The sequence below is a fragment of the Corynebacterium sp. Marseille-P4611 genome (assembly GCF_916618765.1).
GTDB lineage: Bacteria > Actinomycetota > Actinomycetes > Mycobacteriales > Mycobacteriaceae > Corynebacterium > Corynebacterium marquesiae.
Window position 1 is genome coordinate 2,062,501 of the sequence record NZ_CAKAKD010000001.1, and the last position, 115,343, is coordinate 2,177,843.

Here is a 115,343-nt window from a genome sequence, read left to right on the forward strand (position 1 = left end):
GGCATTTTGCCGAATTCCTTAACCACAGTTCACCCGAACGCCTTAGTATTTTCAACCTGACCACCTGTGTCGGTTTAGGGTACGGGCCATACACACACATCGCTAGAGGCTTTTCTCGACAGTACAGGATCACCACCATCAACCCCAATGGGTCTACGCATCACGCCTCAACCATATGTGCGGCGGATTTACCTACCACACGGTCTGCACGCTTACACCACCAATCCACTAAGTGGCGTGGCTACCTCACTGCGTCACCCCATCACTTGAACCACACATCAGGCCCCACGACATCAACACCACCAACACTCAAAGAGTACCAGTAGTGCATCCGCGGTGGTTAGTATCAGTGCTTCATCATGGGCGCGCATGTACGGGTACCAGAATATCAACTGGTTATCCATCGACTACGCCTGTCGGCCTCGCCTTAGGTCCCGACTCACCCTGGGAAGACGAACTTGACCCAGGAACCCTTAGTCATCCGGCGGATAGGATTCTCACCTATCAATTCGTTACTCATGCCTGCATTCTCACTCGCACACAGTCCACGCCTCCTTACGGTAACGCTTCCACCCATGCACGACGCTCCCCTACCCAAACAAAAATTGTTTGCCGCGGCTTCGGCGGTGTACTTGAGCCCCACTAAATTGTCGGCGCAGAACCACTCGACCAGTGAGCTATTACGCACTCTTTCAAGGATGGCTGCTTCTAAGCCAACCTCCTGGCTGTCTTCGCGATCCCACATCCTTTTCCACTTAGTACACCCTTAGGGGCCTTAACCGGCGATCTGGGCTGTTTCCCTCTCGACTATGAAGCTTATCCCCCACAGTCTCACTGCCGTACAACACAATTAGTGGCATTCGGAGTTTGGCTGACATTGCTAAGATTGTAGTCCCGCTCAACCAACCAGTCGCTCTACCTCCACCAAGCTATAATACGACGCTGCACCTAAATGCATTTCGGGGAGAACCAGCTATCACGGAGTTTGATTGGCCTTTCACCCCTACCCACAGCTCATCCCCGCAGTTTTCAACCTACGTGGGTTCGCGCCTCCACAACCTCTTACAGCTGCTTCACACTGGCCATGGGTAGATCACCCCGCTTCGGGTCCAGGACATGCCACTTGACACCCCATTAGGATTCGGTTTCCCTACGGCTACCCCACACGGGTTAACCTCGCGACATGCCGCTGACTCGCAGGCTCATTCTTCAAAAGGCACGCCATCACACACAAAAGGTGCTCTGACGGATTGTAAGCACATGGTTTCAGGAACTATTTCACTCCCCTCCCGGGGTACTTTTCACCATTCCCTCACGGTACTAATACACTATCGGTCACACTGAGTATTTAGGCTTACCGGGTGGTCCCGGCAGATTCACAACAGATTCCACGAGCCCGCTGCTACTCGGGCAACCCAACAACCTGCATGCCATTGTCTTCAACTACAGGACTCTCACCTTCTCCGGCAGGTAATTCCAAACCACTTCACCTAACAACAACACACAAGCACGATGATGGCAGTCACCGCACGTTGGGGCCCACAACACCGCACACACAACCCCTACCAGGTATCACATGCACACGGTTTAGCCTCATCCACGTTCGTTCGCCACTACTAGCAGAATCATTATTATTTTCTCCTCCTACGGGTACTGAGATGTTTCACTTCCCCGCGTAAACCCCCACAACAGCTATGAATTCACTGAAGGGTAACCCCACATAACCAGGGCCAGGTTTCCCCATTCGGACATCCTCGGATCAACGCTTAATTGACAACTCCCCGAGGCTTAACGCAGCCTTTCACGTCCTTCATCGGCTCAGCATGCCAAGGCATCCACCATGCGCCCTTAATAACGAACACACAAACCACCACACACAAAAAATACACGCAGTGGCCACACAAGTGAACTTGACAAAAAATTGACTAAAGAAAAAAGAAATCACACAAACACACACAAACAAACCACAAAAATGCAGCCCATCCATACGTGTTTAATGCTCGCGTCCACTATACAGTTCTCACACAACACCCCAACCACACCCCACCAACACACACCGTGCCAGCAAGACTCATGGTCAGGCACACAAAAAAGGGGAATAATGCCCCAGACACCCAACAATGCACCAACATACAAACAAATTACTTTTTACAACTGTGCACGGCGCGTGTGTCACAAAGCGCCATTCAAACACTTGGCCTTGCCTTAAAAGGTGTGTGTTTCACCCGGACAATTTTTACAACAATAAGGTCGGCAGCATGACACTCGCACACTCAACCAACCAGGGTGCAACTGCACCCGAATAATAAAAGCTCCTTAGAAAGGAGGTGATCCACCCGCACCTTCCGGTACGGGTACCTTGTTACGACTTCGTCCCAATCGCCGATCCCACCTTCGACGGCTCCCTAACAAGTTTGGGCCACCGGCTTCGGGTGTTACCAACTTTCATGACGTGACGGGCGGTGTGTACAAGGCCCGGGAACGTATTCACCGCAGCATTGCTGATCTGCGATTACTAGCGACTCCGACTTCATGGGGTCGAGTTGCAGACCCCAATCCGAACTAAGGCCGGCTTTCAGCGATTCGCTCCACCTCACAGTGTCGCTGCGCGTTGTACCGACCATTGTAGCATGTGTGAAGCCCTGGACATAAGGGGCATGATGATTTGACGTCATCCCCACCTTCCTCCGAGTTGACCCCGGCAGTCTCTCATGAGTCCCCAACCAAATGCTGGCAACATAAGACAAGGGTTGCGCTCGTTGCGGGACTTAACCCAACATCTCACGACACGAGCTGACGACAACCATGCACCACCTGTACACCAGCCACAAAGGGAAACTACATCTCTGCAGCGATCCAGTGTATGTCAAGCCCAGGTAAGGATCTTCGCGTTGCATCGAATTAATCCACATGCTCCGCCGCTTGTGCGGGCCCCCGTCAATTCCTTTGAGTTTTAGCCTTGCGGCCGTACTCCCCAGGCGGGGCGCTTAATGCGTTAGCTACGGCACGCAAGTCGTGCAAAGACCCTCAACACTAGCGCCCACCGTTTACGGCATGGACTACCAGGGTATCTAATCCTGTTCGCTACCCATGCTTTCGCTCCTCAGCGTCAGTAACTGCCCAGTAACCTGCCTTCGCCATCGGTGTTCCTCCTGATATCTGCGCATTTCACCGCTACACCAGGAATTCCAGTTACCCCTACAGTACTCAAGTTATGCCCGTATCGCCTGCACGCCCGGAGTTAAGCCCCGGAATTTCACAGACGACGCGACAAACCACCTACGAGCCCTTTACGCCCAGTAATTCCGGACAACGCTCGCACCCTACGTATTACCGCGGCTGCTGGCACGTAGTTAGCCGGTGCTTCTTATCTAGGTACCGTCACAAAAAGCTTCGTCCCTAGCGAAAGGAGTTTACAACCCGAAGGCCGTCATCCCCCACGCGGCGTCGCTGCATCAGGCTTGCGCCCATTGTGCAATATTCCCCACTGCTGCCTCCCGTAGGAGTCTGGGCCGTATCTCAGTCCCAATGTGGCCGTCCACCCTCTCAGGCCGGCTACCCGTCGCCGCCTTGGTAGGCCATTACCCCACCAACAAGCTGATAGGCCGCGAGCTCATCCTACACCGAAAAAACTTTCCAACCATCACACTAAAAATGGCTCCTATCCGGTATTAGACCCAGTTTCCCAGGCTTATCCCGAAGTGCAGGGCAGATCACCCACGTGTTACTCACCCGTTCGCCACTCGAGTACCCTGCAAGCAGGGCCTTTCCGTTCGACTTGCATGTGTTAAGCACGCCGCCAGCGTTCGTCCTGAGCCAGGATCAAACTCTCCACAAAAAAATTTCAGAACAACATCCGAAACAGGCCGTGAAAAGCCCGAAACCCAACAAAAGAACAAACCACCACAAACCACACAACAATGCAGCCCGTGCTGGCGTCCAAAAAATTACTACAAAGAAAAAATAAACAGTCCCCTCAACCCGACGGGGTCAAAAAGAGGAAACCAAAAAAGGTAAACACAATCACATGCCAACCAATCCATCTCAATGCAGCCGAAACACCAAACAGCATTCAAAAAGGTACGTATTCCACATACCCAACCGGCACACACCAACCAACAAACCACTAAGCCTGCTGGCAGACAAACCAATCAACACACAACCATGCACACAAAAAATAAAAAGTACATTGGCACACTATTGAGTTCTCAAACATCACCACCAACCAACAAAAAATTAACTTCCCGTTAACCTCTCATCGGCAGCCCGTACAAACTTACTCAACTCAAAGAACAAAATCAAATCATCGAACCAAGTCCGTACAAAATTCGCTCACAAGTAACCTCCCGGCTACCTCTCAGCGACTTCGATAAAGCTACACCCCACACCTAGAAACACACAAATCCCCTGGTAAATGGCCAATAACCGTTACCAAGGGATCATGTAGCTACCTTATTGACACGAAGCGTGACGGCATTAGGAAGGATTCACAACCCGTGCCCCAGCGAAGCGCTTCTTGCCCTTGCGCAATACCAGCCACGAGCCATGCAGGAGGTCTTGGGAAGACGGAGACCATTCGATGTCCTCGATGCGCTGGTTATTCACGTATGCACCGCCTTCACCCACAGTGCGGCGCGCGGCACCCTTCGATTTCTCCAATCCCGCACCTACCAATAGATCCAGGATCGTGGCATCCGAGCTGACTTCCGCTACCTCGGTCTCCTGCAATGCAGAAGACAGGGTGGCCTCGTCCAAATCCTGCAACTCCGCCTTACCGAACAAAGCTTGAGAGGCCAGCTCCACTGCTTCGGTGGCTTGTGCGCCGTGGACCAGTGTGGTCATTTCTCGCGCCAACACTCGCTGCGCCTCACGCTTGTAGGGTTCCTCCTCTACCTTGCGCTCCAGATCCGCGATCTCCTCCTGAGTCAAGAATGTAAACCAACGCAGGTAATCGATAACCACCGCGTCTCCAGCATTAATAAAGTACTGGTACCAGGAGTATGGGCTGGTCAGCTGCGGATCCAACCATAGCTTGCCGCCGCCGGTGGATTTGCCGAACTTATTACCCTCGGCGTCCGTCACCAGCGGTACCGTCAGGCCGTGGACTTTCGCACCATTCACGCGCCGGTTCAGATCCACACCGGAAACGATGTTGCCCCACTGGTCGCCACCGCCAATCTGCAGGACACAGTCGTACTCATTGTGCAGGTGCACAAAGTCGTTAGCCTGCAGCAGCATGTAGGAAAACTCGGTGTAGGAAATGCCATCGGACTCCAAGCGGCGCTTAACCGTATCGCGGTCCAGCATGGTATTCAGCGAGAAATTCTTACCGATATCGCGCAGGTACTCGATGACGTTGATCTGGCTAATCCAGTCCGCGTTGTTCACCATCACCGCTGGGCTTGAAACGTCACTCTCATCGGTGAAGTCCACGAAAGATTCAAGTTGTGTCTTGATCATCTGCATATTCTCTGCGATCTGCTCTTCCGTGAGCATAGAACGCTCCCCAACATCACGTGGGTCACCAATCATTCCCGTCGCACCGCCGGCCAGCGCGATTGGACGGTGGCCGAATTGCTGAAAGCGTTTCAGCATAATCAGTGGTACTAGGTGCCCAGCGTGCAGCGAGCTTCCCGTCGGATCGAAACCGCAGTACAAGCTGATCGGGTTCTCTGTGGCCTCTTTCAAAGCCTCCAAATCCGTGGACTGGTTAATGAGCCCGCGCCATTCCAGTTCGTCAACAATGTTCGTGTTGTTAGTCATACGTAGGTGCTCCCCTGTTCCCTAATTATCTAAGTGTCTGCTTTTCCAGAGCGTGTGGCTTTAGTTACTTGGACCCAATGGGCCAGTCCTTAGCCTCGTCCACCAGCAGGACCGGAATGCCGTCCTGCACCGGATAGGCCTTGTTCAGCCTAGGGTTAACCAAATAGTCGCCGTGATCCTCCAGCGGTTGCTTGTCGATCGGGCACGCGAGGATCTCTAGGAGCTTCTGATCAATCATGCTGTTAAGTCTAACCCGTGCCCCAGCCATCCCACCGAGTGACTCTCTGTAGTTGTTTACCGCTTTTCTACTTTGCTCATTGAGGCTGTCCAATCAACCGTCCGCCCTAGGACTTAACACGCGGGTGCTGTGCGTTACAGTAGGAAGTGCAACCGAACACGGGCGCTCGAGGTATCGAGCTGAGATCGCGCTGTAATCCCCGCGCGAGTACCGCTAGAACCTGCCTGGTTAGAACCAGCGAAGGAAGAATGAGGAGAGACTTTTATGACGGATCCGTCTACACAGCACACCCGCACTACCATCCCGAATGACGACTATGGTGCGGAAATCCACCCGAAGCACAGCTTCGCCCCCATCGAAAAGCAGGTGGAATCCTTCGGCAAGACCTTCACCCTACAGGTGCCGGAAACCGAAGTTCAGCTGGACGATTCCCCAACGGGCCCGAATCCACCGCAGAAGCTCTACCGCACTCGCGGCCCCTGGGCCGAACCGACCGAGGGCCTGGAGGCTTTGCGCAGTGAGTGGATCGAAGCCCGCGGTGATGTAGAAGCCTACGAGGGCAGGCGCCGCAACCTGTTGGATGACGGTAACCGCGCCCTCAAACGTGGCGAGGCCAGTGACGAATGGAAAGGCGCTAGCCGCCAGACGCTGCGGGCCAAGGAGGGCAAGCGCGTAACCCAGATGCACTACGCCCGCCAGGGTATTATCACCCCGGAGATGGAATACGTCGCACTGCGCGAACACTGCGACGTAGAAAAGGTGCGCGAGCAGGTTGCCTCCGGCAAGGCGATCATCCCGAACAACATCAACCACCCGGAATCTGAGCCGATGATCATCGGCAATGCCTTCAATACGAAGATCAACGCCAATATCGGTAACTCCGCGGTGAGCTCGTCCATCCGCGAAGAGGTAGACAAGCTGCGCTGGGCCACCCGCTGGGGTGCAGACACCGTAATGGACCTATCCACCGGTAACGACATTCACACCACTCGCGAGTGGATCATGCGCAACTCCCCGGTACCGATCGGTACCGTGCCGATTTACCAGGCACTCGAGAAAGTCGACGGCGTGGCCGAGGACCTGACCTGGGAAATCTTCCGCGATACCGTGATCGAACAATGCGAACAAGGTGTGGACTACATGACGATCCACGCCGGCGTACGCCTGCCCTTCGTGCCGCTGACCACCAAGCGCGTAACCGGCATCGTTTCCCGCGGCGGTTCCATCATGGCCGGCTGGTGCTTGGCTCATCACAAGGAGTCCTTCCTGTACGAGAACTTCGACGAGCTGTGCGAGATCTTCGCCAAGTACGACGTTGCGTTCTCTCTGGGCGACGGCCTGCGCCCAGGCTCCATCGCCGATGCCAACGACGCAGCCCAGTTCGCTGAGCTGAAGACCATCGGCGAGCTAACCCACCGCGCCTGGGAGTACGACGTTCAGGTCATGGTCGAAGGCCCAGGCCACGTGCCGCTTAACATGGTGCAGGTTAACAATGAAAAAGAGCAGGAATGGTGCGGCGGCGCACCGTTTTATACCCTGGGGCCGCTGGTCACCGATATTGCGCCTGGCTACGACCACATTACCTCCGCCATCGGTGCGGCCAATATCGCCATGGGAGGTACCGCAATGCTGTGCTACGTCACCCCGAAGGAGCACCTTGGCCTGCCGAACAAGGACGACGTGAAGACCGGTGTAATTACCTACAAGGTCTCCGCCCACGCCGCCGACGTCGCCAAGGGCCACCCTGGCGCCCACGAGTGGGACGATGCGATGAGCAAGGCGCGCTTCGAGTTCCGCTGGCACGATCAATTTGCCCTGTCCCTAGACCCGGATACTGCCCAGTCCTACCACGACGAAACTCTGCCCGCGGAGCCGGCAAAGACCGCTCACTTCTGCTCGATGTGTGGACCTAAGTTCTGCTCCATGCGGATCAGCCAGGACATCCGCGACGCATTCGGTGACAAGATCGATGAGGCTCTGGCCACCGACCAGAAGCAAACGCTAGTCAAGGACCTCGGCTTGCCAGGCTTCGGGCGCCAGAGTGTAGACGGAGAACGCGTCACTAATACCGAAGGCGAAGAAGAAATGGCCGAGGAGTTCCGCCGTGCGGGATCCAAGCTGTATCTAGACCGCAATGAGGCCAAGGAAGTGGCCGAGGATCTGGAGAAGGAAGCAGCGATCCCCAGTGAGCGCTAAGCCTCGCCCTGCTGCGCAGGGTAGCCACCTGGATCTGCGGTGCTACCACGTTACGGGAGCACCGCAGGAAAAGGTCGTCCAGGTTGCCGCGGCAGCGGCCGCCGGTGGTGCGGGCGTGATTCAAGTGCGCAGCAAGCCCATCAGCGTGCGCGATCTGACCGCCCTAGCTATCGACGTTGCCGCGGCAGTCGAGGAAGCCAATCCGGCAACGAAGGTGCTTATCGATGACCGAGTGGATGTAGCGGCCGCCCTAATGGATGATCACCACATCCACGGCGTACACATCGGCCAAGACGACTTGAACCCGCACCTGGCGCGGCAGATTCTTGGCGAGGATGCGATCATCGGGCTGACCACCGGAACCCTAGAGCTAGTGCAGGACGCTAACGAGTACGCAGATGTGATCGACTACATCGGTGCCGGTCCGTTCCGCCCCACCCCGACGAAAATCTCCGGCCGCACTCCGCTGGGGTTGGAAGGCTATCCCCCACTCGTGGCGGCCTCGGCCGTTCCGGTCGTGGCAATCGGTGATGTACAGGCCACCGATGCCGCAGCACTGGCCCAAACCGGTGTGTCTGGTGTGGCGATTGTGCGCGCCTTCATGGACTCCGATGATCCGACTACCTTGGCGACCACGGTTGTGCAAGCTTTCGATCGGGTGAACGGGAATGCAGCAATCGGTTCACATGAATAACACTGTTCTCAGCCCGGGCAACCACCCCGATAGTCAGAAGCTACGCGCGGAGCACGCCATCATTGGCGCGGGAATCATCGGGCTGGCCACGGCATTCGAATTGGTGGAAGCGGGCGTATCCCCACAAGAAATTGTCGTGGTCGATCCCCAGCCCATTAGCGGTGCCACGTTCGTGGCCGGTGGCATGCTGGCGCCGGTTGCGGAGGTGCAATACCGGCAAGAGCCGCTATACCCGCTGATGGTGGCTTCGGGCGAGATGTTCCCCCACCTGCTGGCCAGGTTGGGTAAGAAAACTACCGCACCGACCGGGCACCGCAGTGAATCCACCCTGGTGGTGGGTGCCGACCGCGCCGATGGCGTCCATATCCGCGAGTTGCTGGCGCTGCAGCAAAGACACGGTATGGATGCCCAGGCGCTGACACTACGGCAAGCCCGAAGGCTAGAGCAGGGGCTAAGCCCCCAGTTGGCGGCGGCAGTGGAAATCCCGGGCGACCATCAGATCAACCCGCGCATGTTCAGCGCGTGCCTGTTGGACTACCTGCAGCAAGCCGGAGTTCGCTTCGTGGCGACGGCCGCAACGCGCATCAACGGGCACGATGTACAGCTCACCGATGGCCGAGTGGCCACCGGCGACACGGTCTATCTCTGCAACGGGCTAGGTGCCAAAGACGTAGACGGCTGGTTCGAGGGTGTCAATCCCCTAGCGCTACGGCCGGTGTACGGTGACATGCTGCGGCTGCGGGTCCCAGACGCGCTGGTGCACACCAGTGGCGAACCGCTTACCCGAGTGGTGCGCGCATTCGTGGAGGACCGGCCGGTTTATGTCATCCCCCGCACCGATGGCACCATCGCCGTCGGTGCAACCAGCCGCGAAGACAACCGCAAAGGTCCTTCTGTAGACGGTGTGCACACGCTTCTTCGAGACGCCATCCGCGTGGTTCCTGGGCTAGAGGATTGCGAGTTCATCGAAGCCATCGTCGGCGCCCGGCCCGGCACACCAGATGATCTGCCCTACCTTGGCAAGGTGCGCGACGGGCTGGTGATCTCCACCGGCTACTTCCGCCACGGAATCCTGTTGTCCGCCTTTGGGGCTAAGGTAGGTGCCCAGTTGGGGTTGGGCACCTACCCCGCCAACGGGTTGGAGATAGACATCTCTGCCTGCGATCCACTACGCCACGCCCGATACAGCCCACCCCGATAGCCACAAAAGAAAGGAATAAGCACCATGGAATACACGCTTAATGGAAAGCGCCGCAGCAGCGAGGGGCATATCACCGTGGCTGCCGTCGTAAAAGCAGAGACCGGCGATGCCTCGCCGAAAGGCGTCGCCGTGGCCGTCAATGGCGACGTGATCCCAGCCAGCGACTGGTCTTATGAAGTTACCGACGGCGATGAAATGGATATCCTGATCGCCGTGCAGGGCGGGTAGGGCTTTACTCATGCTTTCTATCGCAGATAAACAATTCGATTCGCACCTAGTGATGGGAACCGGCGGGGCAAGTAGCCAGGCTATGTTGGAACAATCCTTAGTTGCCAGCGGTACACAGCTGACCACCGTTGCCATGCGTAGGCACAGTGCCACGAGCGCTAGCACCGGTGGGGAATCCATCTTCGAGCTCTTGCAGCGATTGGGCATTGACGTGCTGCCCAACACTGCTGGGTGCCGCACCGCTCGGGACGCAGTAACAACCGCCAAGCTAGCCCGCGAGGCGCTGGGCACCAATTGGGTGAAGGTGGAAGTTATCGCGGATGACCATACGCTTCTGCCCGACGTGGTAGAGCTCGTGGATGCCTGCGAGATGCTGGTTGCTGAAGGATTTGTGGTGCTGGCATATACCAGCGACGATCCGATCGTCGCCAAGCGTCTAGAAGACGTGGGCGTGGAAGCGGTGATGCCTTTAGGCTCGCCCATCGGCACGGGCCTAGGCATCCTGAACCCGCACAACATCGAGCTGATCTGTTCGCGCACCCATGTTCCCGTGCTGCTGGATGCCGGTGTGGGCACGGCCTCCGATGCTGCACTGGCCATGGAGCTGGGCTGCGATGGCGTGCTTTTAGCGAGTGCTATTAACCGCTGCCAGGACCCCATGGCGATGGCCACTGCAATGAAATACGCCGTGGAAGGTGGCCGGTTGGCCCGGCAAGCTGGCCGCATTCCGAAACGGCAGCACGCCGTGGCCTCGTCATCATTCGAGGGGTTGGCTAGCTGGGAAGACAAAGTCCTGTAATGAGCCCACTGCCCCGTGAAGAGTTGTACAGAGTAGCCCGCCAAACCCTATTGCCTGGCTTCGGCATCCCCCAGCAAGAGGCGCTGCACGGCACCCACGTGTTCGTCATCGGCGCTGGCGGATTGGGCTGCCCCCTGATGCAGCAGCTAGCTGCCGCCGGTGTTGGCGAAATCTCTGTGATCGATGACGACACGGTGGATCTCACTAACATCCACCGCCAGATCCTGTTCGGCACCCACGATGTGGGAAGGCCCAAGGTGGACGTCGCCGCCGAAAAGCTCCGGCAGCTGCAGACCGGCATCGTAGTACATGCGATTCGCGACCGTTTTACCGTCGACAATGCCGTGGGCTACCTTCGTGGGGTGGACATCCTAGTGGATGGTTCTGACACGTTTGCCACCAAGTTCCTAGCAGCGGATGCTGCGGAGATCACAGGCACCCCGCTGGTGTGGGGCTCGGTGCTTCGCTACCGGGGCGACTGCGCAGTGTGGTGGTCTGGGCCCGGCGCCGAGTCCGGCGTGGGCATGCGCGACCTCTATCCCCTGCAACCCGACCCAGATTCCGTGCCGGATTGCGCCACCGCCGGTGTGCTGGGCGTAACCACCAGCGTGGTCGCGGGCTTGATGTCCACCGAGCTAATCCAGTTCGCAACCGGCATGAACCACGACCGGGTGGGCTTGTTGAGCATCTACGATGCCCTGACCGCCTCCATCACTCACTTCCGCGTGCCCCACGACCCGGCACGCGAGCTAACCATACAGCTGCAGCAAGACTACGGTAGCGCAGCTTGTGCCGTGCCGGATGCCGATGCTGCCGCTGCCGCTGCCACTGCCCCCGAGATGTTCGAAGATCTGCGCGACGGTGCCACGGCCATCGACGTGCGCGAGGCCGGGGAGGCTGCCATAGATGATTTCTTTTTTGCTGCCGGCACAGAGCATTACCATTTACCAACCTCCGTGTGGCAGGACGATCCAGAGGTGGCGCGCTGCCTGCTCGATTCCCTGCAGGCCGAAGGGCAGCGCAAAGCGTGGGTATACTGTGCTTCCGGCAAGCGATCGGCCAACTTCATCTCGACCTTCGCCGCGGATGCAAAACAGCGTGGTATTAATATGCTAAACGTCGCAGGCGGCATAACAAGCCAGCCCGCAGCGTTCCACGGAATACCTAAGCACTAGCTAGACAATGATGTCGATGACAAGGTGATTCGGGTTTTCCGGTAGGTCCACCTTGAACTTCGCGTTGGATTCATAAAAAGGTGCTGGGGAGTCACCTGTTTAGCACAGAGTATCCAGACTTTACATAGAATCCAGATTCAGGAGGGCCATTTCATCGCGTGGCCTACCAGAATTACTGGAACGTCATCTTCAATGGGATAGGCAATGCTAGGAACGCTCATTGACAAGGACTTGCTTATCTTCCGGATATATCAACAGGCCCTTGTCCTGCGGACGGACAAGTACCTCGAGCAACTTTGGGTCAAGACTCTTACATCTAATCCCAGCGGGTAGAGGGAGAAGTAAAATCCCTCTACCCCACCTTTGCTTTAAAGCAAGGACGGAACGTTAGCAACCAAGGAGAACAGATCCTTAGGATCGTCCGGGTTGGCAATGATGTCGATCTCGGACTCCAAGTCGGTTCCCTTGACGGAATCACGCAGGTAACGCAGCGCGGAGAAGTCGTTGATTGCGAATCCGACATCATCGAAGAGGGTGATCTGCTCATCGTCATCGCGGCCGGTGGCCTGGCCGGTGAGCACCTGGTAGAACTCGACAACCGGGAAGTCTTCGGGCTTCTGCTGAATTTCGCCCTCGATGCGAGTCTGCTCCGGGAACTCCACGAAGACCTTGGACTTGTCCAGAATGGAGCTTTCCAGCTCGGTCTTACCTGGGCAGTCACCGCCAACAGCGTTGAGGTGGACACCTGGGGCGACATGGCGCTCAGCCAGAATCTGGTTCTGAGCCTTGTCTGCGGTACAGGTGGTGATGATGTCTGCCCCCAAAACCGCCTCGTCGACGCTGGAACAAGCAGTGATATTAAAGCCCAGTGGCTCCAAGTTGCGCTTGAACTTTTCTACCGCCTCAGGGTCGATGTCATAGATGGTAATGTCCTCAATTCCCATAACGCCGCGGAAGCCAAGCGCCTGGAACTCGGACTGGGAGCCGGCACCGACCATGGCCATGCGCTTGGAATCCTTGCGTGCCAAGTGCTTTGCCACCATGGCGGAGGTCGCGGCGGTACGCAGTGCGGTAAGCAGCGTCATCTCGGCTTCGAAGGTGGGGTAACCATTGTCGACGTCGGCAAGCACGCCAAAGGCAGTAACGGTCTGGAAACCACGGGCCGGATTGGACGGGTGACCGTTGACGTACTTGAAGGAGTACTCCTTACCGTTGGACGTAGGCATAAGCTCAATGACTCCGAACGGGGTGTGGGAAGCAACGCGCGGAATCTTGTCAAAGCGCTCCCACTCGCGGTAGTCAGCCTCGAGGTAATCCACCATTCCGGTAATGATGTTTTCAACGCCCTCGCGCTGAATCCAGCGCGCCATATTTTCTACGTCTACGAACTTAACAGCGTGGTTCATAAGAAGTCCTTTCTTAGATTTAGTTCTTCGGGTGAAGGTCTGTTTGCGGTGCGGCCGGGAAGCTGGAGGTAGGTAGGTGCTTCGCCTTCCTCTCTTCCGCGATAGTACGGATGCGGTCGCGCCATGCGTACCACATTGCCATAAAGACCGGAACGAGGAGCAGAGTGGATGCCAGCGCATAGGTACCGATTGGATAATCAAAGGCCATCAGGACAATGACCAGGCCAATGAAGATGAGTACGGCCCAGTCTCCGCCTTCGCCAAACGGCGAGCGGTATCCCGGTCGGGTGTAGCTTCCGCTCTTAGCAAGGCGCACAAACTTGAGGTGCGAGATCGCAACTGCCGCCCAGGACGCCAATGTGCCCAAGGCTGCCAGGTTGAGCACGATTTCAAACGCCATCTCCGGCACCACATAGTTGAGGAAGACGCCTACCAAGCCCACCAAGGCCGCCATGACGATGCCGCCGTAGGGCACACCAGACTTGGACATACGAGCACCAAACTTCGGGCCGGAGCCGGAGGTGGACATGTTGTACATAATGCGGCCGGTGGAATACAAGCCGGCGTTGAGCGAGGAAATCGCAGCGGTGATAACGACAAGCTGGAAAATCGGGGCCGCCACACCTACGCCGAGGGACTCAAAGAAGGTCACAAATGGCGACACGTCAGCGACGTAAGTTGTGTACGGCAGCACGAGCGTGAGCAGCAGCACGGAGCCGAAGTAGAAAATCAGGATGCGCAGCAGCACGTTATTGACCGCGCGCGGGATGTGCTTTTCTACATCTTTAGTCTCACCGGAGGTGGTGCCGACAAGCTCAATACCGGCGTAGGCGAAGACGACACCCTGAATGACGATCACGGCAGGTATGAGGCCATTGGGCAACCAGCCACCGGTATTAGAAATGAGACTAAAGCCAGTCGGATCGCCACTCGGGTGGCCGAAGATGAGGACACCGATGGCCACCAGCATGAAGATGATCAATGCAACAATCTTAATCAGCGAGAACCAATACTCCAGCTCGCCGAAGATCTTCACCGAGAGCATATTGAATACCAGGATGCCGCAGATAACTACGAGGGCAAGTGCCCACTGCGGAACGGAATCGAGCCACGACGTGTATTGGCTGAACCATTTGATGTAGATAGCTACGGCTGTGCCATCCGCCACCAGGGTCATGGCCCAATTTCCCCAGTACAACCAGCCGGTAACAAAGGCGGTCTTCTCGCCGTAAAACTCGCGGGCATAGGAAACGAAGGAGCCGGAGCTGGGGCGGTAGACGATGAGCTCGCCAAGAGAACGCAGGATGATATAGCCGAAGAAGCCACAAACAAGATAGAGCACCGCGAGAAACGGTCCGGCGTCTTGCAAACGACTTCCGGTGCCCAGAAGAAGACCGGTACCGATGGCAGAACCGATGGCGATCATCTGCAGCTGGCGATTGCCCATTCCCTTTTGCAGGCCGTGGTCTTCCGAGGCGTAGACCGCTTTCTCGTTCTCGTGCGGCCCCGCTGTGGGCGGGGGCGAATTTACTGTCATAGGAGAGATCGTCCTTTCATTACGATGAATGAGTCTGTTAGATCACATTCTCTGCAAGAATACTAACGCACCACATTGTTACCCATATCACCACTACCCCCATTGTGTTCAACAACGCAGCTGACAGGTTGGGGATGGGGGTCAATCTCCCACCCCCGCAGCGAGATATAAAAGAACCGCATGGCCAGCGACCATGCGGTTTTAAAGAGCCCCGAGAATTAGCGCAGCGGCTTCTGCGCCCACGTGCGAGCAGCCGCGGCACGCTCGCGGACAGTCTCGCGCTGCTCCGCCACGCGGACACCAGCGGTGCCGCCCTTGGTGGCACGAGAGGCCACTGCCCCGTCGATAGTGAGCACGTCACGGACGCTAGGCTTCAGCCGCTTGTCGACGCCCGCCAAATCCTCATCGGTGAGCTCCACTAGGTCAACTCCCCGCTCCTCAGCGATGCGCACACATGCGCCGGACGCTTCGTGCGCCTCGCGGAAAGGAACGCCTTGGCGAACCATCCATTCGGCCAAGTCGGTAGCCAGCGTGAACCCTCGCGGGGCAAGTTCGCGCATGCGATCCTCGTGGAAAGTCAGTGTGGACACCAGCCCGGTCATTGCCGGCAGCAGCAGGTTAAGCTGCGCCACCGAATCAACGATGGGCTCCTTATCTTCCTGCAGGTCGCGGTTATATGCCAGCGGCTGTGCCTTTAGCGTAGACAACAGGCCAGTGAGGTTACCGATAAGGCGGCCAGTTTTGCCGCGGGTGAGCTCCGGAACGTCCGGATTCTTCTTTTGCGGCATGATGGACGAGCCGGTCGACCATGCATCATCAAGGGTGACGTAGCCGTATTCCGGCGTGCACCAGTAGATAATTTCTTCCGAAAGTCGGGACATGTCGACGGCAATCTGCGCCAAGACAAAAGCCGTCTCGGAGGCAAAGTCACGAGCCGCAGTGCCATCCAAGGAGTTCTCCGCGGCGGCATCAAAGCCGAGTTCCTCCGCAATGGCTTCCGGATCTAGCTGCAAGGAGGAACCGGCTAGAGCGCCAGAACCGTAGGGCGATACAGCCAAGCGCTTATCCAGGTCCTGCAGACGCTCAATATCGCGCAGAAGTGGCTGCGCATGGCCCAAAAGCTCATGCGCCAAAAGAACTGGCTGTGCCGCCTGCGAGTGAGTTTTGCCCGGCATTATGGCGTCCGGATGTGCTGCTGCCTGATCGGCCAAGGCATCCACCAAGTCGCTTACCTGAGCCGCGGTATCGCGAATGGCATCACGTACCCACATGCGAAACAGCGTCGCGACCTGGTCATTACGGGAACGACCGGCGCGCAGGCGACCGCCCACCTGTGGGCCTACAATCTCGATAAGCCCGCGCTCCATTGCACCGTGGACGTCCTCATCCGTGGGCGCTGGGCGGAACTCACCAGAGGCCACCTTCTCGCCTAGTTCGGTGAGGCCGGAGAGCATGGTGTCCAAATCGTCGTCGGAAAGCAAGCCAGCCTTATGCAACACCTTGGCATGCGCCTTGGAGGCTAGTACGTCATATGGTGCCAGCACCCAGTCAAAGTGGGTGGATACAGAGAGGGCAAACATCGCCTCAGATGGACCGCCGGAGAAGCGGCCACCCCATAGGGCACCCTCATTAGTCTTATGCGGTTCCATGTGCTCCTACTTCTGCGCGCTGGTGGGGAAACCGCCGTCGCGGTCACGCTGATTGGAGATCTGGGTGGACAGGCCGTGCAGCTGCACAAAGCCCTTAGCTGCGGTCTGGTCGAAGGTATCGCCAGTGTCATAAGTAGCCAGGTCAAAGGAGTACAACGACTGACCGGAACGGCGCCCAGTGACCGTGGCGGTACCGGCATGCATGCTCAGGCGGATATCGCCAGTGACGTTTTCCTGGGACTCCTCAACGAAGGCATCCAGAGAACGCTTCAGCGGCGAGTGCCAGAGGCCGTCATAGACCTCCTCGGACCAGCGGGCATCGGTCAAGCGCTTGTAGCGGGCCAACTCGCGCTCCACGGTGACATCCTCCAGCGCCTCGTGGGCCTGGATGAGGACCATGGCGCCCGGAGCCTCATAGACCTCACGGGACTTAATGCCTACCAAGCGGTCCTCCACCATATCCAGACGGCCAATGCCCTGCGCACCGGCGCGGCGGTTGACCTCTTCAATAATCTGCAGCGGGGACATCTTCTGACCATCAACTGCCACCGGGATACCCTTCTCAAAGGAGATGATGATTTCATCCGGGGCATTACCCAGGCTCGGGTCCTCGGTATAGGCATAGAGATCCTTCGTTGGCGGGTTCCACAGATCCTCAAGGAAACCGGTCTCTACCGCGCGGCCCCACAGGTTCTGATCGATGGAAAATGGCGAGGAAGCGGACTGCTCAATCGGCAGGTTAATCTCTTCCGCGAAGGCGATAGCCTTATCGCGGGTCCAGGCATAATCGCGTGCAGGGGCAATGATTTCGAGGGAAGGATCCTGCGCACGGAAGGAAACCTCGAAGCGTACCTGGTCATTACCCTTGCCGGTGCAGCCGTGGGAGACGTGGGTGCCGCCGAATTCCTGCGCCGCTTTCACCAAATGCTTGGTAATGAGGGGGCGGGAAATAGCCGATACCAGCGGGTACTGCTTCATGTACATGCCGTTTGCCTTGATGGTGGGAACGCAGTATTCCTCTGCAAACTCATCCTTGGCATCGATAACGATGGATTCTACGGCACCGCAGTCAAGTGCACGCTGGCGAACCGATTCCATATCTTCGCCACCCTGGCCCAAGTCCAAGGAAACGGCGACAACGTCACCACCGGTCATTTTTGCTAGGTATGGGATGGCAACGGAAGTATCAAGGCCACCAGAGTAAGCCAAGACTACGCGTGCGGACATGGTTAAGCTCCTTGTTCTATTGGAAACAATTCATCTAAGTACATAATATACGATGGTGGTGTGAATTGCCACCACCGCCGTCTAAATATTCCGCGTGGTAAGTGTCACTGCCAGATCTGCGCCCGAGACGCCCTCGCGCGCCAAGACGAAGATGGTGTCATCTCCGGCGATGCAACCGATGACGTCGCGCAGCCCCACCCTGTCAATAAAGCTGGCAAGATACTGGGCCGCGCCGGCTGGGGTGCGCAGCATAGCTATATTGCCGGAAGAATCATGGGATACCACCAGCTCATCGAGCATGCGGCGCAGCTTTTCACGGGGGCCGCCCACCTGGTCTTCAAATTGCTCCAGCTCACCGCCGACCACGTAGTAGGAACGGCCACCATCGCGCTTTACCTTCTTCGCCCCCAGCTCATCCAAGTCACGGGACAAAGTGGCTTGGGTGATGTCGATGCCGTCTGCGAGAAGAAGCTCGGATAGTTGCACCTGGCTGGTGACGCGATTGCGATCCAAAATCTCCAAGATCTTGGCCTGCCGAGCATTGCGGGTGGTCGGGGTGTTCATTACTTAGTTGATCTCCTTGTTTATTTCGAGCAACCAGACAAGAAGCGCTTTCTGCGCATGCAGGCGGTTCTCCGCTTCATCAAAGACCCGCGACTGTGGTCCATCAATTACCTCAGCCGTGACCTCATTTCCACGGTACGCCGGCAAACAATGTAAGAATATTGCATCCTTATGCGCTTTGCTCATTATGGTCGAATCAACCTGATATGGCAGGAACGGCGTACGCCTATCGCGGCCATCATTTTCCTGCCCCATAGAGATCCACGTATCGGTGATGACTACGTCTGCACCTTCAACTTCATCCACGTCATCAGTAATGGTGATGTTGCCCCGCTTGCGCGCGCGGTCGACGAATTCCTGGCGCGGCTGGAATCCTTCGGGCGCGATAATAGAGACGTCCATGCCGGCCGTGGCGAAACCAATCATGTAGGAGTTAGCCATATTATTATCACCATCGCCCAGGTAGACGGCCTTTTTGCTTTTGAGGTCACCCAAATTCTCGCGACAGGTCAGCAGGTCAGCCAAAATCTGGCAGGGATGCAGGTCGTCGGAAAGCGCATTGACCAGAGGAACGGTCGCAGTCTCCGCCATCTGGAGGAGGTTGTCATGCTTAAAGGTGCGCCACACGATTGCCTCCACGTACCGCGAAAGCACCGCGGCCGTATCTTGGTAGGACTCCCCTTTGCCCATCTGAGTGGCAGAAGTATCGACGGTAATGCCCTTCCCGCCCATATTCGCTACTGCGGTTTCAAAGGAAAAGCGGGTCCGCGTAGACGTTTTATCAAAAAGCACCGCCACGGTCTTAGGCCCCTCTAGTGGGCGCTCCGCAAAGGGATCCTTTTTGAGCCTTTCAGCTAGGTCCAAAACGGTTACTTGTTCTTGTGGGCTGAGATCGTCGTCAGCCAGAAAGTGTCGCAGGCTCATACCAGTTCCTCCACTATCGTCCGGAGTGTTGTCAGTGCTGTGTCTAGTTCATCGTGGGAAATAACCAAGGGCGGGGTGAGGCGGAGTACATTCTCACTGGGTGCGTTGAGGATGAGCCCCTGGGCAAGCCCGTCGCGCACGGCCTGCTTAGCCACCGGTTGTGCTAAAACAATGCCGAGCATCAGGCCGCGGCCGCGTACGCGTTCTACAAGCGGCAATTTTTCAATCTCTTGCCGCAGATAGTCACCCTTACGGGTAACTTCCGCAAGAAATTCCGCATCCACGGTGTCAAGTACTACGTTCGCCGCAGCGCAGGCCACGGGGTTTCCGCCAAAGGTGGTGCCATGGGAGCCAGGTTTAAACAAATCCTTGGCACGACCGCGGGTGATGGTCGCGCCGATGGGTACTCCGGCACCTAAGCCCTTCGCCATGGTGATGACGTCCGGTTGAATGCCTTCTACCTCGTGGGCGAAAAAGGTGCCGCTACGTCCCGCGCCCGTCTGCACTTCATCCACGATGAGCAAGATGCCGTATTCATCGCACAGCTCGCTTACCTTCTGCATGAATCCCGCAGGGGCCGGAATGACGCCGGTCTCTCCCTGAATTGGCTCAAAGATGATCGCCGCGGTATCGGTGGGATCTTGCTCTACCAACTGACGCAGGTAATCCGCGTCCCCGAACGGGTAGAACTCCACCCCGCCCGGTAGTGGGTGGAAGGCGCGCTGCTTATCAGGCTGGCCGGTCAGGGCAAGCGCACCCATGGTGCGGCCATGGAAGCCGTGCTCTGCCGCGAGGATGCGGCGCCTGCCAGTCAAGCGGGCAAGCTTAAATGCGGCCTCGTTCGCTTCGGCGCCAGAGTTGCAGAAGAAGACACAGGCATCGCTATCTCCTACTCGCCTAATTAACTTCTCCCCGGCGTCGAGCACCGGCTGCGTGGCAAAGAGGTTCGAGGTATGCACCAAGGTGCGGGCCTGGTGCGAAACCGCCTGCGCCACCTGCTCATTGCCATAGCCCAAAGAATTGACAGCAATCCCAGCGAGAAGGTCGATATAGCTCTTCCCCTCCTCATCGGTCAGCGTTGCTCCTTGGCCGGAGACGAGGCCTATTGGTGGCGTGCCGTAGGTATCTACAATCGTCTCCGGCCACCGTGTGGTCAAGCTCGGTGGCTTGTTCATGCTGCATCGTCCTTCCTGAAGATGGTCCCTTCGGGATAGTCGTGTTTGTCATAGTCATCTGGCAGCACCATGGTTCCGACGCCGCCTGGGGTTAATAGTTCTAAAAGCACCGAGTGACCAATCCGGCCATCAATAACGTGGGCGGCCGATACCCCAGCTTTTACCGCCTTAAGGCAGGACTCCATTTTGGGAATCATGCCGGAGTCCAAGTGCGGCAATAGGTGCGATAGCCGGCCACACTCGATCTTTGACACCAAGGACTCCCGGTTCGGCCAGTCCGTGTATAGTCCTTCCACATTGGTCAAAATGACTAATCGCTCTGCTCCAATCGCGCTGGCCAAAGCGCCCGCCGCGCTATCGGCGTTGATGTTATAAATCGCGCCATCTTCTCCCGGTGCAATGGTCGAGACCACAGGGATGCGTCCGGCCTGGACAATGTCCATAACGGCAGCAGGATTAACCTTTACGATGTCGCCGACCATGCCAATATCGGTAGGTTCGCCATCGATCTCCACCAGCCGTTTCGTAGCCCGAAATAGTCCTGCATCTTCTCCCGAGGTCCCCACTGCATAAGGACCATGGGAATTGATGAGGTTGACTAATCCGCGGCCCACCTGCCCAAACAGCACCATGCGCACGACGTCCATGACTTCCGGCGAGGTCACGCGGAAGCCGCCTCGAAACTCCCCTTCAATGCCGAGCTTTTGCAACATGGAGTTGATCTGTGGCCCGCCACCGTGGACCACCACGGGATGGACACCGACGGTGCGCAAAAAGACCATATCCGCCGCAAAGGCCGCCTTGAGCTCGTCATCCACCATGGCATTTCCGCCATATTTCACCACCACTATGGTGCCCCGATAGTGCTGGAGCCATGGGAGGGCATCCGCCAAGACAGTGGCGCGCTCATGGTCACTAAGTCCGCTAAACATTCTCATCTCCTCCCTAGGAGCTATACGCCGAATTAATTTCCACGTAGGCATGGGAGAGATCCGTCGTGCGCACGAATGCGGACCCCGCGCCTCCCGTGCCCAGATCCACGCGAACATCGATATCGGCGCCGCTAAGGTCCACCTCACGCGCCCCCGGCGTGCCCGTCGATGCCCGACAGACCGGCTGGTCATTGAAATAGACGGAGATATTGTCCGGCTCCATTTCTGCATCTGCCATTCCCACAGCGGCGAGGACACGCCCCCAATTGGGATCGGAACCAAACATGGCGCACTTAAACAGGTTGTCGCGGCCCAAGGTGCGCGCGGCATTGAGGGCCTGGTTATCGGTGGCCGTGCCCTCTACCGTGATTTTGACGCGCTTAGTCACGCCTTCCGCATCCGCTTGCAATTGGTCCGCAATGTCCGCGCACACCGCAAGCACCGCCGCATCCAGGTCTTCTTGGCTGGCTGCAATACCCGATGCCCCAGAGGCCATGAGGATTACCGTGTCATTGGTGGAGGTAGACCCATCCACGTCGAGGGTGTTAAAAGTCTTGGCCACGGCCTTGTCTAGGGCGCTGTGGAGTGCGGGAGCACTCGCGGCGGCGTCGGTAGTAAGGCATACCAACATTGTTGCGAGAGAGGGAGCCATCATGCCTACTCCCTTGCCCATGGCCCCCACTGACCAGCCGTCCGCAGCATAGGTGGCTTCTTTGGTCACGGTATCGGTGGTCATAATGGCTGCGGCTGCCGCGTGGGCGTGTTCCGCACCCGTGCCAAGGCCCTTCACTACGTCGGCCGCACCAGCCAGCACCTTGTGCATTGGCATGGGCTCACCGATAATCCCCGTCGAGCAGGCGGCAATGTCTCCCTCGGAAAGATGCAGGGAGTGAGCAACCTCAGCTACCAGCGCAGAGGCGTCCTTGTCCCCCTGCGTACCATTGCACGCATTGGCGTTGCCAGAATTGAAGATGACAGCAGCAAGCTGGCCATCGCTTAGCGCCTTGCGGGACAGTTTCACCGGCGAGGCCACCACGCGGTTGCGGGTAAAAACCGCCGCCGCATCGAAGCACGGACCATTATTTACCACCAAGGCCATATCGGGTGTGCCGGAGGGCTTAATCCCCGCTGTAGTTGCGCCGGCGCTAAAGCCGGCGGGGCCGGTAATCCCAGCTGTACTCATTGTATTCTCCTAGTGTTATGGGGCCACGGCCGCTTGCGGCAGGCCCGAGGTTTCATCCCAGCCAAGTGCCAGGTTCATGCATTGCAACGCGGCGCCAGCTGTTCCCTTGCACAGGTTGTCTAGCGCTGAAGTGACAACGAGCCGTCGGGCACGTTCGTCCACGTGAGCTTGGATATGGACCATGTTGGTGCCCACGACGTTTTGGGTTTCGGGTTGCTGCCCGGCTGGAAGGACGTGGCAAAAAGTCTCTTGGGCATAAAAGTCGCGGAATGCTGTCTCCACGTCACGCTTGCCGACGCCCCCTCTAAGCCCCGCCGTAGTCGTCGCCAAAATCCCACGGGGTAAGGGCGCAAGAACCGGTGTAAAGCTGACAGAGAGCTTCTGCTTAGCAAAAGGCTGCAGGTTCTGCAGGATCTCTGGGGTGTGTCGGTGCGTCCCGCCAGGTTTATATGCTTTGAGGTTTCCCATGGTCTCCGCGCCAAGGTGCGCTACAGAAGCTTTCTTCCCGGCACCAGAGACGCCGGTTATAGCGATGACCGAAAGGGTCGGCTCAACAAGCTCGTGCGCCACGGCCGGCAGAACCCCAAGGGTGACCGCTGTCGGGAAACATCCCGGTATTGCTATTCGGTGAGCACCCCGCAGCGCTTCCCGATTGCCGGGCACCTCCGGAATTCCATAGGGCCAACTTCCGGCATAGTGGCCGCCGTAGAAGGAACTCCAGTCAGACTTGCTACGAAGGCGAAAATCGGCTGCACAATCGATCACGGTGGTCTGCTGGCCCAGTTGCTGGGCGATGTCAGCAGAGTGCCCATGCGGTAGGCCTAGGAAAACAATGTCGTGTCCACGGAGCTTATCAACGGACGTCTCCTCAATGACTCTGTCCGCCAACTGAGGCAGGTGGGGCATAAGCTCAGCTACCGTCTTCCCTGCAGTGGAATGTGCCGTGAGTGCGCCAATGCGCAGGCGGCCGCAAAGATAGGCCGGATGAGATAGCAGCAGGCGAAGGATCTCGCTTCCTGCGTATCCTGTGGCGCCTGCTATTGCTACTGAAATCGTCATAGGGATGACTATAGCAAAAAATACACTCGCCCGTATGTTATTCATACAAATTGGGAGAAATACCTGGTTAAAGCTTTGCTAGGAGCGAAAAATGTATGAAAAAAGGGGCGGTGAGCTATATCTCACCGCCCCTTTGGGGAAAGCTATGCGCGCATCTCTGCGCCCAAGCGCTGCTTAGCCAGCTCTGCTGCCGCCGTGCGGTGCTCGTTGACTTCCTCATCGGTCAACGTGCGATCCGCTGCACGGAACAGAAGCTGGAAGGCCAAGGACTTCTTGCCCTCACCCAACTGCTCACCACGGAAAATGTCGAAGAGCTCGACGGACTCGATGAGTTCGCCCGCCCCCTCTTCCACGGTGGCGCGCACGCGCTCTGCTGGGACGTCTTCATCCACCACGAGCGCAATGTCCTGGTGCAATGCAGGGAAGGAGGACAGTACCGGCGCAGGGAACTTCTCTTCCAATGGCATAGCGGTAACGTCCAGCTCCATAGCGCAGGTACGCGCCGGCAGGTTCAGTGCTTCCAGAACCTGCGGGTGAAGCTCACCGGCATGGCCCAGAACCACATCAGTGCCAGCAACCTTCACGGCAGCACAACGACCTGGGTGCCAGGGAAGAACGTGCGCTGCCTCCAGCTCGATATCCACGCCGGCGGCGCGAGCGACCTGGCGGGCGGATTCGATAGCGTCGGCGTAGCTATATGCGCGACCCTCGCCCCACGGTCCCTCATGCTCAATATTGCCGGTGGCCACCGTTGCAACGTGCAGCGGCTGCTCAGGAAGGGTACCCAGAAGTTCGGAAACAACCTGCTCAGAAGGTCGCTTCTCGACAGAAGGCATGGGCGATACCGCGGCGCGCTTGAATGTCACTTGCTGCAGACCATACAGGGCGAGGTCGCTGCGGCCACGCGCAACATTGCGGCCGATGGCCTCCAGCATGTTCGGAAGCAGAGTCGTGGACAAGATGGCCTTATCTGCCTCAAGCGGGTTCTGCACCTCTACGGTGCGGCGGCGAGCATCATCCTTGTCCAAGCCCCACACATCAAAGGTGTCGTTCGCCACGAATGGGGCCGGCAATACCTCTGCATAACCGGCATAGGCCAAGCCGTGACCAATAGCGCGGCGACGCTTCTGCGCTGGGGTCAGACCGCGACCGCCGGCCGGAGTAGGCAAGACGGTGGGAATGTCCTCCAAGCCCTCCAGACGTAGGACCTCCTCAATGAGGTCAACATCCATAGAGATATCGGTGCGCCACGTGGCAGGCGTTACCTGCAGCAGTTCCCCCTCATCGGTAACCGTGCAGCCGACTTCCTCAAGGCGGGAAATAACGGTCTCACGGGAATAGTCAACTCCTGCATACTCGCTAGCCTTTGCGGTGCGCAGGGCAATAGGCTCGCGCTTGGCGACGTCCCCGATAAGCGTCCGGCCTTCCTCAATGGTGCCGCCCGCCAGCTGCTGCAAAAGCGCACATGCGGTGTCCAGAGCGACCTCGACGACCGCTGGATCCACGCCACGCTCGAAGCGGCGGGAGGACTCGGACGCCAACTTATGGCGGCGGGAGGTGCGCGCCACGGTGATCGGATCCCAGATAGCGGATTCGAAGACAACATCAGTGGTCTCCGCCGAGATTTCGGAGGTAGTACCGCCCATGACACCGGCCAGGGACTGGATGCCATTGTCATCGCAGATGACCACGTCTTCTGCAGAAAGCTCACGCTTTACGTGATCCAGAGTCTCGAACTTCTCACCCTCCTCCGCGTTACGGACAACAAGGTTTCCTTGGATCACGTTAGCGTCAAAGGCATGCATCGGGGTGCCCAACAGCAACATCACATAGTTAGTAATGTCCGTAGGCAGGTTCACGCTGCGCTGGCCGCAGAGCATGAGATCGCGCTCCAGCCAGAACGGGGTACGCGCCTGCGGGTCTATACCGCTGACTTTGCGGAGGCCGAAACGCTGCGCCTTGGTCGCGGGGTCTAGGGTGACGTCGATAAGCGAGCCCTGCGCCGCCGGAACAGCAGATGTATCAATTCCAGCAACCGACGGATCCTCGGCAATATCGGCAAATTCTAGATCGAAAGCGGAGGCAATCTCACGGCTCAAACCGCGCGCAGATAGGGCGTAGCCGCGATCCGGGGTGATGTTGACATCAAAATCGGTATCGTGCAGCCCAATAATCGGGCGAGCATCCTCACCTACTTTATCGGCGACATCATCGCCCAAGACGATGATGCCGTTGGCCTGCGCGCCCAAACCGAGCTCAGCGCCGGAGCACAGCATGCCATTGGAGATGTGGTCGTAGGTCTCGCGAGCCGCAATTTTAAAGCCACCTGGCAGTTCCGAGCCCGGAAGCGCCACAACGACATAGTCATTCAAACGGAAATTACGAGCACCGCAAATGATGCCCTGCAGCTCGCCGGTCCCATTAGCCTGGCCAACATTCACCTGGCAGTAGCGGATGGGCTTTTTGAACTGAGTAAGTTCCTCGATCTCTACCACCTGGCCGATGACCAGCGGACCGGTGCTCTCCGGAACAGCAGCATAACCTTCGGTTTCAAAACCGACGCGCACGAATCCGGAGTCCATATCAGCAGCGGAAACGTTCCAACCAGGGTTCTTAGCGCCCAGGATGCGGGTGACCCAGTCTTGGGAAATAAGCATTAGTGTGTCTATCCTTTCTGGGTTTTAAGCCTGCACGCCAAACGGCAGGGTGAAGCGGACATCGCCTTCGACCATGTCGCGCATATCGGTCAAGCCATTGCGGAACTGCAGCGTGCGCTCGAGGCCCATGCCAAAGGCAAAGCCCGTGTATTCCTCTGGGTCAACACCAACGGCGCGCAGCACATTGGGATTCACCATGCCGCAGCCGCCCCACTCGATCCAACCGGCGCCGCCCTTCTTATTCGGGAACCACACATCAACCTCGGCAGAGGGCTCGGTGAACGGGAAGTAATTCACGCGCATGCGCGTCGTAGTCTCCGGACCGAACAACACCTTGGCCAAGTGCTCAAGGGTGCCGCGCAGGTGAGCCATGGTCAGGCCCTTATCCACGGCCAAACCTTCTACCTGGTGGAAAACCGGGGTGTGGGTGGCATCTAGCTCATCGGTGCGGAATACGCGACCTGGGCAAGCGATATACAGCGGCACATCGCGCTCCAGCATCGTGCGTACCTGTACCGGAGAGGTGTGCGTGCGTAGCACCTGCTTAGAGCCCTCGCCGGAGACGTGGAACGTATCCTGCAGGGTACGCGCTGGGTGATCCGGCTTAAAGTTCAAAGCGTCGAAGTTAAAGTACTCCGCCTCAACCTCGGGGCCATCCGCGATTTCCCAGCCCATACCGACGAAAATATCCGCAATGCGTTCTGACAATGCGGTAATCGGGTGAAGCGCACCAGTCTGGGTGCGAGTGGTAGGAATCGTCACATCTACGGTCTCTGCTCGCAACTGCTCCTCGCGGGCCTTTTGCTCCAAGACGTCCTTAACCTGGGCGAAGCGCTTTTCCATCTTGCCGCGGGCCATGTTGACAGCCTTGCCAGCGCTCTTGCGCTGGTCCTTGGGCAGCTGCCCCAATGACTGGCGAGCCTGCGGAATATAGCCGCCATCTCCTAGGTGCTCGCGGCGGGCTGCAACCAACTCATCGAGCGTTTCGGCTGCGTCGAAGGCTGCGATAGCCTTTTCGGCCGCGGCCCCAAGAGCCTCTTCGGTCAATTCGATCTGCGGTGTATCGGACACGTACTTCGTACCTTCTTCTCGCGCGAAAACTAACGCGTGCAATCTTACTCTGTCCCGGCTAGTCCGACCGCCCCAGGGACCCCCCTTTTCATTCGGGGATCTGCTTAGCTGTGCTCTTGGGCTTTTGCTGACTCATAAAGACAGATACTCGCCGCGGTCGCTAGGTTGAGTGACTCTGCGCGCCCACGTAGCGGAATACGCACCCGCATATCGGCTTCTTCCAGTAGCTCACCCAATCCGTGGGCCTCGTTGCCAAATAGCCACGCCGTTGGCTGTGATAGATCTGCCTCTGCGAGGTCTACTTCCCCATCGGCGGCTGTCGCCGCAATCTGCATGCCTGATTTACGCAGCTGCCCCAAAACGTCTTTGATATTGGGATCCCGCGCTACTGGGACATGAAATAGCGAACCGGCTGAAGCGCGCGCTACCTTGCAGCTGAGGGGATCGACCGTCTCGCCCGCAAAAATTACTCCATCTGCGCCCATGGCGTCGGAAGTCCTAATCAATGTGCCTGCATTGCCCGGCTCCGAAGTGAGCACGGGAACAGAGACCAAACTTGGCTTGCCGTTAAGGATTTTGCCCGCGGACCATAGCACTGGCTTGCATAGCGCGAAAAGCCCCGTGGTGGTGGCGGTATCAGATAGATGCTTAGCCGCTTTATCGGTAATGGGATGTACGTACGCCCCCATGTATCCACAGACGGTAATAATGTCACCGAAGCGTTCTGCGGCCTTTTCAGTGACGAAAACATCGACAGCCGCGCCTGTAGACACTGCGGCATCTACAGCGTTTTCTCCTTCAATCAGGAATTGCTTCGCCTTCTTCCGGTTAGCCGCACGGTGCAGCTTGGCTGCGTTAACAATGCGCGGAGTGCGTTCAGTAAAGGCAGAGTCAAAATCCAAATTCATGGCTCCTACCCTACCTACTAGTTGCCTAGCCCCAGGCTCAGCCCCTGCTGCGTAAGCAAAATAAAAAGTCCTGTTGCCGATTTGGGAACAGGATCACAACGTTGGATGCTACTTAGCTAGTGGCACGCCGCGGGCGTCCTTATCGTAATCACCGGCGCCGGCGATGATCATAATGAACTCAATAAAGACCCAGATTCCGACGATGGCCCAAAACGCGAATCCGAGCAAGAACCAGAAAGTAGCCCAGCCCAAGATATTAAGCACCAGCTGCGCTACGCCAAAGCTCGTGCGGCCGGTATAAAAGTTATGCGCGCCGAAGGAGCCCAAGAAAAAGCACAGCAGCAAAGTCGCGATCCAAGACTTTTGCGGTCCCTGCGCCACATACTGCTGCTGCACCGGATAGGAACCCATATTCGGTTGTGGTGCATAGCCTTGGTGGTACTGCGGCTGGTAACCGGCCTGCTGGTTATAGGGGTTGTACTGCTGGCCCTGGTTGTTGTCATAGGAGTGGCCAGAATACTAGCCGTTTTCTGGTTGGTAGCCACCATTTGGGTTTGTCACAGGGAAATCTGCTCCTCGGTCTCGGGGTTACTCGGGGTCCCGACCCAATGTAGCATGCGAGGCCGAGCTCACTAGACAGATAGAGCGTAAAACCAACAAGGCCCGCTTCGCCTGGCACATAAGCCGGAGAAACGGGCGTTGTATTCCTAGTAACTAGGCAGCCTTAGGAGCGTTAACGTCCTCAGGCAGAGCAGCCTTGGCAGCCTCACACAGTGCGGAGAATGCCTCGAAGTCATTGACAGCAAGCTCAGCCAGGATCTTGCGGTCAACCTCGATCTCAGCCAGGCGCAGGCCGTGGATGAGACGGTTGTAGGTGATGTCATTCATGCGGGCAGCAGCGTTGATGCGCTGGATCCACAGCTTACGGAACTCAGACTTACGAGCGCGACGATCGCGGTAAGCGTAAGTCATGGAGTGCAGCCACTGCTCCTTCGCCTTACGGTACAGGCGGGAACGCTGGCCGCGGTAGCCCTTAGCGGACTTCAGAATCGCGCGACGCTTCTTCTTTGCGTTAACTGAGCGCTTTACTCGTGCCACAGTGATACTTCCTTAATTCGAATTGTGATGGCGGATGTGGGTTGATTCGGCGCTATTATGCGCGGCCGAGCAGGCGCTTGACGCGCTTGGTGTCAGGCTGTGCGACTGCCTCGGTGCCCTTCAGACGACGGGTACGCTTGGACGGCTTGCCCTCCAGCAGGTGGCGGCGGCCAGCCTGCTCACGGCGCAGCTTGCCGGAACCGGTCACCTTGATACGCTTTGCGGTGCCCTTGTGGGTCTTCTGCTTCATGAGTATTAAGTCCTTAAATCCTACGTGGAATCTGGTCTACTTCTTGCCCTTGCGAACCGGACCCAAAACCATGGTCATATTGCGACCATCCTGCTTGGGGCGGGACTCAACAACGCCAACTTCAGCGACGTCATCGGCCAAACGCTCCAAGAGGCGGAAACCCAGCTCCGGACGCGATTGCTCACGGCCACGGAACATAATGGTCACCTTGACCTTGGATCCCTTCTCGAGGAAGCGAACTACGTTACCCTTCTTGGTCTCATAATCGTGATCATCGATCTTCGGGCGGAACTTCTGTTCCTTAACCACGGTCTGCTGCTGGTTCTTACGGGCTTCGCGAGCCTTCTGAGCCTGCTCGTACTTGAACTTGCCGTAGTCCATGATCTTGGCCACTGGGGGCTTTGCCTTTGGGGCGACCTCAACCAAGTCAAGGTCAGCCTCGTATGCAAGCTTGCGAGCATCATCAGTACGGACGATGCCCACCTGTTCACCACCGGGGCCTACCAAACGGACCTCGGGTACTCGGATACGCTCATTGATGCGAGCTTCAGCGCTGATTGTGGTTCTCCTCGATTAGGGGGTGTATGAGTAAGTAGTTCACCTACCGGGACCACAAACGAATCAAACCCGGTCTGCCAAAGACAGCCGGGAGTTCTCACAGTGCCAAGCACGTTTGCTTGGTTACCTTTACCTTTATCCTACGAACGGTATTCGCGGCATCGGGTGGGAGATACTCCGCTTGTGACCCACAAACCTTGAAAAGGCGTCATGGGCGGTAGTGGCTTTGAGGATAGCAGCTTCTACTCTTTCCACCAAATTGCAACTCGCTTAGCTGTCCTTGCAATGGGCAGCTGGTTTAATAATGCCCTTCTTTACCCCTCTATCAACGATGCCCACCATTTCATGGGCGAGGTACTTTACCGCTGGCTCAGCTTTGGCATAATCCTCGCCATCGGTAACCACAGATAACGCGACACCGACGCGCTTTCCGGTAACCTCATGAACACCAAATTGGCGGTAGGTGTACTCATTTTCGTCCTCGTCCAAGCCCCAGCCACTTTTGGCGCGGGTTCGCTTCTCTTTCGACAGGCCAATTTTCTGCCAGGACACAATGTCTTTGAGTACCTTGTGGACGTAGTCCGCCTCCTCGATGCAAGGCAATTCAGCACCGAAGACTGCTTGGTCTTTCAATGACCACGTGGAGTAGCCGAAGGCGGTGTTATGGATATCCGCGTGCGATCCATAGTCTTCGAGCAATTCCTCTACGGCCTTATCGGCGGAGCCTTCGTGCCATTGCACCTGGGACCACAAGGAGTAGGCGGCATCGTTATCGGATTCCTTGATTGCCAAGTCAACCAGGCTTTTATCCGCGCCGTCTTTCAGCGCCGCGATAGCGATTGGCACCTTAATGGTGGACCAGACAGGACCCTTGCCCTTATCGCCCACAGCAATGGCGTCATCGCCGGCTGAAATAGCGACCCCAACCTTGGCGTGGTACTTCCTTGCGGTCTTGTCCACTGCACGGTCAAGCTGTGTGCGCACTGAGTCCGGGTTGGGTGCCGGAGAGGCCGTCGCGGGTGCTGAGGCCTTCTCAGTCTCAGGATCGCTAGAGCAGGCACTCACCGTAAACAGAGTGAGCGCTGCCAGCAGGCTGACGCCGAGACTGTAACTATTCACTGTGTCCCTACTTCAACATTTCCTTTAGGTACCTTCCGGTATAGGAGCCTTCCACCTGCGCAACATCTTCCGGGGTGCCTTGGGCGACTACGGTGCCACCGCCGGCGCCGCCTTCCGGCCCCATATCCACGATCCAGTCCGCAGCCTTGATGACATCGAGGTTGTGCTCGATGACAAGCACCGAATTGCCCTTGTCTACGAGGCCTTGGATAACCAACATCAACTTGCGAATGTCCTCAAAGTGCAGACCAGTGGTCGGCTCGTCCAAGATGTAGATGGTCCTACCGTTGGTGCGCTTTTGCAGCTCCGAGGCGAGCTTAACGCGTTGCGCCTCACCGCCCGAAAGCGTAGTAGCGGCTTGGCCGAGGCGAACGTAGCCCAAACCGACGTCGACAAGCGTGGCAAGGTAGCGGTGAATCGAGTTGATGGGCTCGAAGAAGTCCGCTGCCTCAGATATTGGCATGTCGAGTACCTCGGCGATGTTCTTGCCCTTGTAGTGCACCTCCAAGGTCTCGCGGTTATAGCGAGCGCCCTCACACACCTCACACGGAACATACACGTCCGGCAGGAAGTTCATCTCGATCTTGATGGTGCCATCGCCTTGGCATGCCTCGCAGCGCCCACCCTTGACATTGAAGGAGAAGCGGCCGGCCTTGTAGCCGCGGACCTTGGCCTCTTGGGTTTCGGCAAAAAGGTTTCGGATCTTGTCAAAGACGCCCGTGTAGGTTGCTGGGTTGGAACGCGGGGTACGGCCAATCGGGCTCTGGTCTACCTGGACCAGCTTATCTAGGTGCTCCACACCCTCGACGCGCTGGGCACGGCCGGGGACCTGGCGGGCACGGTTGAGCTTATTGGCCAAAGTCTTGGCCAAAATCTCATTGACCACGGTGGATTTACCCGAGCCGGAAACGCCGGTAATGCACGCCAGCACTCCCAGCGGGATTTCGACGTTTATTCCCTTGAGGTTATTCTCGCGCGCACCCACGACTTTCAGGGTGCGGTCCTTGTCGATCTCACGGCGGTGATCCGGGACTGCGAGCACCTTCTTGCCAGATAGATACTGGCCAGTCAGGGACTCCTCTACCTTTTCAATTCCCGCCGGTTCGCCTTGGTAGACCACCTCGCCACCATATTCACCGGCACGCGGGCCCACATCTACGAGCCAATCGGACTCCCGAATGGTGTCTTCATCATGCTCGACCACAATGAGGGTATTGCCAATATCGCGCAAACGCTGCAGCGTCTTAATTAGCCGGTGGTTATCGCGTTGGTGCAAACCAATGGAAGGTTCATCGAGCACATAAAGTACACCGGCCAAACCGGAACCAATCTGCGTAGCCAAACGGATGCGTTGTGCCTCGCCGCCCGAAAGCGTGGATGCGCCGCGATCCAGGGTCAGGTAATTCAGACCGACGTCCAGAAGGAAGCGCAACCGAGCCTGGGTTTCCTTGAGTACCGCACCGGCAATGATTTCCTCGCGGTGTCCCAGCACCAAAGAGTCCAGGAATTCAGAGGCATCCTCAATCGAAAGCGCACACAGTCCCGCAATGGACTGCTCACCATGAGTAGTAGAAGCCAAGCGGACAGCCAAGATCTCCGGCTTCAAGCGCGTGCCTTTACAGGTGCTGCACGGCACGCGGCGGGTGTACTGCAGCAGGCGGTCTTTTTGGGACTGAGAATCGGTCGTTTCCAGCTTGCGGTGAATGAAACCGGTCGCGCCCTCAAACGGCGCGGTCCAATTGCGCTGGCGCCCGTAGCGGTTCTTGTACCGAACCTGCACCTCCTCGTCCGTGCCATAGATGAGCGCGTGGCGCTGCTCCTTGGTCAATTCGTTCACTGGCGTCTTAGGGTCAAACCCCATTGTCTTACCCAGTCCCTCCACTAGCTTGACAAAGTAGCGGGAGTTGGGAGAGGAGTGCCACGGCTGAATCGCATCAACCGCCGGGGCCTCTGGATCCGGAATAAGCAGGTCAACATCGACTTCCAGCTTGGTACCTAAACCGTCACACACCGGGCAAGAACCAAACGGGGCATTGAAAGAAAAAGCACGGGGCTCATACTCTTCGATGGTCAGCGTATGGCCATTCGGGCAGGCGGCCTTCTCCGAGTACGTGTGGGTGAGCTCCTCCCTATCCACGAACTCGATGGTGACTAGGCCATCCGCCAAGCGCAGGGCCGTTTCCACCGAATCCGTTAAACGTTGCTTCTGCGAGGCCTTTACCTGCAAGCGATCAACCACTACTTCAATATTGTGCTTGATCTGCTTCTTTAGCTTGGGAGGATCGCTGAGCTGATGGGTCTCTCCATCCACTCGCACGCGGGAATAACCCTGAGCCGACAGGTCTTGGAAAAGATCCACAAACTCGCCCTTGCGCTTGCGCACTACCGGTGCAAGCACCTGGAATTTCAGCTTTTCTTCCAGATCCAGCACCGCATCCACAATCTGCTGCGGTGTTTGGCGCTCAATCACCGCATCGCATTTTGGGCAGTGCGGGGTACCAGCACGGGAAAATAGCAAGCGCAGATAGTCGTAGATCTCCGTGATCGTGCCCACCGTAGAACGTGGATTATGGTTGGTGGATTTTTGATCAATGGACACCGCGGGTGACAGGCCATCAATAAATTCCACGTTCGGCTTGTCCATCTGCCCTAAGAACATGCGGGCATAAGAACTCAAGGATTCCACGTAGCGTCGCTGACCTTCAGCGAAGATGGTGTCAAAGGCCAGCGAAGATTTACCGGAGCCGGATAGACCGGTAAAAACAACCATTTTATCGCGGGGGATATCAATATCCACGCCCTTGAGGTTGTGCTCGCGGGCACCGCGCACCACCAAACGATCAGCCACTGTGCTCAGACCTCCAGTACTAGGGATTGCAATCTCCCCTCGAATGTACCCGTAGGCTAGGAAACATGACTAACGAGCTTCAGCTACATCAGATTTCCGTGTCCGAGATGGACAATAACTGCTACCTCCTACAGGCGGGCGAAGAGGGCTTGCTTGTCGACGCCGCCGATGACGCCCCCGCAATCCTCGACATGGCCCGCAAAGCCGGAGTGAAAATTACCGCAGTTCTCACGACGCACCGCCACTGGGATCACGTGCGCGCACTCGAGGAGATTTTGTCCGAAACGGGTGCCACTCACTACGCCTCCTTCCTGGATTCCCCCGCCATCCCGGCTGAGGTAGACGTGGAGCTGCGCGAGGGCGATTCCATCGAGTTCGCGGGTCTTCAGCTGCCAGTCATCATCTTGCGCGGCCACACCCCCGGCGGGGCAGCTCTGGTTGCAAGCATCGATGGCGTCACCAACCTCTTTGTAGGCGATTCCCTCTTCCCCGGCGGCCTGGGCAAGACCACCTCTGAGGGTGACTTCGTACGCCTTTATAAGGACGTTACGGCGCGCATCTTTGATGAGTTCCCCGACAATACGATCGTGCGCCCAGGACACGGCAAGTCCACGACCTTGGGCGAGGAGCGCCCCAAGCTTGGTGACTGGTGGGAACGCCGCTGGTGATCCAGTGGCTAATTTCCGCGTACAATGGTCTAGCACACGATAGGTCTAGAACAACGAGCTAAGGAGCTTTAAGGACTATGATTCGCAAGCTTGCCCGCCCCATGCTGGCATCCGTATTTGTATGGGAAGGCGTAGACAACCTGCGCAACGCGTCCGAGCACGTGAAGGAAACCGAGGGTTTCCTCAAGACCGTGCGCAAGGCCGTTCCTTCTGAGTACCAGGGCTACATCCCCAATGACCCAGAACTAGTTACCCGCGCCATTGGCGGCGCTAAGGTAGGCGCCGGCTCCACCTTGGCTCTGGGCAAGGCACCGCGCACTTCCGCTGCGGTACTGGCGGCCGCTACCCTGCCCAACCTGATTGGCAAGAACAACTTCTGGGCTGCAGACAACAAGGAAGACAAGGAATCCCGCCGCAACGGATTCGTTACCAACACCGCTTTGCTCGGCGCCCTGTTTATCGCTACCCAGGACACCGAGGGCAAGCCTTCCCTGCGTTGGCGCGCGCAGAAGGCCGGCAAGCGCACGAACAAAAAGATTCAGCAGGCGCTGCCTACTAAGTCTGAATCCGAGCAGAAGCGCGAAGAGCTCTCTGCCCGTGCTAACGAGCTGTCTTCCAAGGCCGGCGACTGGATCAACGAGACCTCTGCCAAGGCACAGGCTTACGTAGACGACAACAAGGATGACTGGCAGTCCACCGGCCGTGGTCTGCTAGATACCGCAAAGTCCTATGTTGACGATGCCAAGACCTACGTAGAGGACAACAAGGACGATTGGCAGGAGTCTGGCCGCGACTTGCTGGGCAACGCCAAGTCCTTCATTGAGGACTCGGTCGACAACGCCAAGACTTATGTTGATGACAATAAGGGTGACTGGCTCGAGGCCGCGCAAGCTAATCGCGACATCGCCCGTACCCGTGCGGTGAAGGCAGCTACCAAGGCTCAGGCACGTGCCGATAAGGCCGTCGCCAAGCTGGATGGCGCAAAGTCCAAGCGCGCAAACAAGAAGGCCTCCAAGCACGCTGACAAGCTACAGCAGGAGGCAAATAAGAAGATTGAGGCAGCTATCAAGAAGCTGGAAAAGCGCTCTAAGTAGCCACATCTTCCTCGGCCGACTATCTCGGCGATGACTCAACGGCCCAGCCTTATGCTGGGCCGTTGTTCTTTGTCACAGCAGAGTCTAAACTCATCTCTCCCCCTCGCCGGACAGCGTGCCCGGCACCTTCCACCCCATCAACGTCCAATCACCAAGGAGTCACGTGAACTCAGCATCCAATAAGCACGCGGCGGCCGAAGGTTCCTCGGAGCGCGAAGCCATCGCTACGGAGCAAGATTATGTGGACGGCCTATTCTCCCGCCTCGACGATGAGGTGGCCGCGGCAAATGAACGGCTTAATGAGGTGCAGGCGGACGTAGATCCTTCCACCCCGGACGCGGATGCCTTGGTGCGCCGCGAAACGGAATACCACGGGCTTCAAGCCAAGCTGGATCGTCTCAATGTGGCCCAAATGGGTTTGGTCTTTGGCCGCATCGACATCGATGCCCCAGGTGACAATCCCACCTCGGAAGGCCTAGATCGCCGCTACATCGGCCGCATGGGACTCGATGCGCGTGAAGATGACTATCGCACGCTCCTTCTAGATTGGCGTGCCCCCATGGCACGGCCCTTCTATCTCGCTACCACCGCCCAACCAGAAGGCGTACACACCCGCCGCCAAATCCGGACCAAAGGACGCACCGTCACCGGCATTCATGATGAGGTTCTGTCTGGCCCTGGCGTGCGTGAAGAAGAGACCGGCGTAGCGAGCGAATCCGCTCTCTATCACGCTATGCAGCGAGCCCGCACGGGCCACATGGCCTCCATTGTGGAGACTATTCAGCGGGAGCAGGACGAGATTATCCGCGATAACACCCGCGGCGTGATGGTGGTAGAAGGCGGCCCCGGTACCGGTAAAACCGCAGTTGCGCTGCATCGCGTTGCTTATCTGCTCTATACCCACCGCGAGCTACTTTCTGCCACGGGCGTACTCATCGTTGGCCCCAATAGCAGCTTCTTGGACTATATTTCGCGCGTGCTCCCCGAACTGGGTGAGACCGGCGTGGTGCTCTCAACCATTGGCGGGCTCTTCCCTGGAATTGAACCAAGCCACGAGGAAGACCTCGTAGCTCGGGAAATCAAGGGTAGCGACGCCATGGTGGAGATCCTCTCCACCGCGGTCAAGGACTACCAGCTGCTTCCCGACGCCCCCCGTGAGCTAGCAGTCGACGGCCTTACCCTAAGCGTCACGCCAAACATGGTGAAAAGCGCCCGCACACGTGCCCGGCGCTCGCGAAAGCCACACAATGAGGCGCGTGGTGCCTTCATTGAGCACCTCGTAGAAGACCTAGCCCAGCAGATGGCAGACACGGTAGGTGCCGATCCGCTTGGCGGAAAGAATCTTCTTTCGCGCGCCGATATCGATCAATTCCACGATGACCTTGCTGAGGACGCGGCCGTCACTGCCTTGATCGATGAGTTTTGGCCCGAACTACACCCCACAGATGTACTTGCTGCACTAGTCTCCTCGCGCGAGCGCATCGCTTATGCCGCGCACGGATATGACGAAGAAACCCAAGAAGCGCTCTACCGGGCAGATGGACGAGCATGGACGGATTCGGATGCGGCCTTGTTAGACGAGCTTGCCGTCCTCATCGGCCTGCCCAACCCTGAAGAAAAGAAGGCAGCCGATGATGCCGCGTGGCGTGAGCAAGTGGCTGATGCGGAAGACGCATTGGATATCTTGTCCTCCTCCGAGTCCACAGATAATGATGATGACATGTTTGAAGCAGAAATCCTCTCTGCCCACGATGTCATCGACGCCGAGACCCTAGCGCACCGCCAGGAGGTACGCGATAAACGCACCACTGCCCAACGCGCCCGCGAAGACCATACGTGGGCTTATGGTCACATCATCGTGGACGAGGCCCAGGAATTAACACCTATGGAGTGGCGAATGCTCTTCCGCCGCTGCCCTTCCCGGTGGATGACTTTGGTGGGTGATACCTCCCAGACTGGTTCCCCAGCAGGTGTTGATGACTGGGGCGAGACTCTCGAGCCTTTTGTGGCTCAACGCTTTCGTCACCATTTTCTTACCGTCAACTATCGCACCCCGCAGCCCATCACGGATTTGGCCAATGGACTATTGGAAATGATTAACCCTGACGCCATTCCGGCGACAGCCATCCGTGATGGAGTGCAGGTCCGCCGGTTTGAGCACGGCACCTGCACCCCTGGAGTACACAGCGAAGAGGACGGCAGGCTCACCGCGGTTATTGACGCCGCTACGGCGGAGCACTACAAGGGCCTCGAGTTTGACCACGTGGTCGTGCTCGATCCGCAGCGCATCGTGGACGCCTCCCCACAGGGATTGCAGAACCTCTATGTCTGCATCACTCGTGCCACTCAATCGCTCACGCTCGTCGGTGACTGCGGCGAAGTTCTTTAGGCTCCCGTAAGCTTCATGCTATGGCCTTATCTGACATCATGCGCAAAGCTGAAAGCTCGCTAAATTCCTTTACCTTGAAACGCTCCCAACGGGGTGGGTGGCAGCCCCTGATTGTGGGATATACAGGTTATGGCACCACCGAACAGGTGAGAGTCTTCGGCCGCGTACTCATGCACGATCCTGATGAAGGCAAAAGGGATACATGGGGCAAGCGCGGCTACCAGCAGTTTCTCACCATTCAAGTAGAACACCACGACGTTTCGGTAACTATTGGGGAAAAGACTGTCACCGGCACCACCGATCGAAACGGATACATTGACTTACTAGTCCATGACCACGGATTAGAGCCCGGGTGGCATACGGCAACAATCGAGGCCGCAAACGCGAATGCCGTGGAGGCCCAACTACTTATCGTTGATCCGGCGGCCAAGATCGGCATTGTTAGCGATATCGATGACACGGTGCTTGTCACGTGGCTGCCGCGTGCGCTCACCGCGGCGTGGAATTCCTGGGCCAAGCGCCCTAGCAAGCGACAGGCCGTTCCCGGAATGGCCGAATTCTATGCTCAACTACAACAGCGCTTCCCCCAAGCCCCAGTATTTTATCTATCTACGGGCGCTTGGAATACTTTTGGCTCGCTCAAGAAATTCCTGTCTCACCATGGTTTCCCCGCGGGTCCCATGCTGCTGACGGACTGGGGCCCAACGGAGACGGGACTTTTCCGCAGCGGTCAGGAGCACAAGCGTGTTCAGCTGCGCAATCTGCTCATTGCCTACCCGGATATGCAATGGATTCTCATTGGCGATGACGGACAACATGATCCATTGACCTACGGCGATGTGGCTAATGAGCATCCGGACCGGATTCACTCTGTGCTCATCCGCAATCTGAGCCCGCAGGAGCAGTTGCTCTCCCACGGCTCGCTGAGCCCTTTGGCCGCTGCCAATGAGGAGGGCGACTTCTCTATCCCCTTGATTCAGGGCGCGAACGGTAACGCCATCGCCGCCGCATTCAACGCCGCACACCCTAAGGACTAAGCTGCGCTTAACGACGAAACCCGCCTTGGTCTTTCCAGAACAAGACCAAGGCGGGTTTTAATCACCGCTTTTAGCTGACGGTGTGAACGATCATTACATCGCAGTCAGACTGGCGAGCAACGTCTGCTGGCACGGAGCCCAGCAGACGACCGGTCAGGGAGTTGATGCCGCGGTTGCCCACGATAAGCAGGTCAGCATGGTTGTCGTTGACGATGGACATCAGGGCCTGCACTGGGGTGCCCGGGCGAACAGCGGTTTCGACCTTGGAAGCGCCGAACTTCTCAGCGTGTAGCTTAGCCTCCTTGAGGTTTTCCCCCGCCTTCTCATCGCCCAAAATGGTTACGGAATCCTGACGCAGGGTCTTGGAAGCCTGCTCCTGGTTTTCGTAGTAAGCACAACCGATAATCAGATTGGAATCGAAAGCAGCGGCGATCTTAGCTGCTCGCTCTACAGCGAGGAGAGAAGACTTAGAACCGTCAGTACCGACAACGATCGAGTTGTAGTCGCTCATGATGACCTTTCTTTGTGGGTGTGTACCCAGAGTGTTTATTTAGCCTACAGAGGCATTACTGCCAGTGTAACAACGAAAAAGGATTAACGTTTCTCGCTGGTATTAACTACGACGACGTCCACCTTTGACTTGTGGGTTAGTTCCGTTGGGACAGAACCGAAGACTCGACCACGAACGGAATTCACGCCGCGGTTTCCCACCACGAACAGGTCCACGTCATAGTCCTGGCCTACTTCCAACAAGGCTTTTACTGGGTCTCCAGATTTCCCTACGATCTCAATGTGTTCCGCACCCTCCGACTCGGCGATACGGGTGGCATTGGTCAGGTAGGTACCGGCCATGTCCTCACTTACAACGGGCAGACCGGCTTCGTCGCCCCTCGGAGCACCAAGCATGGATCCAGCGTGGTTATAAAAAGCTGAGATAATAATCAGCTTAGCGTCGTACGCCCGTGCCATGGACGCCGCAGCGCGGACTGCGCGCAGGGAGGTTTCAGAGCCATCGGTGCCGACGGCAATGTTTTTATAAGTAAGCATTATTCTCCTTGCAGTTGAACTATTTCGCAGTGACAACTAAACGGCGCTTCTGGCACTTATCCAGTATAACTAGCGCAGCCTTTTAGAAAAGTACCCTCGGAGCCAATCATCACTTTCAGGGGGAGAAAACTAAATTCCCGCTTCCTTCAATCCACGCAATTCCTTCTTTAGATCAGCAATCTCATCGCGCAGACGACCAGCCAGTTCAAATTTAAGCTCGCGCGCGGCGGCACCCATTTGGGCCGAGAGATCGTCGATAAGCGCCTGCACCTCATCGGTAGCCATGCTGGAAATATCCCGCTTCTCCACCACTGTAGAGGGATCAGAGTTAGACTCTTCGTCCCCGCCGTCTTCATAGACTTGGTCAAGGATGTCGGCAATCTTCTTCCGCAAAGGCTGCGGGTCAATGCCGTGTTCCTTGTTATAGGCTATTTGCTTTTCGCGGCGTCGCTCCGTCTCCTCGATTGCCTCTTGCATCGAATCGGTGATTTTATCGGCATACATAATCACCTCGCCAGAGACGTTACGGGCAGCACGGCCAATGGTCTGGATGAGCGAGGTGGTAGAGCGCAAGAAGCCTTCCTTGTCCGCATCCAAGATGGCAACGAGCGATACCTCGGGGAGGTCAAGGCCCTCACGCAGGAGGTTAATGCCCACCAGCACATCAAACTCGCCGAGGCGCAATTGCCGCAAAAGCTCGACGCGCTGCAAGGTATCGATATCCGAGTGCAAGTAGCGCACCTTAATGCCTTGCTCCAACAAGTAATCGGTGAGGTCTTCTGCCATGCGTTTAGTCAGCGTGGTCACCAGGACTCGCTCTTGCTGCGAAATGCGGGTGCGTACCTCATCGATGAGATCATCAATCTGGCCCTTCGTAGGTTTGACGGTAACCTTCGGATCCACCAGACCAGTTGGGCGAATCACCTGCTCCACGTACTCACCGTCCGAGGACGTAAGTTCAAAGTCGCCAGGGGTGGCGGACATGTAGACGGTTTGTCCCACGCGTTGTTCAAACTCATCGAAGGTCAGCGGGCGGTTATCCACCGCGGAGGGCAGACGGAAGCCGAATTCCACCAGATTGCGCTTGCGGGACATATCGCCCTCGAACATGCCGCCAATCTGTGGGACCGTGACGTGAGACTCGTCAATAATGGTGAGAAAATCCTCGGGAAAGTAATCCAGCAGCGTAGCCGGCGCGGAACCGGCTGGACGGCCATCGACGTGGCGGGAGTAGTTCTCGATGCCGGAGCAAAAACCTACCTGCTCGATCATTTCTAGATCGTATTCGGTGCGCATGCGAAGTCGTTGTGCCTCCAGCAGTTTGCCGCGGTTTTCTAGATCGTCCAGGCGCTCGGCCAATTCCTCTTTGATGGCAGCTACGGCCTTTTCCATGCGTTCAGGTCCGGCCACGTAGTGGGTCGCGGGAAAGATGCGCACCTCATCTACTTCCTCGATGACATCGCCAGTGACGGGATGAATGTAGTAGAGAGAATCAATATCATCGCCGAAGAATTCAATGCGCACCGCACGTTCCTCATACGCCGGAATGATATCGACCGTGTCGCCCTTGGCGCGGAAGGTGCCGCGGGTAAATCCTACGTCGTTGCGTTCGTATTGGATATCCACCAACAAACGGAGGAAGCGGTCCCGGTCTAGCTCCTCGTCCACGGAAATAATGACCGAGCGATCCAAATAGGACTGCGGTGTACCCAAGCCATAGATGCAGGACACCGAGGACACAACCACCACGTCCCGGCGGGACAGCAGCGCCGAGGTGGCCGAGTGGCGCAGGCGCTCTACATCCTCGTTGATAGACGAATCCTTCTCAATATAGGTATCCGTCTGCGCAATATAAGCCTCTGGCTGGTAATAGTCATAATAAGAAACGAAGTACTCCACCGCGTTATGCGGCAAAAGTTGGCGCAGCTCGTTCGCTAGCTGCGCTGCCAGGGTCTTATTTGGTGCCATCACCAGCGTGGGTCGCTGCTGTTTTTCGATCAACCATGCAGCTGTGGCGGACTTACCTGTACCGGTAGCACCCATGAGTACTACATCGCGCTCATCGCGGTTGAGGCGCTCATTGAGCTCTGCAATAGCAGCGGGCTGGTCGCCGGCCGGTTCGTATTCAGAGACAACCTGAAACTCACCTGGGGTGCGCTCGACCTCGCTGACGACGCGGTGCTCGGAATTTGGAATAAGAGGATGTTCAGCAGCAAAAGCCATGCCCACTACTCTACTGCTTATATGGCGCGGCTAGCTATGTTCACGGCAAGGAGTCCTGCGCGGTGCGCAGCCACTCTTCCAGCTCGCCGGTGGTCTCCCACAGCGCATAGACAGAAGACGTCTCTGGGCGCATTGCACTATTAATGCGGCGACGCAACCATGCTTTAGACTGCGGTGTATACAGGGGTGCAAGATCCTCGCGGTGAATGCCTTCCGGCAGTGCATCAGCCTTCAGCTTTAACAGAGCGCCCAGCGCGATCATGGTTTCCGCGTCATCGGAGTCTAAGGGCTCCTCGGCACATGACTTCTGAAAGGCTGTGAGATCGAAAGAACCATCACGCAGGCTAGCGAGCAGTTCTCGCGCAGCGTGATTATCAAAAGGTCCAGTATCCCACGTTCCCACGGCGAGTAGCTTAAGACGCGGAAGTTAACACAACTTCTAAACTGCGTAAACTCTAACCGCCCAACGGTTAAAGTTTGGGTGACTCCGCATCTAAGAGTCCGCTTCTATGCGGTCCATGACCTCGGCCGCTCGCGCGCGCAACTGCTCCAACGTGCCATTGTTGTCAATGACGTGCGTAGCCGCGGCCAATCGCACCTCATCAGGTACCTGCGCTGCAATGCGACGGCGCGCGTCTTCCTCTTCCAACCCGCGTGAAGCTACGAGGCGACGGACGCGCTCTTCTACCGCCACGTCCACCACGATGACGTAGTCCATGTCTTTGTCTAAGCCGTTATCTACCAAAAGCGGCATATCGTAAACCGCAAAATCATAGCCATCTTCACGTGCCGCCGCGAATTGGCGCTGCGTTTCCGCTTGGATGCGTGGATGGGTAATGGAATTCAACAACTCGGTGTGTTCCTTGTCCGCAAAGGCTCGCCGGGCCAATTCCTTGCGGTTAAGGCTGCCATCTGCCAGCAAAATATCTTCTCCAAATGCTGACGCCAGCTCCGCTAACGCAGGCCGCCCGGGCTTGACGACGTCGCGCGCGATGCCATCGGCATCGACCACTTCCCATCCGCGTTCGCGGCAGATCCTCGCGACTGTTGACTTGCCACTGCCAATACCACCTGTAAGCCCAATGAGTTTCATGGCAGCCACCCTACGCGAAAAGGAACCCCACCATACGCGATGATGTGGGATTCCTCTGTCGCTATAGGTGTCAGCGATCCCTTATTCCGCTGCTTCCTCTGGCTTCGGTGGAATGCGGAGCAAATCATCATTCAGGGTAACCTGGCCGGCTTCGCCGGAGACCGCGCCGAACTTAGTGGCGTTAGTGACCACAACTGGAGTAATCAAGTTATAGCCCTTGGAACGAATGAATTCCGGGTCAAAGCTAATCAACTTGTCACCTGCGGATATGCGTTGCTTCTTTTCCACGTGCACATCGAAGCCCTCGCCTCCCAGCTCAACGGTATCGAGACCTACGTGAATGAGCAGCTGCACGCCATTGTCGAGGCTTAGGCCTACCGCATGGCCGGACTTTTGAACGGTGAGCACCTTGCCGTCAGCAGGCGCATAGACGGTATTGCCAGTTGGCTGGACAGCCATGCCAGGCCCCAGCTTTGCGCCTGCGAAGATAGGATCCGGAACCTCCGAAAGATCTACTGCCTCGCCTTCCAGAGGGGAATCCAGCACGATGTCGTCCTTGCCAGCCTGCTTGGCGGCAACACCAGTAGCAGCAGCGCCCGCAGCGCTGGCAGCAACTGCGCCACCCGCATTCGAGGACTCTTCCTTCCCAGCATTGGTGGGCTTAAACTCCGAACGAGCAGCTACGTCCTCCACAGATTCGCCCTGTTCGCGAGCGATGCGCTCCAAGTCTTCCTGCTTTTCCTCTGCAGTGCGGTAGCCGAAGAACAAGGTCAGGAAGAAAGAGGTAAGGAACGCAGCCGCGATACCAAGTACGTAACCCAGCTGCGGGGTCATAGCGCCAGTGGTCAACGCAGAGGTAAAGACGAAGGCCTCAGCGCGGACATCGAAGAGACCGATGATGGCGCCGCCTATCGCACAACCTGGCAGCAACCGGTAGTAGCTGCGGCGGAATCGCAACAAGATACCGTAGAGGGAAGGCTCCGACACGCCACCGAGCATGCCCGCAGCGAAGGCACCGATAGAAACCTGGCGCATGGCATTGTTCTTCTCCCTGAAGGAGATAACCATGACCGCGCCTACGACGCCGAAGCAAGCGAAGTTCCATGCGCCCATCGGGCCCTGAATGAAGTCGTAGCCGTAGGTTGCGATGTTCTGAATCATGATGACGTTCAGCGGCCAGTGCAAGCCCATCGGAACGAGGAACGGGTACAGCAGCGGAATAACGATAGCCAGGATGAACGGCGAGAAATCATTGATCTGGTACAGGATCCAGGAAATGCCGTTGCCCACGCCAATGCCGAACGGGCCGAGTAAGAAGGCCGTTGCCGGAATCATAATGAGCAGAGAGAAGAACGGCACGAAGACCATATGAACCGCGCTAGGAATAATCTTCTTTAGCCCCTTTTCCACCCAGTACAGGCCGATTGCGGCCAAAATGGGCGGGAAAACCTGGGAGCCATAAGAGTTAATAACCAGCGGCAGGCCAAATACGTTGACCGTATCGCCTTGCTCACCCAGCGACATAAATTCAGGAGTCAGCAGAGCTGCGGGAATAGCCGCGGAGACCCACATATTCGCACCCAACTTTTGGGCCGCGGTCGCACCGACCATCACCGGCAAGAAGTAGAAGACCGACTGGTACATGGCGTGAGCCAAGCGGAAGCCTTCCGGCTGCTCCTCCAGCGGAGCGCGGAAATCCTGAATGTGCACGGTGTCTGCCAGGATCAGCAACATGATGATGAGTGAGGCACCAAGCAACGCCCACAAAACAGGGCGGAAGGTATCAGAAAGGAACTCGAAGCAGTAATCCACCCAGTCGTACTTACCGCGAACCCCGTCATATTCCTTCTTGGAGGACGCCTCTTTGTCGCTGGAGGCATGCACACCGGGCTGTTTGATGATCTCGTTGTAGTAGTCAGCAACGCCGCCGCCCATGACTACCTGGTAGCCGTGAGCGCCCTGCGGCACGGTGCCAAGCACCGCTGGATCGCTATCGAGCTTTTCTTGATCAACTCTCCCCGCATCAGCAAGTTGAAAGCGCAAGCGCGTCGCACAGTGCGTCAGCGACGTGATGTTGTCGGCGCCGCCAATACTTTCAACGATGTGGGCGGAAGTGTCCTTGATAGATGCCACTTCTTACTCCTCAATTCGATACCACTTATAACCAGTACTGCACTGGCTATAACGTCACCTTTGAGTATAAGAGGATTCCCACATGAACAAAAGCCCGTTTTGTGGACTTGCCAGGAAGTTTTTCTATTTGTCTTTACTTCGTCGCTGGTCAACCGCCTAGAGGCAGTAAACAATCTGGCAAACGTTTGCACAAATTGTCTATAAGATCACAAAAGCCGCGCCCATCCCATCTAGGTGATGAAGTGGGCGCGGCGCTGAGCAAAGCCCTAAAGCTTAGCGGAAACTAAGCGGAAGCTTTAGTTGCCAGCCAGCTTGTCGCGCAGTGCAGCGAGCTGTTCGTCGGAAGCCAGGGAGCCGCCAACCTCTGCCTGAGTCTCGGATGCCGGAGCTGCATCGGAGGAATCAGAGGAGTAGTTGGAGGACTCTGCAGACTCAGCAGCCTCAGCGGCTGCGGCGCGGTTGCGCTCGATCTGAGCGGTGTGCAGGTTGAAGCGACGCTCGGACTCTGCGTAGCGTGCCTCCCAAGCCTGACGCTGCTCGTCGAAGCCTTCCTTCCACTCGTTGGTCTCAGGGTCGAAGCCCTCAGGGAAGACGTAGTTGCCCTGCTCGTCGTAGGAGTCAGCCATGCCGTACTTGGACGGATCGAACTCTTCGGTGTAGTCCTCGTCTGCCTGCTTAACGGACAGGGAGATACGACGACGCTCGAGATCGATGTCGATGACCTTGACCATAACTTCCTGGCCAACGGTGACAACCTGGTCCGGAACCTCGACGTGGCGCTGAGCCAGCTCGGAGATGTGAACGAGGCCCTCGATGCCCTCCTCGACGCGAACGAAGGCGCCGAACGGAACGAGCTTGGTCACCTTGCCCGGAACGATCTGGCCCACAGCGTGGGTGCGGGCGAATACGCGCCACGGATCTTCCTGGGTAGCCTTCAGGGACAGGGAAACGCGCTCGCGGTCCAGATCGACGTCCAGAACCTCAACGGTTACCTCGTCACCAACAGTGACAACCTCAGATGGGTGGTCAATGTGCTTCCAAGACAGCTCGGAAACGTGAACCAGGCCGTCGACACCGCCGAGATCGACGAAGGCGCCGAAGTTGACGATGGAGGAAACAACGCCCTTGCGGACCTGGCCCTTCTGCAGCTGGTGCAGGAACTCGGAGCGAACCTCGGACTGGGTCTGCTCGAGGTATGCACGGCGGGAGAGGACAACGTTGTTGCGCTGCTTGTCCAGCTCGATGATCTTAGCTTCCAGCTCCTGGCCGATGTACGGCTCCAGGTCACGGACGCGACGCATCTCAACGAGGGATGCAGGCAGGAAGCCACGCAGGCCGATATCCAGGATGAGGCCGCCCTTGACAACCTCGATAACGGTACCGGTAACAGGCTCTTCCTTGGCCTGCAGCTCCTCGATGGCGCCCCATGCACGCTCGTACTGCGCACGCTTCTTGGACAGGATCAGACGACCTTCCTTGTCCTCCTTGGTGAGAACAAGTGCGTCAACCTCATCGCCGACCTCAACAACCTCGTCCGGGTTGACGTCGTGCTTGATGGACAGCTCGCGGGAAGGGATAACACCTTCGGTCTTGTATCCGATGTCCAGCAGTACCTCGTCGTGGTCAACCTTGACGACAGTACCCTCGACAATGTCACCATCGTTGAAGTACTTGATGGTGGCGTCTACAGCTGCGAGGAAGTCCTCTGCGGTTCCGATATCGTTAATCGCAACCTGCGGGGTGTTAGAAGATGGCATATTTAAAAATGCTCCGAATAAATGTAGGAAATCGAAATTGGACAACTGCGCGTCTCTCGAAAAAAGCTTGCTAAGCTGCGCAAATGCAGCTAAAAAGAGAAATAATCGATCCCGCCTCGTGATTGCTTAAAGCCTTCCTACAGGGGCTTAGAACAACCCGCGGCATAGACACGCCCGTTTAACACTACATCTGTCCAGCTAAAAGGGCAAATACACGGACCAACTACTTCGCAAAGGAATTTCTTCCACCGTGACTTCCCCCTCGCACGCAAACCAGGCCTACTGGGATAGCGACGCCGCCAACTACCACGCCGAGCACCCCGACTACCTATCTTCCTTTTACTGGTGCCCAGAAATGCTCCACGAAGAGCAAGCCCACTTGCTAGGCGACGTCTCGGCTTCCTCCGTCCTCGAAATTGGCTGCGGCTCCGCCCCATGTACCCACTGGCTCCAGACACGCGCGCACTTCGCCACCGGTTTCGATATTTCCCGCGGCATGCTCAACCATGCTGCACCCGGACTCCCCTTAACGCAGGCCGATGCACTGTCGCTCCCCTACGCCACGGACTCTTTCGACGCCGCATTTTCAGCGTTCGGAGCCTTTCCCTTCCTTGCCAACCTTGACTTAGCCTTAAGTGAAGTCTCCCGCGTTCTTAAACCATCCGGTCGCTTTGTCCTTTCGGCCAACCACCCAATGCGGTCGATATTCCCTGATGACCCCACCGATCTGACAGCCGATATCAGTTATTTCGATCGTGCTTACCTGGAGCAAGACCGCGATGGCAACCTCACCTATGCGGAGTTCCATCGCACCATCGCCGACTGGTTTCAGGCTTTACAGGGTGAAGGTCCGTACCTCATCGAGCGCATCATCGAGTCCGAATGGCCTAAGGATCTCACCACTACGTGGGGCCAATGGTCGCCGGAGCGCGGCGAGATATTCCCGGGCACGATCATTTTCGTCTGCCGGAATTGCCGCTAACCTATGGGCATGATTCTGGATCGAATTGGCCTACTCCTGCGTCGCGGCCTCGCCTGGTGGATCGACGCTTTCTTGGCAGCGGCCGTTATCGTTGTGGCGCGCTGGGCAATCAATGCACTTGCCGAAGCCCCCTTAACCGGCCAAGCCCTCGAAGTTTACAATGCCATAGCCCTCGCCCTAGTCTTTTATGCCTACCGCGTATGGGCGGAGGCCACCAAGGCGACGTCGCTGGGTAAGTGGTCGCTCAAGTTGGAGATCATCGCTACCCACCCCGGATGGCGCGCAGCCTGCCTGCGCAATTCTTGGCTGCTACTCTCCCTGCTCACGCTGACAGGATTGCCGTTCATCATGCCGCTATTGCTAGGCGTTTTGAGCGCCTGTGTCCTCGCCTTCGGCCAGACTCCCTTCGATATGCTGGCCAATTGCCTAGTGGAGCGCCGACCTCAGATGGACACGCCTTCTTTTCGCGGCCAGAGGTAATAAGCAAGTGCGAAAATAACCAACGCAGCAAACATCCACGCGGACGGAAAGAGGAACGCTAGTGCCGTAGCTACAACCATCACCGCAGCGGCCGTAAGTCTCCTGATTTTCGAGTTAGGCGCCACACGGGCGAAAGTCATGGCGCCCACAAAATACCCCACCGCAATCATTCCGTACCCGATGGCATAGGCCTTATGCTCTGCAAGGAACTGTTCGAGGCCGAGGTCAGCTATATCGATGGCAAGAAAGTTTACTTGAATGGCCCAGAGGGTTTCAAAGAAGCGGAGTGTCCACTTATTCGTCTTGTCTTCTAATGTCACTGCTCGGCAATTCCCTTCTTGGCTTTTCGGCTTACACTCATAACTTTTTCTGCGCAGAAGAGGCTCCCTAAAAACTTAGTTCGCATCCCGCCATAACTTCTGAACCTTCCTCACTGCATAGTCGGGCATGCCCAAGTCTTCAATAGCTTGTTTATTCCAGGTTCCGCGGACCTGTCCATCCACAACGATGGCGCGGCGAAATACCCCGCGGTTTCCAGGAACGAGTACCTCGTGGACTTCGTTAGTCATCGCAAATAGACGGTCTTGATAACCCAAGATGTACTCGTCAAAAGCTCCTAGTAGAAAGATTGATTGCTTCTTTCGTGCTTCGGCCATTTCCACTACCTCAGCCGAGACAAGTTCCTGGGATTCTTCCCCACACCGCACGATATCCGGGGGAAGGTTTTCAGCTGCTGGCCTTATTAGGCTTTGCGGTAGCTTTGTCCACCAAGCAAAGTCTTGCAGAGTTGCTGGACCGTGAGTGCGAAAGTACCGAGCCATTAGCTCCGCGGTCCCCGCAACTTTATCACCATTGAAGGTCTCCTCTAGCCCCGGCAAATCCACCGGTGTAATGAGCTGATCGGCTCCAGAATAGACGGCGTGACCGCTTTCCATTGCTACACGCACAACGTGCCAGAAAGGCACCTCGGGCAACGTTGTAGCAGCCCGTTCTTTGAGCTCGGCGCGCGAAAGTGGACGATCAATTAGCTTGTTCACCTCCGGTCGTAGCTCAACATCGCCCTTGCGGCCCTTTGCACAAAGTTCTGTTATCCAGCCTATGTCCTTGATAGAAGCCGCGAAGAGGGTATTGCGCATGGGATAGCCACGCACAATATTTCCGGCATCTGAGTGGTCTTCCGCCCGCAAGGCCAGCGACCGGTGCACAGAATGCAGGTCTTGGCCTTGCATGACGCCGAAGGAACGGACTACTTCCTCAGCACTCTCCCACCGCTGAACGCTTAGGCCTTGCGAGGCGAGCCTAAGGCGCGCCTTTTCTCGGCGGGAGAAAATAACCGAGCTAGTGGGCTGCGGCATCCCAATCCTTACCTGCACCAGCCGAGACCTCTAGAGGCACGTTGAGCTCGATGGCAGAGTCCATCTCTCGCTCGAGAATCTCTCGAACCGTGTCGGCCTCACCGGGGGCGACTTCGACTACCAATTCATCGTGCACCTGTAGCAGCACGCGAGACTTCATTCCTTGCAGTGCGCGGTCCACACGAATCATCGCCACCTTAATGATGTCCGCGGCAGTGCCCTGAATCGGTGCATTAAGCGCTGCGCGTTCTGCGTTCTCGCGTGCTAGGCGGTTATCGGAGTTGAGCTCTGGCAAGTAGCGGCGACGGCCAAAGAGCGTTGCCGTGTACCCGTCCTTGCGGGCTTGGACCACGACTTCATCGAGGTACTTCTTCACGCCGCCAAAGCGCTCAAAGTAGCTTTCCATGATGGACTTTGCCTCCCCCGCTGGAATGCCCAATTGCTGGGATAGGCCGAAAGCGGAAAGTCCGTATACCAACCCATAAGACATGGCCTTAACCCGGCGGCGCAGCTCGGGTGTCACTTGGTCAACGGGCACATCGAAGACTCGAGAGCCAACATAGTTGTGTAGGTCTTCGCCGTCCTTATAGGCCTCGATGAGGCCCGGGTCAGCGGAGAGGTGCGCCATGACACGCATCTCAATCTGCGAGTAGTCCGCGGTCATAAGTTCTTCGTAGCGCTCGCCTACGACAAACGCGGAGCGAATCTGTCGGCCAGCTTCGGTGCGCACCGGAATATTCTGCAGATTTGGCTCGGTGGAAGACAGGCGGCCAGTCGATGTCACCGTCTGATTAAACGTGGTGTGGATGCGCCCATCCGGCTGCACGGTTTTGATTAGACCTTCGAGGGTGGTCTTCATCTTCTGGTACTCACGGTGAGCCAAGAGGTGGTCTAAGAACGGGTGGGGATTCTTAGCCGCGAGTTGTTCAATCTCCTTGGCCGCGGTGGAATAGCCCGTCTTCGTCTTCTTGGTCTTGGGCAGCTCAAAGGTCTCGAAAAGTACAGTTTGTAGTTGCTTGGGCGAGTTAAGGTTGAGTTTGTCATCGCCGGCAAGCTCGCGGGCAGCACGCTCTTGCTCGGCAACTTGCTCTACAAAGGCATCCTTTTGCGTTTCGAGAATGTCAACGTCAACGGCGATTCCGGTAGCCTCCATGCGCGCCAGGATGGTTACCAGCGGCAACTCGAGGTCGGCATAGAGCTCAAAAGAGTCAATCTCCTGCAGCTCTGCGGTGAGCCTTTCTGCAAGCTCCATGATTGCCGCGGCCTGGTCCACTAGGGAGGAATCATCCAGCAGGGACAGCTGCTCCGTGGCGGCACCGAGGGTCTTTTGGAGGTGGCGCTGGTAGACGTCGGCAAGCGCGTAAGTGCGCTGACCTGGTCGAAGCAGGTAGGCGGCAAGGGCTGTGTCATGGGCGATGCCAGCCAGCTCAATGCCGCGGCCGGCGAGCATATGGAAGGCCGCCTTTGCCTCGTGGAAATACTTCGGCGTATCAGACGCTAACCACTGAGCCAGGGCCTTATCGTCCTCGGCAGAAATATCGCCCAGCTCCACTTGCAGGCCGTGGCGGTCTTGGTCCACGAAAGCAATCGCCGAAGCGTCGCCCTGTCCCGGGGTTCCCTCGCCTTGGACATACACCGCGACATGCTCTCGGCCGGGCAGCCACTGGGACAAAGGCTCGTCATCGATGACCGTCTCTAGCTCTTGGAGCTCCTCGGACTGCTCCGCTGCCTCAGCACCATCATTGGGAATGGCAGCCAGTACGCGATCGCGCAGACTGGTACCAAACTCGAGGTCGTCGAACTTAGCGGCTACATCGGCGACCTTGGCTTCCTTAAAGGCCAAGTCATCGGGGCCGACCTCTAGGTCCATGTCCGTGATCATCTGGGTGAGCTTGCGGTTCATCTGCACCTGTTCAATGCGCTCGCGGAAGTTATTGCCTACCACGCCCTTAATTTCCTCCGCGTGCTCTACCAAGGATGCCAAGTCCCCATACTTGACTATCCACTTGGTGGCGGTCTTCTCACCTACCTTTGGGATGCCCGGCAAATTATCGGAAGGATCGCCACGTAACGCGGCAAAGTCTGGGTACTGCGCGGGGGTGAGACCGTACTTCTCTTCTACCGCGGAAGGGGTAAAGCGGTGGAGGGTGGATACGCCCTTCATGGGATAGAGCACCGTCGTGGACTCATTAACTAACTGCAGGTAGTCACGGTCGCCGGTAACGATGAGAGTCTCATAGTCCTGTGCCTCGGTTGCGAGAGTAGCCAGAATGTCATCGGCCTCGAAGTTCTCACGAGAGAGGGTGGTAATGCCCAGTACCTCGAGCACCTCGCGAATGAGGTCTACCTGACCCTTGAACTCCTCCGGCGCGGCCTCGCGCTGGGCCTTATAGTCCGGGAACATCTCAGTGCGGAAGGTCTTGCGCCCCACGTCGAATGCCACCGCAATGGCGTCGGGAGTCTCTTCCGCCACGATATTAGAGAGCATCGATAAGAAGCCATACACGGCATTAGTGTGCTGACCTCCTGAGGTGGAGAAATTATCCACCGGCAGGGCATAGAAGGCACGAAAGGCCATAGAGTGGCCGTCAATGAGCAGAAGTCGAGGCTGATTAGTAGTCACCTGCCCCATCCTAGAGAAGCACGCCAACATTCGAACACCCCGGTGCAGATTTTGTGGATGACGTGGGCATTCCCCCGCTGACACTACCCAATTAGGAATTCGCCTAGTGCCTGCGCTACTATTTTCACAGTCAAAGGCAGCCAGCCTTTACACTGTGCGCCCCTGTAGCCCAATTGGCAGAGGCAACGGATTCAAAACCCGTCCAGTGTGAGTTCGAGTCTCACCAGGGGCACGACTAGAAAAGACCTCGGTTTCCACTAAGTCAGGAAACCGAGGTCTTTGCTTTAGCCCAGTTCAGGCAGCGTTGGCAGGTGGTACTTGCGCAGCGCTGCGTTGATCTGCGGGATGGAAGCCTTCAGCTGCGGTAATGCTAGACCAATGAGTCCGGCCACGCCTGCGATGCCGAGGATTGCTCCGAAGATGGCGGGCTTGGAGCTCGCGCCGCTGCTCGATGCGGAGCTCCCCGTGGCAGGTTGCGTGGTATCGGCCGGCTTGCCGGAATCATGCGCACGGGCGGTAAGCCATTCCTCCTTGCCCAGAACTCCTTGGGTCAGTCGGGTTTCACCAATCCAGCCGTACCAGGGGTCCTGCGGGCGCTGATTATCAAAGCCACCGCCCATGACCCACTGCAGGTCGCGCGGGAGAAGACCGTCGGCGCCTACCGCGTTGCGTAAGATAGGCGCGCCGTTGATGAACATCTCCACGCTATCGCGCTGCGGATCGTTGACCACGGCGATGTGCATCCACTCGTCCTTGGGCACCTCGTGGGACCATACGGTAGAACCGCTTCCCTGCTTCGGCTCCGCCCACCAGCGCAGCTCGCGGAGGTTGGAGATGCCAAACATGACGGTAGGGTCCGTGTCATCAGAGCCGTCGACCAATTTATTAATGGCAGAGTCGCGGCTCAGCGCGCTTCCCCAGCCATGCTGTGCGCCATTGAAGTCTTTAGGAATCTTGACGAAGGATTCGAAGGTGTACCCCTTGGTGGTATCCACATTATTTGCAGGCGCGTCCTTGTCGGTGCGGAACTCGGCATTGCCTACCTTGCCCGCTGGGTCGGACCAGAAGAGGGAGCCGGAATCAGAGGACAGCGGGTGGTGGTCAGAGCTATAGGTCACTCGATCGCCTAGCATGGCGCCAGAGCGATGCAGGTCGCTGCCGGAATCGCTGGCAATATCGGGGATGGTGGTGCCACGGCCGGCAGGGGCGCCGTCGGCAAGCGCATGGCCGTCCTTGTCCTGGGCCTGGCCCGGGCGCCAGTGGAATACTGTGTGATCATTCTTGGCAAAGTCATCCGCACCCTTGGGAAGCTCGTCTTCCGCAATGGTATAGGGCCTAAAGCCTTCAGCGGCGATGTCACGTGCACGCTGCGCTAGGTCCGGCTGGTGGCCCTCGCCCACGGTGAAATCCGGGGAAAAGGAAGAAAAGCGCTGCTCAAAGTCGAACGGAATGGCGTAGCTATCGCCCTTATCATCTAGGGTGAGCTTGTCGAACTGCGTCAGCTCCTCGTGCGGCTTCTGCGCCACCCACGGAGAGAGCGCGGTCATTTCCAATTGCTTGCTGGAAAGATCAAACTCAAGCACGCCCAGCAGACCGTTGCCGCCCTGGTAGGCCATCTGATAGTCCTGCAAGATGGAGACGACGTCATGGCCGGCATCGTTTTTATCCACGCGGTAGCCCGCACCATGGTGGTGGCCGCCCATCACCAGGAAAATCTGGTCGTTGCGCTTGATAAACTTATCCCACATGCCCTTGCCGTAGTCATCGGAGTAGAAGACGTTACCCTGGCCATCGATATTGAGGGCTTCGTGCGTCGTGACGATGACGGGGAGGTTGGGGTGCTTATCGATGATGCCTTGCGCCCACGCAAGGGCCTTATCGTCGGCGCGCCAGCCCAGCGCAAGGTTGAGGTACTTCTGGCCCTCGGCTTCAAAGATGTGAGCCTCCGAGTCATTATTGACGGCCGTGTAGCGCTCTTGGAAGGTCTCCGGATTAGCGGCCTTGGCACGATCGGCACTAAACCACTTGTCATAAGGGTGAGCCGACGCACCCTCCACGTCCATGTCGTGATTGCCGGGCAGGATGGAGTAGTTCAGATCCGAATCGTCGAGGACCTGCATGGCCTTATCAGCCACCTGCCATTCGCCCTCCACGTTCCACTGGTCTACAACGTCACCCAGATGGGTGACAAAGTCCATATTCAGATCGTCTTGGTGCTCCACCAACCATTGGGTTTGGGCCAAGTAGGGTTCACTTCCATAACGAGCTTGGGCCAAGTTGCCGGTCTCCGGAGTGGAATAGCGCGAATAGAACTGGGTATCCGGTAAGACGCCGATGCTAAAGCGAGAGCCCTTACTTGGCGATGCCCCCTCGGCCCCAACCTCCGCAGCGCTTGCTGCCGGTATAACAATGAGGTTTCCCACCACTGCGGTTGCAGTTAACGCAGGCAGGACGAAACGATTTTTCATAGAGAGTCCTTTATGACTGGAAAGGAATGCTTGCACAGGGGAAATGGCGGGAATACGCGAGGGATTCTAGGGGGTGAATCTTTCAGCTAGTTGAAGCCCGCGTAAACATCAGACTGAATAATGGGAAACTTATGGTTTCTACCGAAGAAAGCATTTTCCCGTGTGAGATCCGTATATCCTGCCCCAAACTGCATAGTTGCATTGGGGTGCATTAAACTGACAGAATATTCGTGAATACGGTTTTACCTTTACGGTTAGGGAGAAGATCCTCCCCTACCGCGGGAGGTAGATCACCGCCCTCTAATGAAAGATATGCATTACGCTTCACAGCGGTTCGCCTAGCGTCTCCCTTCGGCACTTTTCTGCCGCCCTGCTAGGCCAGTCGCCCTACGCACCAGTCCCCTCCCAGGTAGATTTTTATCTTATGCAATACATTTTGAACGCTATCCGCGGTGCCCTCATCGGCATGGCCGAGCTTGTACCGGGCATCTCCGGTGGCACCGTGGCACTCATCGTGGGCATTTATGAACGCGCAGTCCACAACGCCAACGATCTCATTTCCGGCCGCTTCAAAAAGGTCGAATGGAGCTTTCTTCTCTCCGTAGCTATCGGCATGTTTATTGCCGTTTTCGGAATGTCCACCGTGCTTTCTAACTTCGTGGATAATCATGTATCGGCTTCCGGAGCGCTATTTTTGGGCATGGTGGCTGTGTCCATTTTTGTGCCGCTATCCATGCTTTCTAAGCAAGAGAGACTGCGCCCCTCCTCTATCATCGCATTTATAATCGCTGCGATTGCCATCTTCTTTATCACCGGATTCACCTCCGAACCGCACGAGAACCCCAGCCTCATTGTGGTCTTCTTCGCCGCCGCCATCGCCGTCTGCGCACTCATCCTGCCGGGTATTTCCGGCTCGCTCATCCTGCTGACCATGGGCCTCTACCAGCCCATTATTGGCGCCGTTTCAGATCGTGACCTAGGCACTATCGCGGTCTTCGCGCTGGGCGCCCTGTGTGGCCTGGCGGCATTTATCAAGGTGTTGAACTTCCTACTGGATCACCACCGCGCCCCGACCCTGATGGCCATGGCTGGTTTCATGCTCGGTTCTCTGCGTGCACTGTGGCCCTGGGGAGCTGACCAAGATGCCTCTAGCGGCATCATCATCGGCATGTTCATCCTCGGTGCACTCATCGTCTCTGCGTTCATCGTCGTAGACATGAAGAAAGCCCGCGCTATAGATGAAAGGACGGCGCAGAAGTAATGCCGCGCTCGTTTTCCCACCGCGCGATTATCGCCGCGGTCCTCGTCCCCACGCTGAGCCTCAGCGCCTGCGTCACCAACGAGGAAGATTCCACTCCGGAGGGCTGGGAAGAACCCCATTCCGCAATGGTGCCGGAAATTGCCGCCATGTATGACGACAACGATGGCGTCCTCACTGCCGGAACTAACCCACCCTATGCCCCATTTCAGCTCAAGGATTCCCACGGGGCGCTCCAGGGCGTTGAACTCGATCTCGCTCGCGCCGTTGCCGGAGTCTTGGGACTCGATTTCCAGCCCATGGAACAGGACTTCTCGATGATCTTGCCCGCCGTGCAATCGGGCCAGATTGATATGGGTGCATCCGGCTTCACGGATAACCCCGAGCGCCGCAATGAGTTCGACTTTGTAGACCACCTCTACGCCGGCATCCAGTGGGCCGAGCGAGTAGATGGGCCTAAGAAGGTTGACCCGGATAATCCTTGCGGCTTGACGGTTGCGGTGCAGCGCACCACGGTATCTGAAACCGACGACGTGCGCCCCAAGAAGGATGCATGCAACGGCGATCTCACTGTCTTGTCTTATGACACGGGTGACAACGCCGCGCTGGCGGTCCTCATGGGACGCGCAGATGCCCTGTCCGCAGACTCCCCAGTAACGGCGTGGGCTGTCAATCGCTCCGAGGGAAAGATGCGGCAGGTAGGCGATATGTTCCAAGCATCGCCCTATGGCTTTGCCGTACCCAAGGATTCCGATCTGGGCAAGGCCTCGGCCGCGGCACTGCAACACCTCATCGAAACCGGTGAGTATGCAGAAATCTTGTCCCGTTGGGGCATCGAGGATGGCTTAATAGACCAGGCAATGATTAATGAAAGGCCGATCAATGGTTAATGAAAATACGGCGACGCCAGCTACGGCCGAGCCTAAGGAAAAGCCCGCCAAGATCGAGGCGCGACCTCTACGCCACCCGTGGCGCTGGGTCTTCGCCGGCCTGCTTATCGTGCTCGGCGTGTGGTTCATCATCGCCTCCGCCCGCAACGAGGCTTTTGGCTGGGACACCTACTTCCAGTACCTCTTTGATAAGCGCATTGCACTTGCCTCCCTTCACACCATCGCCATCACCATTTTGTCCATGATCATCGGCGTTGTCGGTGGTGCAATACTTGCGGTTATGCGCATGTCCCCGAACCCGGTGCTGCGCAGCGTCTCCTGGGTATTCCTCTGGGTCTTCCGCGGAACGCCGATTTATGTACAGCTGGTGTTTTGGGGCCTGCTCTCCGCTATCTATCAATCCATCAACTTGGGCTTTACCGAAGTGTCTTTGCAGACGATCCTCACCAACGCCTTCTTCCTTGCGGTGATGGGCCTGGGTCTCAATGAAGCCGCCTATATGGCCGAGATTGTGCGTTCCGGTATCACCTCCGTTCCCGAGGGGCAGAAAGAAGCCTCCAAGGCACTCGGCATGTCTTGGTGGATGACCATGCGCCGCACCGTACTTCCGCAGGCCATGCGCATTATCATCCCGCCTACAGGCAATGAATTCATTTCCTTGCTCAAGACCTCTTCCCTCGTGGTGGCCATTCCTTATACCGAGGAGATCTTCGGCCGCTCCACTGATATTTCCGCCGCTCTCTTCCAGCCCATCCCGCTGCTGCTGGTCGCAGCGTCCTGGTACCTCGTGGTTACTTCCCTACTGATGGTGGGACAGTACTTCCTGGAGCGCCGCTTTGAGCGCGGTGCCACCCGCGAACTCACCGGCCGCCAACTTGCTGCGCTGGCAGACGCTGAAGGCACCATCCCCCGCAACGTATCCGTGATTTCGGAGGCTAAAAACTAATGGCTACTCCCATGATTTCCGCCCAGAATGTCCATAAGTCCTTCGGACAGCTCGAGGTCCTCAAAGGCATTGACCTTGAGGTCCAGCCCGGCGAAGTAGCCTGTCTACTGGGCCCCTCGGGCTCCGGCAAATCCACCTTCCTGCGCTGCGTCAACCACCTTGATAAGGCTACGGCGGGCCGCCTCTACGTCGACGGCGAGCTAATTGGCTACCGCGAAAAGAACGGCACCCTTTATGAGATCAGCGAGAAGGAAGCCGCAGAGCAGCGCTCCGATATCGGCATGGTCTTTCAGTCTTTCAACCTTTTCCCCCACCGCACGGTGATTGAAAATATCATCGAGGCACCGGTGCAGGTGAAAAAGATTCCGGAAGAAACCGCCCGCGCCCGCGCTATGGAGCTGTTGGAGGACGTTGGATTGGCGTCCAAGGCCAATAACTACCCAGTACAGCTCTCTGGCGGCCAGCAACAGCGCGTTGCCATCGCTCGTGCGGTGGCCATGGATCCTAAGCTTATGCTTTTCGACGAACCTACGTCCGCCCTCGACCCCGAGCTCGTCGGCGAAGTGCTACGCGTTATGAAGGACCTCGCAGCCGAAGGCATGACCATGCTCGTAGTCACCCACGAGATGGGTTTTGCGCGCGAGGTAGCCGATAAGGTCTTCTTCATGGACGGCGGCGTGGTCATTGAGTCCGGCAGTCCAGCTGAGGTTTTGGATAACCCACAACAGGCACGCACCAAGGACTTTTTGGCTTCGCTGCTGTAGCCCCCACTGCACTCAACAGAGTGCCTTCAGCCCGCCGTCTTTCAGCTAAAAGAGAGGACCGGCGGGCTTTGTCGCGACTCATTCCTCTACACCAGTGTTAAAAGACCCCGAATCAATGCGCTGGCCGCACCCAAGCCGGCGACGCTCAGCGAAAGCACGCGGGCTTTTTCTCGTGGAACACGCTGGGCAATCCGGGTTCCGGCGCAAATTCCTACACACATGCCTAATACTCCCGCGGGCCACATCATCCAAGGCAGGCCATCAAAGTGTGCCGCACCTGTGAGAGTCTTGGTCATCACGGAAAAGAATCCGCCTACGACAAAAATCGGCTGCAGCGTGGCGGCGTAAACATGTTGGGGCCACTTTGCCGCCTGCGCATAGACGGTAATAACCGGGCCCGCAACGCCCGCCAAGGTATTGGTAAAGCCGCCGAGAATACCGGCGGAGATGGCAGGGCCTTTGCCCTCCATCGGCGGGACAAACTTCTTTCCAAAAGTGACCACCGCCAGTGCGGCCAGAAGCGCAGCACCCACCACAATCATGAGCCCTGCCGTGTCCATACGCCTAATGAGCAGCGCCGCGGCCAAGGAGCCAATCACCATGACTGGGGCTATGAGCCCGAACTTCTTCCAGCTCACATTCTCGCGCACGGAATAGGTGGTCAACATCGCATTAACACAAGCCAGAACGTTGATGACTAGTATGCCTTCGACCGGCCCCATTATCAGCATAAGGATGGGACCGCCGATAAGACCGAGCCCCATTCCGGATACCCGTTGCAGTGTCGAACCAACGACAACGACGAGGAAAGTAACCAGTGCAAGGCTCACTGACGGTATTTCTCCTTTACCGCACGACCTACGGATTCGGGGAACATACCCGTTACGTCGCCGCCAAACTTTGCTACCTGCTTACACAGCGAGGAACTGATATATCCGTACTTCTCGTCCGTGAGTAGGAAGACGGTATCGATACCGGAAAGGCGCCGGTTCATCTGCGCCATGGGCAGCTCATATTCATAGTCGAGAGAGCTTCGCAGTCCCTTCACCAAAACGTCCGCCCCATGCTCCGTGGTGTAATCCACCAAAAGCCCGGAGCAATAGTCCACCTGGATGGAAGAATCCACGCTCTGACGGATAAGTTCCATGCGCTCCTCCACGCTAAAGAGGCCGGAGGGCTTGTCAGGATTACCGGTTACTAACACGGTGACCTCATCAAACATCTGGTTAGCGCGGTTGATGATATCGACGTGGCCTAAGGTGACGGGGTCAAAGGATCCAGGGCAGACGGCCTTAGTCATGCTACTTTCGCTTTCTTTTCAGTGGTTTAGTCTTCGGTGTCCTCGCTGCCGCGGCGGGTATAAACGGCCATATCCATGCGTGCGATGCCAAAGGTGCGCTTCTTAAGCTTCTGGCCGGTGGGCTCAAAACCAGCAGGCCACTCAGTAACCGCGGAATCAACATGGCGCTCAATTACTACCATTGCGCGATCGGTAAGCACTGGTTCGATGGCAGCAATGAGTTCATCCACTTCATCAAAAACATAGGGCGGGTCCGCCAGCACCAGGTCAAAGTGTTTGCGCGGGGCACTAGCCAGGTAAGTGCTTACCTTCATCTCTTGCACGCGCACGCCGGGATGCTTGACGACGCCCATGTTGTGCCGGATGATCTTTACCGCATCGGCCGAAGATTCCACCAGTACTGCTTCATCTGCCCCACGGCTCGCTGCCTCAAGACCTAGGGCACCAGAGCCTGCAAAAAGATCGAGCACCGAAGATCCAGCAAAGCCCCACCGTGCAGTGAGGGATGAAAACAGCCCTTCGCGGGCGCGGTCTGCAGTAGGCCGGGTTCCTTCTGCAGGCACTTTAATGGTGCGGCCGCGGGCTTCGCCGGCAATAATGCGCGTCATTTATGCTTCTCCAATCTCCATCAAAAGGTCTCCGCCCAGCACGTCACTAAAATCAGAGACCACGATACGGTAGACCTTTCCTGGGCCGGGGCTTTCTACGGGAGCCTCAAGCTTCGTGGCTTCAACGGTCGCAAGCGGTACTCCGGTATCAACAGTGTCTCCCACATTCACATGGCAGCGGACGATGCCCGCGAAGGGGGCGTAAATTTTCATGCTTCTAGGTTAACCCGTCTTAGTTCTTCTCCAAGTATTCCTGTTCGCTTTCGCTCAAATTGCGCGTGAGTTCCTCAGCCAACTCGGGATTGCGCAACACCATGGCGCGCGCATCCGCATGGGTGCGCTCCACAATGTCTTGGTCATCCGCCAAGTTCAGTAGCCGCAGTGTGCGATGCGTTCCGGACTGCATGGTGCCCAAGATGTCGCCCTCTTGGCGCTGGCGCAAATCAAGCTCGGCCAGTTCAAAACCCGAGGAAGTTTGGGCGATCTGAGTGATACGACGGAAGGATGGAGTGTTATCGGCTGCCGTTGTGTGCAGAAGACAAATGGAGGCATTACCGCCTCGTCCCACGCGCCCGCGCAACTGGTGCAACTGGGAAACGCCGAAATGCTCGGACTCGCGAATGAGCATCACCGTGGCATTGGGAACATCCACACCTACCTCGATGACCGTCGTAGAGACCAAGATATCGATCTCTCCCCTAGCAAATGACGTCATTACCTCATCTTTATTGGGCATCTTTCCGTGCAAGATGGCTACGCGCAGTCCCTTAAACGGTCCGTTTTGTAGCTGCTGTGCAAGCTCTAGCACTCCGCCTTTGCCTTCAATGCGCGGGCAAACGATATAGGCCTGATGACCGTGGGCAACCTCCTCGCGTATCCGCTCGAGTGCGCGCAGCACCCAGGTCGGCCGCCACTCGGCCACCACCGCTGATTGAATAGGTTTGCGACCACCGGGCAGCTCGGTCAGCGTTGATACAGCGAGGTCGCCAAAGACGGTCATCGCAATGGTGCGCGGAATCGGTGTTGCTGTCATCACCAGCACGTGGGGGCTCAGGCCTTCACGTGCCTTTAACCGCAGGCTATCGCGCTGCTCTACACCAAACCGGTGTTGCTCATCTACGACGACCAATCCCAGGTTAAAGAACTCCACGGTGTCTTGGATAATCGCATGGGTTCCAATGATGATGTCCGCGTCACCGGAGACAATATCCAATAAAGCCTGCCGCTTGTCCGCCGTTCGCATGGAGCCGGTCAGGAGTACCACCTTGACCCCTTCGGGAACCGAGGTCCCGATGGAGGCAGCGTGTTGGGAGGCGAGTACTTCCGTAGGCGCCAACAGTGCGGCCTGCGTTCCTGCGTCGACAGCCTGCAGCATAGCGCAGGTAGCCACCATGGTTTTGCCCGAGCCAACCTCGCCTTGCAACAAGCGCATCATGGGCAGCGGACGAGCCAGATCGTCTTCAATCTCGCTAATGACGCGACGCTGCCCTTCGGTCAGGTCAAAGGGCAGATGGCTCAGCAGTTCCTCGCGATAGCCGCCTAAGGTAGCCGGCATGGTAGAAGCGGTCCGGGCCTCGGCATCTCGCTGGCGCAATGCCATCACCAGACCAATAGACAGAGCCTCGTTGTACTTCAGCCGCTGAATCGCACGGTAGGGGCCTGCTTCCCCTGGCTCATGGATTTCCCGCACTGCCTTGTCGAGGCTGATAATCATCCGATAATCCAGCGGTTCCGCGATCGGCGGGGTCTTAGATAGGACGTAGTGGATGGCGCCCATGATGTACCACGAGGTCACCTTGGACGTGGCTGGGTACACCGGTATCCATTCACGTTCCAAGAGGAGCTGGTCGAGCCTGCCAAACTGCGACAGGTTCCGCAGCGAGCCGGTGGCTTTTGGGCGGTGCTTCTTGCCAGACCCAGCCGCTGGCTGGCGGTAATCATCCAGTTCGCCATCGGGGCGACCGAAGGCATCGATCTCTACAAAGTCCGGCTGCTGCAACTGCGGCTGGTTACGGAAGAACTTAAGCTTGCCACTCATCATGACGCGCTGTCCGCGGTGCAACATCCGCATCACGTAATTGGCATTGAAAAACGTCGCAATGATGCTGCCATCGAGCTGCACATTAATGATGGTGGTCTTGCCCGAGTCATGGCGGGTGAATCCGGTAATAGTTCCGGTAACCGTGACGATATCGCCCTCGGCAGCGTCTCCTAGGCCGACGTCCTTGTTGTGGCGGATATAGTCTCGCGGATAGTGAGCTAAGAGCTCGCCGCAGGTCTCATACCCCAGTGCTTTGGTAATCTTCGCGGCGTCTTTCGCCGCAAGCACCTCTGTCAAAGGGCGGTTGTCCTGCCAGCCGAGCATTGCTATTCCACTCCGATTTCGGTTGCGATTTCCGGTACTTTCAGTGCCATAACATCTACGCGAAGCTGTTGAGCTAGTTCCTCCTGGTCTAGGTCTAAGGCGCTTAGGACTGTGACCTGCTCACCGCCTTCTGCCAAGAGATCGCGGCAAGTGGCAATGATTGACTGCGGGGTTTCCTGGCTCGGGTAAGCCACTCGCATGGACTTGGCAGCATCACGCATGGCAGCAACGACGGCACCAGTATCTGGGTTATCCGGTTCATAAACGGAAATCGCGGCTAAGGCTGCAGCCAGCGATTGCGCGGGCACTACTCGCCCAGTAGCGGTCTGCGAACTCACGTCGGTGGCAAGAACGATGTCCTCGTCCTTAGCCGCAATGGGATCATCCGGAGGCACTACGCTAACCCCCGCAGATGCCAGAAGATCGCTGATAGGCCCGGCCGGTGCGGCAGCAAACACTCGTCGAGCAATCGGCTCTTCGGAAACAGCTTCGGCGTAAGGAGGCAACACCTCCAGGTGCAGGTTGGTTACCTCTCCGGTACCAAAGGCGGTTTCAATGACCTTGCCTGCCTGGCGGGAGTGGATATGTACATTAGCGCTGTCCTCGGTGGCCCGAGCGATGACCAGGCTGTCTCCCAACGGTTCAATTGCTACCTGCAGCGTGTCTATATCTCCTTCGAAGAAAAAGACCACTTCCAGTTCAGTTTCCGGCTCCGGTTCGGGCAGGCCTGTGTGCCCGGTCGAGCCTTCAATTTCTGCGAGAAGAGACTCTAAAAGGATAACGAGGCCGGCGCCGCCAGCATCCACCACTCCTGCCTCGCGCAGAGCTGGCAATTGCGAAGGAGTGCGCTCGAGGGCCGTTTCCGCGGCAGCGATTGCGGCGCTCACAATACTGTGCAAGGTTGCGCCTGACTGCGCTTCAGCGTCCTCGGCGGCCTCGGCGGCTGCCTTCAGGACCGTGATAACTGTGCCTTCCACCGGCTCGGCGATGGCTCGGTCCACCAGCTCCACAGCCTGCTGCAGGGAGCGGGCAAAAACGTCGCCGTCGATAACTGAGTCCACAGTTGACTCGGCAACGCCGCGCAGAACCTGGGACAGCACCATTCCCGAGTTTCCGCGGGCACCACGTACCGCCCCGAGCGCAAGGGAGTCGGCGACATCGCCGCCATTGTCCAGCTCCGCAACCGCTGCTTCCATGGTGTGCGCCATATTCGAGCCCGTATCGGAATCCGGTACAGGAAAGACGTTGAGCGCGTTGATCTCATCGCGACGATGGGCTAATTCCCCCACGGCGCGGGTGGCCCAATTGCGCATTCCGTGGGAATCCAGCGTGCTGGGGTAGGACATGCGCAATAGTTTACAAGCGCCAGTCTATTTCCTGTGCGCCTTGGTCCCGCAAAAGGGCGTTTGCCCGGGAAAAGGGCTGAGAACCAAAGAAACCGCGGCTGGCAGATAGCGGCGAGGGATGTGGGGACTTGATACAAGGGACGTCTGGAAGAAAGCGCTCACACGCTTGCGCATCCCGGCCCCAGAGGATCGCGACCATGGGGCTGCGGTTGAGCGCGCGAATGGCAGCCTCGGTAATCTCTTCCCAGCCGATGCGGCGGTGCGATCCAGCCTGGCCTGGCGCTACCGTAAGCACTCTGTTGAGCAACAACACTCCTTGATCCGCCCAGGCGCTCAGGTCGCCGTCCGCTCGGCCGTTGATGCCCAGATCATCGTGCAGCTCGCGGTAAATATTAACCAAGGAACGCGGCGGTTTCACACCTGGGCGGGTGGAAAAGGCCATACCCATGGCGTGTCCTGGGGTGGGATAAGGGTCTTGGCCCACGATGAGCACGCGGACCTTATCCAGCGGCATGCGCAACGCGCGGCAGACGTCCTCGGCCGGGGGCAGATAGTCTTGGCCCTCAAGAGCGTGAGAGATCTGTGGCCATTGCTCTTCTACTACCGGCGCCAGCACCGGTTCCCAGGAAGGGTGGTAGGTGGGGTGCATGGTTAAAAGCTCAGCCAGCCTTTCTGATAGCTCGGTGTGGTGCCTCCCAGCGTAACCCCGCAGCCGCGGGTTACGGTTCCAATCTTTCGGAATCCCGAGGGTGCTTCCTTTGCGGTTGTGCCGATGAGGGTGTGGTCTTCGCCGCCGCTGAGTACCCATTCCCACGGATCGCAGTCGAGTAAATCCGCGGCTTGGCACAGCAATTCTTCCGGTTGCAAGGCCTGCGGATCCAAGTCCATGTGCACACAGGAGTGCTCGGCCATCGTAGTGCAGTCTTGAATCAGCCCGTCTGAGTTATCGGTCATCGCGGTGACCCCCGCGGCACGGGCAATGACGCCGCGGCCGGGGTTGAGCCAGGGGGCACAGTGGGCGTCGATAAGCGGCTGCAGGTGCTCATGCCCTGCAGGCAGGTTCCGGCCGAAGCGCTCCAACAAGGCCAAGCCGGCGGCCGAGTGGCCGATCTTGCCGTGCGCTACCACCTGCTGACCTGCCCGCGCCCCGTCCAAAGTCAAGGCGGGAAGGCTGCCGCCCAGGAAGCCTACGGCCGTGATATTAATGACCAAAAGATCGGACTTCGTAAGGTCACCGCCTACCAACTCGGCGTTATAGAAAGAGCTATGCTCCGCAATTCCCTCGGCAATGCCGCGCACGAAGGGCACCGGGGTATCACCTGGCGCGGCGATTGCAAGGAGGGCGGCCACCGGGCGGGCACCCATAGCTTCCACATCGGCAAAATTGCGCAAGATGGCCTTCTTGCCAATCTCGCGCGGGGTAGACCACTCGCGCAGGAAATGACGTCCCTCCACCATCAAATCGGTGGCCGTCACGGTGCGGGAATTCGGCGGCGCACTGGGCAGAACCGCGGCATCGTCTCCATTGAGCCCACTGGAGGCCACGGAGGTAATTTCCCGGATGGCGGCGCGTTCTCCCACATCTGCGAGAGTCTGAGTTAAGTTCACCAGCTTCCTTTCGATACTATGAGCCCTTATGACATCCCAATTTAACCGCACCGCGATCTTCATTTCACTTGGGTTGTCCATAGTGATGGTTCTGGCGGTCCTTTTCGGCGCAAAATACGTATTCAATAATGTCGCCAAAGCACCCGTGGCGGTCTCCCCCGTGGAGTCTAAGGAGGCAGACTCGCAAGCCTGCCGCAGCTTTATCGATGCCCTGCCGGACAAGGTGATGGATAAACCGCGGGCAGACATTGCCGATCCCGTGCCTTCTGGTGTCGCGGCTTGGGCCGCTACCTCGGACGATAAGGTCACCGTGCGCTGTGGCGTGGATATGCCTTTCCAGTACACCGAGTACTCCCAGACCCAGGACGTAGAGGGCGAACAGTGGTTCCAGGTGCGTGATGCCACCCCTGGCTCCAACCTCACCACCTGGTATGCGGCACAACGCTTCCCCATTGTCGCGGTCACTGCCTCCACTGATGCAGAGCCGGGCGAGCTTAACGACGCCCTCTCTTCCCTCGAAGAAAAGCCAGCCACCGCGCACGACGCGCCACTCAAGACGCTCAAGGCGGGCAATGACCAGATGTGCGCCGAGGTGGACAAGGCCTTGCCCGATTCGGTGGCTGAGGGATACAACCGCCGCAAGGTAGAGGAAAAGAATACCTATGTGTGGAGCGCCGATGGCCGCGAAGACATCGTTGCGCGATGCGGCGTAGCCAAGCCGGAGAACTATCGCGCCGGAGTTAAGCTCCAGCAGGTTAACGATATTCCGTGGTTCGAAGACACTACCTTGGCTCATGGCACGACCGCAGGCACATGGTTTGCCCTCGGCCGCGAGGACTACCTTGCGCTACACGCCCCACAAGATGCCGCGCAGGCGGCACTGGTGGAAATCGGCGACGTGCTCGCAGAGCACACGACCGAAAAGTAGGCAGCGCTTAGGCCTACTTGGCTAGGGCCTGCTCGATAAGCGCCTCAAGTAGCGCCGGGTATTCTACCCCGGAAGCCGCGAGCACCTGCGGGTACATGGAGATCGGGGTAAAGCCCGGCAGGGTATTGATTTCGTTGATATACACGGAGTCTTCGGTGACGAAGAAGTCGACTCGGGACAGGCCCTCACAGTTGAGGGCCTCGAAGGCGCGGATTGCCATGCCTCGTAGTTTCTCAGTCAGCTCAGGTGCGAAAGGCGCAGGGATTTCGGCGGTGACCACATTGTCGAGGTACTTGGTGTCGAAGCCATAAAAGCCCTCGTCGGAATCATCGATACCGGCGAGCAGCGCTGGGACGGAGGCCAGCAAGGTGCCATCGGCATAGTGGAGTACACCGATTTCTACCTCTTGGCCAACGATTTCAGGCTCTACCAGAATCTTTTCGTCATCTTCTAACGCCAGGTCGACGGCTGCGGGGAACTCCTCCCAAGTAGAGACCTTGGAAACGCCAATGGAGGATCCACCGCGTGCGGGTTTTACAAAGACGGGCAGGCCTAATCGTTGCTTTTCGTCCTCGCTTAGCTCGGTGCGGCCTTTGAGGATGACCTCGGGCGCTACTGGTAGGTCTGCGGCCGCCAGCACCTTCTTGGTAAATTCCTTATCCATTCCCACCGAGGAAGCCAATACCCCTGGGCCTACATAGGGCAAGCCGGAAAGCTCAAAGAGGCCTTGGACAGTGCCGTCCTCGCCAAAGGGGCCGTGCAGAATGGGAAATACCACGTCGACCTCTGCGAAGAGCGTGCCGTCGGTGACGTTGTGGAATTGTCCCCTGGCATTGGGATCAAGAGAAAGGGTCAGCTCCACACCTGGGCTGACCTCCGGCATAACACCATCGACAATTTCTAAGCCCTCCGTGGTGCCGGGCGTCCACGTGCCCTCACGGGTAATGCCGATTGGCACGACCTCGAATTTCTCTGGGTCGAGGTGGTTCATGATCGCGCCTGCGGATACGCAGGATACGGAGTGCTCGGTGCTACGGCCGCCATAGATAACGGCCACGCGGGTCTTTTCAGTCATGCCCGCAGATTTTACCCTCGACCTACTCCGACTTCTTGGACCGACCCATCAAAGCGATGATCATATCTTCCACCGCCATGCCCTCGTAGCACACGCCATAAACCGCATGAGTGATAGGCATCTCTACCCCGGCCTGCTGGGCGAGGCGATAGATGGAGTCACAGGAGTAGACGCCCTCCGCGACCTGGCCATTGGTCGCGGCCTTGGCCTCTTCAATCGTGCCGCCTTGGCCCAGGCGATAGCCAAAGGTGCGATTGCGCGACAATGTCGAGGTGCACGTTGCCACCAAGTCGCCCATGCCTGCGAGGCCGGAGAAAGTAAATGGATCCGCCCCCAGCTCCACTCCCAGGCGAGTAATTTCCGCCAGACCGCGGGTGATGATGGTGGCCATGGTGTTATTGCCCAGCCCCTTGCCGGAGGCGATACCACAGGCCAAGGCGATGACGTTCTTGCAGGCGCCGCCGATTTCCGCGCCTATAACATCGGTATTGGTGTAGGGCCGCAGGTACGGCGCGGCGACCGCTGCTTGCACGCGCTGAGCGCGGTCTTCATCGGAGCAGGCAATCACCGTCGCGGCCACTTGGCCGGCAGCAATCTCCTTGGCCAAGTTCGGGCCAGACAGTACCGCCACGCGGTCTGCTGGCACGCCCGCCGCATCCACGATGACCTCGCTCATGCGCTTGAGCGTGGTGGTCTCTACGCCTTTCGAGATGGACACCAGGGTCGCGTCCTCTGGCAGGTGCGGCGCCCACTTTTCCACGTTGGCGCGCAGGGTTTGGGAGGGAACGCCGAACACGACGACGTCGGCAAGCGCAAGCGCTTCCGCATCATTGTGGGTGGCCCGCACCGCAGCCGGCAGCCGGGTCTCCGGCAAATAGTCCGGATTGGTGTGGGTCTCGTTGATGGCCTGCGCCAATTCCGCGCGGCGCGCCCACAGGCGAACGTCATTTCCGGCGTCCGCAAAGACCTTGGCCAAAGTAGTGCCCCAAGAACCAGCACCCATCACGGCAACATTAACCATGGTGTCTCCTCCATACGTGCAAATCTATAACCCCAACCTTAAAGCATGCCCGTCTCCCGTGGGGCGAGGATGCACAACGCGCCTTACCCGTGGGACAATGGGCGCTTAGACGTTGTTTTCAAACACCCAATTTCTGTGGAAAGGCCCCGTGGAGGCAGACGATGCCCAATATTAAAAAGATGCACGAAACCGATAAGGATCAGCAGCACGAGGAGTTTATTTCCGGCCGCCATCAGGAAATCCCGGTGGACCCCGCCAAGGAATTCCACCGCACTACCCTTGCCGCCGGCGCCGTAATCTGGCGCGGCTCCCCGCAGGACCCGGAAATCGCACTTATCCACCGCCCCCATTACGATGACTGGTCCCTGCCCAAGGGCAAGGTCGATCCCGGCGAGTCCCTGCCCACAACCGCAGCCCGGGAAATCCTGGAGGAAACCGGCTTTAGCGTGCGTCTGGGCAAGCTCATTGGCAAGGTAACGTACCCAGTCCAGGGCCGCACTAAGGTGGTCTACTACTGGGTGGCCAAGTACCTGGGCGGAACCTATTCCGCCAATAGTGAAACCGATGAGCTGCGGTGGCTGCCCATCGACGAGGCGCAAGACCTCCTGTCCTACGACGTTGATACCGCGGTAGTGGCCAAGGCGGCTAAGCGCCTACGCATCGCGCCCGCTACCCGCGTGCTTTATGTGCGCCACGCACGCGCGCATGAAAGCGGCAGCTGGCAAGGCGATGACAACCTGCGGCCACTAGATAAAAAAGGCCGCCGCCAAGCAGAGATGCTGGTGCCGATGCTGAGCGCCTTCCAGCCCACCGCGATTTACTCGGCCTTGCCCCAGCGCTGCCAGCAGACAGCTGCCCCGCTTGCCGACGAACTGGGCAAGGACATCTCCATCAACAAAAACTTTGGCGACGAGGCCTGGGAGAACGACCCAGAAGCAGCCAAGAAAGCTTTCCGCCGCGTGGTCAACGACGGCGGCGTTCCCGTCATCGTCAGTCAAGGTGAAACCATTCCCGGCATTATTGAGGATTTGGCCCCGAAGTTCCTCAAAAAGCCAGTGGACAAGCTGAAATTCAAGAAAGCTTCTGTATGGGTCCTTTCCTTTAATAACGGCGAGCTAACCGGTGCCGATTACCTAGCTAGCCCGCTGCCGGTGCGCTAGCTGCTCGGCTCTTCCGCACGCTACGACTAAGGCCCTGCCTGCCACCTGATTCGGTGGACCGGCAGGGCCCTATTTGCGTGACTATCGTGCGGCTGCGGGTTTCTAACCGCGCAAGCCGAGCGTGCGACGGACGAAGAGAACCGAAATGAGTGTATTCAGCGCCGGGAACAAAATGGCGCCGACAATGGTAAAGCTCAGCACGGCGTACAGGACGGCAATCAGGACGGCCACCAAGATGGTCACTCCGACATTCTTCTTCGCGACCTCGATGGAAGCCCCAAAGGTCTCGCCAACGGATAGTTCAGGGCGTACGGCCTTAACAGCCGGCATCCAGGTAAAGAAGAAAGCGGCGAAGAGTCCCGGAATAACCAGGAGAATGAAGCCCAGGGAAATAACCAGGGACGAAAGCACATTCACCGCCATGAGACCGGCGACATTTTTAAAGCTCAGAAAGTCCTCTATCTCCAGCGTCCCGGTATCCACCTGTTTATTAGCAGCCTTGTACCAGGTGCTAACTGCCCAAATAAGCACGAGGAACATAGCGATAAACGCTAGGACCATTATCGCAATGAGCCCACCGGTAAGCGCGGCATCGGAACCCGAGCCACTATTAGCTAGAGCATCAATGGATGCACCGCTGCCTGCTAGAACGGCGAACATTAGCAAATAGAGGATGAAGACAACTACCATCTGCACCAGCGGACCGAAAATCCACTGCGCCCAATTGCGGCCGAAATAGCGGAAGCTATCGCCGATTACCTGAATGGCATCTACATCCCGGCCAAACAGGGAATCGTCTCCCGGATACGGGCTTCCGGCGTATCCAGGCTGGCCGTATTGCTGCTGTCCATATTGTTCCTGGCCGAACTGCTGTTGACCAAAGTGCTGTTGTCCGTAGCCAGACTGGCCATTCGCGTCGTGCCCACGAGATGCAGACTCATTGCCAGCTCCGGGATACTCTGCACCGTTGTTTCTTGAATTAAAGGAATCATTATTCGAATAGGGATTGCTCATAAATCTAAAGCTAGGGGCGTACATTGGTGCGGGAAACTCGAGCAAGCAATTGTTACCTATACGTTACCGAGTTGTACCCCCTTTTACCCCAAGGCAGAAGTTTGAAGTTCACGTGTGAGCGCACAGCGCCCCCTACGGCCTCTTCGCGTAGCAGGACTGTAGGGGCACTGCTGGCCCGCCGATCGCCATCGATTCTTCTACTATTGGGCGTGAACGGCAGGCTTGAAGCTGGGGCGACGCGATTCGTACGTAGCGATTGCATCCTCGTTGCGGAGCGTAATGCCGATATCATCCAGCCCTTCCATCAACCGCCAACGGGTGTAGTCATCAATATCGAAGCGGTAGGTATTTTCACCCACTGTGACTGTTCGAGCCTCCAGATCCACGGTGACCTGGGTTTCTCCTGCTTCCAGCTGTTTCCAGATGAGCTCAATATCTTCTTGCTCCATCAATCCAGTAAGCAGTCCGGACTTTCCAGCGTTGCCGCGGAAAATATCAGCAAAGCGGGAAGAAAACACCGCGCGGAAGCCGTATTCGCTCAACGCCCACACTGCGTGCTCACGGGAGGAGCCGGTGCCAAAATCACTGCCCGCGAAAAGCACCGAGCCATCCTTGAATTGCGCCTGGTTGAGTACAAAGTTGTCATCAGAGCGCCAATTTGAAAATAGGCCATCTGAAAAGCCGGTACGCTTGACCGACTTCAAGTAGCGCGCGGGGATGATCTGGTCAGTATCCACGTTGGAAGCGCGCAGGGGCACGCCCGTTCCCGTATGCGTAATAAATTTCTCCATCGTCAATGCCTTTCTAAGCGCTTAATCCAGATCTGCAGGGCTAGACAGGTAACCGGTTACGGCAGTCGCGGCAGCCACCTGCGGGGAGACAAGGTGCGTGCGCCCACCAGGGCCTTGTCGCCCCTCGAAGTTGCGGTTGGAAGTGGAGGCGGATCGCTCGCCCGGAGCCAATTGATCCGGGTTCATACCCAAGCACATCGAGCAGCCGGCGGTACGCCACTCCGCGCCGAACTGTCGGAAGACTTCGTCGAGGCCTTCCTCCTCCGCTTGGGCTTTGACCACGGCGGAGGACGGCACGACCATCATCCGCGTATCGGCAGCGATGGTGCGTCCCTTCACCACGTCGGCCGCAGCGCGCAGGTCTTCGATGCGGGCATTGGTACAGGACCCGACGAAGACGGTATCGATCTTGATATCACGCAGTGGAGTACCTGGCTGCAGGTCCATATACTGCAAGGCCTTTTCCACAGTGGCCTTTTCATTGTCGTCACCACAGTCTTCCGGATCTGGGATCTTCTCCCCTAACGGAAGGCCCTGCCCAGGATTGGTTCCCCACGTAACAAATGGGGTCAGCGAGGAGCCATCAATTTCCACAACGGTATCGAATTCTGCACCTTCGTCCGTGGGAAGCGTCTTCCAATACTCAACTGCAGCATCCCAGTCTGCTCCTGTGGGAGCGAACTCGCGCCCCTTGACATACTCGAAAGCCGTCTCATCGGGGGCAACCATGCCGGCGCGGGCTCCTGCCTCAATAGACATATTGCAGATGGTCATGCGCGCTTCCATGGACATCTTGCGAATGGCCTCACCGCGGTATTCAATGATGTGACCTTGCCCGCCACCGGTACCGATTTTGGCGATAATGGCCAAGATGAGGTCCTTGGCAGACACGCCCTCTTGCAGCTCTCCAGTCACCTCAATAGCCATGGTCTTGAATGGCTTTAAAGAAAGCGTCTGCGTAGCCATGACGTGTTCTACCTCAGAGGTGCCAATACCCATGGCGATAGAACCAAAGGCGCCGTGCGTGGAGGTATGCGAGTCACCACACACGATTGTCATGCCCGGCTGGGTGATTCCCAGCTGCGGGCCAACCGTGTGCACAATTCCTTGCTGTGCATCACCCATCGAGTGCAAGCGCACTCCAAATTCCTCGCAATTCTTGCGCAGGGTCGATACCTGGGTGCGCGAAACCTCATCCTTAATTTCCAAGAGGTTTCCGGTCTTGATGCCTTGCGTGGGAACGTTATGGTCCTCGGTGGCCAAGTGCAGCTCAGGGTGACGCAACGTGCGGCCGGCCAGCCGCAAGCCATCAAATGCCTGCGGACTGGTAACTTCATGTAGTAGCTGAAAGTCAATAAAGATGAGGTCTGGCGCCCCAGCATCGCCGTGTTGGACGACGTGATCGCGCCACACTTTTTCTGCCAATGTCAGCTTCTGGTTCATAAACATCTCTCCACACTTGAAATCTCATAAGTTGGGACGTAGATTTCATTGTATGGGAAAGTATAGCGCAGTTTCCGGAATTAAGGTGTTGGATCGAGCAATGGCCATTATGATGGCCGCCGCCAACCACCCCTCCACCCTCAATGAATTATGCGAAACCACGGGGCTACCTCGGGCGACGGCACATAGATTGGCCACCGCGCTCGAGGCACACCGCATCCTCGTTCGCACCCCCGATGGAAAGTGGAAGGCCGGCCCTGCCCTTCCCGGCAACCGCGATCACCTCCTCGAGGCAGCGGGACCAATCATGGAGAAACTGCGCGAACACACCGGAGAATCCATCCAGCTCTACGAGGTCACTGGAAATACCCGCACCTGCATTGCCACTAAGGAGCCGGAATCCGGCCTCCACAACGTCGTGCCAGTCGGGCGCCAGCTACCGCTTAGCTCCGGCTCTGCCGCACGCATCATTGCCGCATATGTAGACATCAATACCGAAGATGCCTCGTTTACCCAAGAAGACATTGAGGCGGCCAGAAACCAAGGCTATTCCGAGTCCATTGAGGAACGCGAAGCCGGCTTAGCCTCCATCTCCGCGCCGGTTTTCGATGGTTCCGGCACCTTCCTCGCAGTATTGTCGATTTCCGGATCTGCCGAGCGCTTCCAACCTTCCCCGGCCCAGAAATACGCCGACATTCTCACTTCTGCCGCACGCGAATTGAGCAATCTCCTTTAAGGTCCTCCCTAGCTTTACGACGCCCGCCTCCACCCACCCCAAGGAGGCGGGCCGATTTATTTCCCAAACCAGAAAAATCAGAGAAACGCGCCCACGCCTATTGAAACCGAAATGAAAATGCAGTTTAATGAAAACACACTGAAAACAACGGGGCTTCCCCCACCAGAGAGGATTGGACATCATGACCCACACCACCCACGAAGACCACGCCCACACCCATGGCGCCGATTGCGGCCACGTTTCCTTCCCACACGGCGACCACACCGACTACCTCCACGAGGGCCACATTCACCGTGAGCATGATGGCCACTGGGACGAGTGCGAGACGACTGAGCACGTTGAAGCCGAGGCGCACGGCGACCACACCCATGGTGAAGGCTGCGGCCACGTAGCGATCCCGCACGGCGACCACGTGGACTACCTGCACGACGGCCACCGCCACGCCGCCCACGGCGATCACTACGACGAACACTAAACGCCTATCGGGGCCCAGCCCCACGTGCTTGCCGCCTAGGCCCCTTGAACTGTGGGGCTAGGCGGCCTTTCTATCCCCACGACTACTGTTGAAAGCGTCCCCGAAAGTCACACCAGAAACATATCTGCAAGCTCGACAGGACGCGCTCTCTCGTTTCTGTTAAAACTGACAGTCAGACTATTAGTTCTTTCCGTTTGGGTGCTACGGTTCTTCGAGTGATTACTAGTTGGAAGATTTTTCTCCAAGATTTTGTCCGCTTGTGGCGGACCCCGCAGGTCTGGGTGATCCTCATTGGTTTGATGATCACCCCAGCCCTGTATTCCTGGGTAAACGTCTCCGGTTTCTGGGACCCATACGGAAACACAGAACACCTCAAGGTCGCCGTAGTTAATGAGGACAAAGGCGCATCCTCGGAGATGACTGGCCACTTAGATGTCGGCGGGCAGATGATTGACAAGCTGCATGACAATGACAAGCTGGGCTGGCAGTTCATGGACCGCCAGGAAGCCGAGGACGCCGTTAAGAAGGGTGACGTCTTCGCCTCGGTGATCGTCCCCGAGGACTTCTCGGCCGATTTCGTGAGCCTTTTTAAAGGTACCTATTCTCAGCCCACGCTGGAATATCACGTCAATGAAAAGCTCAACGCCATTGCACCGAAGATTACTGATACTGGCGCTTCTACCCTAGACACCACCATTAGCTCGACCTTCAATGAGCAGGTAGCGGATTCGGTGGCTACGGAGCTAAAGAACTCCGGTGGCGATTTGAGCCAGAAGATTAACCGCACTGCAAGCAAGACCGCGGATTCTTTTTCAGAGACCGCAGATACGGTAGCTAACTCCCGGAGCCAGCTTGCTGACGTGCATGCCACCATCGAGGATGCGCGCCCTACCATCGCGCAAGCCCGCGAGTCTTTGGGCACGGTGCAAAAGACCGTCGACGATGCGCAGATCGCCCTGGATGAACTTAACTCCATTACTGCAGAGGTCCAGCGGGAAGTCACTTCTTTCTCGGACGATGCCACAGCTGCCTATGTAGAAGGCACGACCGCCATGGCAGACGGCACCGCCTCCGCCAATGCCACCGTGGGCTCAGTCTCCGGCAAGCTGCGCGGCGCACTCAATCGCGTAGGTGCCGCATCTGCGGGCGCGTCGGGAATCGTCGGCGAAGTTGACCGAGCTATCGATCAGCTCGATAAGCTTGCGTCTTCGCCGGCCCTGCCCCCACAGGTTTCCCAACAGATTAAGGATCAGGTAGGAGACCTCCGCGAACGCAATGACCAAAATAAAGCCGTTCTCGGTGACTTAGATACTCTCAACGGCGATACGAACGACACCATCGATTCACTCAATAAGACCACGGGCATGTTGGAAAAGATGGCCGCCCAAACGCGCGATGATTCCCACGCGCTGCGCGATAATGTGGCCGAAGGCCTGCCCAAGCTCAACGCTGCGCTTTCCGACGTCACCGCTACCACCGGCAAGCTTTCCGCCTCGCTCGAAAGTCAGCAGGCACTGGTAGGGCAAACCGATGGGCTCTTAGGCGGCGTCGACGAGCAGCTAAGCCAGGCCCAGCAAGTAGTCGAGCGCTTTTCTGTGGACCTCGACGGCATTGAGGAAGGGCTACGTGCCTCCCGCAGCGACGTGATTGCGTTGAGCAATACCGCCAATAACAATTCCATCCTGCAGTCCGTCAAGGGCCTCAACACCGATGAGGTGTCATCCTTCCTTGCCTCCCCTGCAGAGATGGAAAGCCACGCCGTATTCCCTGTAAAGCATTACGGTTCCGGCATGTCCTCGCTCTTTATCAACCTCACGCTGTGGATCGGCGCGTTCATGCTCCTAATCATCTTCCGTGCTGAGGTAGATCCGCAGGGCCGCAAGAACCTCACTATTACCAAGGCTTACCTTGCCCGGTTCCTTTTGCTTTCCTTCTTTGCCATTGCACAGGCACTCATCGTGTCCATCGGCAACCTAGCCATTGGAGTTGAACATGCCAATGCATTCGCCTACGTCGCAACCGCGGTCATCGTGGGCCTGTGCTACCTGAGCATTACCTATAGCTTGGTTTCTACGTTTGGACACGTAGGCCGCGGCATCGCGGTGGTCTTCGCCTTCATCCAGATTCCGGGCGCATCCGGTCTCTACCCCATTGAAATGACGCCGGACTTCTTCCGCGCGGTACATCCCTTCCTGCCCTTTACCTACGGCATCGATGCCATGCGCGAGACCGTCGGTGGTTTCTACGGCAACCACTATGCACGCGATCTTGCCGCACTCATCGGCATGGCCGCGATCGCTTACCTCATCGGTACGGTGTTGCGCCGCGGCCTGTCCAACGTGAACATGCTGGTCAACGACGAACTGCATAAGGGAGGTCTCGTTATCAATGAGCAGGTCCATCTGGTCGGCAGCCGGTACCGCTTCACCGACCTTCTCTATGCCTTGAATGACCGCGAGGCGTACCAACAAAGCTTGGAGGATAAGTGGAGCATGGCCCGCAGGAATTACTCCCAGCTGATGAAGATCACGGTTGCGGTAGGCCTAGCGTTGATTGTCGCCTTGGGCATCTACTCACGTATTAACCCTGAAGAAAAGGCCATCATCTTCGGCCTGGCCTGCCTGGTTACACTCATTGCGGTGGGCGTTATCTGCTCCCTTGAGTACGTCAAACAGAGCATCGCGCATGATACCCGCCTGGCGGATCTCAGCGATGAGGAAATCCAGGAGCACATCGAGCACCAACAGGAACACCCAAACCGCTACCTCCTAGAGGACTTAGACGAGGAATCCACACCTTCTAATACCAGCGAGACCAAGGAAATGCCCGCCGTTGATGGCGCTGACACCGGAAAGGGAGGCGAGTAAGTCATGAAGAACATTCTGACCATTCTCCGCGATGACCTCCACGCCATTCGCACCAATGTGATGACCGCGGTCATCATCTTTGGCCTTGCCATCATCCCGTTGCTTTTCACGTCCTTCAACGTGCTGGCTAGTTGGGATCCCTTTGCTAATACCAACCAGCTCAAGATTGCTGTGGCCAGCGAGGATGAAGGCCACGAAAGCGACCTCGCCTCGCTGAAACTTAATCTGGGCGATGAGGTGCTCTCACAGCTCAGCCGCAATCACGATATTGATTGGGTCATCACTGATAGCGCCGATGCGGTTGAAGGAACAAAGTCTGGCGAATACTATGCCGGCATTGTCCTACCCAAAGACTTCAGCGCGGATCTCCTCACGTTCTATGTAGAAGGAACCGAGCCAAGCAAGCTCAACCTCTATACCAACGAGAAGAAGAACGCGCTGTCTACCACCATCACGCAAAAGAGCGCGGACGGCGTCATCCAGAAAATCGACGAGTCTTTCACCCGAGTGGTATCCAAAGTCGGCCTTGGCGTCGTCTCGGATCTTGATCAATACCTCAATGAGGACGATACCCAGACTGCACTCAATAACCTGCACAATCGCGTCAACAACGTCAGCACCCGCCTCGATGCTGCAGCTGGTACCGTAGGTGCACTAAGCAATCTGGTCGACTCCACCCTGCCGCTTACGCAGGCAGCGGACAATATTCTCGCCGAGGCTGGCCGCCAGGCTACGGAGACAGACAATGACCGAGGCGAAAACCCCATCGACGTTCTGCGCTCTACTCTCAATGACTCGGCTGGTTCGCTCGACGCTTCCTTGGCGGCTACAACGCAAAGCTACGATGCGCTCTCTGCCCAGGTCGATGAGTTGCTCAATAATGCAAGCAACACCAGCGCACAAACGGCGCAGACCTACCGCACCGCTGCTGAGCGGGTGGATGAGCAAACTCAGGCCTTTGAGGGAGTTCGCGCCTCCATCAAGGACCAAGCCGATAAGGTAGCTCTACCAGCTCCGGTCGTGGGTGGATATAAGGCGATGATGGGCCAGCTTGATGCCTCCATTGCGCAAAGCAAGGCACTGCATGATTCGCTGGTATCTACCGCCGAAGACCTTGAGCAAGGCCGTGGCACGTCCCAAAACTCCCGACAGCGCACTAAGGATGCCATCGCTAATGCCAAGCAGGCTGCTGAGAAGGCACGCAATTCCTATAACGAGAACCTCAAGCCCCAACTAGATCAGCTCAACCAAAGCGTCTCGGTGGTCGCGGACGATATTGATGCTGTCAAGCAGGACATCGCAGGCATTCGCTCTTCGGTTTCCCAGGATGACGGGTCGGCACAGCAAAGCCTGGCGCGCGCCCGCGATACCACCGCCGGCCTTGCCGGCACCCTGCGGGAGCAAAGCGGCCGTTTTGCGGACATGGGCCGCAAGATCGACGAGGCGCGCCGTGGCGGCGATTTGGACAAGTTAGCGGATATTGTCGGCAACGATCCAGAACTGCTCGCCTCCCGCATTGCCGCTCCCGTGGCTGTAGACCGCCAGCCGGTCTACCCTGTCGCCGCCTTTGGCGTGGGTATGACGCCGTTCTACCTCACCTTGTCACTATGGGTAGGCGCCCTTCTGGCATGCGTGCTGGTGCATACCAACGCCGAGCGTAAATACTTGCGCAAGGACGAAAACGGGAAGTACGACGAGAGCGAATTCACCCGTGGTCAAGCATTCTTCGGTCGCTTTGCCACACTCGGCCTGGTCGGACTCGCGCAGGCCACCTTGGTAGTCCTCAGCCTCATCTTCTTCGTCCAGATCGAGCCCGCCCACCCATTCATGCTCATGTTTGCTGCATGGATAGTCTCGCTGGTGTTTATGCTGATCATCTATTCACTCGTCATCACGCTCGATAGTGCCGGCAAGGCCTTGGCGGTGTTGTTGCTCGTGATACAAGTCTCTGGCTCCGGCGGCGCGTACCCGCTGCCTTTGCTGCCTGAATGGTTCCAAAACGTGAGCCCATGGCTGCCAGCGACGTACGCCATTGATGCTTTCCGCAGCGCCATTGCGGGCATCTATCACGGCGATATTTGGCGCGAGTTGGGCATGCTACTGCTCTTTACCATCCCGGCACTCATCGTCGGCCTCATTCTCCGCCGCGCTATGGATGCCTACCACAAGCGCCTGCAGAAGGCGATTAAAAAGACGAAGGTTATGGCGTAGCCACGCTGGTCGACGCCTCCCCTCCCGCCCTTCCTACACCGCCCACCAAGCCCGTTTCACGACTTGGTGGGCTTCTTTCATGGTCGGGTCCCAGCTAGTTCCCCAAAGACCTAGAAGGGGCAGAGAAAGCCGCATATGCATCCACTAAAGGGACTCGGATACCCTTCCTATCGGCTAGGTCTAGCTTCCTTCTTAAGGGATTCCCTCGAACGCAGCTATCGGGCACGTAGTCACTTACGGCCCCCACCTGAGGCCCTACTAAAAGACCGCTATGGGAGTCTGCGCCCCGCTTTACCTCGGCTCCCAAACCGTCCCGTGGGCAGGACGGTTAGGGGTTAAGGGTCAAAAAGTGTGTCCGGAATCGCGGATTTTCACGGATTGACCTGTAGGTTTCCGGAAAGTATATGCTCCGGAAGCATATATCTAGCCCCCGACGGGAAATCCTCGGTGTGGCAGCCGTGATGTGCTATGCGCGGCGTGGTGTGGTGTCGCAATGTCGAAGAACCAACCACGCTGCCACTGCGGCGGTGAAATGAAACGCAACGGCACCACCAGCAAAGGCACCACCAGATGGCGCTGCAAACAATGCGGCGCCTCCAGCGTCAAACGTCGAAACGACATCACCAACGCGGCAGTGTTCACCCAGTTCATCGAGCATTGCACCACCGCAATATCACTCGACGACCTAGCCAAACGAAACGGTGTTAGCCGCGCCACCATGAAGCGGCGCTTCAAGTGGTGCTGGCTCGTTGATGTGCCTGACCCCACCGCCGGCCACCACAAGCGGATCTACGACCAGGTATTTCTCGATGGCACCTACACCGCCGGTGGCTGCCTGATCGTCGCGGCGACCATCGACCACGTGATCGCCTGGCACTGGTGCAAACACGAAACCACCCGCGACTACCAACTGCTGCTTGAACGCATCGAAGCCCCACTCATCGCCGTCATCGACGGCGGCCAAGGCGCATACAGCGCAATCAAAAAGTGCTGGCCGACTACGAAAATTCAACGCTGCCTCGTCCACGCCCAACGCGTGGTCCGCCGCTACACCACCACCAACCCACGCACCGATGCCGGGCGCACCATCTACCGACTTGCGCTGAAACTGACCCGGATCACCACACTGGATGAAGCCGCCGCGTGGGGTGTGCAACTGCACGAGTTTTCAACGATCTACCGGGAATGGATGAACGAGAAAACCATGATCAAAGACCCCAAAACAGGTGCATGGACCCGCGTGTGGACCCACCACAACGTGCGCAAGGCCTACAACAGCCTCAACCATCTTTGGCGGTCCGAGATGCTGTTTGTCTACCTCAACCCGCCAGCAGGAGTCCTTGCGCCCGAGCGGATCAAATCCACCACCAACAGCTTAGAAGGCGGCATCAACGCCCAGCTCAAACTGCTCGCCAGAACCCACCGCGGCAGATCAGGCGAACGACAACGCCGCATGCTGGATTGGTGGCTCTACTTAAAAACGGAACTGCCTGACGATCCAGTACGAATCGCCAGGCAGTCCGACTGGGGCCAGGGCCAACTCGCCAAAGTATCCACCCTGACCCAAACCGAGAACCAAGCCGACCACGAAACAGGACGCCCAGCCCTCTACGACAACGCTATCGACACCGACTACACCCACTCAATCGGCATTCAAAAAGGCCAAATCTAACCCCCGCGACACGCCGAGCCAGACACACATTTTGACCCTTAACCCACGGTTAGCCCTTAACCCTCGAGGCCTCCCCTACATGTCGCTAGACCGCACAGGTCTTAGGTAAAGAAAAAGCTGCGAGCCAAGTGGCTCGCAGCTTTCCGTTGGTACCCCGTACGGGATTTGAACCCGTGTTACCGGCGTGAGAGGCCGGCGTCCTAGGCCGCTAGACGAACGGGGCGCGTTCGCGGCAATCGCACGCTGTGCGTTGCGGACTTGTTAAGAGTAAACGATGGGTTAATTCAGCACAAATCGCGCGGTCAACGACGGTTTTGAGGGCAGGCGAAGGAAAACGCAAAAATTCCCGAGTCCGGTACTGCAGTGAGGGTTCTTCGTGGCCGAGGTGCGGATCGAATCAGTGGTTATTCCGCAAGCAATCTGTGGATAGTCCGTGGCCGAGAACGCTGTGCTAGTAGGACTCGGGATGGCGCTGTGCGTCGAAGAGCATATGCAGCAGGCTCCTATACTTCGTACAAACGTTGGTGGGAAGGAAGTTGTGGATTATAGCGTTACTACCTGGCTACGCTTTCGGGCTGTGCGCCTTGGCTGTGGTGCGTTTCGCTTTCTGTCACCCGCTCTCCTTTCTGTTTGTTTTCTGCTGTACTTGCAGTTTATGCCTGCACGTGCAGGACAGGAAGGGTTTTGCACAACTTCGCGGTGGTCTTAACCCTGGTTTCATTGGCAGAACGCTGCTAACTGCACGGACGAGCCCAATGGTCTGGGGGTAGGTTATAACCAGTTTTATTTGCGCCGTGGCCACACCCCACGCTGGCGCTAGAAAAAGACATTTCCCCGGATATGAAAAATCCTCCAGCCTTTAGGCTGGAGGTCTTTGTACCCCGTACGGGATTTGAACCCGTGTTACCGGCGTGAGAGGCCGGCGTCCTAGGCCGCTAGACGAACGGGGCATAGAACTAGTGATCCTGCGGTTTAATGCATTTTCACTGCTGGCCTACCAGGACTCGAACCTAGAATGGCGGTACCAGAAACCGCTGTGTTGCCAATTACACCATAGGCCATTTGCTAACTTGCGTTGGAAGCTTAACGCCTTCCGGCTGTTCTCCCTTGCTCGCTGCAACGTGTAATAACTATAATGATCATCGCGTAAACTGCCAAATCGCCAGCGCACAACACATTTTTAGGCCACTAGGATGGTAAATAAAATGCGGCGAATGACAGCGCTGTAGTTCAGCTATCATTCGCCGCCTTACGGAAGGTGCTCCTCCTACTGTGTCGCCGACACGTAGGGAGTCACTTCACGGGCCGCACGAAGGCGGGCCAGGGTGGACTCCTTACCCAGCAGCTCCATGGACTCAAAGAGCGGTGGGGAAACCTGGGCGCCGGAAATAGCTACGCGCAGTGCGCCGTAAGCCTTACGGGGCTTCAACTCAAGGTCTTCAATAAGGGCCTTGGATAGTGCCGCCTCAATATTCTCGGTCTTCCAGTCCGCAATGCCCTCGAGGGTCTCGATGCCCACCTCGAGCGGCTGAATGGCCTCTTCCTTGAGGTTCTTCTTCGCCGCCTTCTCATCGAGCTTTAGGTCGGCATCCGGGGTCACTAAAAAGCTCATGAGACCATAGGCATCAGACAGAGTCTTGATGCGGGTTTGTACAAGATCTGCGGCGAAGGCGAACTTCTCACCGTCATAGTCAGCCGGGAAATCCGTGTATTCGGTCAAGTAGTTACGCAGACGGAAGGCAAACTCTTCTGGGTCTAGCTGGCGGATGTGATCCGCGTTGATGGCCTCGAGCTTCTTCTGGTCAAAGCGTGCGGGATTACCCAGCACGTCGTGGACGTCGAAGTTTTCTACCAAGTCATCCATGCTGAAGATGTCCTGGTCCGCGGACAGGGACCAGCCCAACAGGGACAGGTAGTTGAGCATGCCCTCCGGGATGATGCCGTTATCGCGGTGGTTAAACAGGTTGGACTGCGGGTCGCGCTTAGACAGCTTCTTATTGCCCTCGCCCATCACGAAGGGTAGGTGGCCAAACTCTGGGGTGAACTCGGCAACGCCAATCTTCTTAAGGGCGTCGTAAAGCGCGAGCTGACGCGGAGTAGAAGAAAGCAGGTCCTCACCACGCAGCACGTGGGTGATGCGCATCAGGGCATCATCAACCGGGTTAACCAGGGTATAGAGCGGCGCACCATTGGAGCGAGCCACCACATAATCTGGCTGGGTTTCAGATTTGAAGGTCATTTCCCCGCGCACCAGATCAGTCCAGGTCCAGTCCTGCTCCGGCATGCGCAGGCGCCAGACAGGCTTGCGACCTTCGGCCTCAAAAGCATCGATCTGCTCCTGGGTGAGATCGCGGTCAAAGTTGTCATAGCCCAGCTTCGGGTCACGGCCGGCCGCCTTGTGGCGCTCCTCTACCTCTTGGGCAGTGGAATATGCCGGGTAGACAAAGCCACCTTCGATGAGCTTGTCCAAAACTTCCTTATAGATGTCCATGCGCTGGGACTGACGGTAAGGCTCGTGCGGGCCACCGACATCGATGCCTTCATCCCAGCCCAGCCCAAGCCAGGTCAGGGAATCAATGATGGCCTGGTAGGACTCTTCAGAGTCACGGGCGGCATCGGTGTCCTCGATGCGAAATACCAGCTTGCCACCGGTATGGCGGGCATAGGCCCAGTTGAATAGTGCGGTGCGCACCATGCCTACGTGCGGTGTGCCGGTTGGGGATGGACAGAATCTAACGCGTACTTCAGTCATGCCAACCATCGTAGTGGAGCCGCCGATTCCAGTCCGCACCAGCCCAAAGCGGGCCCACACCACCCCGGCGCGCGGGGCTACTTTCCGTGTGCACCTACACACAAATAGGGGTAAGCGGAAATAGATTTCAGTAGAAATGCACAGGTCAGCGAAAACGGCTTCCATTACCACTAACGGTTTATGAAATTCATTTTCTATAGTTTCTGATGGAATTATGAGAACTGTAGAAAGGCCTCCCCAACAGTGGCTTCCCCACGCATCCGCTTCCTTGCCGCGCTCAGCACGCTAGCGCTTATCACGCCCGCCACGGCCGTCGCCGGCCCCGATGATGGCAAGCACATTGTCACCGATACCCACGTTGACTCCCCCAAGTCATTTTGGGAAAACAACGATTTTGTCCTGAAGTCTGAATTTGGGGGACAAGAGCCGCCGATCGCAGACACCGTTGCCTGGGTGGGCAGGGGCTACAGTGCCATGGACGGCCACAACCAGTACCTCTATACGCTGCCGGAAAACGGCACTCAAGACTATATTGGGGCGCCCGGAACCACGTACTACACCGCCCCGCACCAGGTGTCCGGCAATACTTCACCCATCTGGTTGGGCTTTGGCGCCGATACTTCCCTGCCTACTGACAAATTCCGCGATGGCGTGGCTTTCCTAGATTTGCTGAGCGTCGATGGCCCCGGCGAGGTCGAGTTGTTTACCAATAAGGATGATGCGGACGGCACCCAGCTGCACCGTATGCTCGGCTCCTTCCCTGATTCACCGCATTCGGCCTATCTCGTTGCAGGCACGCACACCCACAACTCCACGCTGTTTACCAAGCCCGGCCGTTACCGCCTGACCTACCGCACCAGTGCGCGCGGCAAGGACGGCCGGCTTATTGCCAATGAACCACAGACCACAACGATTCAAGTAGGTGGCCACAAGCCCAAAAACGAGAAGACTCCAAGCCTCAAGGAACGCTTTGCCCAGTCCGCGACTGGCGACGCCGCCGCTGCCGGCTACAGCCTACGCATGGCCCCTAAGCGCAATCCCGAAAAAGACGGCGATGACAAGCTCACCACTATTTCCTTCGACGCTAAAAATAAGGCGCAGGGTACCCTGACGCTGCTTATCGACGGCTATTTCCTCACCGACCTCCCCGTTAAGAACGGCCGCGCGCAGTGGGACGAGTACATGGGGCCAGAGCCTTCCCGGGTGCAGGCCGTATTTACCCCAGAGGGTGACGCCCCGCGCTGGATTTCTAGTCCCCTTGATGTCCAGCCCGGCGCGTCCGTTCAGACAGATTCTTCTTCCTCCGCTGATACGTGGCAGGAAGCCTCCCACCCGCGCCAGCTTGCCCCCACCCAGGAAACCGAGTTGCAGGAGCTGGGCTATACCATCCGCATGCGCAAGCAGGGCAAGGGCGGTACCAAAATCGTGGTCGATACCGAGGATAAAAACTTCAACGGTCTTCTCACCGGCGGTCTTTATGATGCCAAGGATTCCAAGTACCCCACCGTGGATCTTGAAACCCCCATTACCAATGGCCACGGCGAGGTTGCCTTTGACGAGGGCGAATACTTCACCGGCTCCTATGCCAAGGTGAACCTCTTTCCACATTCCACCGTGAAGGCCGGGCATGCAAGCAGCGTGATTACCGAGTCCTTTGCCTTCGGCGAAAACTACGAAACCACGGGGCGGTTCTCCACTTCCAACGAGGAACCGGACACCACTCCCGGCAAGGAAGACTCGCCTTCGCAGGCGCCGCAGCCTGGCGCAAATGAAGCGGAAGCCGACACGCACCAGTGCAGCGAGAAATACCTATTGGATCGTGGGCACGTGGACATCAAGGCTCAGCCTGCCGAAGGCGGCTTTACTACCGTTCTGCGCGATGACACGGCACAGGTGGATAAGAAGTCTGTCGACCGCAAACTTGATGACGTGGTGCTCGGCGTACACGATAATGCGCTCACCCGACGCAACGACAAGCTTGCGGGCAAGGAGTTCGACTTTCTCGGAAATCCCGGTGAGCGCTTCTATCACCTACCGCAGACACAGAATCAACACATTATCTGGCCCGGTTATAACACTCAGGACTTGGATTATTCCGCGACCAAAGACAATGCCGTCAACCTCAACCTGAAGCCCACCTCCACCCCAGACGGGGCCGAGTGGGGCGCCTTTATCGACGCCTCCCATGGCAAGGGCTTTTCGGTCTTGGCGAACTCCGCGGCCAAGGACTACACCATCGAGACCAGCTTTCCGGCCCACACCCACACGCACTGGGCCTTTTCCAAGCCTGGCCTCTATACCTTCGAGGCCACCTATACGGCCACGGGGAAGGACGGCAAGGAACTTAAGTCCGAGCCGCAAACTCTGACCTTTGCCGTGGGCGATAAAACCCTAGATTCTTGTTCCTCCCGCAAGCCGAGCGACTCCGAGGGCGAGACCCCCAGCGAGAGGCCGACCGAGAAGCCGGACGAGAAGCCAGACGATTCCGCTAAGCCCGAAGAGCCAAAGGGGTCCTCGTGGAGCCCGTGGAGCTTAGTCCTCCCAGCGGTCCTCGTGGTGGTCTTCAAGGCCTTCTATAACTTCTTCCGCGATAACGAAGACCTCATCCGCCGGCGCTTCGGCCTCAATTTCTAACCCACACCAACCCAACTGACTAGACGGGACACCACAATGCACCAAACCCACTCTCCTGCCACCCGGCGCGCCCCACAGAGGCGCCGGTTCATGTCGGTACTTGCTGCTGTCTTTGCCGCAGCTTTAGCCTTCTTCTCTCCCGGCGCAGCCTTGGCCTTCGATGAGGTCTTTGATTCCGGACACGTCGACGCCTTCTACGTCACGGCCCCTGATGGCACGCTGCACCTTTCTATGAAGGAAGACATCACGGGGTCTGCCGTTCCGCGCTCTGGCGATGACGTAGTGCTCAAAGTCGTCGAGGATGCCTGGTCCGATGCCACCGAGGGCGTGCCAGAAATCGGCCAACCCACCTATTTCCTGCCACAGGCCCAAGACCAGCGCATCATCTGGCCGGGCTGGGATACCCAACCCGTCCGCGATGGCGGCTTCGAAAGCGTTGATCTGGAATTTGCCGAGGTCTCCGGCCCGGGCTCCGTGTATGTCTTTGAAACCAGCAGTTTTGGTGGCATCAATGCCGTGACTGATTCCGGTTCCATGGAGCTCACCAGCGGTGAGGTCATCAACCAGCCCCATCCTGCCCACAAGCACGTCAATTGGGCTTTTAGCGAGGCCGGCACCTACACCATGACGGTGCGCGCCCATTCCAATGGCGAGTCCAGCAATGCGGTGACCTACACCTGGGAGGTGGGCGACGGCGGCGATGCCTCCACCGCGGATCGCGCGGCTGATTCCGGCGACGCCACCACTGACCAGGAAGCTGCAAGCACAAAGCGACCTGCAGGCAAGAGCGACGCGGCAGGCTCGGAGACGTCCGGCGCCGCAACAGGCGAAGAATGCACCCCGGGCATGACCCCGCAAATCAAAGACGATACGGTCTCGCCCTCCGAGTGGCGCGATGCCGATGGTGCCACCTTCTACCTCTCCGATAAATCCAGCGTGGATCTCCCCCAAGAAGTAGGACCAGTGCCAGCAGGAAAGGCCTGGATGATTGGTTCTACCCAGGTCGAGGGTGTTCCGTGGTTAGGTGCGAATACCCAAAGCCCGTCGATGCGTGAAAATATCCCCGGCGATGTCACCTGGGAATTAGTGGGCTTCAAGGGCCCCGGCCCGATGATGGTCTACTCCCAGGGCGGGCTGGGCAAGGTCGTCGGCGAGGAGTGGTTCCGCGGCAACGCAGATGCAGCAGAAGGCACCCATTCCATCGCCCCGAATACTCACGTGCACCCCAACTGGGTCTTTGGCGCCCAGGGAACCTATGACGTCACCATCCGCCAAGTAGCTCAAACTGGTGAGGGAAAGCAAGTTGCCGGTGAGGCAACGCTCCATTTCGTCATCGGCGGGGATGCACCGGCCAAGGCATTTGACAACGGACACTTCGACTTGGGAGCTGCCGTGAATCCAGACGGCGGCGACTGTGGGAATGGCGCGGCGGCAGGTGGGGCGTCGGCAAGCGCTAGCGGCTCTACCTCACACACCGGATCCAGCAACGGTCAGTCGGCGCAGGCACAAGGCACGGGCGGTTCTTTAGCCAATACTGGAACCCCCATCGTGCCCCTCGGCATCGGGGTGTTGGGCCTGGGAATGCTCTTCCTCGGCCTGGGCATTGCGCGGCTGGCCGTAGCTAAGGCAGCGGACTAATGGGGCGTTCATTTTCCCACAATCGCCGGCGCCTTACCGTAGGGGCAGTTCTGGGCTGTTGCCTGCTCACCGCTGGTTGTGCGTCCTCGGCCGCACATGATGCTGGGACCGGAGAAGTGTTCAGCGTGGTGGCTACCACCCCAATCCTGGCAGACCTAGCGCGCAACGTAGCAGGAGAAGATGCCCAGGTCAAAAGCCTCATCCCCAGCGGCAAGGATCCGCATACCTTCGAGCCAACGCTGCGCACGGTGCGCGATATTGCCAACGCCAACCTGGCGCTAAGCAACGGCTACCTGCTGGAGCCGCAAGCACTTATCGATACGCTGCACGAGTCCACCGATGCCCCCGTGGTGGAGGTCGCCGACGCTGCCTCTACCCGCGGTGCCACCCTGGTGCCGCTGGTCGAAGATGTCTCCTTGGATGCCATTTGGCTGGGCCTGCGCATCAGCGGCGCCGCGCCACACTCCTCCGGAGTGGACTTTCGCATGGTTTCAGCCGACGGACCGGGCGACGTGGCGGCCTATGTGGTCTCCGCCTTCGGTACCCCGGAGATCCTCTTTAACTCGGCTGATGGCGTCGATGGCAAGGAAGACGCAGTAACCCTTCCTGCCAACGCCCACACCCACGTCTCTTGGGGGTTTTCCCAGCCAGGGATCTACCGCCTTGGGTTTCAGGCCGACGGGACCGAAGTCCAGCACCTCACTGTAGCCGTGGGCGTCAACCCACCCGCTGGAATGCAGGCCATTGATTCCGGGCACCTGGATATTGAGGCAAACCTGGCGCAGCACCGCATTGACCTGCGCGACCAAGACAAGCGCTTTGACCCCGCCACCACCGCGGTATCTATCCCCTCGTCAGTGCTGCAGCCCATCCCGCCGGATCCTGCCTACCGCTTCCTCGGCGCGCCGGGCTCGGATACCTACCTCTTGCCGCAGGCCGTGCTGGGCAAGCACATCCACGGCGAGGTGGATCCGCATTTATGGCACAACGTGGACAACGCTATCGCCTACGTAGATGTCATTGCGGAGGAGATGGCGCAAGCAGATCCCTCCCACGGTGCCGCCTACCGGCAGCGGGCAGCGGCCTATACGAAGCGCCTGCGGGACACGGATGACTATGTAAGCCGCGCCATTGCCTCTATCCCTGCTAAAAACCGGCACCTAGTGACCACGCACCATGGCTACGCCTACCTCGAGCAGGGCTATGACATTTCGGTGGCGGGTTTTGTTACGCCCAACCCGGCCATCGAGCCTTCCCCGCGGGAGGTCATAGCGTTGCGCCGCACGCTGGAGAACCTGCATCTGCCTGCTGTTTTTGTCGAGCCCGTACAACAGGCCAGCGCCGACACCCTTACCCAGGCCGCCGCGGAACAAGGCGTGGCGCTGTGCCCCATTTATGGCGACACGCTGGACGACACCGTCGGCTCCTATATCGACCTCATGAAGTTCAACGCTGATTCACTCCAGCGTTGCCTGAACCCCAATTCCACTAATGGAGAAAACAATGCTTAAATTCGCTACCCGTACCGCTATTCGCACCGCCGCCTGCGCCCTTACTGCCGGCCTTGCTTTTTCTACGAGCCCTGCCTGGGCCGGCGACCTCGCACAAGTCGTCGGCGCCGAGGAACAGGTCGCCCCACAGGGCGAGGACAAGGTCATCGACACCGGCCACGTTGACGTTGGCGCTTTGCTCAACGGCACCGATTCCGAACTCATGGCCCGCGATGATGCCGGCGACAAGCCCGTCTGGCGCCACCTAGATGGTCTTGTCTTTGCCGTGGGCGATAAGGCACAGCAAACCCTACCGGAGACCGATGACTTTGGCTTTGTAGGCGCCGATTCCGGCGAAAAGGTCTGGGTAGTTCCCCAAACCGAGCAGGTCGGGGTTCCCTGGCTGGGTTGGAATACCCAAGCGCCCTCGCTTGTCGATGCCGCCGATCGCGGAGTCACCATGGAATTCCTCGGCCACTCCGGGCCCGGCGATTTCTCCCTTTTCCTGCAAAACGGCGGTTTTGAAGCACCACAGCTGTTGTGGTCTACCGCGCAAAAAAGCGACGAAGACTTCTGGGTAGACCTCAATACCCACACCCATGCCAACTGGACGTTTACAGAGCCAGGCACCCATCAGGTAGGTATCAGGGTCAAAGGCAAGACCAAAGATGGCGCCGATTTCAGCACCGATGGCGTGCTCACCTTTGCCGTGGGCGATGATGCCGATGTCCAAGCGGCCCAAGATACTACTTGGAATCCAGACGATGCCCAGACCACAGGCTCTTCCATCCCCACTTGGGTCTTTATCCTCGCCGGCGTGGGTGCCGTCGTACTCCTGCTGGCCCTTGGCCTAGTACTGCGCTCTTCCAAGCGGGGCGATAGCCGTGGCTAAACCGCTCATTTCCGTTGCCGACCTGGACGTATCGCTATCCCACCGGCGCGTAATCACCGGTGCGAACCTAGAGGTCCACCCGGGAGAATTCATTGGGCTCTTAGGCCCCAATGGCGCGGGCAAGACCACGCTTATGCGCGCCATTTTAGGGCTCATCCCGTCCTCCGGTACCCGAGAGATCGGGGGAATCGTAGGCTACGTGCCCCAGCGGCACGAGGTGGAATGGGGCTTTCCCATCAATGTCTACCGCACCGTGCTCAGCGGGCGCACCGGCATCATCGGCTGGCTCAAGCGGCCGCGTGCCGCGGACCACGCCGCGGCGACAGAGGCTCTTCGCTTGGTAAACATGGAGAATTTTTCCACCCGCCCCATCGAGGAGCTCTCCGGTGGTCAGCGCCAACGCGTCCTCATCGCCCGAGCGCTCGCCACGCAACCAGACGTGCTGCTGCTCGACGAGCCTTTCACCGGCCTCGACGCCCCCAATACCGAATCACTACTCGAGCTATTCGAAGAGCTCTCCCAGCGCGGCAAGGCCATCCTCATGTCCACCCACAACCTGTCTGAAGCGGCGCACTCCTGCCACCGCTTGGTCCTCTTTAACGGCACCGTGGTGGCCGATGACTCCGCTCCGCGCCTTCTTCACCAGACCGCTCCGTGGACGCAAACCTTTGGCGTACGCGCCGGTTCTCCCCTGCTTTCTGCCATTGGAGTCTCCGCATGATAGAAATTTCCTTTCTCGATTTCCTCCGCGACCTGGCTAACCCCCACCTCGACTTTCTCGCCCGCGCGGTAGGTATTTCTGTGCTTGCGGCCATCGTTTGCGGCGTCGTCGGCTGCTACGTGGTGCTGCGCGGCATGGCCTTTATCGGCGACGCCGTCTCCCACGCGGTTTTTCCCGGTTTGGCCATAGCCTTCGCTTTGCAAGCCTCCGTGCTCGTCGGTGGCGCGGTGGCCGGAGCGGTTGTGGCGTTGCTCATCGCCGCCTTTTCGCAGCGCCGCCACGTACGGGCAGATTCCATCATCGGCATTTTCTTCGCCGCTGCCTTTGCCTTAGGCATGGTGATCATCTCGCGCACCGATGGCTATAGTGCTTCGCTGACCAGCTTTCTCTTCGGCTCGCTCACCGGCGTATCCCGCAGCGATATCATCGTCGCGGCCAGCGTGTGCGCACTGGTTATCGCCGTCGTCGTAGCTTTTGGCCCCCAGCTCAACGCCACCTGCCTGGACCGGGAAACCGCCCGCGCCATGGGTCTGCCCGTTGTTGTGCTCGACATCATGTTGTACCTGTGTGTCACCGCCGCCGTGGTCATTTCTGTGAGCACCATTGGCAATATCTTGGTCCTCGCACTTCTTATCACCCCGGCCGCGACGGCACGCCTGCTTACCACGCATCTTGCGACCATGATGTGGCTTTCCGCCCTCATCGGCGCGCTGTCCAGCTTCTTCGGCATCTACCTGGCATGGGCCATTGATCTTCCGGCCGGCGCCACCATCGTGCTCACTCTCACCGTCATTTTCTTAAGCGTTTGGGCCATCCATCCACTCCTCGGCGCCCGCAAGCACGTCGGTGCCTCGCTTTCCGACGCCCCACGTCCCGACACCCCACGAAAGGAATCCGTTACCTCATGAAACCAGTCTGCCGCACCACGGTGGCCCTAGGCGCTGCCAGTCTCATCGGCCTCGGCTCACTTTCAGGGACGGGCGTAGCTGCCATAGCCCCCGCCTCCGCCCACGCAGAAGAATCCGCCGCGGCCTGCTCCGCCAGCGACTTCGATCTCATTACCAAGGGCCACCAAGACATGGCGCTTAGCGGCGATTCCGGCGACCTCAGCTTCACGGTTAAAGACGATGACAAGGGAATCAAGCATGACTCTGAGACCTTTGCTATCGAGGTATCCGATGGGTTGAAACAGCCACTATCTGGGCTCGGCGATAGTTCCCTTCCTGAAGAAGGCTGGGTACTGCCTCAAACCCAAGACCCCACCGCTCCCTGGCTGGGCTTTAACACCCAGGAGCTATCCCAAGACCTACTCGCCGCTGATGACACCGCAACCTTAAGCATGGCGATCGCACAGGGCCCAGAAGATGGGCGCATTGTGGCCTACCAGGCGGAGCTAGGCGAACCCACGGTGCTCATGGACACTGAAGATGGATCCGCCTGGGATTACCCAGGCAATTCGCATTCCCACCCGGCATTTGCGTTTACCAAGCCCGGAACCTACGCGGTGAGCTTTACCTTTGAGCTTCCCGACGGCTCCCGCCACCACCTCCATGCCGGCTTCCTCGTAGGAAAGCAGGCTGAGGCGAAGGACCTGTGCGACGTGGACTATTCCGAAGCGGATGCGGCCACTGGTTCTGGCAACGGCGCGGATAGCCGCCCCAAGCAACTGGAAAAGGACATCAAAGATGTAGACAAATCCATCGCCGGGTTGGACAAGGAACTGGAGAAGACCCTGCAGGAAGGCCAAAAATTCCTCGACGGCGGAGCACCTGACGAAGCGGAAAAGGGCAAACACTCAACGCACAAAAAGCCGGAGAATACTGAAAAGTCTGGAGCGCCACAAAAGTCCCACGCTCCGACATCAACCCGATCCACTGCCCCTGCGCAAAAGTCCAGTTCTGGTTCACAAACTACGACCCACCACTCGGCTAGCCGTGTCAACGAATCTGCCTCCACCGCAAAATCAGGCAAGAGCACGTCATCTGGCTCGCACCGCTCCGCTTCCACCAGCGGTTCTTCCCACTCGACTGCGAAGAAGTCCGCCAGTACGAAGGGCACAAAATCCTCGTCCCGTGCGAAAGCAAAGTCCGCCGACGCCCGCAGTGCACAGCATGTTCCAGATGCAACAGACACAGAGAACAAGGACAGCAAGAATGTGCTGACCGATGCCGCTGCCTATACCTCTACCCTCGCAAAAAGCAGCTTCTGGGCGGGGATCCTGGCCGGACTGGGCGCATTCGCCTTAGCGCTCGGCATCGGGCTGTTGGTCTATGTCCAGTTCTTCCGCAAAAAGAAGACACCACACCAGCACCAGACCAACGATGCCACGGCGAACATACCGGGCGTCGATTAGCGCAGGCCCGGCTTAAGAAAACAAAATGCCCAGAGGATCTCTCCTCTGGGCTTTAGCGGTGGCTAAGAGCTAATGCTTCTATACCCGAGTCTTAGACGACAGGAAGTCCCAGACCACGTTCGGCGTATCTGGCTGCCAGAACCAGGTGTGGTCTTGCGGAACCTTAACCAGTTGCACATCCTTTTGGCAGCCGTTAAAGCTCAGTCGTTCCGAACCGCCAGCCTCCGGAGTGGACTGGAAAGTCATATCGCAGCGATTGCGCTTAAGGTAGCCGCCGAGCACCGTACGCACAGGGAGGTAACCGGCCTCGTGCCGGTCACCGCCTTCATAAGTCATCATCTTGTCATTGACACCATGCATGATGAGGGTATTCATCGGCGCATCGGCACAGTTGACCTCAACCGGGTTGTAGAAGGCACCCGAAACCATAGCTACGGCAGCAAAGGTGTCCTGTGCGTGGCAGCCAAGCACCGAGGTAAAGCCGCCTCCATTAGACATACCCATGGCGTATACGCGGTTTCGATCAACGTGGTAGTCCTTGTCTACCGAGTCAAGAATGCGCTTGATAAAGCGGATATCCTCCCCATCGCGCGTCTTAGCATAAGGCGCCGCCTCCCAGGCTCGCTCAAATCCCTCTGGATAGACGATGATGGCCTCGTTATTGGCCTCAGTGGTCTGCATGCGTGCATAGCTGGAGTAGTTCTCCGGGGAATCTCCCCACCCACCAAAGCCGAAGAGAACGGGGGCCGCCTTTTCCGGCGAATAGTGGTTTGGAATACGCAACAAGTACCTGCGGGTCTTACCCTCATGCTCCATCTCTAGGGACTGCATGGAACCCGGCTTAAACGGCGGGTTGGGATTGATGCTGGTATCAACCATTGCCGGCCGCGGCGCTGGCTCGGGAAGAGATGATCCCTCAGGAACTGGCGCTGCACTGTTATCGCTGCTGCCATTTTCTGCTGGCGCCGGGGTGGACTCCTTAACACCTTCTGGAACTAGGTGGGACCCATCGGGCTGCGGAGTAACGGGCATTGCGTTTTCGGGAGCAGGTACTGGAGCTGGGGCCGGTGCAGGAGCGGGGGTTGGCCCTTCTTGTGCATGGGCAGGCGCAGCACACACAAGCGCAGCGCTAGCCAGCGCAGCAGCGAGGATCAGGTATAGGGAACGATAAAGAAACTTAGTAACATTAGCCACAAGGTTAAAATTAACCACATTATTCACTTGATTCACTGTTTACACGCCCAGTGCACACTCAATTCTGTAAGAAAAGCCCAAGGCACTAAGCTAGATCCCCATGCACGAAGACAGACCAAGCACCGCCCCCGATTTTTTGCTTTCGCGAGCAACGGGGTCTGTCCGTACCCAAGGTGCGCGCCACACTTTTAATGACACCGACGCGGCGATTTCCGCCCTGCGCAGCAAAGATGTTGACATGGTCGTCGGTGCGATTCCGTTCGACTCTGACACGCCCGCCGCGCTAACGGTGCCGGAGGCCATCATCCGCGAAGAGGGTCCGCTGGAACCGCACGCCTACTACCGCAATAAGAGTTTGAGCTCCCGCGTGGTTGGCTTCGATCCAGAGCCCGAGGAGCACCTGCGCCGAGTTGAAGCGGCCATCGGCACGATCGAAACCTCCAAACTGGAAAAGGTGGTTTTGGCCCGCGCCGTAGATATCGAATTCCCTGAGGCTATTGATCCGCGCCTCGTGGCGGCTCGCCTTATCGACCTTTCCGCCAACCGCGATGGCTTCATTGCCGATCTCTCCCCCGCTGGGCGGCCGGGCGCGATGCTGGTTGGTTCTTCTCCAGAAGTTTTGGTCAAGCGTCAGGGCTCGACCGTTTCTGCCTTCCCCTTGGCCGGATCGTCACCGCGCCGCAGCGCAGCGGCTGAGGACCACATCGCAGGTCAAAATCTCTTGCATTCCGCCAAGGATCTCCATGAGCATTCCTTCGTAGTGGAACACCTGCGCCGAGTGCTTAGCCCGCTATGCGAGCAGCTAGACATTCCGGACGCCCCGCAACTCATTAGCACCAATGAGATGTGGCACCTTGGCACGCCAATTTCCGGGACACTCAAGGATAAAGGCTTGACCGCTCTTGAGCTTGCCCTGGCGACACACCCCACACCGGCCATCTGTGGCACCCCTGCGGAGGCCGCCCAAGCCCTCATTGAGACTGCAGAAACGGACCGTGGATTCTACGCCGGAGCGGTCGGTTGGTGTGATAGCTCCGGCGACGGCGAGTACATGGTAGCCATTCGCTGCGCAGAAGTGGCCGGCGATGGACTATCGGCGCGTGCTTGGGCCGGCGGTGGCATTGTGGGCGATTCCGATGCCCACGCCGAGTTGGAAGAAACCACGGCCAAGCTGCGCACCATTTTGAAGGCGCTTAGCCTCTAAGCTGCACGCTTGGCGACGAGCACAACATCGCTTTGGTGGTGCGCCCCCGCGCCTTCAGTCAAGTGGCGTTCACGACGAGTTAGCTCGACCGTTTCCAGCTCACGCAGGTTTTCCGCGAGCCATTCCGGCATCGCTGCCTCTGCCGACTCCATATCGTGATGGACATAGAGCAGTGTTCCGCCTGGAGCCACCAATCGCTCTAGCTTTTCCACCTCTTCTGGCGTGGCGCGTACCCCGCCATAGTGGACGCTGACCAAGTCAAAGGGCTCATGGCTAAAGTCACTAAACGTTGCGACCTGCGCCGCGACACCGCGGGCCCTAGTGCGTGCGACGGCAGTCGGGGCGAAATCAATGCCCAACACATCCCAGCCGTGGTTCTTTAGCCAGAGCGCATCCGCGCCTTCTCCACACCCGATATCAAGGGCAGTACCAGGGTCAGCTTCGCAGCATAATCAACAAGGGTCTCATTGGGATTGCCCGACCACACCCGTTCAGAACTCTGGTAGCGTTCCTCCATTTCCTCGGAGGTGGGTACGCAGGCGCGGTGTTCTTGGTGGCTCGGGTTATGCACGGTGGATGGTATTGCGCAGGGTGCCGAGGCCCGGGATCTCGATTTCGATGGTGTCACCTGGGACCATAGGAGCGGTGCCAGCCGGGGAGCCGGTGGTGATGACATCGCCGGGCAGCAAGGTATAGGCAGCGGAGATCTCCTCCAAAATGCCGCCCATCTTCACAATCATCTGGTCAGTATTGGAATCCTGCTTTTGCTCGCGAGAACCCTCGTGCGTCAGATAAGCATTAATCTTCTGATCGTCTAGATTCAAGCTGTCCAGATCGGTTTCGATCCACGGGCCGAGCGGGCAGAAGGTGTCAATACCCTTGGCCCGAGCCCATTGACCATCCTTAAACTGCAGGTCGCGGGAGGAAACGTCGTTACAGATGGTGTATCCCAGCACGTGGTCTTTCCAGTTCTCGGCCTTGATGTTTTTCGACGGCTTAGAAATGACCACGGCAAGCTCGCCTTCAAACTCGACGTTGGTGGCGTAGTCCGGAATCTTGATTGCAGCATCCGGGCCAATGACCGCGGTAGATGGCTTGATGAAGATGGTGGGAGGAAGGCTATCAGCAGACTTTTTGAAAACCTCGGCAACGTGGTCCGCATAGTTGCGTCCAAGCGCTACCACCTTGGTGGGAAGGGTCGGCGCCAAGAGGCGAACCTCGTTAAGCTTCCACTCGCGGCCGGTTGGCTCCGGTGGGGTGAAGGGCGTGCCGGCAATTTCCTTTGCTACGAGCTCTTCCTTTGGGGCATCTTTTGGCCCATCGATAATGGCGAAACAGATTCCTTCGGGGTGTGCAATTCGTCCTAAACGCATAGCGGTAATCCTACTCAATAGCCACCTTCACATGTGTGCAAAGGATACGGTGTTAATTAGTTAATTTGAGTAAATTTCCTTTGCCCTTTACTCACCGTTACTAACCCCGGTGCCGACTACGCCAGGAAACGCTGGGCACTTGGGGCGTCGGCAAGCGCCCAGCGCAAGAAGCCCGCTCTATTCGACGAGAAGCTGGGCGATTCGGTCACCGACTTCGACGGTCTTTACCGGCCCGTCGCCGCGGTGCGCAACATCTTGTGCCACAGCATCCTCAATCCGCCGGGCGTTGGACTCATCTCCCACGTGGCGAAGCAGCATGGCGGCGGACAAGATTGCCGCTGTTGGGTCCGCAATCCCCTTACCCGCAATATCCGGCGCAGAACCATGCACCGGCTCAAACATCGAGGGATTCGCGCCAGAGGCATCGATGTTTCCGGAGGCAGCAAGGCCAATGCCGCCAGTTACCACGCCCGCCAAATCGGTGAGAATGTCTCCAAAAAGGTTATCGGTGACAATGACGTCATAGCGCGCCGGATCGGTCACCATATAAATGGTCGCTGCATCAATATGCTGGTAATCTACACGAACCTCTGGAAACTCGGCGGCGACTTCATCAACAGTGCGTTGCCACAACCCACCAGCATTGACCAAGACATTAGTCTTGTGCACCAAGGTTAGAAGCTTGCGGCGCTGCGCTGCCCGCGCAAACGCATCGCGCACCACACGCTCCACACCGAAACGAGTATTTTGCGATACCTCGCTGGCCACCTCGTGCTCAGTTCCCTCTCGCAAGGTACCGCCGTTTCCGCAGTACAACCCCTCGGTACCTTCGCGCACCACAACGAAATCGATATCGCCCGGTTCAGCGAGCGGCGAGGAAGCGGTGGAATAGAGCTTGGACGGGCGCAGGTTCACGTGATGATCCAGCGCAAACCGCATCTTAAGCAACAGCCCTCGCTCCAGCACGCCTGGTGGCACCTCACCTGGGGCGCCGATCGCCCCCAACAGGATCGCATCGTGTTCGCGCAGACTCTTCAAGTCAGCGTCCGTGAGAAGCTCCCCATTGCGCAGATAACGGCGCGCGCCGAGATCATAATCAGTGGTCTCGATATCGGAGCGAACGGCTCGCAGCACCTTGAGCGCCTCGGCCGTCACTTCTGGCCCAATTCCGTCGCCGCCAATCACCGCAAGTTTCATTATGTAGGATTCCTTTCTCACAGAGTGGATATGGACTTACCCTACCAAAAGAAACCCGCGTGGCGCAGGAAATTACCTAACACCACGCGGGTTGAGACTCTGTTGCAGTCCGCAGCCTTATGCTTCCATGTCCAGCTGTTCGCATTCAGCTCCCAAGGCCGCATTAATGTCGGCGATGAGATGCTCTGGCACCTCGGCCTCCACGCGCAGAATCAGCACAGCATCAGATTCCTGTTTACCGTGCGTAAGAGCGGCTGCCACGATGTTGATTCCCGCAGCACCCAACTTGGTTCCTACCGTCCCCAATGCACCTGGGGCGTCCGCGTAGCGGAAGAAAAGGTTGCGGCCGGTAGCACGCATATCTACGCCGCGGCCGTTGATGCGAATAAACTTTTCGGTTCCATCGATGCCGATAAGTGCGCCGGTGAGCGAGGAGCTCTCGCCATCGGCACCGATAACCTTTACCTGCAGGGAAGAGCGGTGCCCCTTGGACTCCGTATTAGTAGTTACTTCCACCTCTACCCCGCGACTATTTGCGATCTGCATTGCATTGACAAAGGTCACCGGCTCCGAAGTAACGCCGCTAAACAGGCCTCGGACAGCAGAAAGTCCTAGCACTTCTACGTCTTCGGTAGACAACTCGCCGCAGGCCTCCACTTCAACGGCAACGGGGGCCTGACCCAAAAGGCGGCCAGCAGTAAGTCCTAGCTTGCGGGCGAGGTCCAACCAACCAGCAACCTCTTCTCCCACTGTCCCGCCAGAGACGTTGACAGCATCCGGCACAAACTCTCCTTCGAGAGCCTTCAAGACCGACTCCGCTACATCTGTTCCCGCGCGGTCCTGGGCCTCTACAGTGGATGCGCCTAGGTGCGGGGACACGGTGACTTGCGGCAGCTTAAAGAGCGGAGAATCAGTGCACGGTTCCGTGGAATAAACGTCAAAGCCCGCACCTCGATGATGTCCCGACTCGATAGACTCAGCCAGGGCCGCCTCGTCTACCAAACCGCCTCGCGCTGCGTTAATGAGAATCTGTCCTCGCTTCGCCTTGGCCAAAAGTTCTCTATCAAACATTCCTGCAGTCTCGGGAGTCTTTGGCAGGTGAATGGTCACGAAATCGGAACGCGACATCAGTTCTTCCAGCTCAACCAATTCCACGCCCAGCGCCGCCGCGCGAGCCGGGTTGGCATAGGGATCGTGCGCGACAATGGTCGTCTCAAAGGACTTCAGACGCTGGGCAAAGAGCTGGCCAATGTGTCCGAAGCCGACAATGCCGATGGTCTTTCCGTAGACCTCTACGCCCTTGAAAGAAGAGCGCTTCCACTCCCCTTCGCGCAGGGACTGGTCGGCCGCTGGTATCTGGCGCGCCGTCGCTAAGAGCAGGGCAATTGCCTGTTCACACGCAGAGTGAATATTCGATGTTGGCGCATTGACCACCATAACGCCCTTGTCTGTGGCCGTCGGAATATCGACATTGTCCAGTCCCACCCCGGCACGGCCCACAATCTTGAGCTTTGTGGCCGCTTCCAATACCTCTGCATCAACGGTTGTGGCAGAGCGCACCAACAAAGCCTCTGCTTCCGGAACTGCGGCGAGGAGCTCCGCACGGTTCGGTCCATCTACCCAACGAACCTCAACGGAATCCCCCAAGGCCGCAACTGTAGATTGAGCTAATTTATCGGCAATGAGAACTACCGGCTTCGACATATCTTCCTTACGCTTAAGTGAAATGCGGTGCACGCGGGATGTCCGCGTGTCAAGGAAGTGTAGTTCAGTCGGGGTTGCCCTGCTTGATTTTTGCCTTAAATTCTTTCACTCGACCGAATTCCGGCCCCAGGGCCACTAAGGCGCCATCCTCTAAGCCGGCAACAGCGGCCATACTGTGTTTATCCTGCAGCGGATCGGCAGTCGGCATCACCAAAACCCTTCCACCGTAGGCCGCCGCCGTAATGACGTTTGCAATGGGGCTATCTTTAGTTGCGACGATATTCGGCGCCATTTGGCCGTCCCTGCGGGACTGCGCTGGTATGGGGTTCTTCTTTTTCTCATCAGTGCGCGCCTCGCCTTCATACGGCACCCACGCAGGGCGCAGCTCCACTTGGGGAGTCTTATCCAAACGCGCGATATCCTTCACCATCTGTTCTGGGGAAGCAACCACCTTGGAGCCGTACTGGAATGCCGTGAACTCCCCCAATGCTTTATGCGTTCCCGGATCCTTGATCACGTTGAAGTCCCCAGATGTTTCCGTCCACGGCACGTCTCCAATGACCACCAAGCGACTTACCCCTAAGTCCGTGAGCAGCTTATGGATTTCCAAACGCCTATCATCGTCATACTCTACCGCCGGCAAATGCTGGTTTACCGCCAAAGTCGCTGCTCGAAGGGTTGATTTATCATCCCCTGCGAAAAGGACCAGGGAATCCGAGTCTTCAAAAAATAGGCGGCTGGCTTCAATCCCAATGGTGTCATCGACAATGACAAACCTTTGATCAAATTTCGGATCAATGAGCCGGTTTTGGTTTTCCGCCTTGGCCTTGTTGAGGTCAATTTCAGACTCGTCCAAATCGGACAAACCACGTTTGACCAGCCTGGATTCTGTGACCGAAGTGCCACAGGCTGATAGCGCTAGTGCAGCAACCAGCACTGTGGCTGCCAAGCGCACAGATTTAGCGATCAAAAGCTTGCGGACCTTCCTCTCCACCACAAAGGTTTGTTTCATCCACATCACGAATAACGGGTTTACCTAAAGCATATTCCACGATGTCCAAGAACCTATGGCGGCGATCCGCAAGGAATTCACGCGGCTGTGATGCGCGCAGATAATCCAGATTCATTTCGTGAGATGCTAGCACCTCATCAAATTGCACATCTTCCATGATGGACTTGGACTGAACGCGGGGAAGGTAGCGGTTAGGGGCGAAACCGTCGAGCACCACCTCGGTACGCTTGCCCATCGGGGTGTAGTTCATGACTGACTCTGCCAAAACGGGATCAACTCCGTGGCGCTTGCACCAGTTCAGAGGAAACACGGGGAAGAATCCTGGCTTCAGCTCTTCAAACGTATGGCGATTGAAGGCCTTTCCGGTGCGCCAGTCCTTCGCGCCGCGCGCCATGAGAAGGGCGTAAAGGCCATGCCAGACACCGTCTTTGTCATCTACGGAAAGCAGACGAGATTCACGGAAGGCGGCATCGGTGACAGTTTTCGGAGCCTCATCCGTAGCACCGGCTACCCATTCGGTGACCTCATCGACGTCGCGAGCAGCGCGCAGCTGCACCGCAGAAGAACCGTAGAGCTCGCCAAAGACACCACACCAGAACCACTGGTTGATGCGGTCCCACGACTGCTGGGTAGACAGCGCTCCCCCGCGCTTAGCCAATCGGGCGATGATGACTGCCAGGGGAACGATCTGCTCATTAAACGGAACTTGGTCCATGCTAAGGATGCAGCGCTGCGCGAGGAACTCGGAGACTTCGCGGAAAGTAATGCGCAGATCGTTGGCCGCCGACTTGTACTCCGCCAAAGACAACTTCAAAATATCCTCGCGCTGGCCACCGGCACAGCCCTTTTCGCCGGAGACCAGAAGCGATACTGCGGAAAGAAACTCGGTGCGCCCAATTCCATCCAAAGCTGGGGACTTACGCAGATCCTTTTCCACTTCTTGCCAATCAGCGGCCAAGTGAAAGCTGGGGTCCTCAGAGGCGAAAACGGCAGTAAGCAGATCGAATACGTCCATCTGCAGGCCGGCCGAGTTCGCTTGGGCAAAAATCGAGCCGATGCCGGCTCGCTCCGTCTCGCGGGAAAGTCGAATCATTGGCAGGTCATAGCCGGACAATGGCCGAATGATGCGATTGTTAAAGGCGGCCAGTTCCGCGCTGTATTCCTGCTTATTCGCCGCAAGTTCAAAAAGCATGCCGACGCCGTCTTCACTCAGCAGAGAGGCCACGGGAATGCACATATTCTCTAGCGCATCTTCGCGCGTTAGGATTTCGCTCTCAATTGCCGGTGCGAAGTGCGAGCAAATCTTGCCGTCTTGATTGACCGCGAAGATGGCGTCATCCGGCATTAGATCTCCGCGAACGGCCGCGCGAATATCGATAAAGAAGCGGCGGTGAATCTTCTTTTTGCGGAAGTCAGTGGTATCTACAAAGCCCTCGCCGTTGAAGCAGTGATACAGGGTGGTCAGGCGCTGCTGCCCGTCTAAAAGGAGCAAGCCGGGGTCGACGCCAGTGTCAGGTGCGCCCGCAAGGGCACGGGGACGAAAGCGCATCTTTTCGTTTCGGGTGTCAAGAGCCATGAGCGCGCCGATGGGATAGCCGCGCAGCACGGAAACAATAAGAGATCGAATACGATCTTCATCCCAGGCATAGCTGCGCTGGAAGTCAGGTAACTGGATATCCCCGCGATCAATTCGTGCAAAGAGGTCTTTGAGGTCATAGCTTGGCGTCGTAAAACCCATGGCCCTCATCCTACTCCCCGCACCGGAGTTTTACCTGACACAAATAAGGCAAAACCCACGGTAAACATGCCTGTTCACCGTGGGTGTGCGCTACAGACGCCGCCTTTTATTCCTAGGCAGTAGCATCCAGCGGGTTCTTGACCCAGCTCATCAAATCGCGCAGCTTGGTGCCGGTCTTTTCAATTTCGTGCTGCGCAAATTCCTCACGCAGACTCTCCAGCTCCTTGTTGCCGCCTTCAATATTGGCAAGTAGGCGCTTGGTGAAGGTGCCGTCCTGGATATCGGACAAGATATCCTTCATGCGCTGCTTTGCATCGGCATCGATTACGCGAGGGCCAGAAATGTAGCCGCCAAACTCGGCGGTATCAGATACCGAGTAGTTCATGTTGGCGATGCCGCCCTCAAACATCAGGTCCACGATGAGCTTCATCTCGTGCAGCACCTCAAAGTAGGCCATTTCTGGCTCGTAGCCAGCCTCAGTCAGGACCTCGAAGCCGGTGCGAATCAGGAACTCTACGCCACCACACAGGACAGCCTGCTCACCAAAGAGGTCAGTAACCGTCTCTGCTTCGAAGGTCGTCGGGATAACGCCGGCACGCGCACCACCGATGGCTGCGGCATAAGACAGAGTCAGATCGTGGCCTTCGCCCTTAGGATCCTGTTCGGTCGCAATCAGACACGGAACACCCTTGCCATCAACGAACTGGCGGCGAACCAGATGGCCAGGCCCCTTTGGTGCAACCATGCCAACGGTGACATTGGCTTGCGGTTCAATCAGCTTAAAGTGGATATTCAAGCCGTGCCCAAACAGCAGCGCATTGCCGTCTTCCAAGTTGGGGGCAATTTCATCTTCAAAGATCTGCTTCTGAGAGGTATCTGGTGCCAACAGCATGATTACATCCGCCCACTTGGCGGCCTCTGCAACGGTCTTGACCGCAAAGCCTGCTTCCTCAGCCTTGGCCGCAGACTTTGAGCCTTCACGCAGACCAATAACAACCTCGACGCCGGAATCGCGCAGGTTCTGCGAGTGTGCATGCCCCTGGGAGCCGTAACCAATAACGGCTACCTTGCGACCCTGAATGATAGACAGATCCGCATCATCGTCGTAGAAGGTTTCAATAGCCATGTCGTAGTCCTCAATTCTGTAGTGATTGTAAGTTCAATGAGTTAACGTCCCACCTAGCACTATACCACTGTGCGAGACGAGGCGCCCATATAGTGGGATTTATTTTCGCGGGGGTGCCATCGCCTTGGGACCACGCCCCAAGGCCACGTCACCAGACTGCACCAGCTCGAGCACACCGAATGGCTCCAGGACGTCGAGAAGCGCCGCTAGCTTTCCAGGGGTGCCAGTAGCCTCCACCACCACTGATTCTTGTGCCACGTCTACCACGCGGGCACGGAAGATATTGACGGCATCGACCACCTGCGGCCGGTTGGCATTATTTGCAGCCACCTTAACCAGCATCAGGGCTCGCGCCACGGTCGAATCCGCTTCGAGCTCCACCACCTTGATGACCGGCACGATCTTGTTGAGCTGCTTGGTCACTTGCTCCATAATCCTTTCGGAAGCATCGACCACGATGGTCAGCCGGTTAATCCCCGGATTTTCCGTTTGGGCAGAAACCAGCGAAATGATGCTGTACCCACGCCGGGAAAACATGCCGGTCACGCGCGACAAAATTCCCTCTACGTCTTCTACCAGGACCGACAGGGTATGCCGGGAAACGTCACTGGGGGCCATGCCTATACCTCCTGGATAGTCTCGTCGATATCGGCAGGAGTTTCTGCTGCCGATTCATTTTCATCAAACAGCGGGCGCAAGCCGCGGGCATATTGAATTTCTTCGTTAGACGCCCCACCGCCGATCATGGGCCAGACTTGAGCATCCTCACCAACGATGAAGTCAATGACCACCGGGCGGTCAGTGATTGCGCGGGCCCGTTCAATGGCCGGCACCACTTCTTCCTCACAGGTGACGCGGATGGCCTCGCATCCTAGCGCCTCTGCCAAGCGGACAAAGTCCGGGGTATAGACATCTCGTTCTCGCAGCTTGGTATTGGAATAGTTCTCGTTAAAGAACAGTGTCTGCCACTGACGGACCATGCCGAGGTTGCCGTTATTAATGACAGCAACCTTAAACGGAAAGCCCTCCAATGCCGCAGTGGTGAGCTCCTGGTTGGTCATCTGGAAGCAACCGTCACCGTCAATCGCCCACACCTCCTTATCCGGGCATGCTGCCTTGGCACCGAGGGCCGCCGGGACGGCATAGCCCATAGTTCCGGCACCACCGGAGTTGATCCAGGAGCGTGGGTGTTCAAAGTTAATGAACTGTGCCGACCACATCTGGTGCTGACCCACACCGGCACAGTAGATAGCCTCAGGACCGACGGTTTCACTCAGCTTTTCCAACACAAATTGGGGATTGAGCTGCCCATCCGGAGTGGGATCATAGCCACGAGGGAACCGTTCCTTAAGCCCATCGAGGTAGTCCCGCCATGGGCCTACTTCCGGAGAATTCACCGCAGAGTTCTTGCGGTACTCCTTTAAGAGGCCTGCCAATACCTTGCGCGCATCACCCACGATTGGCACGGCAACCTCGCGGATTTTCCCAATCTCAGCCGGGTCAATATCAGCATGAATTACCTGAGCCTCAGGGGCAAAGGTGGTGGTATCACCGGTTACTCGATCATCAAATCGCGCACCGATAGTAATCAGCAGGTCAGCTCGCTGCATGGCCGCAACCGCAGGGACGGTGCCATGCATGCCCGGCATGCCCATATGCAGCGGATGAGATTCCGGAAAGGCCCCCAAAGCCATGAGCGTAGTCACGACGGGGATTCCGGTACATTCCGCAAACTCGCGCAGTTCCTTTGCCGCCTCCGCCTTGATGACACCACCGCCGGCATAGATGACTGGCTTTTCTGCCTGCACAATGAGCTCAATCGCTTGCGCGATCTGGCGATGGTGGGGCTTGGTCGTCGGTTTATATCCAGGCAGATCAAACGTAGACGGGAAGGAATATTCCAATTCACCGTTTTGCACGTCCTTTGGGATATCCACCAAGACCGGGCCCGGACGGCCCGTAGAAGCCAGATGGAATGCGGCTGCAATGGCAGCTGGAATCTGGCTCGGCTCCGTCACGATGTAGTTGTGCTTGGTAATCGGCATCGTCACGCCGCGGATATCGGCCTCTTGGAAGGCATCGGTTCCCAAGAGATTGCTGCCCACCTGGCCGGTGATGGCAACGATGGGAACGGAGTCCAGGTTGGCGTCGGCTAGCGCTGTCACTAAGTTGGTCGCACCCGGCCCGGAGGTGGCAATGCATACGCCCACCTTGCCGGAAGCTTGGGCGTAGCCTTCGGCGGCGTGACCGGCACCCTGTTCATGGCGGGTGAGCACATGGCGCAGCTTGGTCGAGGTGTGCAAAGCATCGTAGAGAGGAAGCACAGCACCGCCTGGAATGCCGAAGACGAGATCGGTTCCCAAGTCTTCGAGAGTGCGGACAATGGCGTGGGCACCACTCATCCGCTCCGGAGCGTGGGCGCGTGAGGCTGCAGCCACCGAAGCGGGCGTGGGCGAAGTTGTCGTAACCACGGTTAATGTGCTCCTTGGAATGGTCTATTACGGGTCCTGATCATCATTGGCACCGGCTCCAGATATGAACAAAGCCCCCGCGGTCTTGTCTGTCTGCGGGGGCGAAATGCGTCGACGTCATCGGTCGTCGCGGTCACCACCGCGTTGGTACTACCTGAAGTCGAATAATGATCATGGACATGACTATACACTGATAGGTATTGCGCACGTGCCGATTACCCCCTTTTGGGATCACATTCCCACGTGATGGGACACGCCTGAAAATAGGTTCGCTCTTGCCCGCCTAAGTGAATTAGGCTTGCACACTATGACTCCACCACCTAAGGACAACAAACCTCGTCAGTCCACCACCCAGGCAGAGGTTTTCAAGCCATCCCGCGACCATATCTTGGGCATCCTCATCCTGTCCGCCATTGCTCTGCTGAGCATCGGATGGGCCCCCAAATACCTCGCATGGCTGTTCATTATCCCCATCCTCGGATTGTGGTGGGTCATAAAATCCCGCACCAGAGTCTCCGAATCTGGAATCGCTATCTCTTACGCATTCCGGAAAAAAATCCAGATCGCATGGGACGATTTTGCCGGAGTCGGCTTCCAACGCGCCCGCGCCTTCGCTCGCACCACGGCCGGCGCGGAGCACAGCTTGCCCGGCGTTACCTTTAACTCGCTCCCGCGACTTTCGGAGGCCTCCCGCGGCCGCATCCCTGATGCCCTTACCCAGGGCCGTGAAGCGGCAGATGACAAGGTGGTCATTGTCCACCGTGACGGCCAACAAGTCCTCCTCAGCAAAGAAGAGTATGAGGACTACCTCGAGCGCCACCCCGAGCTCAAGCCTTCGGCCGAAAACTAAATACGCCGCCTACACTCTCCCACATCCCTTGAAGGAATGGTGACTGAAAACCATGTTCCCGCTGCGTTCAAAAGTAACTACCGTCGGCCGCCAAGCCTCTGGCGCCCGCGCCCTCTGGCGGGCCACCGGCACCAAGGAAAATGACTTTGGCAAACCGATCGTCGCCATCGCCAACTCCTACACCCAATTCGTCCCCGGCCACGTACACCTTAAAAACGTTGGCGATATCGTTGCCGACGCCGTGCGCGCGGCCGGCGGCGTACCCAAGGAATTCAATACCATCGCCGTCGATGATGGCATCGCCATGGGACACAGCGGCATGCTCTACTCGCTGCCTTCGCGCGAAATCATCTCCGATTCCATCGAGTACATGGCCAATGCCCACACTGCCGACGCCCTGGTATGTATCTCTAATTGCGATAAAATCACCCCGGGCATGCTCAATGCGGCGCTGCGCCTGAACATTCCCACTATCTTCGTCTCTGGTGGACCGATGGAGGCCGGCAAAGCCGTCGTGGTTGATGGCGTCGCCCACGCCCCCACCGACCTCATCACCGCCATTACCGCCTCGGCCAACGACGCGGTATCTGATGAAGACTTAACCCAGGTAGAGGAATCCGCCTGCCCCACCTGCGGCTCCTGTTCTGGCATGTTTACCGCCAATTCCATGAACTGCCTGACCGAGGCACTCGGCTTGGCACTGCCTGGCAACGGCACCACCCTGGCTACCCACACGGCCCGCCGCAGCCTATTTGAAAAGGCTGGCTCCACAATCGTCGATATGTGCCGCCGCTATTACGGCGAGGAGGACGAATCCGTTCTCCCCCGCAATATCGCCACCAAGGAAGCCTTCACCAACGCCATGGCGCTAGACATGGCCATGGGCGGATCCACCAACACCATCCTGCATACGCTCGCAGCCGCACAGGAGGGCGAGGTGGATTTCACCCTCGATGATATTAATGACATCTCCTACCGCGTGCCCTGCCTGTCCAAGGTCGCACCCAATGGCACCTACCACATTGAGGATGTCCACCGGGCCGGCGGTATCCCCGCTATCTTAGGAGAGCTTCGCCGCGCCGGGCACTTGAACTTGAAGGTGCATACGGCGCTATATGACAACGCCGAGCAGTGGCTCGATGACTGGGATATCCGCAACCCGCACGCCACCGATGAGGCTCGCGAACTGTACTACGCCGCGCCGGGCGGTGTGCGCACTACCGAACCATTTTCCCAATCCAACCGCTGGGACGAGCTCGATACTGACGCCGCTAATGGCTGCATTCACGACGCCGATCATGCCTTTTCTTCCGACGGCGGCCTGGTTGTCCTGCGCGGAAACCTGGCTCCAGACGGTGCCATTGTGAAGGCAGCGGGCGTTGAAGAAGAGCTGTGGACCTTCTCCGGACCTGCCCGAGTGGTGGAATCCCAGGAGGAGGCCGTATCGATAATCCTGAATAAGGAAGTCCAACCCGGCGACGTGGTGGTCATTCGCTATGAAGGCCCGTCCGGCGGCCCTGGCATGCAGGAAATGCTCCACCCAACCTCCTTCCTCAAGGGCGCCGGTTTAGGCAAGGCATGCGCCTTGATTACCGACGGCCGCTTTTCCGGCGGCACCTCCGGCCTTTCCATCGGCCACATCTCCCCCGAGGCGGCCCACCAGGGCCTTATCGGGCTCATCGAAAATGGCGACACCATCACCATCGACATCCACGAGCGCCAACTCACCCTCGATGTGGACGAGGACGTGCTGGAGCGCCGCAGAGCCGCCCAGGAACAGCGCGAGCAACCGTGGACTCCGGTGAACCGCAACCGCCCCATCACCAAGGCTCTGCGTGCGTATGCAGCCATGGCCACCTCTGCCGATCGCGGTGCGGTGCGAGTGGTCGATGGCCATGTGAATTAGCCAGTATTAACTGCTAAATCCCTGTGAGCCCCGGTGGGGTGCGCACCCGTTTACCTGCAGATCGCATAAAGTGTACTGCGATGAAACTCGCGCGCACCCCACTTTTTCGTTATGTCTTAGCTCTGCTGGGCCTCATTTTTGGCGCCTGGAAGGTTATTCAAGACACTCGCATCACGGACTTTCCCATTGACATGGTGGTCTACCGCGAGGGTGTCAAGGCCTTCCTTGAGCACCGCTCCGTCTATAGCGAACCCATGTTAGCCGGGGACATTGAACTTCCCTTCATTTATCCACCCTTTGGCGCGCTCGTCATGGTTCCGCTCACGGCCTTTGACGGCATTGACCACGATATGGCGGGCGACATCATGGTCGTCCTGTCCGATCTGCTCCTGCTCGTCTGCCTCTACTTTGTCTTCAAGGCGGTGCTGAAGAAGCCGGAGCTCCTCTTACCCATTACCGCCATTGCCTGGGCCATTGCCTTGCGCTTTGAGCCGGTTGACCTCAACAATGGTTTTGCGCAGATCAATATCGTGGTGATGACGCTGGTTATCCTCGACCTGGTTCCACGCAAGCGCTTCTTGCCCCAAGGTATCTTGATTGGCCTAGCCGCCGCTATCAAAATTACCCCGCTGGCAATGCTGCTCTACTTCCTCATGCGCAAGGAGTGGAAGCAGATTGCCACGGCTTTCCTCTCTGCGGTCGCTGCCACTCTCCTTGCCGCAGCCTTCCGCTGGGACGCATTCGTGGAGTTCTTCAGCTCTAAATTGCTCGATATGGGCTCTGGCGGCGACTTCGGCGTCGCAACCGAGTACCAGTCCAATAGTTCCCTCAAGGGAGCCATTCAGCGCATGTATTCCTCTACGGAAGCCATGGACGCCAATGGACTGACCATCAACCTTGCGTGGCTCGCAGCTTCCCTTGTGGTTATTGCCTTTGCTGCGTGGCTTATCAAGCGACTGTGCGAGGAGCATCTGCTTGTCGACGCCCAATTGGTCACCGCCCTCACCCTCCTCCTCATCTCCCCTGTTTCCTGGTCGCACCACTGGGTATGGCTCACGCTCATCATCCCGGTCTTTGTCTACCGCGCCTGGACCTGGCTGCCGTCAGGTTGGGCTGCGGGCAGCCTCCTGACCGTCCTTATCGCCTGGGCAGCCATGCTGCTGACCGTCCCTCCTAAGTGGTGGTGGGGCGATCAAGTCGATGTCCACGCCATGGAGCGCTACCAGAAGTTCTGGGTGGATGACTTCGTATGGCTAACCATACTGACCGTCGCACTGTACGCAGCCGCGTTCTATGCCTCCCGGCGCATTACTCGGAACACGAGTACCGCTACTCCTGCCCCGCTAGCGTCTTAAGCGCTGCAAGGTGCGAATCGAATGCGGCCTTACCTTTAGCCGTGAGCATCACCCATACCGTGTCCTTGCCACGCGAGGAACCATACTCACGAAAGCGACTGATATACCCCTCTTTTTCCAGTGCGCTTAGCTGCTTCGACAGCGTGGCATCGGATTGATTCACCTTCTCTCGAATTGCGGCAAAACGCATCTCTTTGTTGATGGCGCCTTCCACTGCCCCAGCCGCGTTGAGCACCGCACAAATTTTAAACCGGTTAAGCGGGTGGATTACTGGGTCGAGTTCACTCATCGTCGCTTGCCCGCTTATTACTCTCGTGATTTCGCGTGGACAGATCCATGGCCCCTGACTGCAACGCCCAAAATGCCGCAATTCCCCAGAAAGTGAAAACCACCACTGCCGCAATCAAATGTCCTTCAAGAAATGTAATTAAAAAGATGGGGCAGAGTAGGACAAAGAAACCTGCGTAATACTTTTTGTCCGCCTGCGGCTGTTCCAACGGATCCTGACGGTAGCTTGGGCGCACATCCCTTCGGCTAGCAACCATCCAGCCCACCGCTCCTACAATGATCAGAATGGCAGCAATAAGAATCCAAATTGAAACATCCGCACTCCACTGACTCAAGGCCACATAACCGCCAGCCACACAAACAGAGAAGCAAGCATTGAGAAGCGTTTTCGACTGTTTTGTCGATCCCTTCTCCACTTCCTCATTGAAGGACAGTGCCTCGTGCACACTTTCGTCCATGTTCCTCGTTCCTCTCACCTTCGACGTTTCGTTGTTTTCCACTTTAGAAAGTATCATACTTTCCACCCCGGAAAGCAAGGGGAAAAGAAAATCCGCCGCTATTGCGACGGACAACCTATTAGCGCCTAATTCAGCGGATTAACCCCTGCACCGAAGAACCAGAGTGCGGCGAGGATGGCAATGCCGATGAGAACAAAGATCCACGAAGTACCCAGTGGGCGGCGTGCCCACGAGCGCTTGAAGTCTAGGGAGATAAAGCCTGGGCCAGTAAACTGCAGTCCTACTGCGATGACAAAGAGGACCAAGGAAAGCCATACGGATTCCGGCCAGCTAAAGACATCCAGGCCGGCATCGGTCTGGGCGAGCTCGTGGACGGCGGTAAAGCCGGTCACTACCAGACCAATCATGGCCGCCAGCGGCGTAATGAGGCCGAGCAGCAAGAAGACACCAGCGATAAGCTGCATGGTCGGCACCGCGATAGACAGTGCGGTATCCCAGGCATAGTTGGCAAAATCGCCTTCCAGGCCGGACAGGCCCTCGCTATCGCCAAGCGTGAAGAAGGTCTTTGCTCCCGCGACGATAAGGTAAGCGCTCAGCGCCAAGCGGATGAATAGAAGGCCGAAGTCGATGGTGCCGCGGCGACCATAGCGCTGATAGCCTTCCTTTTCTTCTTGTTCCGCCTGTAGGCGTGCCTCGCGCTCCTCTGCGGTTTCGGTGCTGAGGGTGCTGTCCACGGGGGCGTCGGCAGTAGCAAGTGCCGTTTCTCGCTCTGGGGTAGCCGGCGTGGTGGAGTCCGGCTGCACGAAGGCTACGGTCTCCTCGCCGGCGCCACTTTGCTGTCGTGCGGCTTCATTTGCGCTTGAATAGGACAATACCTCGGTTTCCGGGTGGTCCTGCTGCGCCGGGGAAGGCTTGATCTCCTGCGGCTCAGCACGGCCGGCACGCTCGAAAAGGCCCGGCTTAGATTTCTCCTGGCCGGAGACAGAATCCTTGCTAGCGGGCTTCGCGTTGTAGGTAGGCACGTCCATATCCTCATCAAACGGGGTGGCTTTATCCGGTTGCTGCTTATCGCTCATAGCTCCAACTTAGGGCACGTGCCTGCACTTTTGTGGTACCCACCACGGCGCGCCGCGCGGGCATGCGTACTATGTCGCCGCCAGATCGGTCGCAGCTTCGATAACCGAACGTGTAAGTTCACCCAATACCTCCGATTCCAAGCGCCAACGCTGCCAGTAAAGATCGATATCGAGCGGGGAGTCGTCGAGAAGCACCAGCTCTTTTGCCGCTAATAGGGGCAGTGCTTGGGCTTGGGGCAGCAAACCCCACCCCAGGCCAACGCGAACGGCCTCGAGGTAGCCCTCGGACGAAGGGATCTGTGACACCCGGGCACGCACCACGGACGAATCAATGAAGCGCTCCCGCATCGCATCGTCCAAAACCTGGTCGTTAGGCCCATATCCCACCAGCGGCATGGTTTCCCAGGTCAAGCGGCCACTATGAAAGCTTTCTGCAATATGCGGCGCCGCGACTGGGAAGTAACGCATCGTACCCAAAAAGCTAGACTCACACCCTGAGACCGGTGTGGCCTCCCTCGTCACTGCGCCAAGCACATCTCCACGCCGCAGCATGGCTAAGGTACGGGCCTCATCCTCAATCCGGATGCGCAGGGCGACATCACCCCGCCGCGCGGTATCGCTAAGGACCCTGCGGAACCATGTCGCTAGAGAATCCGAGTTCACCGCGACAGAGAGCGGGACCCGGGCCAAGCGGTGGCCTAGGCGGGCATCCGTCTCCTCCTGCACCAACGCCATGCGGCGTGCGGATTGAACCAGGATCTCCCCCGCTTCCGTGGCGGTTACCGGGGTAGCCCGGCGAAGGAGTACGCGACCGGTGCTCGATTCTAGGGCCTTAATTCGTTGGCTTACTGCAGACGGCGATATGCCGAGTACAGCAGCGGCGACATCGAAGCTGCCTTCGTCCACGATGGCGAGCAATGTTTCTAAGTGCACCGGGTTCATGAAGCTATTCTAAACCAGCTGTAGATTCATTAACTGGACTAATTTAGGCCGGGAATTCACACTGGAAGGCATGTCCATCGTGCTTGCTGGTTTCTTCCTGGGATTATCGCTCATCGTGGCCGTTGGCCCGCAAAATGCCATGCTGCTCAAGTACGGCATCCGCCGCGACCACATTGGCCTCATCATTGCCGTCTGCGCGCTTTCCGACGTCATCCTGATTACCGCCGGCACGGCCGGCGTGGGCTACTTGGTAGAAAAATTCCCCAACGCCCTGCAGGTTCTGAAATATGTTGGCGCCGCTTACCTGGTGTATTTCACCTTTACCTGCTTCCGCGATGCGGTCAAGACCAAAGGCGAGGCCATCGAGGTGGAATCGACAGAGCCGAAATCTCCGCAGGAAGTCGCTTCCTTCGATGGCTCTCAGGCACGCAGCACGACCAAGACCGCAACTCGCGTCGAGATCAAGCGCGCCCCTTCGTGGGTTAAGCCTCTATTGACCGCCCTGGCCTTAACGTGGCTTAACCCAGGCGCCTACGTGGACGTAGTGGTCATGCTCGGCAGCATTGCTAATCAATATGGTGAATCGGGGCGCTGGCTTTTCGCCGTGGGTGCAATCTGCGCCAGCTTCACTTGGTTCCCCTTCATCGGCTTTGGTGCCGCGCGCTTTTCCCACGTGTTGTCCC

The 115,343-nt window shown here is 57.7% G+C and carries 94 protein-coding genes, 4 tRNA genes, 2 rRNA genes, 2 pseudogenes and 1 riboswitch (2 of these 103 only partly in view); of the genes and pseudogenes, 36 read left to right on the forward strand and 66 right to left on the reverse strand.

The window, feature by feature from the left end; genetic code table 11:
* The 4 genes from LG376_RS09900 to LG376_RS09915 form a co-directional block, all read right to left on the reverse strand.
* Positions 1-1,862 (reverse strand): 23S ribosomal RNA (locus tag LG376_RS09900); it reaches 1,207 nt to the left of the window's first position.
* A gap of 458 nt (positions 1,863-2,320) precedes the next feature.
* A 16S ribosomal RNA gene (locus LG376_RS09905) occupies positions 2,321-3,838 on the reverse strand.
* The 16S and 23S rRNA genes sit together here, the layout of an rRNA operon.
* A 638-nt stretch (positions 3,839-4,476) precedes the next feature.
* A complete protein-coding gene (gene tyrS / locus LG376_RS09910) occupies positions 4,477-5,763 on the reverse strand; it encodes a tyrosine--tRNA ligase (RefSeq protein ID WP_023021619.1) in 1,287 nt (428 codons plus the stop codon).
* 64 nt (positions 5,764-5,827) lie between these two features.
* Positions 5,828-6,001, reverse strand: a complete 174-nt coding sequence (locus LG376_RS09915; RefSeq protein WP_034656461.1) for a Trm112 family protein — start codon at positions 5,999-6,001, stop codon at positions 5,828-5,830.
* 148 nt (positions 6,002-6,149) lie between these two features.
* Positions 6,150-6,264: riboswitch (TPP riboswitch) on the forward strand.
* Between the two features lies 1 nt (position 6,265).
* Between LG376_RS09915 and thiC the strand changes: the two genes are divergently transcribed.
* Genes thiC through LG376_RS09945 form a run of 6 tightly spaced genes read left to right on the forward strand, consistent with a single transcriptional unit; the run spans position 6,266 to position 12,294 of the window.
* Positions 6,266-8,197 carry a phosphomethylpyrimidine synthase ThiC gene (gene thiC, locus LG376_RS09920; RefSeq protein WP_023021621.1) on the forward strand — a complete coding sequence of 644 codons (1,932 nt, stop codon included), beginning with the start codon at positions 6,266-6,268 and terminating at the stop codon, positions 8,195-8,197.
* Between the two features lie 28 nt (positions 8,198-8,225).
* Positions 8,226-8,891, forward strand: a complete 666-nt coding sequence (locus LG376_RS09925) for a thiamine phosphate synthase (RefSeq protein WP_034656487.1) — start codon at positions 8,226-8,228, stop codon at positions 8,889-8,891.
* Entirely contained in the window at positions 8,884-10,092 is a 1,209-nt protein-coding gene (thiO, locus tag LG376_RS09930) for a glycine oxidase ThiO (protein ID WP_023027758.1), read from the forward strand. The genes LG376_RS09925 and thiO overlap by 8 nt, the downstream gene beginning before the upstream one ends.
* 24 nt (positions 10,093-10,116) lie before the next feature.
* The gene (gene thiS, locus LG376_RS09935; RefSeq protein ID WP_200287553.1) at positions 10,117-10,320 is read left to right on the forward strand and encodes a sulfur carrier protein ThiS; all 204 of its coding nucleotides are present in this window, start codon (positions 10,117-10,119) and stop codon (positions 10,318-10,320) included.
* A 10-nt stretch (positions 10,321-10,330) separates the two neighbouring features.
* On the forward strand, positions 10,331-11,119 hold the full coding sequence (locus tag LG376_RS09940; protein WP_023021625.1) for a thiazole synthase: 789 nt from the start codon (positions 10,331-10,333) through the stop codon (positions 11,117-11,119).
* The gene (locus tag LG376_RS09945) at positions 11,119-12,294 is read left to right on the forward strand and encodes a ThiF family adenylyltransferase (protein ID WP_200287554.1); all 1,176 of its coding nucleotides are present in this window, start codon (positions 11,119-11,121) and stop codon (positions 12,292-12,294) included. The genes LG376_RS09940 and LG376_RS09945 overlap by 1 nt, the downstream gene beginning before the upstream one ends.
* 137 nt (positions 12,295-12,431) lie before the next feature.
* Here LG376_RS09945 and LG376_RS09950 read toward each other — a convergent pair.
* The 20 genes and pseudogenes from LG376_RS09950 to uvrA all read right to left on the reverse strand — a co-directional run bounded on the left by LG376_RS09950 (position 12,432) and on the right by uvrA (position 34,459).
* Positions 12,432-12,615: pseudogene (locus LG376_RS09950) on the reverse strand (Trm112 family protein).
* Between the two features lie 47 nt (positions 12,616-12,662).
* Entirely contained in the window at positions 12,663-13,700 is a 1,038-nt protein-coding gene (locus LG376_RS09955; RefSeq protein ID WP_005323253.1) for an ornithine cyclodeaminase, read from the reverse strand.
* Between the two features lie 19 nt (positions 13,701-13,719).
* Positions 13,720-15,237, reverse strand: a complete 1,518-nt coding sequence (locus tag LG376_RS09960) for an amino acid permease (protein WP_225746997.1) — start codon at positions 15,235-15,237, stop codon at positions 13,720-13,722.
* Between the two features lie 218 nt (positions 15,238-15,455).
* Positions 15,456-16,886, reverse strand: a complete 1,431-nt coding sequence (argH, locus tag LG376_RS09965) for an argininosuccinate lyase (RefSeq protein ID WP_225746998.1) — start codon at positions 16,884-16,886, stop codon at positions 15,456-15,458.
* A 6-nt stretch (positions 16,887-16,892) separates the two neighbouring features.
* Complete coding sequence (locus LG376_RS09970) at positions 16,893-18,113, reverse strand: argininosuccinate synthase (protein WP_049378720.1); 1,221 nt, start codon at positions 18,111-18,113, stop codon at positions 16,893-16,895.
* Between the two features lie 81 nt (positions 18,114-18,194).
* Positions 18,195-18,677, reverse strand: a complete 483-nt coding sequence (locus tag LG376_RS09975) for an arginine repressor (RefSeq protein ID WP_198492992.1) — start codon at positions 18,675-18,677, stop codon at positions 18,195-18,197.
* Positions 18,678-18,680: 3 nt separating this feature from the next.
* Positions 18,681-19,601 (reverse strand): ornithine carbamoyltransferase, encoded by a 921-nt coding sequence (argF, locus tag LG376_RS09980; protein ID WP_225746999.1) that lies wholly within the window; start codon positions 19,599-19,601, stop codon positions 18,681-18,683.
* Complete coding sequence (locus LG376_RS09985) at positions 19,598-20,776, reverse strand: acetylornithine transaminase (RefSeq protein WP_225747000.1); 1,179 nt, start codon at positions 20,774-20,776, stop codon at positions 19,598-19,600. Before LG376_RS09985 ends, argF begins: the two co-directional genes overlap by 4 nt.
* A complete protein-coding gene (gene argB, locus LG376_RS09990; RefSeq protein WP_225747001.1) occupies positions 20,773-21,708 on the reverse strand; it encodes an acetylglutamate kinase in 936 nt (311 codons plus the stop codon). The genes LG376_RS09985 and argB overlap by 4 nt, the downstream gene beginning before the upstream one ends.
* Positions 21,709-21,721: 13 nt before the next feature.
* A complete protein-coding gene (gene argJ / locus LG376_RS09995) occupies positions 21,722-22,891 on the reverse strand; it encodes a bifunctional glutamate N-acetyltransferase/amino-acid acetyltransferase ArgJ (RefSeq protein ID WP_225747002.1) in 1,170 nt (389 codons plus the stop codon).
* Between the two features lie 15 nt (positions 22,892-22,906).
* Positions 22,907-23,950: an N-acetyl-gamma-glutamyl-phosphate reductase gene (gene argC / locus LG376_RS10000; RefSeq protein WP_225747003.1), complete on the reverse strand. Its 1,044-nt coding sequence runs from the start codon at positions 23,948-23,950 to the stop codon at positions 22,907-22,909.
* Positions 23,951-24,093: 143 nt separating this feature from the next.
* A complete protein-coding gene (gene pheT, locus LG376_RS10005; RefSeq protein WP_225747004.1) occupies positions 24,094-26,607 on the reverse strand; it encodes a phenylalanine--tRNA ligase subunit beta in 2,514 nt (837 codons plus the stop codon).
* Positions 26,608-26,631: 24 nt separating this feature from the next.
* Positions 26,632-27,678 carry a phenylalanine--tRNA ligase subunit alpha gene (pheS, locus tag LG376_RS10010; protein WP_225747005.1) on the reverse strand — a complete coding sequence of 349 codons (1,047 nt, stop codon included), beginning with the start codon at positions 27,676-27,678 and terminating at the stop codon, positions 26,632-26,634.
* Between the two features lie 104 nt (positions 27,679-27,782).
* A complete protein-coding gene (locus tag LG376_RS10015; protein ID WP_225747006.1) occupies positions 27,783-28,586 on the reverse strand; it encodes an RNA methyltransferase in 804 nt (267 codons plus the stop codon).
* Positions 28,587-28,694: 108 nt separating this feature from the next.
* Positions 28,695-28,982: a TM2 domain-containing protein gene (locus LG376_RS10020; protein ID WP_225747007.1), complete on the reverse strand. Its 288-nt coding sequence runs from the start codon at positions 28,980-28,982 to the stop codon at positions 28,695-28,697.
* 318 nt (positions 28,983-29,300) lie between these two features.
* Complete coding sequence (gene rplT / locus LG376_RS10025; protein ID WP_005323264.1) at positions 29,301-29,684, reverse strand: 50S ribosomal protein L20; 384 nt, start codon at positions 29,682-29,684, stop codon at positions 29,301-29,303.
* 55 nt (positions 29,685-29,739) lie between these two features.
* Positions 29,740-29,934 carry a 50S ribosomal protein L35 gene (rpmI, locus tag LG376_RS10030; RefSeq protein WP_005323265.1) on the reverse strand — a complete coding sequence of 65 codons (195 nt, stop codon included), beginning with the start codon at positions 29,932-29,934 and terminating at the stop codon, positions 29,740-29,742.
* A 36-nt stretch (positions 29,935-29,970) separates the two neighbouring features.
* Complete coding sequence (gene infC, locus LG376_RS10035; protein WP_080970442.1) at positions 29,971-30,492, reverse strand: translation initiation factor IF-3; 522 nt, start codon at positions 30,490-30,492, stop codon at positions 29,971-29,973.
* A 270-nt stretch (positions 30,493-30,762) separates the two neighbouring features.
* Positions 30,763-31,611, reverse strand: coding sequence for a hypothetical protein (locus LG376_RS10040; protein ID WP_225747008.1), 849 nt, complete (start codon positions 31,609-31,611; stop codon positions 30,763-30,765).
* 7 nt (positions 31,612-31,618) lie between these two features.
* On the reverse strand, positions 31,619-34,459 hold the full coding sequence (gene uvrA / locus LG376_RS10045; RefSeq protein ID WP_225747009.1) for an excinuclease ABC subunit UvrA: 2,841 nt from the start codon (positions 34,457-34,459) through the stop codon (positions 31,619-31,621).
* Positions 34,460-34,524: 65 nt separating this feature from the next.
* Here uvrA and LG376_RS10050 point away from each other — a divergent pair, with 65 nt between their 5' ends.
* The 4 genes from LG376_RS10050 (at position 34,525) to LG376_RS10065 (ending at position 39,647) form a co-directional block, all read left to right on the forward strand.
* Complete coding sequence (locus LG376_RS10050) at positions 34,525-35,127, forward strand: MBL fold metallo-hydrolase (RefSeq protein WP_225747010.1); 603 nt, start codon at positions 34,525-34,527, stop codon at positions 35,125-35,127.
* 77 nt (positions 35,128-35,204) lie between these two features.
* Positions 35,205-36,221, forward strand: a complete 1,017-nt coding sequence (locus LG376_RS10055) for a DoxX family protein (protein WP_198492979.1) — start codon at positions 35,205-35,207, stop codon at positions 36,219-36,221.
* 163 nt (positions 36,222-36,384) lie between these two features.
* Entirely contained in the window at positions 36,385-38,610 is a 2,226-nt protein-coding gene (locus tag LG376_RS10060) for a UvrD-helicase domain-containing protein (protein ID WP_225747011.1), read from the forward strand.
* A gap of 20 nt (positions 38,611-38,630) precedes the next feature.
* A complete protein-coding gene (locus LG376_RS10065) occupies positions 38,631-39,647 on the forward strand; it encodes an App1 family protein (RefSeq protein ID WP_198492977.1) in 1,017 nt (338 codons plus the stop codon).
* Between the two features lie 70 nt (positions 39,648-39,717).
* On the opposite strand, the gene LG376_RS10070 is transcribed toward LG376_RS10065, so the two are convergent.
* The 7 genes from LG376_RS10070 to rpsA all read right to left on the reverse strand — a co-directional run bounded on the left by LG376_RS10070 (position 39,718) and on the right by rpsA (position 47,900).
* The gene (locus LG376_RS10070; protein ID WP_225747012.1) at positions 39,718-40,158 is read right to left on the reverse strand and encodes a universal stress protein; all 441 of its coding nucleotides are present in this window, start codon (positions 40,156-40,158) and stop codon (positions 39,718-39,720) included.
* 83 nt (positions 40,159-40,241) lie between these two features.
* A complete protein-coding gene (locus LG376_RS10075; RefSeq protein WP_005323274.1) occupies positions 40,242-40,694 on the reverse strand; it encodes a universal stress protein in 453 nt (150 codons plus the stop codon).
* 129 nt (positions 40,695-40,823) lie between these two features.
* Positions 40,824-42,917, reverse strand: a complete 2,094-nt coding sequence (gene uvrB, locus LG376_RS10080) for an excinuclease ABC subunit UvrB (RefSeq protein WP_198492974.1) — start codon at positions 42,915-42,917, stop codon at positions 40,824-40,826.
* A gap of 40 nt (positions 42,918-42,957) precedes the next feature.
* Complete coding sequence (locus tag LG376_RS10085) at positions 42,958-43,320, reverse strand: DUF4259 domain-containing protein (protein ID WP_198492973.1); 363 nt, start codon at positions 43,318-43,320, stop codon at positions 42,958-42,960.
* A 90-nt stretch (positions 43,321-43,410) separates the two neighbouring features.
* Complete coding sequence (gene coaE / locus LG376_RS10090; RefSeq protein WP_198492972.1) at positions 43,411-44,010, reverse strand: dephospho-CoA kinase; 600 nt, start codon at positions 44,008-44,010, stop codon at positions 43,411-43,413.
* Positions 44,011-44,091: 81 nt separating this feature from the next.
* Positions 44,092-46,143, reverse strand: coding sequence for a glucose PTS transporter subunit IIA (locus LG376_RS10095; protein ID WP_225747013.1), 2,052 nt, complete (start codon positions 46,141-46,143; stop codon positions 44,092-44,094).
* 296 nt (positions 46,144-46,439) lie between these two features.
* A complete protein-coding gene (rpsA, locus tag LG376_RS10100) occupies positions 46,440-47,900 on the reverse strand; it encodes a 30S ribosomal protein S1 (RefSeq protein ID WP_023021654.1) in 1,461 nt (486 codons plus the stop codon).
* 250 nt (positions 47,901-48,150) lie between these two features.
* Here rpsA and LG376_RS10105 point away from each other — a divergent pair, with 250 nt between their 5' ends.
* Positions 48,151-48,882, forward strand: a complete 732-nt coding sequence (locus LG376_RS10105; protein ID WP_225747014.1) for a class I SAM-dependent methyltransferase — start codon at positions 48,151-48,153, stop codon at positions 48,880-48,882.
* Between the two features lie 9 nt (positions 48,883-48,891).
* A complete protein-coding gene (locus tag LG376_RS10110) occupies positions 48,892-49,362 on the forward strand; it encodes an RDD family protein (RefSeq protein WP_225747015.1) in 471 nt (156 codons plus the stop codon).
* Here LG376_RS10110 and LG376_RS10115 read toward each other — a convergent pair.
* The 3 genes from LG376_RS10115 to polA form a co-directional block, all read right to left on the reverse strand.
* Positions 49,326-49,682 (reverse strand): hypothetical protein, encoded by a 357-nt coding sequence (locus LG376_RS10115; protein ID WP_225747016.1) that lies wholly within the window; start codon positions 49,680-49,682, stop codon positions 49,326-49,328. The genes LG376_RS10110 and LG376_RS10115 overlap by 37 nt on opposite strands.
* Positions 49,683-49,757: 75 nt before the next feature.
* Positions 49,758-50,717: a DNA glycosylase AlkZ-like family protein gene (locus tag LG376_RS10120; protein ID WP_225747017.1), complete on the reverse strand. Its 960-nt coding sequence runs from the start codon at positions 50,715-50,717 to the stop codon at positions 49,758-49,760.
* A complete protein-coding gene (polA, locus tag LG376_RS10125; RefSeq protein WP_370633386.1) occupies positions 50,701-53,370 on the reverse strand; it encodes a DNA polymerase I in 2,670 nt (889 codons plus the stop codon). Before polA ends, LG376_RS10120 begins: the two co-directional genes overlap by 17 nt.
* Before the next feature lie 128 nt (positions 53,371-53,498).
* Here polA and LG376_RS10130 point away from each other — a divergent pair.
* Positions 53,499-53,572: transfer RNA gene (locus tag LG376_RS10130), tRNA-Leu, on the forward strand.
* Between the two features lie 52 nt (positions 53,573-53,624).
* On the opposite strand, the gene LG376_RS10135 is transcribed toward LG376_RS10130, so the two are convergent.
* On the reverse strand, positions 53,625-55,808 hold the full coding sequence (locus LG376_RS10135; RefSeq protein WP_225747019.1) for a LamG-like jellyroll fold domain-containing protein: 2,184 nt from the start codon (positions 55,806-55,808) through the stop codon (positions 53,625-53,627).
* Between the two features lie 424 nt (positions 55,809-56,232).
* Between LG376_RS10135 and LG376_RS10140 the strand changes: the two genes are divergently transcribed.
* From LG376_RS10140 to LG376_RS10155, 4 genes are read left to right on the forward strand one after another with little or no spacing between them, the layout of a single operon-like run.
* On the forward strand, positions 56,233-57,069 hold the full coding sequence (locus LG376_RS10140; protein ID WP_225747020.1) for a DUF368 domain-containing protein: 837 nt from the start codon (positions 56,233-56,235) through the stop codon (positions 57,067-57,069).
* Positions 57,069-57,956, forward strand: a complete 888-nt coding sequence (locus LG376_RS10145) for an ABC transporter substrate-binding protein (protein ID WP_225747021.1) — start codon at positions 57,069-57,071, stop codon at positions 57,954-57,956. Before LG376_RS10140 ends, LG376_RS10145 begins: the two co-directional genes overlap by 1 nt.
* On the forward strand, positions 57,949-58,902 hold the full coding sequence (locus tag LG376_RS10150; RefSeq protein ID WP_225747022.1) for an amino acid ABC transporter permease: 954 nt from the start codon (positions 57,949-57,951) through the stop codon (positions 58,900-58,902). Before LG376_RS10145 ends, LG376_RS10150 begins: the two co-directional genes overlap by 8 nt.
* Positions 58,902-59,666, forward strand: a complete 765-nt coding sequence (locus LG376_RS10155) for an amino acid ABC transporter ATP-binding protein (protein ID WP_049377109.1) — start codon at positions 58,902-58,904, stop codon at positions 59,664-59,666. Before LG376_RS10150 ends, LG376_RS10155 begins: the two co-directional genes overlap by 1 nt.
* A gap of 86 nt (positions 59,667-59,752) precedes the next feature.
* Here LG376_RS10155 and LG376_RS10160 read toward each other — a convergent pair whose 3' ends face one another.
* Genes LG376_RS10160 through LG376_RS10195 form a run of 8 tightly spaced genes read right to left on the reverse strand, consistent with a single transcriptional unit; the run spans position 59,753 to position 66,974 of the window.
* Complete coding sequence (locus tag LG376_RS10160) at positions 59,753-60,496, reverse strand: sulfite exporter TauE/SafE family protein (protein ID WP_225747023.1); 744 nt, start codon at positions 60,494-60,496, stop codon at positions 59,753-59,755.
* A complete protein-coding gene (coaD, locus tag LG376_RS10165) occupies positions 60,493-60,966 on the reverse strand; it encodes a pantetheine-phosphate adenylyltransferase (RefSeq protein WP_049377111.1) in 474 nt (157 codons plus the stop codon). Before coaD ends, LG376_RS10160 begins: the two co-directional genes overlap by 4 nt.
* Before the next feature lie 26 nt (positions 60,967-60,992).
* A complete protein-coding gene (gene rsmD, locus LG376_RS10170) occupies positions 60,993-61,574 on the reverse strand; it encodes a 16S rRNA (guanine(966)-N(2))-methyltransferase RsmD (RefSeq protein ID WP_225747024.1) in 582 nt (193 codons plus the stop codon).
* A complete protein-coding gene (locus tag LG376_RS10175) occupies positions 61,575-61,787 on the reverse strand; it encodes a biotin/lipoyl-containing protein (RefSeq protein ID WP_049377113.1) in 213 nt (70 codons plus the stop codon).
* A 19-nt stretch (positions 61,788-61,806) separates the two neighbouring features.
* Entirely contained in the window at positions 61,807-63,939 is a 2,133-nt protein-coding gene (locus LG376_RS10180; protein ID WP_049377114.1) for an ATP-dependent DNA helicase RecG, read from the reverse strand.
* A 2-nt stretch (positions 63,940-63,941) separates the two neighbouring features.
* A complete protein-coding gene (locus LG376_RS10185; protein WP_225747025.1) occupies positions 63,942-65,285 on the reverse strand; it encodes a DAK2 domain-containing protein in 1,344 nt (447 codons plus the stop codon).
* Between the two features lie 10 nt (positions 65,286-65,295).
* A complete protein-coding gene (locus LG376_RS10190; RefSeq protein ID WP_198492957.1) occupies positions 65,296-65,934 on the reverse strand; it encodes a uracil-DNA glycosylase in 639 nt (212 codons plus the stop codon).
* A gap of 2 nt (positions 65,935-65,936) precedes the next feature.
* Positions 65,937-66,974, reverse strand: a complete 1,038-nt coding sequence (locus LG376_RS10195) for a thiamine-phosphate kinase (RefSeq protein ID WP_225747026.1) — start codon at positions 66,972-66,974, stop codon at positions 65,937-65,939.
* On the opposite strand from LG376_RS10195, the gene LG376_RS10200 reads away from it, so the two are divergent.
* Complete coding sequence (locus LG376_RS10200) at positions 66,922-67,821, forward strand: DUF3515 domain-containing protein (RefSeq protein WP_225747027.1); 900 nt, start codon at positions 66,922-66,924, stop codon at positions 67,819-67,821. The two genes, LG376_RS10195 and LG376_RS10200, sit on opposite strands and share 53 nt — an antisense overlap.
* 13 nt (positions 67,822-67,834) lie before the next feature.
* Here the strand turns inward: LG376_RS10200 and LG376_RS10205 are convergent, their stop codons facing one another.
* Both LG376_RS10205 and LG376_RS10210 read right to left on the reverse strand, forming a co-directional pair.
* Positions 67,835-68,896, reverse strand: a complete 1,062-nt coding sequence (locus tag LG376_RS10205) for a D-alanine--D-alanine ligase family protein (RefSeq protein WP_198492955.1) — start codon at positions 68,894-68,896, stop codon at positions 67,835-67,837.
* A gap of 22 nt (positions 68,897-68,918) precedes the next feature.
* Entirely contained in the window at positions 68,919-69,917 is a 999-nt protein-coding gene (locus LG376_RS10210) for an NAD(P)H-dependent glycerol-3-phosphate dehydrogenase (RefSeq protein ID WP_225747028.1), read from the reverse strand.
* 161 nt (positions 69,918-70,078) lie between these two features.
* On the opposite strand from LG376_RS10210, the gene LG376_RS10215 reads away from it, so the two are divergent.
* A complete protein-coding gene (locus tag LG376_RS10215) occupies positions 70,079-71,077 on the forward strand; it encodes a bifunctional NUDIX hydrolase/histidine phosphatase family protein (RefSeq protein WP_225747029.1) in 999 nt (332 codons plus the stop codon).
* 102 nt (positions 71,078-71,179) lie between these two features.
* Here LG376_RS10215 and LG376_RS10220 read toward each other — a convergent pair whose 3' ends face one another.
* The 3 genes from LG376_RS10220 to leuC all read right to left on the reverse strand — a co-directional run bounded on the left by LG376_RS10220 (position 71,180) and on the right by leuC (position 74,325).
* Positions 71,180-72,091 (reverse strand): hypothetical protein, encoded by a 912-nt coding sequence (locus LG376_RS10220; RefSeq protein WP_225747030.1) that lies wholly within the window; start codon positions 72,089-72,091, stop codon positions 71,180-71,182.
* A 200-nt stretch (positions 72,092-72,291) separates the two neighbouring features.
* The gene (gene leuD, locus LG376_RS10225; RefSeq protein ID WP_225747031.1) at positions 72,292-72,882 is read right to left on the reverse strand and encodes a 3-isopropylmalate dehydratase small subunit; all 591 of its coding nucleotides are present in this window, start codon (positions 72,880-72,882) and stop codon (positions 72,292-72,294) included.
* 21 nt (positions 72,883-72,903) lie between these two features.
* On the reverse strand, positions 72,904-74,325 hold the full coding sequence (gene leuC, locus LG376_RS10230) for a 3-isopropylmalate dehydratase large subunit (RefSeq protein WP_225747032.1): 1,422 nt from the start codon (positions 74,323-74,325) through the stop codon (positions 72,904-72,906).
* A 52-nt stretch (positions 74,326-74,377) separates the two neighbouring features.
* Here leuC and LG376_RS10235 point away from each other — a divergent pair, with 52 nt between their 5' ends.
* The 5 genes from LG376_RS10235 to LG376_RS10255 all read left to right on the forward strand — a co-directional run bounded on the left by LG376_RS10235 (position 74,378) and on the right by LG376_RS10255 (position 82,286).
* On the forward strand, positions 74,378-75,061 hold the full coding sequence (locus tag LG376_RS10235; RefSeq protein WP_225747033.1) for an IclR family transcriptional regulator: 684 nt from the start codon (positions 74,378-74,380) through the stop codon (positions 75,059-75,061).
* 181 nt (positions 75,062-75,242) lie between these two features.
* The gene (locus tag LG376_RS10240; protein WP_225747034.1) at positions 75,243-75,536 is read left to right on the forward strand and encodes a hypothetical protein; all 294 of its coding nucleotides are present in this window, start codon (positions 75,243-75,245) and stop codon (positions 75,534-75,536) included.
* A 215-nt stretch (positions 75,537-75,751) separates the two neighbouring features.
* A complete protein-coding gene (locus LG376_RS10245) occupies positions 75,752-78,403 on the forward strand; it encodes a YhgE/Pip domain-containing protein (RefSeq protein WP_225747035.1) in 2,652 nt (883 codons plus the stop codon).
* A gap of 3 nt (positions 78,404-78,406) precedes the next feature.
* Complete coding sequence (locus LG376_RS10250) at positions 78,407-80,614, forward strand: YhgE/Pip domain-containing protein (protein ID WP_225747036.1); 2,208 nt, start codon at positions 78,407-78,409, stop codon at positions 80,612-80,614.
* A gap of 493 nt (positions 80,615-81,107) precedes the next feature.
* The gene (locus LG376_RS10255; RefSeq protein ID WP_005323424.1) at positions 81,108-82,286 is read left to right on the forward strand and encodes an IS256-like element IS1249 family transposase; all 1,179 of its coding nucleotides are present in this window, start codon (positions 81,108-81,110) and stop codon (positions 82,284-82,286) included.
* A 147-nt stretch (positions 82,287-82,433) separates the two neighbouring features.
* On the opposite strand, the gene LG376_RS10260 is transcribed toward LG376_RS10255, so the two are convergent.
* The 4 genes from LG376_RS10260 to gltX all read right to left on the reverse strand — a co-directional run bounded on the left by LG376_RS10260 (position 82,434) and on the right by gltX (position 85,047).
* Positions 82,434-82,509 (reverse strand) — tRNA-Glu (locus LG376_RS10260).
* A 654-nt stretch (positions 82,510-83,163) separates the two neighbouring features.
* Positions 83,164-83,236, reverse strand: a tRNA-Glu gene (locus tag LG376_RS10265).
* A 39-nt stretch (positions 83,237-83,275) separates the two neighbouring features.
* Positions 83,276-83,347: transfer RNA gene (locus LG376_RS10270), tRNA-Gln, on the reverse strand.
* Between the two features lie 206 nt (positions 83,348-83,553).
* Positions 83,554-85,047, reverse strand: a complete 1,494-nt coding sequence (gene gltX, locus LG376_RS10275; protein WP_225747037.1) for a glutamate--tRNA ligase — start codon at positions 85,045-85,047, stop codon at positions 83,554-83,556.
* Positions 85,048-85,281: 234 nt separating this feature from the next.
* Between gltX and LG376_RS10280 the strand changes: the two genes are divergently transcribed.
* The 7 genes from LG376_RS10280 (at position 85,282) to LG376_RS10310 (ending at position 94,766) form a co-directional block, all read left to right on the forward strand.
* Positions 85,282-87,672 (forward strand): choice-of-anchor M domain-containing protein, encoded by a 2,391-nt coding sequence (locus tag LG376_RS10280; protein WP_225747038.1) that lies wholly within the window; start codon positions 85,282-85,284, stop codon positions 87,670-87,672.
* Between the two features lie 90 nt (positions 87,673-87,762).
* Complete coding sequence (locus LG376_RS10285) at positions 87,763-89,310, forward strand: choice-of-anchor M domain-containing protein (protein WP_225747039.1); 1,548 nt, start codon at positions 87,763-87,765, stop codon at positions 89,308-89,310.
* Positions 89,310-90,821 carry an anchored repeat ABC transporter, substrate-binding protein gene (locus LG376_RS10290; protein WP_225747040.1) on the forward strand — a complete coding sequence of 504 codons (1,512 nt, stop codon included), beginning with the start codon at positions 89,310-89,312 and terminating at the stop codon, positions 90,819-90,821. Before LG376_RS10285 ends, LG376_RS10290 begins: the two co-directional genes overlap by 1 nt.
* A complete protein-coding gene (locus LG376_RS10295; protein ID WP_225747041.1) occupies positions 90,814-91,692 on the forward strand; it encodes a choice-of-anchor M domain-containing protein in 879 nt (292 codons plus the stop codon). Before LG376_RS10290 ends, LG376_RS10295 begins: the two co-directional genes overlap by 8 nt.
* Positions 91,679-92,413, forward strand: coding sequence for an anchored repeat-type ABC transporter ATP-binding subunit (locus LG376_RS10300; RefSeq protein WP_370633408.1), 735 nt, complete (start codon positions 91,679-91,681; stop codon positions 92,411-92,413). Before LG376_RS10295 ends, LG376_RS10300 begins: the two co-directional genes overlap by 14 nt.
* Positions 92,410-93,321 carry an anchored repeat-type ABC transporter permease subunit gene (locus LG376_RS10305; RefSeq protein ID WP_225747042.1) on the forward strand — a complete coding sequence of 304 codons (912 nt, stop codon included), beginning with the start codon at positions 92,410-92,412 and terminating at the stop codon, positions 93,319-93,321. Before LG376_RS10300 ends, LG376_RS10305 begins: the two co-directional genes overlap by 4 nt.
* Positions 93,318-94,766: a choice-of-anchor M domain-containing protein gene (locus tag LG376_RS10310; protein ID WP_225747043.1), complete on the forward strand. Its 1,449-nt coding sequence runs from the start codon at positions 93,318-93,320 to the stop codon at positions 94,764-94,766. Before LG376_RS10305 ends, LG376_RS10310 begins: the two co-directional genes overlap by 4 nt.
* A 78-nt stretch (positions 94,767-94,844) precedes the next feature.
* Here the strand turns inward: LG376_RS10310 and LG376_RS10315 are convergent, their stop codons facing one another.
* Positions 94,845-95,960: a PHB depolymerase family esterase gene (locus LG376_RS10315; protein ID WP_225747044.1), complete on the reverse strand. Its 1,116-nt coding sequence runs from the start codon at positions 95,958-95,960 to the stop codon at positions 94,845-94,847.
* 100 nt (positions 95,961-96,060) lie between these two features.
* Between LG376_RS10315 and LG376_RS10320 the strand changes: the two genes are divergently transcribed.
* Positions 96,061-97,164 (forward strand): isochorismate synthase MenF, encoded by a 1,104-nt coding sequence (locus tag LG376_RS10320; protein WP_225747045.1) that lies wholly within the window; start codon positions 96,061-96,063, stop codon positions 97,162-97,164.
* Here the strand turns inward: LG376_RS10320 and LG376_RS10325 are convergent.
* The 9 genes and pseudogenes from LG376_RS10325 to LG376_RS10365 all read right to left on the reverse strand — a co-directional run bounded on the left by LG376_RS10325 (position 97,161) and on the right by LG376_RS10365 (position 107,785).
* Positions 97,161-97,681, reverse strand: a pseudogene (locus LG376_RS10325) (class I SAM-dependent methyltransferase). The gene LG376_RS10320 and the pseudogene LG376_RS10325 overlap by 4 nt on opposite strands.
* Positions 97,682-97,727: 46 nt before the next feature.
* Positions 97,728-98,537 carry a fumarylacetoacetate hydrolase family protein gene (locus LG376_RS10330; RefSeq protein WP_225747046.1) on the reverse strand — a complete coding sequence of 270 codons (810 nt, stop codon included), beginning with the start codon at positions 98,535-98,537 and terminating at the stop codon, positions 97,728-97,730.
* Positions 98,538-98,714: 177 nt separating this feature from the next.
* Complete coding sequence (locus LG376_RS10335) at positions 98,715-99,734, reverse strand: 3-isopropylmalate dehydrogenase (RefSeq protein ID WP_225747047.1); 1,020 nt, start codon at positions 99,732-99,734, stop codon at positions 98,715-98,717.
* A gap of 117 nt (positions 99,735-99,851) precedes the next feature.
* Positions 99,852-101,438 (reverse strand): phosphoglycerate dehydrogenase, encoded by a 1,587-nt coding sequence (serA, locus tag LG376_RS10340; protein ID WP_225747048.1) that lies wholly within the window; start codon positions 101,436-101,438, stop codon positions 99,852-99,854.
* Positions 101,439-101,502: 64 nt separating this feature from the next.
* The gene (locus LG376_RS10345) at positions 101,503-102,450 is read right to left on the reverse strand and encodes a hypothetical protein (RefSeq protein WP_225747049.1); all 948 of its coding nucleotides are present in this window, start codon (positions 102,448-102,450) and stop codon (positions 101,503-101,505) included.
* Positions 102,398-104,188 carry a DUF262 domain-containing protein gene (locus tag LG376_RS10350; RefSeq protein WP_225747050.1) on the reverse strand — a complete coding sequence of 597 codons (1,791 nt, stop codon included), beginning with the start codon at positions 104,186-104,188 and terminating at the stop codon, positions 102,398-102,400. Before LG376_RS10350 ends, LG376_RS10345 begins: the two co-directional genes overlap by 53 nt.
* A 112-nt stretch (positions 104,189-104,300) precedes the next feature.
* Positions 104,301-105,314 (reverse strand): ketol-acid reductoisomerase, encoded by a 1,014-nt coding sequence (ilvC, locus tag LG376_RS10355; RefSeq protein WP_005327729.1) that lies wholly within the window; start codon positions 105,312-105,314, stop codon positions 104,301-104,303.
* 99 nt (positions 105,315-105,413) lie between these two features.
* The gene (ilvN, locus tag LG376_RS10360) at positions 105,414-105,932 is read right to left on the reverse strand and encodes an acetolactate synthase small subunit (protein ID WP_225747051.1); all 519 of its coding nucleotides are present in this window, start codon (positions 105,930-105,932) and stop codon (positions 105,414-105,416) included.
* Between the two features lie 2 nt (positions 105,933-105,934).
* On the reverse strand, positions 105,935-107,785 hold the full coding sequence (locus LG376_RS10365) for an acetolactate synthase large subunit (protein ID WP_225747052.1): 1,851 nt from the start codon (positions 107,783-107,785) through the stop codon (positions 105,935-105,937).
* 307 nt (positions 107,786-108,092) lie between these two features.
* On the opposite strand from LG376_RS10365, the gene LG376_RS10370 reads away from it, so the two are divergent.
* The 3 genes from LG376_RS10370 (at position 108,093) to LG376_RS10380 (ending at position 111,896) form a co-directional block, all read left to right on the forward strand.
* Positions 108,093-108,635 carry a PH domain-containing protein gene (locus tag LG376_RS10370; protein ID WP_225747053.1) on the forward strand — a complete coding sequence of 181 codons (543 nt, stop codon included), beginning with the start codon at positions 108,093-108,095 and terminating at the stop codon, positions 108,633-108,635.
* 52 nt (positions 108,636-108,687) lie between these two features.
* Entirely contained in the window at positions 108,688-110,541 is a 1,854-nt protein-coding gene (gene ilvD, locus LG376_RS10375) for a dihydroxy-acid dehydratase (RefSeq protein ID WP_225747054.1), read from the forward strand.
* An 80-nt stretch (positions 110,542-110,621) separates the two neighbouring features.
* Positions 110,622-111,896: a glycosyltransferase family 87 protein gene (locus LG376_RS10380; RefSeq protein WP_225747055.1), complete on the forward strand. Its 1,275-nt coding sequence runs from the start codon at positions 110,622-110,624 to the stop codon at positions 111,894-111,896.
* Here LG376_RS10380 and LG376_RS10385 read toward each other — a convergent pair.
* The 4 genes from LG376_RS10385 to LG376_RS10400 all read right to left on the reverse strand — a co-directional run bounded on the left by LG376_RS10385 (position 111,871) and on the right by LG376_RS10400 (position 114,660).
* Complete coding sequence (locus tag LG376_RS10385) at positions 111,871-112,185, reverse strand: transcriptional regulator (protein ID WP_225747056.1); 315 nt, start codon at positions 112,183-112,185, stop codon at positions 111,871-111,873. The genes LG376_RS10380 and LG376_RS10385 overlap by 26 nt on opposite strands.
* Positions 112,178-112,756 (reverse strand): hypothetical protein, encoded by a 579-nt coding sequence (locus LG376_RS10390; RefSeq protein ID WP_225747057.1) that lies wholly within the window; start codon positions 112,754-112,756, stop codon positions 112,178-112,180. Before LG376_RS10390 ends, LG376_RS10385 begins: the two co-directional genes overlap by 8 nt.
* A gap of 11 nt (positions 112,757-112,767) precedes the next feature.
* Positions 112,768-113,718 carry a DoxX family protein gene (locus LG376_RS10395; RefSeq protein ID WP_225747058.1) on the reverse strand — a complete coding sequence of 317 codons (951 nt, stop codon included), beginning with the start codon at positions 113,716-113,718 and terminating at the stop codon, positions 112,768-112,770.
* A gap of 69 nt (positions 113,719-113,787) precedes the next feature.
* A complete protein-coding gene (locus LG376_RS10400; protein WP_225747059.1) occupies positions 113,788-114,660 on the reverse strand; it encodes a LysR family transcriptional regulator ArgP in 873 nt (290 codons plus the stop codon).
* Between the two features lie 70 nt (positions 114,661-114,730).
* On the opposite strand from LG376_RS10400, the gene LG376_RS10405 reads away from it, so the two are divergent.
* Positions 114,731-115,343, forward strand: partial view of a LysE/ArgO family amino acid transporter gene (locus LG376_RS10405; RefSeq protein WP_225747060.1) — the 5' portion only. It continues 80 nt past the right edge of the window; the window shows 613 of its 693 coding nt (coding positions 1-613); its start codon is at positions 114,731-114,733; its stop codon lies beyond the right edge, outside the window.

Excerpts from the sequence above, each read along its gene's own strand:
- tyrS (WP_023021619.1), bottom strand. The coding sequence starts at position 5,763 with ATGACTAACAACACGAACATTGTTGACGAACTGGAATGGCGCGGGCTC.
- LG376_RS09915 (WP_034656461.1), bottom strand. The coding sequence starts at position 6,001 with ATGATTGATCAGAAGCTCCTAGAGATCCTCGCGTGCCCGATCGACAAG.
- thiC (WP_023021621.1), top strand. The coding sequence starts at position 6,266 with ATGACGGATCCGTCTACACAGCACACCCGCACTACCATCCCGAATGAC.
- thiO (WP_023027758.1), top strand. The coding sequence starts at position 8,884 with ATGAATAACACTGTTCTCAGCCCGGGCAACCACCCCGATAGTCAGAAG.
- thiS (WP_200287553.1), top strand. The coding sequence starts at position 10,117 with ATGGAATACACGCTTAATGGAAAGCGCCGCAGCAGCGAGGGGCATATC.
- LG376_RS09940 (WP_023021625.1), top strand. The coding sequence starts at position 10,331 with ATGCTTTCTATCGCAGATAAACAATTCGATTCGCACCTAGTGATGGGA.
- LG376_RS09945 (WP_200287554.1), top strand. The coding sequence starts at position 11,119 with ATGAGCCCACTGCCCCGTGAAGAGTTGTACAGAGTAGCCCGCCAAACC.
- LG376_RS09955 (WP_005323253.1), bottom strand. The coding sequence starts at position 13,700 with ATGAACCACGCTGTTAAGTTCGTAGACGTAGAAAATATGGCGCGCTGG.
- LG376_RS09960 (WP_225746997.1), bottom strand. The coding sequence starts at position 15,237 with ATGACAGTAAATTCGCCCCCGCCCACAGCGGGGCCGCACGAGAACGAG.
- argH (WP_225746998.1), bottom strand. The coding sequence starts at position 16,886 with ATGGAACCGCATAAGACTAATGAGGGTGCCCTATGGGGTGGCCGCTTC.
- LG376_RS09970 (WP_049378720.1), bottom strand. The coding sequence starts at position 18,113 with ATGTCCGCACGCGTAGTCTTGGCTTACTCTGGTGGCCTTGATACTTCC.
- LG376_RS09975 (WP_198492992.1), bottom strand. The coding sequence starts at position 18,677 with ATGAACACCCCGACCACCCGCAATGCTCGGCAGGCCAAGATCTTGGAG.
- argF (WP_225746999.1), bottom strand. The coding sequence starts at position 19,601 with ATGAGCCTGCGACACTTTCTGGCTGACGACGATCTCAGCCCACAAGAA.
- LG376_RS09985 (WP_225747000.1), bottom strand. The coding sequence starts at position 20,776 with ATGAACAAGCCACCGAGCTTGACCACACGGTGGCCGGAGACGATTGTA.
- argB (WP_225747001.1), bottom strand. The coding sequence starts at position 21,708 with ATGTTTAGCGGACTTAGTGACCATGAGCGCGCCACTGTCTTGGCGGAT.
- argJ (WP_225747002.1), bottom strand. The coding sequence starts at position 22,891 with ATGAGTACAGCTGGGATTACCGGCCCCGCCGGCTTTAGCGCCGGCGCA.
- argC (WP_225747003.1), bottom strand. The coding sequence starts at position 23,950 with ATGACGATTTCAGTAGCAATAGCAGGCGCCACAGGATACGCAGGAAGC.
- pheT (WP_225747004.1), bottom strand. The coding sequence starts at position 26,607 with ATGCTTATTTCCCAAGACTGGGTCACCCGCATCCTGGGCGCTAAGAAC.
- LG376_RS10015 (WP_225747006.1), bottom strand. The coding sequence starts at position 28,586 with ATGAATTTGGATTTTGACTCTGCCTTTACTGAACGCACTCCGCGCATT.
- rpmI (WP_005323265.1), bottom strand. The coding sequence starts at position 29,934 with ATGAAGCAGAAGACCCACAAGGGCACCGCAAAGCGTATCAAGGTGACC.
- LG376_RS10050 (WP_225747010.1), top strand. The coding sequence starts at position 34,525 with ATGACTAACGAGCTTCAGCTACATCAGATTTCCGTGTCCGAGATGGAC.
- LG376_RS10055 (WP_198492979.1), top strand. The coding sequence starts at position 35,205 with ATGATTCGCAAGCTTGCCCGCCCCATGCTGGCATCCGTATTTGTATGG.
- LG376_RS10065 (WP_198492977.1), top strand. The coding sequence starts at position 38,631 with ATGGCCTTATCTGACATCATGCGCAAAGCTGAAAGCTCGCTAAATTCC.
- LG376_RS10070 (WP_225747012.1), bottom strand. The coding sequence starts at position 40,158 with ATGAGCGACTACAACTCGATCGTTGTCGGTACTGACGGTTCTAAGTCT.
- LG376_RS10075 (WP_005323274.1), bottom strand. The coding sequence starts at position 40,694 with ATGCTTACTTATAAAAACATTGCCGTCGGCACCGATGGCTCTGAAACC.
- uvrB (WP_198492974.1), bottom strand. The coding sequence starts at position 42,917 with ATGGCTTTTGCTGCTGAACATCCTCTTATTCCAAATTCCGAGCACCGC.
- coaE (WP_198492972.1), bottom strand. The coding sequence starts at position 44,010 with ATGAAACTCATTGGGCTTACAGGTGGTATTGGCAGTGGCAAGTCAACA.
- rpsA (WP_023021654.1), bottom strand. The coding sequence starts at position 47,900 with ATGCCATCTTCTAACACCCCGCAGGTTGCGATTAACGATATCGGAACC.
- LG376_RS10110 (WP_225747015.1), top strand. The coding sequence starts at position 48,892 with ATGATTCTGGATCGAATTGGCCTACTCCTGCGTCGCGGCCTCGCCTGG.
- LG376_RS10120 (WP_225747017.1), bottom strand. The coding sequence starts at position 50,717 with ATGCCGCAGCCCACTAGCTCGGTTATTTTCTCCCGCCGAGAAAAGGCG.
- polA (WP_370633386.1), bottom strand. The coding sequence starts at position 53,370 with ATGTTGGCGTGCTTCTCTAGGATGGGGCAGGTGACTACTAATCAGCCT.
- LG376_RS10135 (WP_225747019.1), bottom strand. The coding sequence starts at position 55,808 with ATGAAAAATCGTTTCGTCCTGCCTGCGTTAACTGCAACCGCAGTGGTG.
- LG376_RS10140 (WP_225747020.1), top strand. The coding sequence starts at position 56,233 with ATGCAATACATTTTGAACGCTATCCGCGGTGCCCTCATCGGCATGGCC.
- LG376_RS10145 (WP_225747021.1), top strand. The coding sequence starts at position 57,069 with ATGCCGCGCTCGTTTTCCCACCGCGCGATTATCGCCGCGGTCCTCGTC.
- LG376_RS10150 (WP_225747022.1), top strand. The coding sequence starts at position 57,949 with ATGGTTAATGAAAATACGGCGACGCCAGCTACGGCCGAGCCTAAGGAA.
- LG376_RS10155 (WP_049377109.1), top strand. The coding sequence starts at position 58,902 with ATGGCTACTCCCATGATTTCCGCCCAGAATGTCCATAAGTCCTTCGGA.
- coaD (WP_049377111.1), bottom strand. The coding sequence starts at position 60,966 with ATGACTAAGGCCGTCTGCCCTGGATCCTTTGACCCCGTCACCTTAGGC.
- rsmD (WP_225747024.1), bottom strand. The coding sequence starts at position 61,574 with ATGACGCGCATTATTGCCGGCGAAGCCCGCGGCCGCACCATTAAAGTG.
- LG376_RS10175 (WP_049377113.1), bottom strand. The coding sequence starts at position 61,787 with ATGAAAATTTACGCCCCCTTCGCGGGCATCGTCCGCTGCCATGTGAAT.
- LG376_RS10180 (WP_049377114.1), bottom strand. The coding sequence starts at position 63,939 with ATGCTCGGCTGGCAGGACAACCGCCCTTTGACAGAGGTGCTTGCGGCG.
- LG376_RS10185 (WP_225747025.1), bottom strand. The coding sequence starts at position 65,285 with ATGTCCTACCCCAGCACGCTGGATTCCCACGGAATGCGCAATTGGGCC.
- LG376_RS10190 (WP_198492957.1), bottom strand. The coding sequence starts at position 65,934 with ATGCACCCCACCTACCACCCTTCCTGGGAACCGGTGCTGGCGCCGGTA.
- LG376_RS10200 (WP_225747027.1), top strand. The coding sequence starts at position 66,922 with ATGACATCCCAATTTAACCGCACCGCGATCTTCATTTCACTTGGGTTG.
- LG376_RS10195 (WP_225747026.1), bottom strand. The coding sequence starts at position 66,974 with ATGGACAACCCAAGTGAAATGAAGATCGCGGTGCGGTTAAATTGGGAT.
- LG376_RS10205 (WP_198492955.1), bottom strand. The coding sequence starts at position 68,896 with ATGACTGAAAAGACCCGCGTGGCCGTTATCTATGGCGGCCGTAGCACC.
- LG376_RS10210 (WP_225747028.1), bottom strand. The coding sequence starts at position 69,917 with ATGGTTAATGTTGCCGTGATGGGTGCTGGTTCTTGGGGCACTACTTTG.
- LG376_RS10215 (WP_225747029.1), top strand. The coding sequence starts at position 70,079 with ATGCCCAATATTAAAAAGATGCACGAAACCGATAAGGATCAGCAGCAC.
- LG376_RS10220 (WP_225747030.1), bottom strand. The coding sequence starts at position 72,091 with ATGAGCAATCCCTATTCGAATAATGATTCCTTTAATTCAAGAAACAAC.
- leuD (WP_225747031.1), bottom strand. The coding sequence starts at position 72,882 with ATGGAGAAATTTATTACGCATACGGGAACGGGCGTGCCCCTGCGCGCT.
- leuC (WP_225747032.1), bottom strand. The coding sequence starts at position 74,325 with ATGAACCAGAAGCTGACATTGGCAGAAAAAGTGTGGCGCGATCACGTC.
- LG376_RS10235 (WP_225747033.1), top strand. The coding sequence starts at position 74,378 with ATGGGAAAGTATAGCGCAGTTTCCGGAATTAAGGTGTTGGATCGAGCA.
- LG376_RS10240 (WP_225747034.1), top strand. The coding sequence starts at position 75,243 with ATGACCCACACCACCCACGAAGACCACGCCCACACCCATGGCGCCGAT.
- LG376_RS10250 (WP_225747036.1), top strand. The coding sequence starts at position 78,407 with ATGAAGAACATTCTGACCATTCTCCGCGATGACCTCCACGCCATTCGC.
- LG376_RS10255 (WP_005323424.1), top strand. The coding sequence starts at position 81,108 with ATGTCGAAGAACCAACCACGCTGCCACTGCGGCGGTGAAATGAAACGC.
- gltX (WP_225747037.1), bottom strand. The coding sequence starts at position 85,047 with ATGGTTGGCATGACTGAAGTACGCGTTAGATTCTGTCCATCCCCAACC.
- LG376_RS10285 (WP_225747039.1), top strand. The coding sequence starts at position 87,763 with ATGTCGGTACTTGCTGCTGTCTTTGCCGCAGCTTTAGCCTTCTTCTCT.
- LG376_RS10290 (WP_225747040.1), top strand. The coding sequence starts at position 89,310 with ATGGGGCGTTCATTTTCCCACAATCGCCGGCGCCTTACCGTAGGGGCA.
- LG376_RS10295 (WP_225747041.1), top strand. The coding sequence starts at position 90,814 with ATGCTTAAATTCGCTACCCGTACCGCTATTCGCACCGCCGCCTGCGCC.
- LG376_RS10305 (WP_225747042.1), top strand. The coding sequence starts at position 92,410 with ATGATAGAAATTTCCTTTCTCGATTTCCTCCGCGACCTGGCTAACCCC.
- LG376_RS10310 (WP_225747043.1), top strand. The coding sequence starts at position 93,318 with ATGAAACCAGTCTGCCGCACCACGGTGGCCCTAGGCGCTGCCAGTCTC.
- LG376_RS10320 (WP_225747045.1), top strand. The coding sequence starts at position 96,061 with ATGCACGAAGACAGACCAAGCACCGCCCCCGATTTTTTGCTTTCGCGA.
- LG376_RS10330 (WP_225747046.1), bottom strand. The coding sequence starts at position 98,537 with ATGCGTTTAGGACGAATTGCACACCCCGAAGGAATCTGTTTCGCCATT.
- LG376_RS10335 (WP_225747047.1), bottom strand. The coding sequence starts at position 99,734 with ATGAAACTTGCGGTGATTGGCGGCGACGGAATTGGGCCAGAAGTGACG.
- serA (WP_225747048.1), bottom strand. The coding sequence starts at position 101,438 with ATGTCGAAGCCGGTAGTTCTCATTGCCGATAAATTAGCTCAATCTACA.
- LG376_RS10345 (WP_225747049.1), bottom strand. The coding sequence starts at position 102,450 with ATGAAACAAACCTTTGTGGTGGAGAGGAAGGTCCGCAAGCTTTTGATC.
- LG376_RS10350 (WP_225747050.1), bottom strand. The coding sequence starts at position 104,188 with ATGGGTTTTACGACGCCAAGCTATGACCTCAAAGACCTCTTTGCACGA.
- ilvC (WP_005327729.1), bottom strand. The coding sequence starts at position 105,314 with ATGGCTATTGAAACCTTCTACGACGATGATGCGGATCTGTCTATCATT.
- ilvN (WP_225747051.1), bottom strand. The coding sequence starts at position 105,932 with ATGGCCCCCAGTGACGTTTCCCGGCATACCCTGTCGGTCCTGGTAGAA.
- LG376_RS10370 (WP_225747053.1), top strand. The coding sequence starts at position 108,093 with ATGACTCCACCACCTAAGGACAACAAACCTCGTCAGTCCACCACCCAG.
- ilvD (WP_225747054.1), top strand. The coding sequence starts at position 108,688 with ATGTTCCCGCTGCGTTCAAAAGTAACTACCGTCGGCCGCCAAGCCTCT.
- LG376_RS10380 (WP_225747055.1), top strand. The coding sequence starts at position 110,622 with ATGAAACTCGCGCGCACCCCACTTTTTCGTTATGTCTTAGCTCTGCTG.
- LG376_RS10385 (WP_225747056.1), bottom strand. The coding sequence starts at position 112,185 with ATGAGTGAACTCGACCCAGTAATCCACCCGCTTAACCGGTTTAAAATT.
- LG376_RS10395 (WP_225747058.1), bottom strand. The coding sequence starts at position 113,718 with ATGAGCGATAAGCAGCAACCGGATAAAGCCACCCCGTTTGATGAGGAT.
- LG376_RS10400 (WP_225747059.1), bottom strand. The coding sequence starts at position 114,660 with ATGAACCCGGTGCACTTAGAAACATTGCTCGCCATCGTGGACGAAGGC.